This is a genomic window from Shewanella carassii (assembly GCF_002777975.1).
Lineage (GTDB): Bacteria > Pseudomonadota > Gammaproteobacteria > Enterobacterales > Shewanellaceae > Shewanella > Shewanella carassii.
Window position 1 is genome coordinate 1 of sequence record NZ_NGVS01000004.1, and the last position, 115,343, is coordinate 115,343.

109 protein-coding genes, 15 tRNA genes and 2 pseudogenes (1 of these 126 running past the window's edge) are annotated in these 115,343 nt (G+C 52.1%); 63 read left to right on the top strand and 63 right to left on the bottom strand.

From position 1 onward, the window contains the following. Positions 1–97 precede the first annotated feature (97 nt). Both CBE72_RS00795 and CBE72_RS00800 read left to right on the top strand, forming a co-directional pair. On the top strand, positions 98–676 hold the full coding sequence (locus CBE72_RS00795; protein ID WP_100141897.1) for a hypothetical protein: 579 nt from the start codon (positions 98–100) through the stop codon (positions 674–676). A gap of 348 nt (positions 677–1,024) precedes the next feature. Then, positions 1,025–1,198, top strand: a pseudogene (locus CBE72_RS00800) (transposase); the annotation flags it as partial. Between the two features lie 200 nt (positions 1,199–1,398). On the opposite strand, the gene CBE72_RS00805 reads toward CBE72_RS00800, so the two are convergent. Then, a complete protein-coding gene (locus tag CBE72_RS00805; protein WP_100141899.1) occupies positions 1,399–2,373 on the bottom strand; it encodes a transposase in 975 nt (324 codons plus the stop codon). Positions 2,374–2,706: 333 nt separating this feature from the next. On the opposite strand from CBE72_RS00805, the gene CBE72_RS00810 reads away from it, so the two are divergent. Both CBE72_RS00810 and CBE72_RS00815 read left to right on the top strand, forming a co-directional pair. Continuing rightward, on the top strand, positions 2,707–3,141 hold the full coding sequence (locus tag CBE72_RS00810; RefSeq protein WP_062855275.1) for a hypothetical protein: 435 nt from the start codon (positions 2,707–2,709) through the stop codon (positions 3,139–3,141). Beyond that, positions 3,142–3,828, top strand: coding sequence for a hypothetical protein (locus CBE72_RS00815; RefSeq protein ID WP_100141900.1), 687 nt, complete (start codon positions 3,142–3,144; stop codon positions 3,826–3,828). 140 nt (positions 3,829–3,968) lie between these two features. Here CBE72_RS00815 and CBE72_RS00820 read toward each other — a convergent pair. Continuing rightward, positions 3,969–4,358: pseudogene (locus CBE72_RS00820) on the bottom strand (IS4 family transposase); the annotation flags it as partial. A 146-nt stretch (positions 4,359–4,504) separates the two neighbouring features. After that, complete coding sequence (locus CBE72_RS00825) at positions 4,505–5,758, bottom strand: valine--pyruvate transaminase (RefSeq protein WP_044734877.1); 1,254 nt, start codon at positions 5,756–5,758, stop codon at positions 4,505–4,507. 266 nt (positions 5,759–6,024) lie between these two features. Here CBE72_RS00825 and CBE72_RS00830 point away from each other — a divergent pair, with 266 nt between their 5' ends. Beyond that, complete coding sequence (locus tag CBE72_RS00830; RefSeq protein ID WP_044734878.1) at positions 6,025–6,333, top strand: hypothetical protein; 309 nt, start codon at positions 6,025–6,027, stop codon at positions 6,331–6,333. 107 nt (positions 6,334–6,440) lie between these two features. Here CBE72_RS00830 and rlmM read toward each other — a convergent pair whose 3' ends face one another. The 6 genes from rlmM to CBE72_RS00860 form a co-directional block, all read right to left on the bottom strand. After that, positions 6,441–7,523 (bottom strand): 23S rRNA (cytidine(2498)-2'-O)-methyltransferase RlmM, encoded by a 1,083-nt coding sequence (gene rlmM / locus CBE72_RS00835; RefSeq protein ID WP_100141901.1) that lies wholly within the window; start codon positions 7,521–7,523, stop codon positions 6,441–6,443. A 352-nt stretch (positions 7,524–7,875) separates the two neighbouring features. Then, positions 7,876–8,265 (bottom strand): DUF423 domain-containing protein, encoded by a 390-nt coding sequence (locus CBE72_RS00840; protein ID WP_025887273.1) that lies wholly within the window; start codon positions 8,263–8,265, stop codon positions 7,876–7,878. A 2-nt stretch (positions 8,266–8,267) separates the two neighbouring features. Continuing rightward, entirely contained in the window at positions 8,268–8,909 is a 642-nt protein-coding gene (locus CBE72_RS00845) for an alpha/beta fold hydrolase (protein WP_229671897.1), read from the bottom strand. A gap of 127 nt (positions 8,910–9,036) precedes the next feature. Beyond that, positions 9,037–9,528, bottom strand: coding sequence for a hypothetical protein (locus tag CBE72_RS00850; RefSeq protein WP_071476301.1), 492 nt, complete (start codon positions 9,526–9,528; stop codon positions 9,037–9,039). A gap of 6 nt (positions 9,529–9,534) precedes the next feature. Further along, positions 9,535–10,170 (bottom strand): imm11 family protein, encoded by a 636-nt coding sequence (locus tag CBE72_RS00855; RefSeq protein WP_100141903.1) that lies wholly within the window; start codon positions 10,168–10,170, stop codon positions 9,535–9,537. A 76-nt stretch (positions 10,171–10,246) separates the two neighbouring features. Next, entirely contained in the window at positions 10,247–11,158 is a 912-nt protein-coding gene (locus CBE72_RS00860; protein WP_100141904.1) for a transcriptional regulator GcvA, read from the bottom strand. A gap of 184 nt (positions 11,159–11,342) precedes the next feature. On the opposite strand from CBE72_RS00860, the gene CBE72_RS00865 reads away from it, so the two are divergent. After that, positions 11,343–11,621: a hypothetical protein gene (locus tag CBE72_RS00865; RefSeq protein WP_100141905.1), complete on the top strand. Its 279-nt coding sequence runs from the start codon at positions 11,343–11,345 to the stop codon at positions 11,619–11,621. A gap of 66 nt (positions 11,622–11,687) precedes the next feature. On the opposite strand, the gene thiI is transcribed toward CBE72_RS00865, so the two are convergent. From thiI to pomA, 3 genes are all read right to left on the bottom strand, one after another. Further along, entirely contained in the window at positions 11,688–13,142 is a 1,455-nt protein-coding gene (gene thiI, locus CBE72_RS00870; protein WP_100141906.1) for a tRNA uracil 4-sulfurtransferase ThiI, read from the bottom strand. A 156-nt stretch (positions 13,143–13,298) separates the two neighbouring features. Continuing rightward, on the bottom strand, positions 13,299–14,237 hold the full coding sequence (locus CBE72_RS00875) for a flagellar motor protein MotB (protein ID WP_100141907.1): 939 nt from the start codon (positions 14,235–14,237) through the stop codon (positions 13,299–13,301). A gap of 4 nt (positions 14,238–14,241) precedes the next feature. Next, positions 14,242–15,009 (bottom strand): flagellar motor protein PomA, encoded by a 768-nt coding sequence (gene pomA / locus CBE72_RS00880; protein ID WP_100141908.1) that lies wholly within the window; start codon positions 15,007–15,009, stop codon positions 14,242–14,244. Between the two features lie 395 nt (positions 15,010–15,404). Between pomA and xseB the strand changes: the two genes are divergently transcribed. The 4 genes from xseB to CBE72_RS00900 all read left to right on the top strand — a co-directional run bounded on the left by xseB (position 15,405) and on the right by CBE72_RS00900 (position 19,700). Further along, a complete protein-coding gene (gene xseB / locus CBE72_RS00885) occupies positions 15,405–15,644 on the top strand; it encodes an exodeoxyribonuclease VII small subunit (RefSeq protein WP_025012016.1) in 240 nt (79 codons plus the stop codon). Then, a complete protein-coding gene (ispA, locus tag CBE72_RS00890; RefSeq protein WP_100141909.1) occupies positions 15,645–16,526 on the top strand; it encodes a (2E,6E)-farnesyl diphosphate synthase in 882 nt (293 codons plus the stop codon). A gap of 21 nt (positions 16,527–16,547) precedes the next feature. Further along, a complete protein-coding gene (gene dxs / locus CBE72_RS00895; RefSeq protein ID WP_100141910.1) occupies positions 16,548–18,413 on the top strand; it encodes a 1-deoxy-D-xylulose-5-phosphate synthase in 1,866 nt (621 codons plus the stop codon). Positions 18,414–18,575: 162 nt separating this feature from the next. Next, positions 18,576–19,700 (top strand): patatin-like phospholipase family protein, encoded by a 1,125-nt coding sequence (locus CBE72_RS00900; protein WP_100142094.1) that lies wholly within the window; start codon positions 18,576–18,578, stop codon positions 19,698–19,700. A gap of 7 nt (positions 19,701–19,707) precedes the next feature. Here CBE72_RS00900 and CBE72_RS00905 read toward each other — a convergent pair whose 3' ends face one another. Next, positions 19,708–20,634, bottom strand: a complete 927-nt coding sequence (locus tag CBE72_RS00905) for a hypothetical protein (protein ID WP_100141911.1) — start codon at positions 20,632–20,634, stop codon at positions 19,708–19,710. A 156-nt stretch (positions 20,635–20,790) separates the two neighbouring features. Next, positions 20,791–22,737, bottom strand: coding sequence for a monovalent cation:proton antiporter family protein (locus tag CBE72_RS00910; protein ID WP_100141912.1), 1,947 nt, complete (start codon positions 22,735–22,737; stop codon positions 20,791–20,793). A 190-nt stretch (positions 22,738–22,927) separates the two neighbouring features. Here CBE72_RS00910 and dgcS point away from each other — a divergent pair, with 190 nt between their 5' ends. Further along, on the top strand, positions 22,928–23,815 hold the full coding sequence (gene dgcS, locus CBE72_RS00915; protein ID WP_373289251.1) for a diguanylate cyclase DgcS: 888 nt from the start codon (positions 22,928–22,930) through the stop codon (positions 23,813–23,815). A 384-nt stretch (positions 23,816–24,199) separates the two neighbouring features. Here dgcS and CBE72_RS00920 read toward each other — a convergent pair. The 20 genes from CBE72_RS00920 to recA all read right to left on the bottom strand — a co-directional run bounded on the left by CBE72_RS00920 (position 24,200) and on the right by recA (position 32,205). After that, positions 24,200–24,276, bottom strand: a tRNA-Arg gene (locus CBE72_RS00920). 46 nt (positions 24,277–24,322) lie between these two features. Beyond that, positions 24,323–24,414, bottom strand: a tRNA-Ser gene (locus CBE72_RS00925). An 8-nt stretch (positions 24,415–24,422) separates the two neighbouring features. Next, a tRNA-Arg gene (locus tag CBE72_RS00930) sits at positions 24,423–24,499 on the bottom strand. Between the two features lie 46 nt (positions 24,500–24,545). After that, positions 24,546–24,637, bottom strand: a tRNA-Ser gene (locus CBE72_RS00935). Positions 24,638–24,645: 8 nt separating this feature from the next. Then, a tRNA-Arg gene (locus CBE72_RS00940) sits at positions 24,646–24,722 on the bottom strand. A gap of 46 nt (positions 24,723–24,768) precedes the next feature. Continuing rightward, positions 24,769–24,860: transfer RNA gene (locus tag CBE72_RS00945), tRNA-Ser, on the bottom strand. Positions 24,861–24,868: 8 nt separating this feature from the next. Beyond that, a tRNA-Arg gene (locus CBE72_RS00950) sits at positions 24,869–24,945 on the bottom strand. Positions 24,946–24,991: 46 nt separating this feature from the next. Beyond that, positions 24,992–25,083 (bottom strand) — tRNA-Ser (locus CBE72_RS00955). An 8-nt stretch (positions 25,084–25,091) separates the two neighbouring features. Continuing rightward, positions 25,092–25,168: transfer RNA gene (locus tag CBE72_RS00960), tRNA-Arg, on the bottom strand. 30 nt (positions 25,169–25,198) lie between these two features. Further along, positions 25,199–25,275: transfer RNA gene (locus tag CBE72_RS00965), tRNA-Arg, on the bottom strand. A gap of 42 nt (positions 25,276–25,317) precedes the next feature. Continuing rightward, a tRNA-Arg gene (locus tag CBE72_RS00970) sits at positions 25,318–25,394 on the bottom strand. Between the two features lie 29 nt (positions 25,395–25,423). Next, positions 25,424–25,500 (bottom strand) — tRNA-Arg (locus tag CBE72_RS00975). A gap of 31 nt (positions 25,501–25,531) precedes the next feature. Then, positions 25,532–25,608, bottom strand: a tRNA-Arg gene (locus tag CBE72_RS00980). A 31-nt stretch (positions 25,609–25,639) separates the two neighbouring features. Then, a tRNA-Arg gene (locus CBE72_RS00985) sits at positions 25,640–25,716 on the bottom strand. Positions 25,717–25,734: 18 nt separating this feature from the next. Continuing rightward, positions 25,735–25,826 (bottom strand) — tRNA-Ser (locus CBE72_RS00990). 203 nt (positions 25,827–26,029) lie between these two features. Then, positions 26,030–26,227, bottom strand: a complete 198-nt coding sequence (csrA, locus tag CBE72_RS00995; protein ID WP_025011666.1) for a carbon storage regulator CsrA — start codon at positions 26,225–26,227, stop codon at positions 26,030–26,032. Positions 26,228–26,343: 116 nt separating this feature from the next. Continuing rightward, on the bottom strand, positions 26,344–27,582 hold the full coding sequence (locus CBE72_RS01000) for an aspartate kinase (RefSeq protein WP_100141913.1): 1,239 nt from the start codon (positions 27,580–27,582) through the stop codon (positions 26,344–26,346). 22 nt (positions 27,583–27,604) lie between these two features. Continuing rightward, positions 27,605–30,229, bottom strand: coding sequence for an alanine--tRNA ligase (alaS, locus tag CBE72_RS01005; RefSeq protein ID WP_100141914.1), 2,625 nt, complete (start codon positions 30,227–30,229; stop codon positions 27,605–27,607). A gap of 468 nt (positions 30,230–30,697) precedes the next feature. Then, the gene (locus tag CBE72_RS01010; protein WP_371873365.1) at positions 30,698–31,129 is read right to left on the bottom strand and encodes a regulatory protein RecX; all 432 of its coding nucleotides are present in this window, start codon (positions 31,127–31,129) and stop codon (positions 30,698–30,700) included. Positions 31,130–31,140: 11 nt separating this feature from the next. Then, on the bottom strand, positions 31,141–32,205 hold the full coding sequence (recA, locus tag CBE72_RS01015; RefSeq protein WP_025011663.1) for a recombinase RecA: 1,065 nt from the start codon (positions 32,203–32,205) through the stop codon (positions 31,141–31,143). Between the two features lie 316 nt (positions 32,206–32,521). Between recA and mutS the strand changes: the two genes are divergently transcribed. Continuing rightward, on the top strand, positions 32,522–35,080 hold the full coding sequence (gene mutS / locus CBE72_RS01020; RefSeq protein ID WP_373289255.1) for a DNA mismatch repair protein MutS: 2,559 nt from the start codon (positions 32,522–32,524) through the stop codon (positions 35,078–35,080). A gap of 92 nt (positions 35,081–35,172) precedes the next feature. Here the strand turns inward: mutS and rpoS are convergent, their stop codons facing one another. The 10 genes from rpoS to CBE72_RS01070 form a co-directional block, all read right to left on the bottom strand. Beyond that, positions 35,173–36,129 (bottom strand): RNA polymerase sigma factor RpoS, encoded by a 957-nt coding sequence (rpoS, locus tag CBE72_RS01025; protein ID WP_100141915.1) that lies wholly within the window; start codon positions 36,127–36,129, stop codon positions 35,173–35,175. A gap of 78 nt (positions 36,130–36,207) precedes the next feature. Beyond that, entirely contained in the window at positions 36,208–37,080 is an 873-nt protein-coding gene (locus CBE72_RS01030) for a peptidoglycan DD-metalloendopeptidase family protein (RefSeq protein WP_373289254.1), read from the bottom strand. 93 nt (positions 37,081–37,173) lie between these two features. Further along, positions 37,174–37,809 (bottom strand): protein-L-isoaspartate(D-aspartate) O-methyltransferase, encoded by a 636-nt coding sequence (locus CBE72_RS01035; protein ID WP_100141916.1) that lies wholly within the window; start codon positions 37,807–37,809, stop codon positions 37,174–37,176. Continuing rightward, the gene (gene surE, locus CBE72_RS01040) at positions 37,806–38,552 is read right to left on the bottom strand and encodes a 5'/3'-nucleotidase SurE (protein ID WP_039033732.1); all 747 of its coding nucleotides are present in this window, start codon (positions 38,550–38,552) and stop codon (positions 37,806–37,808) included. The genes CBE72_RS01035 and surE overlap by 4 nt, the downstream gene beginning before the upstream one ends. After that, the gene (truD, locus tag CBE72_RS01045; protein ID WP_100141917.1) at positions 38,549–39,613 is read right to left on the bottom strand and encodes a tRNA pseudouridine(13) synthase TruD; all 1,065 of its coding nucleotides are present in this window, start codon (positions 39,611–39,613) and stop codon (positions 38,549–38,551) included. Before truD ends, surE begins: the two co-directional genes overlap by 4 nt. Positions 39,614–39,647: 34 nt before the next feature. Then, positions 39,648–40,127, bottom strand: a complete 480-nt coding sequence (ispF, locus tag CBE72_RS01050) for a 2-C-methyl-D-erythritol 2,4-cyclodiphosphate synthase (RefSeq protein WP_100141918.1) — start codon at positions 40,125–40,127, stop codon at positions 39,648–39,650. Between the two features lie 15 nt (positions 40,128–40,142). Beyond that, positions 40,143–40,895 carry a 2-C-methyl-D-erythritol 4-phosphate cytidylyltransferase gene (gene ispD, locus CBE72_RS01055; protein WP_100141919.1) on the bottom strand — a complete coding sequence of 251 codons (753 nt, stop codon included), beginning with the start codon at positions 40,893–40,895 and terminating at the stop codon, positions 40,143–40,145. A gap of 28 nt (positions 40,896–40,923) precedes the next feature. Further along, the gene (ftsB, locus tag CBE72_RS01060) at positions 40,924–41,226 is read right to left on the bottom strand and encodes a cell division protein FtsB (protein ID WP_100141920.1); all 303 of its coding nucleotides are present in this window, start codon (positions 41,224–41,226) and stop codon (positions 40,924–40,926) included. Between the two features lie 163 nt (positions 41,227–41,389). Then, a complete protein-coding gene (locus tag CBE72_RS01065) occupies positions 41,390–42,367 on the bottom strand; it encodes a phage integrase (RefSeq protein WP_100141921.1) in 978 nt (325 codons plus the stop codon). Positions 42,368–42,473: 106 nt separating this feature from the next. After that, positions 42,474–43,088: a LexA family protein gene (locus CBE72_RS01070; protein ID WP_100141922.1), complete on the bottom strand. Its 615-nt coding sequence runs from the start codon at positions 43,086–43,088 to the stop codon at positions 42,474–42,476. 150 nt (positions 43,089–43,238) lie between these two features. On the opposite strand from CBE72_RS01070, the gene CBE72_RS01075 reads away from it, so the two are divergent. From CBE72_RS01075 to CBE72_RS01140, 15 genes are all read left to right on the top strand, one after another. Next, positions 43,239–43,463, top strand: coding sequence for a YdaS family helix-turn-helix protein (locus CBE72_RS01075; RefSeq protein WP_100141923.1), 225 nt, complete (start codon positions 43,239–43,241; stop codon positions 43,461–43,463). Beyond that, positions 43,460–43,723 carry a hypothetical protein gene (locus CBE72_RS01080; protein WP_100141924.1) on the top strand — a complete coding sequence of 88 codons (264 nt, stop codon included), beginning with the start codon at positions 43,460–43,462 and terminating at the stop codon, positions 43,721–43,723. The genes CBE72_RS01075 and CBE72_RS01080 overlap by 4 nt, the downstream gene beginning before the upstream one ends. Positions 43,724–43,734: 11 nt before the next feature. Next, entirely contained in the window at positions 43,735–43,917 is a 183-nt protein-coding gene (locus CBE72_RS01085; RefSeq protein ID WP_100141925.1) for a hypothetical protein, read from the top strand. Further along, positions 43,914–44,135: a hypothetical protein gene (locus CBE72_RS01090; RefSeq protein WP_100141926.1), complete on the top strand. Its 222-nt coding sequence runs from the start codon at positions 43,914–43,916 to the stop codon at positions 44,133–44,135. The genes CBE72_RS01085 and CBE72_RS01090 overlap by 4 nt, the downstream gene beginning before the upstream one ends. 54 nt (positions 44,136–44,189) lie before the next feature. Beyond that, positions 44,190–44,432 (top strand): hypothetical protein, encoded by a 243-nt coding sequence (locus CBE72_RS01095; RefSeq protein ID WP_100141927.1) that lies wholly within the window; start codon positions 44,190–44,192, stop codon positions 44,430–44,432. An 11-nt stretch (positions 44,433–44,443) separates the two neighbouring features. Then, the gene (locus tag CBE72_RS01100; RefSeq protein WP_100141928.1) at positions 44,444–45,052 is read left to right on the top strand and encodes a 3'-5' exonuclease; all 609 of its coding nucleotides are present in this window, start codon (positions 44,444–44,446) and stop codon (positions 45,050–45,052) included. Further along, entirely contained in the window at positions 45,049–45,225 is a 177-nt protein-coding gene (locus CBE72_RS20040; protein WP_157929013.1) for a hypothetical protein, read from the top strand. The genes CBE72_RS01100 and CBE72_RS20040 overlap by 4 nt, the downstream gene beginning before the upstream one ends. After that, a complete protein-coding gene (locus CBE72_RS01105) occupies positions 45,218–47,578 on the top strand; it encodes a replication endonuclease (protein WP_100141929.1) in 2,361 nt (786 codons plus the stop codon). The genes CBE72_RS20040 and CBE72_RS01105 overlap by 8 nt, the downstream gene beginning before the upstream one ends. Next, positions 47,553–47,813: a hypothetical protein gene (locus CBE72_RS01110; RefSeq protein WP_157929014.1), complete on the top strand. Its 261-nt coding sequence runs from the start codon at positions 47,553–47,555 to the stop codon at positions 47,811–47,813. The genes CBE72_RS01105 and CBE72_RS01110 overlap by 26 nt, the downstream gene beginning before the upstream one ends. Then, the gene (locus CBE72_RS01115; protein WP_100141931.1) at positions 47,804–48,055 is read left to right on the top strand and encodes an ogr/Delta-like zinc finger family protein; all 252 of its coding nucleotides are present in this window, start codon (positions 47,804–47,806) and stop codon (positions 48,053–48,055) included. Before CBE72_RS01110 ends, CBE72_RS01115 begins: the two co-directional genes overlap by 10 nt. A gap of 77 nt (positions 48,056–48,132) precedes the next feature. Then, positions 48,133–48,300, top strand: coding sequence for a Com family DNA-binding transcriptional regulator (locus CBE72_RS20610; RefSeq protein ID WP_100141932.1), 168 nt, complete (start codon positions 48,133–48,135; stop codon positions 48,298–48,300). Further along, complete coding sequence (locus CBE72_RS01125; RefSeq protein WP_229671895.1) at positions 48,269–49,288, top strand: DNA-methyltransferase; 1,020 nt, start codon at positions 48,269–48,271, stop codon at positions 49,286–49,288. The genes CBE72_RS20610 and CBE72_RS01125 overlap by 32 nt, the downstream gene beginning before the upstream one ends. Before the next feature lie 191 nt (positions 49,289–49,479). Further along, positions 49,480–49,764, top strand: coding sequence for a hypothetical protein (locus tag CBE72_RS01130; protein ID WP_206191783.1), 285 nt, complete (start codon positions 49,480–49,482; stop codon positions 49,762–49,764). A gap of 27 nt (positions 49,765–49,791) precedes the next feature. After that, on the top strand, positions 49,792–51,768 hold the full coding sequence (locus CBE72_RS01135; RefSeq protein ID WP_100141934.1) for a site-specific DNA-methyltransferase: 1,977 nt from the start codon (positions 49,792–49,794) through the stop codon (positions 51,766–51,768). After that, complete coding sequence (locus tag CBE72_RS01140) at positions 51,768–54,683, top strand: type III restriction-modification system endonuclease (protein ID WP_100141935.1); 2,916 nt, start codon at positions 51,768–51,770, stop codon at positions 54,681–54,683. The genes CBE72_RS01135 and CBE72_RS01140 overlap by 1 nt, the downstream gene beginning before the upstream one ends. A gap of 230 nt (positions 54,684–54,913) precedes the next feature. On the opposite strand, the gene CBE72_RS01145 is transcribed toward CBE72_RS01140, so the two are convergent. Together CBE72_RS01145 and CBE72_RS01150 are read right to left on the bottom strand one after the other, a co-directional pair. Beyond that, the gene (locus tag CBE72_RS01145; RefSeq protein WP_100141936.1) at positions 54,914–55,933 is read right to left on the bottom strand and encodes a phage portal protein; all 1,020 of its coding nucleotides are present in this window, start codon (positions 55,931–55,933) and stop codon (positions 54,914–54,916) included. Further along, positions 55,918–57,684 (bottom strand): terminase large subunit domain-containing protein, encoded by a 1,767-nt coding sequence (locus tag CBE72_RS01150; RefSeq protein ID WP_100141937.1) that lies wholly within the window; start codon positions 57,682–57,684, stop codon positions 55,918–55,920. Before CBE72_RS01150 ends, CBE72_RS01145 begins: the two co-directional genes overlap by 16 nt. A gap of 175 nt (positions 57,685–57,859) precedes the next feature. Between CBE72_RS01150 and CBE72_RS01155 the strand changes: the two genes are divergently transcribed. The 21 genes from CBE72_RS01155 (at position 57,860) to CBE72_RS01250 (ending at position 75,018) form a co-directional block, all read left to right on the top strand. Then, a complete protein-coding gene (locus CBE72_RS01155; protein WP_157929015.1) occupies positions 57,860–58,777 on the top strand; it encodes a GPO family capsid scaffolding protein in 918 nt (305 codons plus the stop codon). After that, positions 58,777–59,973, top strand: coding sequence for a phage major capsid protein, P2 family (locus tag CBE72_RS01160; RefSeq protein ID WP_100141939.1), 1,197 nt, complete (start codon positions 58,777–58,779; stop codon positions 59,971–59,973). Before CBE72_RS01155 ends, CBE72_RS01160 begins: the two co-directional genes overlap by 1 nt. A 3-nt stretch (positions 59,974–59,976) precedes the next feature. Then, positions 59,977–60,651 (top strand): phage terminase small subunit, encoded by a 675-nt coding sequence (gene gpM / locus CBE72_RS01165; protein WP_052679007.1) that lies wholly within the window; start codon positions 59,977–59,979, stop codon positions 60,649–60,651. A 102-nt stretch (positions 60,652–60,753) separates the two neighbouring features. Beyond that, positions 60,754–61,212: a head completion/stabilization protein gene (locus CBE72_RS01170; RefSeq protein ID WP_100141940.1), complete on the top strand. Its 459-nt coding sequence runs from the start codon at positions 60,754–60,756 to the stop codon at positions 61,210–61,212. Further along, a complete protein-coding gene (locus CBE72_RS01175) occupies positions 61,209–61,700 on the top strand; it encodes a phage tail protein (protein ID WP_100141941.1) in 492 nt (163 codons plus the stop codon). Before CBE72_RS01170 ends, CBE72_RS01175 begins: the two co-directional genes overlap by 4 nt. Beyond that, entirely contained in the window at positions 61,690–62,340 is a 651-nt protein-coding gene (locus tag CBE72_RS01180; protein ID WP_100141942.1) for a hypothetical protein, read from the top strand. The genes CBE72_RS01175 and CBE72_RS01180 overlap by 11 nt, the downstream gene beginning before the upstream one ends. 2 nt (positions 62,341–62,342) lie before the next feature. Beyond that, positions 62,343–63,485: a DUF2586 domain-containing protein gene (locus tag CBE72_RS01185; protein ID WP_100141943.1), complete on the top strand. Its 1,143-nt coding sequence runs from the start codon at positions 62,343–62,345 to the stop codon at positions 63,483–63,485. Between the two features lie 10 nt (positions 63,486–63,495). Continuing rightward, positions 63,496–63,945, top strand: coding sequence for a phage protein (locus CBE72_RS01190; RefSeq protein WP_045284070.1), 450 nt, complete (start codon positions 63,496–63,498; stop codon positions 63,943–63,945). Next, entirely contained in the window at positions 63,945–64,424 is a 480-nt protein-coding gene (locus tag CBE72_RS01195) for a glycoside hydrolase family protein (RefSeq protein WP_100141944.1), read from the top strand. The genes CBE72_RS01190 and CBE72_RS01195 overlap by 1 nt, the downstream gene beginning before the upstream one ends. Further along, positions 64,414–64,923 (top strand): hypothetical protein, encoded by a 510-nt coding sequence (locus CBE72_RS01200; RefSeq protein WP_100141945.1) that lies wholly within the window; start codon positions 64,414–64,416, stop codon positions 64,921–64,923. The genes CBE72_RS01195 and CBE72_RS01200 overlap by 11 nt, the downstream gene beginning before the upstream one ends. Continuing rightward, entirely contained in the window at positions 64,920–65,207 is a 288-nt protein-coding gene (locus tag CBE72_RS01205; protein ID WP_045284073.1) for a hypothetical protein, read from the top strand. The genes CBE72_RS01200 and CBE72_RS01205 overlap by 4 nt, the downstream gene beginning before the upstream one ends. Continuing rightward, complete coding sequence (locus CBE72_RS01210; RefSeq protein WP_100141946.1) at positions 65,204–65,464, top strand: putative phage tail assembly chaperone; 261 nt, start codon at positions 65,204–65,206, stop codon at positions 65,462–65,464. Before CBE72_RS01205 ends, CBE72_RS01210 begins: the two co-directional genes overlap by 4 nt. Positions 65,465–65,496: 32 nt before the next feature. Continuing rightward, positions 65,497–65,652 (top strand): DUF6890 family protein, encoded by a 156-nt coding sequence (locus CBE72_RS20045; protein ID WP_156020546.1) that lies wholly within the window; start codon positions 65,497–65,499, stop codon positions 65,650–65,652. Beyond that, positions 65,653–68,064: a phage tail tape measure protein gene (locus tag CBE72_RS01215; protein ID WP_100141947.1), complete on the top strand. Its 2,412-nt coding sequence runs from the start codon at positions 65,653–65,655 to the stop codon at positions 68,062–68,064. It begins immediately after the preceding gene. Continuing rightward, on the top strand, positions 68,057–68,380 hold the full coding sequence (locus CBE72_RS01220) for a DUF2590 family protein (protein WP_100141948.1): 324 nt from the start codon (positions 68,057–68,059) through the stop codon (positions 68,378–68,380). Before CBE72_RS01215 ends, CBE72_RS01220 begins: the two co-directional genes overlap by 8 nt. Further along, a complete protein-coding gene (locus tag CBE72_RS01225; RefSeq protein WP_100141949.1) occupies positions 68,377–69,564 on the top strand; it encodes a baseplate J/gp47 family protein in 1,188 nt (395 codons plus the stop codon). Before CBE72_RS01220 ends, CBE72_RS01225 begins: the two co-directional genes overlap by 4 nt. Continuing rightward, positions 69,551–70,138: a phage tail protein gene (locus CBE72_RS01230; protein ID WP_229671893.1), complete on the top strand. Its 588-nt coding sequence runs from the start codon at positions 69,551–69,553 to the stop codon at positions 70,136–70,138. Before CBE72_RS01225 ends, CBE72_RS01230 begins: the two co-directional genes overlap by 14 nt. Continuing rightward, positions 70,135–72,348, top strand: a complete 2,214-nt coding sequence (locus CBE72_RS01235) for a phage tail-collar fiber domain-containing protein (RefSeq protein WP_100141950.1) — start codon at positions 70,135–70,137, stop codon at positions 72,346–72,348. The genes CBE72_RS01230 and CBE72_RS01235 overlap by 4 nt, the downstream gene beginning before the upstream one ends. Next, a complete protein-coding gene (locus CBE72_RS01240) occupies positions 72,348–72,968 on the top strand; it encodes a hypothetical protein (RefSeq protein WP_100141951.1) in 621 nt (206 codons plus the stop codon). Before CBE72_RS01235 ends, CBE72_RS01240 begins: the two co-directional genes overlap by 1 nt. Continuing rightward, positions 72,959–73,444, top strand: a complete 486-nt coding sequence (locus CBE72_RS01245) for a baseplate complex protein (RefSeq protein ID WP_052679020.1) — start codon at positions 72,959–72,961, stop codon at positions 73,442–73,444. The genes CBE72_RS01240 and CBE72_RS01245 overlap by 10 nt, the downstream gene beginning before the upstream one ends. Next, positions 73,441–75,018: a hypothetical protein gene (locus CBE72_RS01250; RefSeq protein WP_100141952.1), complete on the top strand. Its 1,578-nt coding sequence runs from the start codon at positions 73,441–73,443 to the stop codon at positions 75,016–75,018. Before CBE72_RS01245 ends, CBE72_RS01250 begins: the two co-directional genes overlap by 4 nt. A gap of 975 nt (positions 75,019–75,993) precedes the next feature. Here CBE72_RS01250 and eno read toward each other — a convergent pair. The 5 genes from eno to rlmD form a co-directional block, all read right to left on the bottom strand. Then, complete coding sequence (gene eno, locus CBE72_RS01255; protein WP_039033728.1) at positions 75,994–77,289, bottom strand: phosphopyruvate hydratase; 1,296 nt, start codon at positions 77,287–77,289, stop codon at positions 75,994–75,996. Positions 77,290–77,440: 151 nt separating this feature from the next. Then, on the bottom strand, positions 77,441–79,078 hold the full coding sequence (locus CBE72_RS01260) for a CTP synthase (RefSeq protein WP_100141953.1): 1,638 nt from the start codon (positions 79,076–79,078) through the stop codon (positions 77,441–77,443). A gap of 160 nt (positions 79,079–79,238) precedes the next feature. Beyond that, positions 79,239–80,045, bottom strand: coding sequence for a nucleoside triphosphate pyrophosphohydrolase (gene mazG / locus CBE72_RS01265; protein ID WP_268239844.1), 807 nt, complete (start codon positions 80,043–80,045; stop codon positions 79,239–79,241). A gap of 122 nt (positions 80,046–80,167) precedes the next feature. Further along, the gene (relA, locus tag CBE72_RS01270; protein WP_100141954.1) at positions 80,168–82,378 is read right to left on the bottom strand and encodes a GTP diphosphokinase; all 2,211 of its coding nucleotides are present in this window, start codon (positions 82,376–82,378) and stop codon (positions 80,168–80,170) included. Between the two features lie 126 nt (positions 82,379–82,504). Further along, the gene (gene rlmD / locus CBE72_RS01275; protein WP_100141955.1) at positions 82,505–83,842 is read right to left on the bottom strand and encodes a 23S rRNA (uracil(1939)-C(5))-methyltransferase RlmD; all 1,338 of its coding nucleotides are present in this window, start codon (positions 83,840–83,842) and stop codon (positions 82,505–82,507) included. Between the two features lie 98 nt (positions 83,843–83,940). Between rlmD and barA the strand changes: the two genes are divergently transcribed. The 3 genes from barA to CBE72_RS20540 are packed head-to-tail and all read left to right on the top strand — an operon-like array spanning position 83,941 to position 87,689. After that, positions 83,941–86,724, top strand: a complete 2,784-nt coding sequence (gene barA / locus CBE72_RS01280) for a two-component sensor histidine kinase BarA (RefSeq protein ID WP_100141956.1) — start codon at positions 83,941–83,943, stop codon at positions 86,722–86,724. Beyond that, complete coding sequence (locus CBE72_RS01285; RefSeq protein ID WP_100141957.1) at positions 86,714–87,313, top strand: YjaG family protein; 600 nt, start codon at positions 86,714–86,716, stop codon at positions 87,311–87,313. Before barA ends, CBE72_RS01285 begins: the two co-directional genes overlap by 11 nt. A 1-nt stretch (position 87,314) precedes the next feature. Next, on the top strand, positions 87,315–87,689 hold the full coding sequence (locus tag CBE72_RS20540) for a DUF3319 domain-containing protein (RefSeq protein ID WP_100141958.1): 375 nt from the start codon (positions 87,315–87,317) through the stop codon (positions 87,687–87,689). Positions 87,690–87,847: 158 nt separating this feature from the next. On the opposite strand, the gene recN is transcribed toward CBE72_RS20540, so the two are convergent. Both recN and CBE72_RS01300 read right to left on the bottom strand, forming a co-directional pair. Then, the gene (gene recN / locus CBE72_RS01295) at positions 87,848–89,509 is read right to left on the bottom strand and encodes a DNA repair protein RecN (RefSeq protein ID WP_100141959.1); all 1,662 of its coding nucleotides are present in this window, start codon (positions 89,507–89,509) and stop codon (positions 87,848–87,850) included. Between the two features lie 92 nt (positions 89,510–89,601). Continuing rightward, the gene (locus CBE72_RS01300; RefSeq protein ID WP_100141960.1) at positions 89,602–90,555 is read right to left on the bottom strand and encodes an AEC family transporter; all 954 of its coding nucleotides are present in this window, start codon (positions 90,553–90,555) and stop codon (positions 89,602–89,604) included. A 222-nt stretch (positions 90,556–90,777) separates the two neighbouring features. Here CBE72_RS01300 and CBE72_RS01305 point away from each other — a divergent pair, with 222 nt between their 5' ends. Beyond that, positions 90,778–91,680 carry a LysR family transcriptional regulator gene (locus CBE72_RS01305; RefSeq protein WP_039033736.1) on the top strand — a complete coding sequence of 301 codons (903 nt, stop codon included), beginning with the start codon at positions 90,778–90,780 and terminating at the stop codon, positions 91,678–91,680. Positions 91,681–91,727: 47 nt separating this feature from the next. On the opposite strand, the gene CBE72_RS01310 is transcribed toward CBE72_RS01305, so the two are convergent. The 4 genes from CBE72_RS01310 to CBE72_RS01325 form a co-directional block, all read right to left on the bottom strand. Continuing rightward, on the bottom strand, positions 91,728–92,699 hold the full coding sequence (locus tag CBE72_RS01310) for a PstS family phosphate ABC transporter substrate-binding protein (protein ID WP_025889126.1): 972 nt from the start codon (positions 92,697–92,699) through the stop codon (positions 91,728–91,730). Positions 92,700–93,056: 357 nt separating this feature from the next. After that, positions 93,057–94,358 carry a phosphate regulon sensor histidine kinase PhoR gene (gene phoR / locus CBE72_RS01315; RefSeq protein ID WP_100141961.1) on the bottom strand — a complete coding sequence of 434 codons (1,302 nt, stop codon included), beginning with the start codon at positions 94,356–94,358 and terminating at the stop codon, positions 93,057–93,059. A gap of 74 nt (positions 94,359–94,432) precedes the next feature. Continuing rightward, a complete protein-coding gene (gene phoB / locus CBE72_RS01320; RefSeq protein ID WP_025011640.1) occupies positions 94,433–95,122 on the bottom strand; it encodes a phosphate regulon transcriptional regulator PhoB in 690 nt (229 codons plus the stop codon). A gap of 505 nt (positions 95,123–95,627) precedes the next feature. After that, positions 95,628–96,560 carry a porin gene (locus CBE72_RS01325; RefSeq protein WP_100141962.1) on the bottom strand — a complete coding sequence of 311 codons (933 nt, stop codon included), beginning with the start codon at positions 96,558–96,560 and terminating at the stop codon, positions 95,628–95,630. A gap of 292 nt (positions 96,561–96,852) precedes the next feature. On the opposite strand from CBE72_RS01325, the gene rdgC reads away from it, so the two are divergent. Then, on the top strand, positions 96,853–97,764 hold the full coding sequence (rdgC, locus tag CBE72_RS01330) for a recombination-associated protein RdgC (RefSeq protein ID WP_025889123.1): 912 nt from the start codon (positions 96,853–96,855) through the stop codon (positions 97,762–97,764). Between the two features lie 119 nt (positions 97,765–97,883). On the opposite strand, the gene CBE72_RS01335 is transcribed toward rdgC, so the two are convergent. Continuing rightward, the gene (locus CBE72_RS01335) at positions 97,884–99,698 is read right to left on the bottom strand and encodes a M61 family metallopeptidase (protein WP_373289249.1); all 1,815 of its coding nucleotides are present in this window, start codon (positions 99,696–99,698) and stop codon (positions 97,884–97,886) included. Positions 99,699–99,827: 129 nt separating this feature from the next. On the opposite strand from CBE72_RS01335, the gene CBE72_RS01340 reads away from it, so the two are divergent. From CBE72_RS01340 to CBE72_RS01370, 7 genes are all read left to right on the top strand, one after another. Then, on the top strand, positions 99,828–101,972 hold the full coding sequence (locus CBE72_RS01340; RefSeq protein WP_100141963.1) for a tetratricopeptide repeat protein: 2,145 nt from the start codon (positions 99,828–99,830) through the stop codon (positions 101,970–101,972). Positions 101,973–102,130: 158 nt separating this feature from the next. Continuing rightward, the gene (locus CBE72_RS01345; RefSeq protein WP_100141964.1) at positions 102,131–103,687 is read left to right on the top strand and encodes a GGDEF domain-containing protein; all 1,557 of its coding nucleotides are present in this window, start codon (positions 102,131–102,133) and stop codon (positions 103,685–103,687) included. A 35-nt stretch (positions 103,688–103,722) separates the two neighbouring features. Continuing rightward, positions 103,723–105,078, top strand: a complete 1,356-nt coding sequence (gene ppnN, locus CBE72_RS01350; protein ID WP_100141965.1) for a nucleotide 5'-monophosphate nucleosidase PpnN — start codon at positions 103,723–103,725, stop codon at positions 105,076–105,078. Continuing rightward, a complete protein-coding gene (gene xni, locus CBE72_RS01355; RefSeq protein WP_100141966.1) occupies positions 105,075–105,857 on the top strand; it encodes a flap endonuclease Xni in 783 nt (260 codons plus the stop codon). Before ppnN ends, xni begins: the two co-directional genes overlap by 4 nt. A gap of 21 nt (positions 105,858–105,878) precedes the next feature. Continuing rightward, a complete protein-coding gene (locus CBE72_RS01360; protein ID WP_100141967.1) occupies positions 105,879–106,286 on the top strand; it encodes a DUF3192 domain-containing protein in 408 nt (135 codons plus the stop codon). Between the two features lie 289 nt (positions 106,287–106,575). Continuing rightward, positions 106,576–106,827, top strand: a complete 252-nt coding sequence (locus CBE72_RS01365; RefSeq protein WP_028779037.1) for a YfhL family 4Fe-4S dicluster ferredoxin — start codon at positions 106,576–106,578, stop codon at positions 106,825–106,827. Between the two features lie 10 nt (positions 106,828–106,837). Then, positions 106,838–107,035 carry a hypothetical protein gene (locus CBE72_RS01370; RefSeq protein WP_100141968.1) on the top strand — a complete coding sequence of 66 codons (198 nt, stop codon included), beginning with the start codon at positions 106,838–106,840 and terminating at the stop codon, positions 107,033–107,035. 37 nt (positions 107,036–107,072) lie between these two features. Here CBE72_RS01370 and CBE72_RS01375 read toward each other — a convergent pair whose 3' ends face one another. Then, positions 107,073–107,441: an acyl-CoA thioesterase gene (locus CBE72_RS01375; RefSeq protein ID WP_071237896.1), complete on the bottom strand. Its 369-nt coding sequence runs from the start codon at positions 107,439–107,441 to the stop codon at positions 107,073–107,075. 165 nt (positions 107,442–107,606) lie between these two features. Further along, positions 107,607–108,623: a low-specificity L-threonine aldolase gene (ltaE, locus tag CBE72_RS01380; RefSeq protein ID WP_100141969.1), complete on the bottom strand. Its 1,017-nt coding sequence runs from the start codon at positions 108,621–108,623 to the stop codon at positions 107,607–107,609. Positions 108,624–108,986: 363 nt separating this feature from the next. On the opposite strand from ltaE, the gene CBE72_RS01385 reads away from it, so the two are divergent. Next, entirely contained in the window at positions 108,987–109,628 is a 642-nt protein-coding gene (locus CBE72_RS01385) for a trimeric intracellular cation channel family protein (RefSeq protein WP_100141970.1), read from the top strand. 65 nt (positions 109,629–109,693) lie between these two features. Here CBE72_RS01385 and tpx read toward each other — a convergent pair whose 3' ends face one another. The 3 genes from tpx to CBE72_RS01400 form a co-directional block, all read right to left on the bottom strand. After that, complete coding sequence (gene tpx / locus CBE72_RS01390) at positions 109,694–110,284, bottom strand: thiol peroxidase (protein ID WP_100141971.1); 591 nt, start codon at positions 110,282–110,284, stop codon at positions 109,694–109,696. Between the two features lie 114 nt (positions 110,285–110,398). Further along, entirely contained in the window at positions 110,399–111,127 is a 729-nt protein-coding gene (locus CBE72_RS01395) for a 4'-phosphopantetheinyl transferase family protein (protein WP_157929016.1), read from the bottom strand. Positions 111,128–111,212: 85 nt separating this feature from the next. Beyond that, positions 111,213–111,497, bottom strand: a complete 285-nt coding sequence (locus tag CBE72_RS01400) for a hypothetical protein (RefSeq protein WP_129978400.1) — start codon at positions 111,495–111,497, stop codon at positions 111,213–111,215. A 400-nt stretch (positions 111,498–111,897) separates the two neighbouring features. On the opposite strand from CBE72_RS01400, the gene CBE72_RS01405 reads away from it, so the two are divergent. Continuing rightward, positions 111,898–112,683 (top strand): helix-turn-helix domain-containing protein, encoded by a 786-nt coding sequence (locus CBE72_RS01405; protein ID WP_039034214.1) that lies wholly within the window; start codon positions 111,898–111,900, stop codon positions 112,681–112,683. Further along, on the top strand, positions 112,680–115,343 hold the beginning of the coding sequence (locus CBE72_RS01410; protein ID WP_100141973.1) for a type I polyketide synthase. It continues 6,357 nt past the right edge of the window; only the first 2,664 of its 9,021 coding nucleotides appear in the window; it begins with the start codon at positions 112,680–112,682; its stop codon lies off the right edge, out of view. The genes CBE72_RS01405 and CBE72_RS01410 overlap by 4 nt, the downstream gene beginning before the upstream one ends.

Genomic DNA, 115,343 nt, shown 5'->3' on the forward strand with positions numbered 1-115,343 from the left:
CCAGCTAATACAAACAGATAGCGATGCGCGTTTACACTCCTCCGAGGACTAAAACGCGCATGCGCACTATACAGCTGTTAGAGTTCAAGGATAGATAATGGATTGGTTGACATTTATATCAAAAATAATTGATTCGCTAGTATGGCCAGCGTCAATTGCATTTCTTTTTTATCTTCTTAGAAATGATTTGCCGACCATTGCAAAATATATAAAGAAACTAAAATACAAAGACCTTGAAATGGAGTTTGGCGAATCTCTCAAGGCTGTTGATAAAGAAACAAAAGAAGCCATCCCGAGAGTTCCAGATACGGTTGCTATTTCTGGGCAACCAGTAGACCAAGTAAAGGATCGCTTGAATTCAATTGCAGAATTAGCACCTAGGTCTGCAATCCTTGAAGCATGGCTGCAAGTTGAGTCGGCAGCAGTTGATGTAGTAAGAAAGAAGGGTATTAGTGATTTTAAATCAATGCCAGGCCCTATGAGGTTGCGAGATTACCTTATCAAAGGTGAGCTACTTAACGAAAGACAAATTGCTATTTTTGAACAGTTAAGGGTGCTGCGTAACGAAGCAGTTCATGTCGCTGATGCGGAATTTACAAATGAAGCTGTTTCTCATTACATTAGCTCTGCTTTAATGATGGCCGCATATTTAGAGGGAAAATCAAATAAACTCTAACAAGCGCGTAAACATGGACGCATTTTTCAGTCGCTCCGCTCCTTGCAAATGCGCCAGTTACGCTAGTCGTTAGGGCAGAGTAAAAATGGACACCCAGCATTAATGGCGCGGTAGTTAGCTTCCGACTATGCTTTGTTTAAGCATTTAACAAGGAGGTTATTATGCCGCGCCCTCGCCGAACTCAAATCAGCCTTGAAGATACGCCTTACTACCATTGTTGCAGCCGCGTGGTGCGGCGTGCCTTCTTGTGGGCGAGAAAATATGGAGAAAATATGGACACCCAACGTTAATGGCGCGGTAGTTAGCCTCTGACTATGCTTTGTTTAAGCATTTAACAAGGAGGTTACAATGCCGCGCCCTCGCCGAACTCAAATTAGCCTTGAAGATACGCCCTACTACCACTGTTGCAGCCGCGTGGTGAGACGTGCCTTTCTATGTGGTGATGATGCCTACTCGGGCAAGAATTATGACCACCGCCGTGGTTGGGTAGAATCGTTACTGTTTGAATTGGAGGCCAAATACCAAAGACACCCATTATTTGCTGAGTGAAGGCTCTAGTTGCCTGGATTACAGAAACACTGATGTTTTCACTGGCAGAAAATCATCTTTCAAACCTTTTGAGGGCCATTCAATTATTGAAATGAGCGAAAAAGTCGAATTTCAGACACGATGGAGGTCGAATAAAGTTCGATTGGAGAGAAATATCTTGGAGCCTCGGGGATTCAGCTAAACAACTTCTGACAATTAGCGGCTCCTTGTCTTCGTCGTCGTTGTAGGTGAATACAGTAGTCGGTAAGTGACTCCAGTGTACCCACTGGCCCTTTGAATAGACGGCTAAAATCAGTCGTTAACTTGAGCCAGTTGTCGATAGGGATGTTTAAACGATTCAAAATGGTTGTTGTGCCGGCAGTAATGTGGCCGCGCTTGTCGTGGCGGATAATGCGTCCGGTATCATCGACCAGTTGCAGATAATCTTTGGCTTCAAAGTGCAATCCTTGTGGCATGTTCAGCCGTTCATTGCCGACAAAGGGTAACAGCTCAGGTGTGTTTTCGCCCTGCATCGCGGCCCGTATCCATCGTTGAATACTGGTATAGTCTGAGTCTTCCGGGGTTTTGGCTATTCCCGCGCGAATAGGGTTCAAGTCAACATAAGCCATGCAGGCCAATATGGCTGCATCATCCAATAGCGCCTGGGATTTGAAGCGGCCTTCCCAGAAGCGACCGCTGCATCCGTCTTCCCGATTGGCCTGTCTGGCAATAGGTTCATTGAGCGCACGCATAAACCAACTGATATCCATCAAACGTTGGCGATAGACTTCAGTGGTTTGTTGCAGGGTGAGATATTCAATATCAGAAAGTGTTTCACCGCGCAGAAAACGCTGGGATAACAGGGTTCCACTGTAAAGCAGATGCCAACGCTGTAAAACCTGCTCCAATGTCCATTCAGTGGCGGTTTTCAAGTCAACTCTGAGCACCAAATGCAGATGATTGGACATGACTGCATAGGCACACAAGTCAATGGAAAAGACTGCCGCCAGTTCCAATAGACGGGATTCAACCCAATCGCGGCGATGTTCATAGCTCTTGCCCGAATAGTCATCAACGCCACATAGAAAGGCGCGACGGACACAGCGGGAGATGCAGTGATAGAAGGGAGTGTCCTCAAGACTGACTTGAGCATATCTTGGCCTCGGCATGGCATCCTTTCCTTTTCAAAGGCTCCATTCAAGCCTAGACAAGGAGCCAACAATCTGCCAAAAATTATGGGTGTCTCCATTTTGACAATAAAAATTATGGGTGTCTCCATTTTGTTTAATAAAAAGTGTGTTAGCTTTAGACATGTCGGCCTCCAGTGATTGTTTGCCTATTGGATCAACAAACAGTGTGGCTCTGGTTTAACTAATCCACGAGAAAACACGGAGGCCGACACCTGCACAGGGAATCATTATGTCTAGTTTTCTTAATCGACACACTTGGCTAACTTGCTGAGCTTCATATAGAATACCGAAAAAATTTTAAGGTAAGCAGTTGTGATAGAAGATGTTCCGTCTTTCCTAGCTGGTATTAGCAGTTGGTTAATTAATGAAGGAGCTTGGTTTTTTCCGTTAGCTCTATTGGTTACGAATTTCACTTTTAAATGTTTTGTGAACAACCGACCTGATAAGATTGACTTTTGTCAGTGTGTTGTGGCTTTGCCTGCAGAGATTAAGGTTATCGCTTGCTCTTTTGTTTTTGCTGCTGCAGTTAGTTCTGCGAGCGAGCCGACTATGGCGTTTGGTTTACAGATTGTTGGACTGGTATTCTTGATTGTCTTGGGAGCTTCAATCGGAGCGTACAACTATTGTGAAGCAAATAAAGCTACAAGCCTTGAGGGGCCTGTGTTCTGGTATGTGTTGCTTTCCCTTGGTGTTGCATACGTGATGCTAGATACTTCAATTGATTTTATGAAACATACGGTGAGCTAAATGGAAATCGTTCAAATATTCTCAGAGTCTTTAATATCTAGCTTTCCGGCATTCCTAATATTGGCTTTTTCAGTTGTATGCGTAAAAGCATTGATGCGTCAATATTTGGAGATGAAAGAAAAATATGAGTATAAGAGTGATAGATATCGTCAAGATATTGAAGTTCGAATTTCTGAATTAACCCAAGAAATACAGTCATCAAAGAAAAGATTCGAGTCAGTCAATCATCTTGTTTTAGACGGTAACACTTCGAAAAATGGTGTCCTTAGTCAACTCGGCATAAATTTATCTGGTGTTGAGACTCGGCCAAATTCAGTATTTGTTTTGACTCCTTTTAACTCTAGGTTTGATGATGACTACCAAACAGTACGTGATTTTTTTGTAGACCATGGGTATCAGTGTAATCGTGGAGATGATGTAAAAGTTACTCATAACGTACTCGGACATATCATTAAAGAAATGGCTAGCGCTGAGCTTGTAGTTGCAAACATATCCGGTCGTAACCCAAATGTTTTTTACGAGCTCGGAATAGCTCATGCTTTAGGTAAAGAAGTAATCATTATTGCGCAAAACTCAAAAGATATAACTTTTGATGTTTCTCAAGGTCAAGTTGTCATATACAAGGACAGCAATCACCTTAGAGAATCTTTGAATAAATGGTTGGTATCAATACTTAAGAATAAGTAACAAAAACTAACAAAGCATTTAAGAGTGATTCCCAACGCTTGGAATTTTTCATTCCATCGTTGGGTTTCGTGTTTAAGGCGCAACGGTTTAGTCTTAGTTGTAGCGTTGCTCACACCTTAATGCGGCGCTGGATGATCCCCTCATAATTCGGGCCTCCCAGAGGTGTTAACCAGTTTAAGAAATTCACCCCAAGCCCAGCGAAAATGCGATTCTTTGATTGAGTATTCCGGACGTCGTCTCACTTCTTTGCCGAGCCTGAGCACAGATAGCACGTTTCTGTCACGTATCGTATTGGCTTGAAACCTCCGCTGCCATCCCAGATGCCTGGCTGCCAGACCGATGCACCAAAGCAGGATTTCTGCCAACAAAGCTATCAGCAACAACACATCATAACGGCGTGGACAACGACTGCGGCTTTGTCTGAGTCCCATGCCGTATTGGGGACTTTTGAGGTCGCGAAAGGTACCTTTCCCCCGAATTTCAGACACGATGGAGGTCGAACAAAGTTCGATTGGAGAGAAATATCTTGGAGCCTCGGGGGTTCAGCTAAACAGCTTCTGACAATTAGCGAGTTTATCTAACTAAAAGGTGTCTGGAAAACTAGTGGCGATTCATAACGCTACAGCAGAGTTGCTTGAAACTCACAGCAAGCAACTCTGCGATAGTAGCCTTGGTTTCAACCAAGCTGCGCCCAAGCCTTATTAACTTCTTCGGCGATGATTTCAATGCCGCGGCGCATCAACTCGGGTTGTTGCACATAATTCATCCGAATACACTCACCGGCGTGTGGCCACTCTTCGGCCAGTCCGAAGAAGAAGTACTCTCCGGGCACCACCAACACGCCCCTGGCTTTCAGGCGTCGATAAAGTTCCATGGCACTGATGGGCAGGCCTTCAAACCAGAGCCAGAGGAAAATCGCGCCCTCGGGTTTATGAATTCTGAACCTGGGGTCCGGCAGAGCCTGTTGCAACATGGCCACGGTTTGCTGCGCCCGCTGCAGATAGAAAGGCCGCACCACTTCATTACCGAGCCGCAGCATATCACCACGGGCTATCATCTCTGTCGCCATCGCCGGGCCCATGCTGCCCGGTGCCAGTGAGATAATACCGTTGATATTGGTCAGCGCCTGGGTGATGGCTTGGTTGGCTATCACTATGCCGCAGCGCAGCCCCGGCAGCCCCAGCTTGGAGAGACTCATGCACAACACTGTGTTGTCGTTCCAGAAAGGAGTCACATCCTCAAACAGAATATTGGGGAAAGGTGAACCATAGGCGCAGTCGAGGATCAGCGGGATCCCATGCGCTCTTGCCAGCTTATCCAGCTTATCAACCTCTTCATCGGTCAGCACATTGCCCGTGGGGTTGGTCGGCCGCGAAACACAAATGGCGCCGATATCGGCATCGACTTTAAGCCTTTCAAAGTCGATGTGATATTTGAACAAGCCGCCATCCAGCTTGGTAATTTCCGGCTTGAAGGTACGAAACAGTTCATCTTCCAGACCGGCATCACTGTAGCCGATATACTCAGGGGCCAGCGGCAGTAAGATCTTGCGTTTTTGCCCCTCGGCAGTGGTACCGGCAAACAGGTTGAACAGCGCGAAAAACGAGCTCTGGCTGCCGTTGGTGAGACTGATATTGTTTTTGGTCAGCGACCAACCGTAGGTATCGTTAAGCAGCTTGGCCAAAGCGCTGAGAAAGGCATCTTTTCCCTGCGGGCCATCATAGTTGGTCATGGCCGCGAGCAACTCGCCCTTGGCCAACATATCGGCACTAAGCTCGGTAAAATAGTCCAGCATGGAGGGAATGGCCGCCGGGTTACCGCCCCCCAGCATAATCGCCCCCGGAGTGCGTAGCCCTTCGTTGAGATCATCCATCAACTGGGTGATACCTGTATAACGGTTAAACTTGTCGCCAAACTTGGAAAACTGCATTACTTCTATCCGCAGACTCATATCAAGAAACAGAACTTATTTAGTAACAGGAACCGCGGCAGATTACACCTTAAAAGTTTTTTAGTTGCGTGATACAACTCAATATTTGCCAAGCTTAAATGGCTGCAAACGCCCCGAATAAGAGTTACATGGTCATTTGAGAGCAGATTTTTGTGCGCCAGCGAACATTTCGCCGACATCGACTTGTTGATCCATTATCCGGGGCACACACTTAAAAACAGGAGAAGCAGCCAGAGGAGCAGCGGGTGTCAGCCTCAAAACTGAGTGAACTAAAGCAGCAACAGCAGAGTCTGTTAGAGCAGGAATTGATGCGGGAGCAAGCCGGTTCCCTGGGCGTTGCCGGCAAGACACTGGAGCAGGCATTGCAGGATTATCAGCGCCACCATCACCTGTCACCGAGAAAGAAAGCCGAATACGTTAGGGTGGTGGCCGATGCCGTCTATAACCTGATGTTGACCCGGGAGCTACTCGGCTTTGTCGACGGCAATCTTGAGTGGGTTTGCGGCCAGTATGACATTCCGGATGCCGTGCTACAGCATATGGCCTTGAGCTGAAAAGCATCAAGGCCAGCTTGGGGCAAGGAAGGTGCGAACCACGCCTTGCATCCAAGCCCATAAGCCGACGCAGAGCACACATGGGACTTGTTCGCACCTTCCCCAACTCACCAGGGAGAGTTGGGTCGCAGCCACAGGTGCACTGTCACTTCATCCCTGTCGTGGTAGAGATGTTTACAAGCCAGCTTAAACTCTGTGATGCCGTTTTCTTTGAGAATGGCCTGCATATTTTCCAATATGGTGCTCACCTCTTTGTAACGGCTCTTCATCGGCAGTTTCAGGTTAAAGATAGCCTCTTTGAACCAGCCATTGATGGCCCAGGCTTCCATCAGCTCGGCCACCCTGGCCGGCTTTTCCACCATGTCACACACCAGCCAATAGATGTTCTTGCGCTTGGGCTCAAAACGGAAACCATCGGCCTGGAAGTGAGCCACCTGGCCGGTTTCCATCAAACCTGCATCCATGGGGCCGTTGTCGACGGCCGATACAAACATGCCGCGACGCACCAACTGATAGGTCCAGCCGCCGGGACAGGCGCCGAGATCTACGGCGTTGAGACCGCTGCGTAAACGTTCCTCCCGCTGCGGCTCGGGAATAAAGTGATTAAAGGCCTCATCCAGTTTCAAAGTCGAGCGGCTGGGCGCATCGGCGGGAAACTTAAGTCTGGGGATCCCCATAAAAAACGGTGACGAGTTATGGCTGTAGGAATAACCGGCAAACGCCTTGCCCGGTGCCACAAAGCACACATGGATTATCGGCCGCTTGGGGTTTTCCTTGGCCAGCAGAGTACCACTCTGTTTCAGCGACTGACGCAGCGGCACGGTAAACTTGCGGCAGAAGGTCAGCAGCTCTTTGGCTTCGTTGGTATCCGGGGTTTCGACCCTGAGTTCACCGCCCTTGCTAACATCTTCAAGCGCGGCGGTAATTGGCCCTACCCTGTCTTCCGGAGGCAGGTCGCTGAGCAGATCGCCGCAGACAAACATCTGCCGGGCAAAGATCAATGAGTCCAGCGCCAGTTCCTGTGCCAGGGTGTCGGCTTCCCCTTCGGCAAAACATTGAAAGATCACATAGGCATCGTTGTTATTGGCCTTGACGAAACCACCGACATTGAGCAGTGCCGCCCGATTTTGGATCTCGGCCGCGCACTCTTTTTCGTAGCCGGCACGACAAAACAGAAACAGGTTGTTCATTGGTATTTCCAAACAGTGAATCTTACCGGAAAGCCTCCGGCAACTGGCGAAGGCGCGAGTATACCATAGCATTGCGCGCAGGAGTTGCCTGACTCGGTGAGAATGAAAGCCGAGCATGCGAGGATTGCAAGAAAGCTCAGACTAAATAGAGCTTGGCCTGCAGCACAGACCGGCCCATTCCCCCTGCCCTTCGGCAATTGGGAATAGAACACCCGCCACTTGGGCGGGTGTTTACCTGAGCATACCTGCGGACTATCTCTTTAAATAGCCATCTCTTTAAATAGCTATCTCTCTAGAGGGCTATCTCTTCAGGTGACAGTTTTAAGCAAACAATGGCTCTATTAAACCAGCCTCAGAGCCCGGTTTCGTCCATGCGGTGGCGCCATACCGCTGCCGCCAATAATAGCCAGCCCACCAGGAAGCAGCTGCCGCCGAGAGGGGTTACCATGCCCAACCACTTGGTGCCTGTCAGAGCATACAGATACAGCGAGCCGGAGAACATAAAGATCCCGGCGATAAACAGCCCCGCCGCCCAGTCAATCAGACGCGACTTGAACCAGTGACCGGCAAAGGCCAGGGTTATCAAACCAAAGGTGTGATAGAACTGATATTCCACCCCCAGGTTGAATATGGCGATCAACTCGGCAGGTGCAATGGTCTTGAGTCCATGGGCGCCAAAAGCTCCCAGAGCAACGGCAAAGAAACCACTGATGGCCGCCAGTAACAATAACCCCTTACGCATAACTAACTCCCGATAAATAAAAGTGATTCTTTCACGGCATCCTGCAGGTTAGCCTTAAGATCCGTTCCGGACGACTTGCGCGGCACAAAACTATGATCTCCGTCGGTAATAAAGCGTACTTTGGCCTGCTCGGGCAGCGCCCAGGAGGCCAACTGCTCGCGCTTGCCGAAGCTGTCGCGCTCGCCCTGCAAAATAAGCAGAGGCGAGGCACACTCCCACAAGGGCTCAAGTCTGGGCTCGGTTTTCTTCGGCGGCAAAAACGGATAACCAAGACAGATAACGCCGCTGGGGGTCATCGCCAGTTTATCATTGGCCGCCAAGATGGCCGCCATCCGCCCGCCCATGGATTTGCCCATCAAAAATAGTCGCTTGGGCGCAAACTCGGCAACCGCTGCTGCCAAGGTCTGCTCGAAGGACTGCAACAACACCGGAGCCCGGTCCGGCGGGCGCCGCTTGCCATCCTCGCCGCGCTTGACCATGTAAGGAAAGTTAAACCTCAGCACGCTCGGGCCGCTGGCGGCCAACAGCGCGGCATAATCCGCCATAAAGTCGCTGTGCATATCGGCACCGGCGCCGTGGGCGAATAACACCAGAGTGTCACTGTCCTTACCTTTATCCAGCAGCCAGTTAGTATTCAAATTCATCATCAGCCCTGTTCGAAGATACAATAATTTTCATGCTTGGATTCGAATAAACCACAATATTAAATACCGTACTTTCCTGACAAATCAATTTATTAAAAAATAGCGTTAAAAAACGACCAAGCGGTAATTATATATCTCTTACCCATACCGTTTTTACATGTTCTTTCAATAAATCAATCACACTTTGATGAATAAACACCAAGCCAAAGTCCTCTTCCAGTTTAAATATTAACCTTTGTTCCACAGGAATATTTTCCAGTTTAGAAAAATCGAACTCTGTCGAATCAGTATCTAACCAATTCAACTTACCAAATTGCTTTTCTTTATCCGTCAATCTGTACGTCTGCTGGATATAAGGCATTCGATAGTTGTCATATACCTCGAGTTGTTCATCCGAAGGTTGACTTGGCGAATTGTCAACACGAGCATCCAGCCATTCAACACCATGCTGCACCAATGGCTCCAGTTTGGATGCTATATCACCAATAATGAACAGCTTTGGAGAAAAGGTCATTTCCAATAACAGATCCGGTGCTGCAGCACCTACTGGTGCAGGTGTTTGTTGGAATGGGAAAGTATCCATATTTTGTTTAGTGAGTATCGAGTATTCATCTTTCACTTACTATTATCTCCTTGGTGCTTCATCATCGACATCAAACTTAAAAGCGGTCAGTCCACAAGCTAACCCCTGTCGAGCGACAATATACAATTCATCATATATTTCTGAAGAAAAGAAAAAGCTGTTGGTGCCTTTAACCCTAAAAATATGCCTGCGGTTCATAGGGTAGGTTTCGAGTTTTTCCCGGTCCAGATATAATTTTTGAACTAGAACGGAATGAAACGACTCTCTCTCTTCAAGAGGCACATCATAACCATGTTCTTTGGGATCGTAATGTTCAACAAAAGATTCAATATTTGACTTTTCTTGATCCAATACATCCAACTCGTTATTTATCGCGATAATATATCGCTGCTGAGTCGACAGACCATCCATGCACTGTAATTTATTGGGTAAAAAAGCGACGCCATATGGGTCAAAGCTCATAAAAACGTCTGCTATAGGTTTGGTAACGCTTAAATCCCCTGAATTTGTGATATCGAAAACAGCTTCTGAATAACTGTCTTCATCCTCCCAAATAACCGCACTCAATGCGCTCACTGGAATGTAGTCCATGTCTTCGTACAGGTGCCCTCTGTTATCAGAGCAACTAAACATGGCATCACTCTCTTCAGTGTTTTCGTTTATATAAGCCAGTTCCATCAAAGTTCCCTATAAACTGCAAGCTTTCACTTCTTTGTAGTGCCTTCCTGTATATGCAGAGAAACGTGTTACCGACTTATCCCGGCAACAATTCACTACGTGACTCCTCGGCAAACATATCCAGCATCCATTCGCGGAACGCGACAATTTTACCTAACTCGGCATGCTTTTGCTGGCACACCAGATAATAGGCATCTTTGCTGACCAGAACCTCCTGGAACGGACAGACCAAACGCCCGGCCTTGATGTCGGGGCGGGCGAGCACGCTGTAGCCCAGAGCTACCCCCTGGCCATGGGCCGCCGCCTGCAGTACCAGAGATGAGTGGCTGAATATCGGCCCCTGGTTCACATTGACATCCGTTACGCCGCATTGGCGGAACCAGGCCTGCCAGTCATGACGGCTCATATCGTGCAGCAGGGTATGATATTTAAGATCGGCGGGCTTTTCCAATGGCTTGGGGCCGTTGAGCAGCATTGGCGAGCAGACGGGGATCAACACTTCGTTGCGCAGTTTGTCGGCCCTGAGCCCGGGCCAGTTACCCTGACCATAGTAAATTGCCACATCCACATCGTCTGACAGGGAACTGAAATCGGCATCCACCGCCTTGATCCGCACATCGATATCGGGATTCTTCTCGCTGAATTTCGCCAGACGCGGCACCAGCCACTGAATGGCAAAGCTGGGCGACATGCTGACAGTCAAGGAACCCACGGCGCTACGGGCCAACAGCCTGTCGGTGGCATCCGACAGTTGAGTAAAAATATCCTTGATATCGAGGAAGTAGCTTTGCCCTTCTTCGGTCAGCAGCAGCGAGCGGTTCTTTCGGCGAAATAATTTTAATCCCAGAAAGTCTTCCAGCGCCTTGATCTGATGACTCACTGCGGCCTGGGTAACGAACAGTTCTTCGGCGGCGCGGGTAAAGCTCAAATGCCTTGCTGCTGCCTCGAACGCCTTAACCGCATTCAGCGGAGGAAGTCGTTTTGACATAGTGATCCACTTCTCATTTTTTAATTAGTTTTTCTAATCCAGATTGTTACATTTTATCGTTTGTTAAAGCCAGCGATTTTGATTAAATTTCACGCCGAAAGTTGAATATTCAGACAATCTCTGAGCAGTCGAAGGGAAGGTCTGACACTGGCACTCAGTGCCCGTTCTCACCCGGAGGCATCCCATGTTGAACTTTAAATCCGCTTTTGTGCTCCTGCTGCTCGGCATGAGTAGCAGCGCAGTAGCCGCGGAGAGCCTTTCTGCGCCAACGCAAGCTCGCCCTCTACCAAGAGTTGCTGTCGAAGCACCAGCTGTGCAGATAGACTTTAAACTGCTTGAGCAAGAGCTGAGCCGTAACATTGCCGCCAACAGCGAAGAGCTCAGAACCCAGGCGTTGGACGAGCCGACACTGCTGTTGGCAGAAGATGCTGCAGCCAGCAAGTTAGAGGCTCAGCTTAACTGAGCCCCAAAGGATTTCGCTGAACGTCAGCAGCAAAAAGCCGCATCGAAAGATGCGGCTTTTTGTTTATCAGGGGCGATAAACCTTGACGTTACCGTGCCCTTGCTCCTGAAGGTAGAGTGCCTGTAGTTTACTCATGACGCCCCGTTCACAGTAGAGCAAATAGGTCTTACTGCTATCAAGCTCTGCAAAGGCACTGGCCAGCTTGAAGAACGGGATATGAACTATCTCGGCGCCCTCAAGTTGCAGCGGCTTGCTCTCTTCCTCTTCCGGCGCCCTGATATCCAGCACCACTTCGCCTTGGCCGACACTGGCGACGGTTTCGGTTTCCGTTACTTTAGTATCCATGTCGGTTGCTATCTCCCGAATATCCATAACCACGGCATCGGCAATAATCCGGTCCAGCAGATCTTCGGAAAACTTGGTTTCCTCGGCCTCAACCTTGGACAACACTGCCTTGACTGTGGGTTTTTGTGAAATCACACCGCAGTATTCAGGCATAGACTTGGCAAAGTCTTCTGTACCTATCTTGCGGCTCTCGTTGATGATGTCCTGCTTGTCCATGGTGATCAAAGGTCTGAGGATCAGGGTATCGACACAACGGTCAATCACATTGAGGTTGGTCAGGGTTTGGCTGGATACTTGCCCCAAGCTCTCGCCTGTGACCAGCGCCTGAATTCCCATACGCTCTGCCACTCTGGCGGCGGCGCGCATCATCATCCGCTTGAGTATGACACCCATCAAGCCGTTGTCTATGCGCTCGAGAATTTCGGCCACTACGGGCTCAAAAGGAACGGTCACAAACTTAACTTTATGCGACTCGCCATAGGTCTTCCACAAATGGTGTGCCACCTGCTTAACCCCGATTTCGTGCTGGGCACCGCCCAGGTTGAAGAAGCAGTAGTGGGTACGGGAACCCTTCTTGATAAATTGGAAACTGGACACCCCGGAGTCAAAACCGCCGGAGATCAGGGACAGCACATCTTCCTGAGTGGCAATCGGGAACCCACCAAGGCCAGGGATCTTTCTCTCTACCAGGTAGAGCTTATCGTTGTTGATCTCCAAATGAATAGTCATATCCGGGTTTTTGAGGCGCACACCTGCCGCTTCGGTAAACTGGTTAAGGCCACCACCTACGTAACGCTCAACATCCTGCGAACTGAAGTCGTGCTTGCCACTGCGCTTGGCGCGGACACAGAAGGTCTTACCCGCCAGTTCATCGGCATACACCTTGAGTGCCTGTTGGTAGATATCATCAACGGTTTCAAAACTGTATTCATTGACCTGACTGATGGTGGATATTCCGGGAATACAGGCCAAACGTTCGGCAAAAACTTGTTTTAGATGGGGTTTGTCTTTGGGAACCTGCACCATAATCCGATCCCACTGGCGGGTAACGGCAGCGTCTTCATCCACTTTCTTGAGCACATTGCGGATATTGGACTCGAGCATCTTGGTAAAACGCATTCTTACCGGTTTGCTCTTCATCATGATTTCTGGATACAGCTTTACGATAAACTTCATGGGGATCCCGAGGAAAAAAATTTCAAACAGCAATCGTGGGATTATAACAAAGACCCGCTAACTGGCACAGAGATTTGCCACTCCAAAGCCGAGTCCAGCTTACAGAAGCATAAAAAAAGCAGCCGTTTTCAGGCTGCTTTTTCTATACCAAAGTCATTAAAGATTGGGATCGACTTCAATCTCGTCAGACTCTTTGGGCTTGCCCTGCTCGATAGCGATCTCCACCCTGCGGTTACGGGCGCGATTCTCAGGCGAATTATTGGGCACCAGAGGCTCAGTCGAGGCCATGCCTACCACTTTCATTCTGCTGGCATCGAAACCGGGCACTTTAATCAATTCATGCGCCACGGCCACCGCTCGCTGGCTGGACAGGTCCCAATTGGAGCTGTAAAGCTCATTACTTATCGTCATATCATCGGTATGTCCGGAGACTGTAATGATCCCGGGCACATCCTTGAGTAGCTCGCCCACCGCCTGCACTACCGGTTTGAATCTGGGCTGCAGGAAACCCGAACCTGAGGCAAAGGCGCCCTTCTCCCGAATACGGATGATAATCTGCTGTCCCAGAGACTCGATTTCAATAGCGCCGTCCACTATCTCTTTATTGAGCGCCTCGGCCATCTTCTTGACCTGCTCGTTAATCTGCTCCTGAGCCGCTTGCTGCGCCTGGGTCTTCTGATCCTCGGCCTGCTCCTGCGCCGTAGCTGAAGCCTCGCCGCCCCGTTGTTCGCCCCTTTGCTGCTGCACGCCGCCGGCGCTATCGTCATCCCCTTCCTGATACTCAAGGATCTGCTGGGTCATCTCATTGGTTTGCTGGTTGATGATCTCAATCGGAGTGGGGTCCGGGCGTCCGGGACGAAACTCCAGTGCAATCACAGAGGTACCTTTGGGAATATCTTTCACTTCGACCTTGTTCTGCACCCCGAAGGCGTATTTCATCGAGCCGGCTATCTGTTTGAACTTCATTACGTCCATTTCAGAAAAAGCCAGCAGCAACACGAAGAAACACATCAACAATGACATCAGATCGGCAAAAGTCGCCAACCACAGTGGTGCGCCGGGTGGCGGACAATCACACTTTGGCTTTTTGGCCATAGTGCTACTCCCCGTCCGTTGTATCTATCTTACGCTGCTTCTCAGACAGGTAATTCTTGAGGAAGCCCTCAATCACTCTAGGATTCTGACCATCCTGAATCGCCAGTACCGCGTCCATTATCAGGTTGCGGTTGAGCATCTCTTCATTCATCCGCAGCGCCAACTTATCAGCAATAGGGATCGCCACCATGTTAGCGAGTATCGCCCCATACAAGGTGGTCAACAAGGCCACCGCCATCGCCGGACCGATAGACTTGGGGTCATCCATGTTGGACAGCATGGCCACCAAACCTATCAGGGTACCTATCATCCCCATGGCCGGCGCCACATCACCAAAAGCCCGGAAAATACTGATCCCCGCCTTATGGCGCTCTTCGGTCAGTTGAATATCTTTCTCCAGCGCCTCACGCACCACATCGCCATCGTGACCGTCCACCAGCATGTCGACCGCTTTTTGCATAAAACTATTGGAAATTTGCGCCTCTTCCAGCGCCAGAAAGCCCCCCTTCCGGGCGGCATCAGCCATGGTGACCGACTGCTCAATCAACTCTTCGGGCTTGTCCAATTTGAACATGAACGCCTTGACAGCAATCTTAACCGCACCCAAAAACTGTTTGAGGTTGAACTTCATCATCACCACAAACAATGAGCCCACGAACACAATAAGTACTGATGGCACGTCAATAAAAATAGCAATGCCGCCACTACTGACCATTGCCATGATAATAAAAGCAAACGCTCCTATCAGTCCTATAAGGGTTGCTAAATCCACAGTGGCTCCTCACCTCTCAAGCAGACCCGACACAGTGTGGCCGGGATCTCTACTCCATACAAGCCGATCCGTCCCAAAGGGTGATATAGGATCTTGGCTATTCGCAGGAGATGAATATGATTATTTTCAACAGTTTCTATTTTGAGTTATCGGACAGGGCTTAGGCAAGTTTAGGAAGATTTTAATTTTTCCCCAAAAAAAGCAGCAACAAAGCGTGCTATTGAGCAAATAACGGGCGCTTCAATTTGACCCTCATCGCGCCCTGATATACCTTGTGTCACGCTGAGTACAATGCCAAGACACCTGCTGCCAAGCGCCTCTTTTTTGAACTCCCGCACCATGAAAATCAGGTCGCAGGAAAGGACCGGCAATCAAGGTGCACCAAGGAAACCAATGTGGCTAAAAAACCCGAAAATCTGAGTTTTGAAGAATCACTCAACGAGCTGGAACGCATAGTTGCCGAGCTGGAACGCGGTGAAGTGTCGCTGGACGATGCACTCAAACAGTTCGAACGCGGTATAGGCCTGGTGCGCAGCAGCCAGGCTAAACTCGAACAAGCGCAACAAAAAGTTGCCATTCTATTGGCCCAAGATCCGCAGGCGCCATTAAGTCCATTTGATGTTGAGGGTGAGTAAGTGTTAACCCAAGCTATCTCTCACTACCAACAAAGAGTCAACCAACATATCAATGCCGTTTTGGATGCCTTGGATGATACAGACACCAGGCTCAAGGCAGCTATGCGACATGGAGCCCTGCTGGGCGGTAAACGTATTCGACCGTTTTTGGTCTACTCCGTAGGTGAAATGCTCGGTGTTCCGCTGAAACGTCTCGACAACTGCGCCGCGGCGATTGAGTGTATCCATGCTTACTCGCTGATCCATGACGATCTGCCAGCCATGGATGACGATGCCCTGCGCCGTGGTCAACCGACTGTACATATCGCCTTTGACGAGGCCACCGCCATTTTGGCCGGTGATGCCTTGCAAACCTTGGCCTTTGAGCTTATCAGCAACGACATTGAAGGTCTCAGTGACCGCCAACACTTGCGCTTGGTACAAGCGCTGGCCAAGGCCTCCGGCTACCAAGGAATGTGCGGTGGTCAGGCGCAAGATCTCAATGCCACAGACAAAGAGATCTCGCTTGAGCAGCTCACCGCCCTGCACAGATTAAAGACGGGAGCCCTGATCCGCTGCGCCGTCGAGTTTGCGGTCATTGCCGCCGATATCGATGATAATGAAAGGTTGGCACTGCTGGAATATGCCGATGCCATAGGTCTGGCATTCCAAGTACAGGATGACATTCTCGATATCATAGGCAGCACGGAAGAGCTGGGTAAGCCCCAGGGGTCGGATCTCGATGCCAATAAGAGTACTTACCCACGATTATTAGGGCTCGATGGCGCTAAGGCCACAGCCCAAAAACTGCTGGAAGATGCACTATCAGCGCTGGCCAAATTGCCATACAATAGCCAGTTAATTGCCGAATTCGCCCGCTATATCGTTGAGCGAAGAGTATAAAAAGAGACAAAGTATCTCGTTATGAGTCTGGATATCACTCAATTTCCTGTGCTGGCACAGGCCAATACCCCGGAAGAGTTGCGTCAACTTCCACAGAGTCTGCTTCCTCAGTTGGCCGACGAACTCAGGGCGTTTTTATTAAAATCTGTGGGCATGTCTAGCGGTCACTTTGCATCCGGCTTAGGCACGGTCGAACTGACCGTGGCGCTACATTATGTCTATAACACCCCGTTTGACCGCCTGGTCTGGGATGTGGGTCATCAAGCCTACCCGCATAAGATCCTAACCGGTCGTCGCGAACGAATGCCTTCCATCCGCCAAAAAGGCGGCCTGCATCCCTTTCCCTGGCGGGAAGAGAGTGAATACGACACCTTCAGTGTCGGCCACTCCGGCACCTCGATTTCCGCCGCACTGGCTATGGCGGTCGCCGCCGATAAAGAACAAGCCGGCCGTAAAGTGGTGGCCGTGATAGGCGATGGCGCCATGACGGGCGGCATGGTGTTTGAAGCCATGAACCACGCTGGCGATCTGCACAAAGACATGCTGATGGTGCTCAACGACAACGAGATGTCCATCTCGGAAAACGTCGGCGCCCTCAACAACCACCTGGCACAACTGATGTCCGGCCGCTTCTACACCACGATACGTGAAGGCGGCAAGAAGGTACTCAAGGGCATGCCCGTCATCAAAGAGATGGCGCGCCGCACCGAGGAACACCTTAAAGGCATGGTGGTGCCGGGAACTCTGTTTGAAGAGCTGGGATTCAACTACATAGGCCCTATCGATGGCCATGATGTGGATGCTCTGGTGGAAACCCTGCGTAACATGCGCAGCCTTAAGGGGCCACAAGTGCTGCATATCATGACCAAGAAAGGCAAAGGTTATGAGCCAGCGGAGAAAGATCCCATCGGCTGGCATGCGGTGCCCAAGTTTGACCCTTCGCAGTTTTGCAAACCGGCCACCAAGCCGGGGAAACCCAGTTTTTCCCAAGTGTTTGGCAAATGGCTGTGCGACATCGCCGCCAAGGATGACAAGGTACTGGGGATCACCCCGGCCATGCGCGAAGGCTCTGGCATGGTGGAGTTCTCCCAAAGATTCCCCGAACAATACTTCGATGCCGCCATCGCCGAGCAACATGCAGTCACCTTAGGCGCTGGCTTTGCCTGTGAAGGCTATAAGCCGGTCGTGGCCATTTACTCCACCTTCCTGCAGCGCGGCTATGATCAGTTGATCCACGATGTGGCATTGCAGCGCCTGCCAGTACTGTTTGCCATTGACCGCGGCGGCATTGTGGGCGCCGATGGCCCTACCCATCAGGGCGCCTTCGATCTCAGCTACCTGCGCTGCGTACCCAACATGGTGATAATGGCGCCATCCGATGAAAACGAGTGTCGGCAGATGCTTTACACCGGCTACTGCTACGATAAGGGCCCAAGCGCAGTGCGCTACCCTCGCGGCAGTGCGACCGGCGCCGAGCAGGTTGAAGAGATGACGGCGATGGCGATAGGTAAAGGCCTTGTCAGACGTCAAGGCAAACAGATAGCCATTCTCAACTTCGGCACTACCCTAGCTGCCAGCCTGGAAGCTGCCGAAAGCCTGGATGCCACAGTTGCCGATATGCGCTTTGTTAAACCCTTGGATGAAGATTTGATCAAGGAACTGGCCGCCAATCATGACTTGCTGGTAACAGTGGAAGAAAACGCCATCATGGGCGGTGCGGGCAGTGGCGTGCTCGAGTATCTGGCCAGCCAGGGGATCTGTAAGCCTGTGCTGCAAATTGGTCTGCCGGATGAATTTATCAAACACGGCTCACCGGAAGAGATACTGACTGAGCTCAAGCTGGATGCCAGTGGTATTCTCGAGCAGATCCAAAACCGTCTCGCATAGGGTAAGCATCCGCTATCATTAAAAAAACCGCCTCAGGGCGGTTTTTTTGCTTCTCCGACCACAGGAAAGCCAGCTAGAGTTAAACTGAAGTAGCCGAGCCGTGTCTGCAAAATGATACCTTGGCATTCTCTTATGATTCTGGACTTTAGCAAAGGAGGCGCCGTGCCGGAAAGTAGGGCTTTGGTGTTGGGGGGCGGTGGTGCTAGGGCGGCCTATCAGGTGGGAGTGCTCAAGGCATTGGTGCAGTTTTATCCCCGCAATCACGCCATTCCATTCAAGATTGTTTGCGGCACTTCGGCCGGAGCCATCAATGGCACCGCCATCGCTACCCACGCCTCCTGCTTTCACCTGGGACTGAGAAAACTGGAATGGATCTGGCGTAATATCCACACAGAGCGAGTCTACCGCGCCTCCAATACCGGCGTGCTGGCACACCTGGCCAAGATGGCCCTTCGTGGCATGCAGGGAGATCTGGTCAATACCGACGCCGGCAGTTTGCTGGATAATGAACCCTTGCGGCAACTGCTCAATGAGCTGATTAACTTCGAGCGAATCGATCGCAACATCCGCGGTGGCTCCCTGATGGCACTGAGCATTGACACCTCCTGCTACAACAGCTCCCGCTCCGTGACCTTCTTCCAGGCGAATAAGGAACTTGAGAACTGGCAAAGAGCCAGACGCAGTGGCGAGCGCACCCGGCTACACACAGAGCACCTGATGGCCAGCTCCGCCATTCCTTTGGTGTTCCCATCGATTAAGCTATCTCAGTCCTACTATGGCGATGGTTCAGTGCATCAACTGGCGCCGCTGTCCAGCCCGATACATCTGGGCGCCAAGCGGATCATGGTGATCAACTTAGACAGCCCGCATAAGAACACCCCCGTTGAGTTGGATTATCATCCCAAGACGGCCACCATTGCCGGTCATCTGCTGGATACCATCTTTTCCGATACCCTGAACTCAGATCTGGAACGACTCAGACGCATCAATAGCACTCTGGCGCTGGTGCCGGAACAGAGCCGCCAACAGTTGGATCTACGGCCGATTGATACCTTGGTGATTAAACCCAGTGAAGATCTCAGCGAGCTGGCCAAGCGTTACTATCAAGAGATGCCCTTCGCCATTCGCCGGCTGCTGGCCTTGATCGGTATAGACAGCCAGTCGGACACCAGTATTGTGTCCTATCTGCTGTTTGAGAACGCCTACACAGGCGCCCTAATAGATTTGGGTTATCAGGACGCCATGTGCCAGATTGATGAATTGAAAGACTTTTTCGATATCAGTTGAGCATGAGTCAGGCGAAAAAGATAAGTAGGGCCAGCACCAGCAACACTGAGACCAGAGTCACGGCAAAGGTTGGTGTGGAGCCTTGCGCCCGTTCATTGGCGGTCACGGCCCCCTGCTGTAAACCATAGGAATCGCTCTCAGAGCTGTCGACTGTGGTTTGCACTATGTGGTGGCGCTGAAACGGAATAAAGGGCTGGTTTGGGTCACCGACATAAAGACGCACTTCCCCCGTTTCACTTCGGCTCACCAGCGGCGGCAGTATGGTCAGCGCATCCAACTGATAATCCAGGGTCAAATCTTTCAGTTGGACAAGCGTGTAGCCCAGCGCCTTGGCTTGTTCCTGCAAGGCGGCCGACATCTCGTAGCTGGCCAGCTCGGCGTCGAGAACTACCAGCTTACCGGGTTTGCCATCGGGCTGTTGCCACAGACAGTCGGCCAGCCAGATCCCCTTGAGTGAGGCGTAACGGGCAAACAGTGCTTCCACCAGCTCCCAGGCATCGGCCTCTCCGGTGAGCCAAGGGCTGATCTCCACATTGTTGACCCGCAGCACGCAGTCTTCACCATTGAAGCGCGCCGCCATATAGCTCAGGTAGGCTTGCTGATCTTCCACCGGCAGCACGAGTTTGCCCGCCAGCTCCAGCAACAGCACCTCATTGACATGAGCGGTCAGAATAAGCCGTTGCCAATGCATGGGTTTGAAATAGTAATCCGCCGGTTGTTTAAGATTCTCTGCAAGCACCCGGCTCGCCTCCTGCTCATCCATCATGGGAAGGTAGGCATAACAATGACTGGCCTGTTCATTGCCATCGATATTCACCGGCAGGATCAGCGGCACATCACCATCACGGCAAAACAGCAGCTGCTGGGTAGAAGTCAAAATCTCAAACAGTTCCTCGAACGAGATATCGAGGCCATCTTTACTGTCATGGGTCACGGTTGCCAACTCCTTGTAGGTCACTCGGGTTTGCGCTTATTCAGGAAAAGTCGCTGCAATATGCAGCCAAGCAGTCCTTCCCGGCATTCAGCTCCACAAAGGTCGCAGAGTACCCCATTTAACGTGCAAATAAAACCAACGCCAGCGGCCGGGCAATCAGCCTTGAAGCAAAATAACTTCGGCTTTCTCCACCCTTCTGGGCTTGCCGCGAATAAGCAAGGTATCACCGGCGCGGAACTGCCAATCTTCATCCGGCGGCTCGTACTCCCTGCCGCCGCGGCGCACAGCTCTCAGTTCCACCCTGAGCTGTTGCCAGGGGATCTCGGCACTGAATTTTCCCACGGCACTGGCGCCTCTTGGCAAAGCCACTGCATGCAGTAATTCGAGGGAGAAGTCGGCTTCCTCACCGGAAAAGAAACCGTGCAGATACTGATAATGATTGCGCCGCTCCGACTCCAGCCGTTTGAGGATCCGCGACAAAGGGACCCCTGACTGATACAACACCTGAGATACCAGCATCAAGCTGCCTTCCAGAGTTTCCGGAATGACCTGACTGGCACCGGCCTGCTCCAATTGTTCAAGCTCGCTGTCATCCCGGGTGCGCACCATGATCCGCGCCTCGGGTGCCAGTTGCCTACACAGCACCAAGGCCTCTTCCAACTGCGGCTGCTCGCAAAAGGTCAGCACTATACTCTTGGCGTGGCGCACATTGGCTTGTTTGAGCAAACTGCGTTTACAAGCATCGCCGAAATACACAGGCTCTCCGGCCCGGCGCGCCTCGGCAACCCGGGAGGGATCCCGATCGAGGGCAATAAAAGGGATAGCTTCGGCCTTGAGAAACCGCCCTATGGTCTGCCCAACCCGGCCATAACCCAACAGCAGAACCAGATCTTGCTGGGGATCCAAAGGCGGCAGGTTTTCCGCCGGTTCCGGCTTGGGTTTAAGGCCCTGCAACAGCCTGGCTATGTCTATGCTATGACGCACCAATGCCGGCGCCAGTGCCATCGACAGTACGGCAACCATCACCAAAGTGTTACTGACGCTGGGGGCCAACAATTGATAACTCACCGCCAGAGCCAGCACCACAAATGAAAACTCCCCCACCTGTGCCAAACTGAGGCCGGTGGACATGGCCACCCGAAACGGCTCTTTAACCAGCCTCAGCAAAGCAAAGACAATAGCCGTCTTACCGACTATCACCGCCAACAGCAACAGTAAAATTTGCCACCAATAGGCCAGCACCAGACTGAAGTCGAGCAACATACCTATGGAGATAAAGAACAGCCCCATCAAGAGATCCCGAAACGGGCGAATATCCGCCTCCAACTGGCGCCGGTACTGGCTCTCCCCCAGAAGCATCCCTGCCATAAAGGCCCCCAATGCCATGGACAATCCCAGCCACTGAGTAAAGGCGCCGGTCAAGAGCGCTACCACTAGAGTCGACAACACAAACAGCTCGTTGGAGCGGGAGCGGGCGACTTCATCAAACAGTTTGGGCAGAGCCCACTTACCAAAAGCCATCAGCACAATAAAGGCCAGGATCCCCTTTCCCAGAGCGGTCCCAAGCTGCAGGACAGTCAAAGGCTCGCTGCCATCGGCAAGCAAAGGCAGCAGAATAAGCAAAGGCACCACCGCCAGGTCCTGGAACAGCAACACACTGACCGACAGTTCGCCATGGCGGCGCTTGAGCCAGCCTTTGTCGTTGAGCAGTTTCAGCACTATGGCGGTGGAAGACAAGGCTGTCACTGAACCTATCACCAGCGCCTGAGTCACGTCGCTGATAAAGAGTAATCCGGCCCCCATGGCCAGCAAGGTGGTCAATACCACCTGAGCACTGCCGAGGCCAAATACAGTGCGGCGCATGGCCCAGAGCCTGGGTACAGAAAACTCCAGTCCCAGGGTAAACATGAGTAGCACCACCCCAAGTTCGGCCACCGACTGCATCTGGTGCTGCGAAAACCAATTGAATCCGGAAGGACCGCTGATAACCCCCGTCAGCAGGTAGGCCAGAATAGCGGGCAAGCCTATACGCCTGAGCAAGGCTATCGCCGCTATGGCAATAACCAGCATCAAAAGGATCTGGATAAAGAATCCATGTTCCATGCGCACTCTCCCCGTTGGCAAATGGTTCAATTGATAATTTTGTCGGCGTCAAATACTTGTCACCCCAATATGCAAGTTGACATCAGCAAGCTTAACTCAATGAGATCTATATACAAATCAGACAAAAGCCTATCAGGCACGCATTTTGCATTGTAACAGTCGTGAAAGGTTTTACCTTATTGGAGTATTTATGATGGACTTCGGTCTGGCAACAGAGTTTTACCCTGAAGACTATCGGTATCTGTCTGATCAACCTCGGACTATCCGCCCAAAAACGGATCTACTGCAGGCGATTCAACGATTACATGCCAGTCTCAACCCTCGGACAGTGTTTGCCTGCTATGGCAAACTGCTGCAACAATATTTGCCGGTGTTGGGAGTGCAGTTGCGCTTGAAAGGGCATCTGTTTTATTGGGGACGTACCTCTCAAAGCATGATCAGCCGAGAGTTCTCCAGTAAGTTGGGAACAGCCAAGTTATGTTATCGTCTGCAAAGGCCTCTAACGCCATTCGAGCAGACTGAGCTTGCACAAATTGAGGCTCTCTTGTCGCAACCTCTGCTTAACGCCATCGCTTATTCAGAGATGTCGGAACAGGCGATGTATGATTCCCTGACAGAGCTTGGCAACCGCCACTATTTTGGTCAGTGTATCCGTACTTCGCTCGCCAGAGCAGGACGAGCTCACAGCCCAATATCTTTGGTAGTGCTTGATCTGGATAATTTCAAGCAGCTCAACGACACCCTTGGCCATAAATTCGGTGACAGAGTACTCAGCAAATTTGGCAAACTACTTAAGAGTGGCATACGTAATGCTGATCAGGCCTTTCGCATCGGTGGCGACGAGTTTGTAGTTTTAGTGGAAGGTAATCTTGAGTCGGCAGTACGTATGAGCGAACGCTTACTCGAGATGCTCGCCAAAGAGTCTTTGTTTATCCGTCACAGTGTCGCTTGCAGCATAGGCATAGCCGTCTGGAGTGCCGGCATGAATCAGGATCAACTGTTCGAACAGGCAGACCGTGCTCTATATCGCGCCAAAGCTGCCGGTCGTAACAGATATTGTATCGCCACACGCGACTGAGAACATCAATAATCAAAAGTCCGGGGCTCTCACTGAGTCAGTGAGATCGCGGCAATAAACTACGACACAGAACTCCAGAGAGCTATTGGTTCTCTGGCAATGGCGACCGCCCCTAACGGGCAGTTCCAAGTTAAAACGCGAGTCCACTTCCAGTATTCCGACCATCAAAGCGACTCTTGTGATAGCGGCAGCTCGACATGACCCAGCCATAAAATAGCAACCAACAATTCCCGATAAGGCCTGTCTACTCTTCCAAGCACTCTAGAGACTCTTACCTATGATTATGTATAGACAAAGATGTTCGCCTGACGCTAGGTTCACCAGAGGGAAAAGACAGATAGCAAAACGCCCTGCGATTGCAGGGCGTCTTACTTCTTTGCTATTTGGTGCGCATGGAAGGAGTCGAACCTCCGACCGCCTGGTTCGTAGCCAGGTACTCTATCCAGCTGAGCTACATGCGCTTAATCCGGAACTCAGAAAGCTTGGCTTTCAAAGTATAGTAAAGAATGGCGGAGAAGGAGGGATTCGAACCCTCGATGGGAGATAAAGCCCATACTCCCTTAGCAGGGGAGCGCCTTCGGCCACTCGGCCACCTCTCCGCGTAAATTGGTGCGCATGGAACGAGTCGAACCTCCGACCGCCTGGTTCGTAGCCAGGTACTCTATCCAGCTGAGCTACATGCGCTTAATCCGGAACTCAGAAAGCTTGGCTTTCAAAGTATAGTAAAGAATGGCGGAGAAGGAGGGATTCGAACCCTCGATGGGAGATAAAGCCCATACTCCCTTAGCAGGGGAGCGCCTTCGGCCACTCGGCCACCTCTCCGCGTAAATTGGTGCGCATGGAAGGAGTCGAACCTCCGACCGCCTGGTTCGTAGCCAGGTACTCTATCCAGCTGAGCTACATGCGCTTAATCCGGAACTCAGAAAGCTTGGCTTTCAAAGTATAGTAAAGAATGGCGGAGAAGGAGGGATTCGAACCCTCGATGGGAGATAAAGCCCATACTCCCTTAGCAGGGGAGCGCCTTCGGCCACTCGGCCACCTCTCCGCGTAAATTGGTGCGCATGGAAGGAGTCGAACCTCCGACCGCCTGGTTCGTAGCCAGGTACTCTATCCAGCTGAGCTACATGCGCTTAAACCGGAACTCAGAAAGCTTGGCTTTCAAAGTATAGTAAAGAATGGCGGAGAAGGAGGGATTCGAACCCTCGATGGGAGATAAAGCCCATACTCCCTTAGCAGGGGAGCGCCTTCGGCCACTCGGCCACCTCTCCGCGTAAATTGGTGCGCATGGAAGGAGTCGAACCTCCGACCGCCTGGTTCGTAGCCAGGTACTCTATCCAGCTGAGCTACATGCGCTTAAATTCATTGCGTATTTTAATTGATATCTGGTGCGCATGGAAGGAGTCGAACCTCCGACCGCCTGGTTCGTAGCCAGGTACTCTATCCAGCTGAGCTACATGCGCTTTCAGATAATCAATTTTCTTAGCAGACTCTAGGGTTTCAGATGGTGCGCATGGAAGGAGTCGAACCTCCGACCGCCTGGTTCGTAGCCAGGTACTCTATCCAGCTGAGCTACATGCGCTTGATCATCTTGAAAAACTAAAGCAGGAATGGTGCGCATGGAAGGAGTCGAACCTCCGACCGCCTGGTTCGTAGCCAGGTACTCTATCCAGCTGAGCTACATGCGCAAATGACATTCTTTACTGCTAAAACGGAAAATGGTGCGCATGGAAGGAGTCGAACCTCCGACCGCCTGGTTCGTAGCCAGGTACTCTATCCAGCTGAGCTACATGCGCATATGACATTCTTTACTGCTAAAACGGAAAATGGTGCGCATGGAAGGAGTCGAACCTCCGACCGCCTGGTTCGTAGCCAGGTACTCTATCCAGCTGAGCTACATGCGCATATTTTACGTTAAGAAATGGCGGAGAAGGAGGGATTCGAACCCTCGATGGGAGATAAAGCCCATACTCCCTTAGCAGGGGAGCGCCTTCGGCCACTCGGCCACCTCTCCGTTTCTTGGCGCACATATTACTGTTTGAAGAAAATAAGTCAAACCCTTTTTCCGAAACCTTTTCCGTTTGTCCTGTTTTTAATCACATCACCTAAATAACGCGCAAATCCTGTGCTATCAAGGGTTTTCAGGCGCCAGAAAATAAAAAAGCCAGTTTAAAAACTGACTCTTCTATTCCTGACGGAGGTTCACTTTGTGTCGCCTCAGAAGTTACCACCTTCAGAAGGGGTTCCGGTTTTCTCAGACTGAATACGCTGATAAATCTCTTCACGGTGCACAGAAACTTCTTTGGGTGCATTCACACCTATACGTACCTGATTCCCCTTCACACCCAGCACTGTCACTGTGACCTCGTCACCAATCATCAGTGTTTCGCCAACACGACGAGTCAAAATCAGCATTCGATTGCTCCTCTAGTTTCCATATCTTCTACACACGGCGCTCATCCGTCGTAACCATTATTATAAGGTGAGCTTAGTACAAATTAATAGTATTCAATACTAAATCCGTTGTTTAATTACACCTTATTTAGTTCAAAAGCGTGATGTAGAACCCGAACTGCCCTGTGTAAATCCGATTCATCTATTACCAAAGACAGCTTTATCTCTGATGTTGCCATCAACTTAACATGAATTCCTTCATTCCCCAAGATATCAAACACCTTGGCGGTTGCCTCTGCTCTTCGATGCACGCCTGCACCTATCACAGAGACCTTTGCCAGGGCTTTTTCAAACACCAATGGCCCGAGCAATGTTCCAAGTTCAGGTGCATCGAGCGCCTTTAACGCCCACGGGAGCCTACTGGAATCCAAAGTAAAGCTGACACTATTTTCGGTACCGGCTTTGGTTACCAGATCCACTTCAATGCCGTTTTCGGCCAACAGTGAAAATACTGCCGCAAAGGGATCAGATGAGTCATCGGTGCGGCTCAAACTCAGCATCGCCTGCCCTTTACTGCAAGCAATACCCGCTACTTGATTACGCTTGTCTTCACAGGCATCGAAACGGATCAGTGTGCCACTACCGGGCTCAAAGCTGGAAAGTACCCGTAATGGAACCCGAAAGCGCTCGGCATAAGACACGGAATCCGGATGTAACACCTTGGCGCCCAACCGAGCCATCTCCAGCATCTCTTCGAAGCTGATGGCATCGAGCTTCTGAGCGCTCGGCTCGATATTGGGATCTGTGGTATAGACACCGGCCACATCGGTAAAAATTTGACATTCCTGCGCCTTAAGCGCCGCAGCCAAAGCCACCGCCGTGGTATCCGAGCCACCACGACCAAGAGTGGTCACTTCCCCGAATTGATCCCGCCCCTGGAAGCCGGCCACTATCGGGATAATTCCCTGCGCCAGCAACTCCTGCAGGTATTGAACATCCACTCGTTCGATACTGGCACGGCCAAACTGACTATTGGTATGGATTTGCACCTGAGCTGCATTGAGCGACTTGGCCTTGACACCACGTTTTGCCAGTGCCATCGCCATCAGCGCAATACTCACCTGTTCGCCAGTGGAGACCAGCATATCCATTTCCCGCGCCGAGGCTTCAGGGTCAATCTGCCCCGCCAGCGCGAACAGGCGGTTGGTTTCACCGGCCATGGCGGAGAGCACCAACACCTGATGCTCGCCGCTCAGTTGCGCCTTGGCAACCTGCTCGGCAATCACCTCGATGCGCTCAATGGAGCCTACCGAGGTGCCGCCGAACTTCTTGACATACAGTCGCTCGTTACTGCCTGAACGTACTTCTTGTGTCACATAGACCTCGTTGGTGGCGAAATTATGCCAGACGTTCAGTCAGCCAGGGCGTTACCGATGCCAATGCCTGAGGCAAGTTGGCAACTTCACTACCACCGGCTTGGGCCATATCGGGACGGCCACCGCCCTTGCCACCAACCTGCGCAGCCACCATGGCCACCAATTCACCGGCCTTCACCTTAGCGGTCAGGTCTTTAGTCACCCCGGCGATAAGATTTACTTTGTCGCCATGGGCCAGCCCCAGCACCACTACGCCAGACTGCAGCTTCTGCTTGAGCTCATCTTGCAGACCACGTAGAGAGCCTGGGTCAATGCCTTCGACCTGTTTCACCAAAACCTTAACTCCGGCAATCTCTTGCGCATCGGCAACCATATCGGCGCTGGCAGCGGCAGCCAGTTTATCTTTAAGCTGAGCAACCTCTTTTTCCAGTTGACGACTACGCTCCAACTGCGCCTTGAGCTTGGCGACCACTGAGTGACTGTCAGCCTTCAATAAGTTAGCGGCATCACTCAACTCTTGCTGTTGCTCGGCCACGAAGGCCATGGCGGCAGCACCGGTTACCGCTTCAATACGGCGAATACCGGCGGCAATACCGCCTTCTGATGTGATCTTGAACAGACCTATGTCACCGGTGCGCCCCACATGGGTACCACCACAAAGCTCGATCGAGAAGTCACCCATGGTCACAACCCGAACCTGAGCATCGTATTTCTCACCAAACAGGGCCATGGCGCCCTTGGCTTTGGCCTGCTCTATGTCCATCTCAGCCGTTTTCAGTTCGTGGTTACGACGGATCTGGGTATTGACCATCTCCTCAACCGCCTTGAGCTCTTCAGGCTTAACCGCTTCAAAGTGAGAGAAGTCGAAACGCAAACGATCAGGCTCCACCAAAGAACCTTTCTGGGTTACATGCTCACCCAATACTTGACGCAGTGCGGCGTGCAGCAGATGAGTCACAGAATGGTTCAGCTGGGTGCGATGGCGCAGTTTCTTATCGACTTGCGCAAGTAACTCCTGACCCAGCGTCAGTTTGCCTTGGCTCAGTTGGCCGATATGACCTGTGGCCTGAGCATACTTTTGGGTGTCACTCACCTCAAACAGCAGACCTTCGGCTGTCAATTGGCCCTTATCACCAACCTGACCACCCGATTCGCCATAGAATGGGGTTTTGTCCAGGACGATAACCGCTTGCTGACCGGCTTCCAGAGTGTCGACCGCCTGACCATCGACATAGATGCCGATAACCTTGCCGTTGCCGCTGAGTTCACTGTAACCGCAGAACTCACTGTCGGCATCAATCTTCAGCCCGGCGTTGTAATCGGCACCAAATTGACCGGCGGCCTGAGCCCGACTACGCTGCTCGGCCATCGCCGCATCAAAACCATCTTCATCGACTTTGATATTACGCTCGCGGCAAACATCGGCGGTCAGATCCATAGGGAACCCATAGGTGTCGTAGAGCTTGAATACGGTTTCACCATCCAGGGTGTCGCCCTTGAGCTCAGACAGAGCCGCATCCAGAATCCCCAGACCACGCTCAAGTGTACGGGCAAACTGTTCTTCTTCGGCTTTCAGCGCCTTTTCTACTATGTTTTGGGTCGCCTTCAGGCCTTTGGCAGCATCACCCATCACATCAATTAAGGCAGGCACCAACTTGTAGAAGAAGGTGTCGGTAGCGCCCAACTTGTTACCATGTCGCACGGCGCGGCGAATGATACGCCGTAGCACATAACCCCGGCCTTCATTGGACGGCATCACGCCATCGGCAACCAAAAAGGCACAAGAACGTATGTGGTCGGCAATAACCCGCAGGGATTTATTTTCCAAATCAGTCACGCCGATGATCTCGGCCGTCTTGGCAATCAGAGTGCGGAATACGTCAATTTCATAGTTGGAATGCACACCTTGCAAAATGGCGGCAATACGTTCGATACCCATCCCCGTATCGACTGATGGCTTGGGCAGAGGCTCCATTACACCATCGGCCTGACGGTTGTACTGCATGAAGACTATGTTCCAGATCTCAATAAATCTGTCACCATCCTCTTCCGGTGTACCTGGGCGGCCGCCAGGGATATGGTCACCGTGATCATAGAAAATTTCAGTACAAGGACCACAAGGGCCTGTATCACCCATCTGCCAGAAGTTGTCTGAAGCATAAGGTGCGCCCTTGTTGTCGCCGATACGGATAATGTCCTCGGCAGGAACCCCTATCTGCTTGTTCCAGATGTCAAAGGCTTCATCGTCAGATTGATAAACGGTAACGCACAGACGTTCCTTGGGCAGCTTGAGCTCTTCAGTCAAGAAGGTCCAGGCGAAGCGAATGGCATCTTCTTTGAAGTAATCACCGAAGCTAAAGTTACCCAGCATCTCAAAGAAGGTGTGATGACGGGCCGTATAACCCACGTTATCCAGGTCGTTATGTTTACCACCGGCGCGAACACAACGCTGCGAGGTAGTGGCGCGGCTGTAACTGCGCTTATCCATTCCGAGGAACACATCTTTAAACTGGTTCATCCCGGCGTTGGTAAATAGCAGAGTGGGGTCATTGCCTGGCACCAGTGAACTACTGTCGACTACCTGATGGCCATTCTTGCGGAAAAACTCCAGGAAAGCACTTCTGAGTGCTGCTGTGGTTTGATACATATATCGTCCTGAGTTGCTTAAGCCTGAATAATGTAGAAAAAGTGGTCTAAAGGCGTAAATCGCCCGGCCACTCAAGCGTTCTTTTGCCAAGCATTATAAGCATGCAGCGCCAGAATACCAATTAGATTGCGCAGGGTATGACGCCTGATACAGCCGGGATACAGAGAGTATTCTCGACATTAACAGAAACTAGATTACCGGAACCTCCAAATACGTTTTCTATAGGCATTGGATAACGCTGCGAGAACAAAAATGTAAAGCGACAAGGAGGATATGAAGCGGGTTAACAGAACCTGTCAATATCTGTGACAAACACTACAACAAGTATTTGAGTTGTGAGCCACTATCGAGTGCAAACACCGGCTTTAAACATAAGAGGAGTGAAGATAGTCTTTAAAACGCCGTCAATTCGGATATTTTATTTACAGACATATAGTTGTGGAAGAGACTGTTGCAGGAGGGGCTAAGTCAGTCGTAAGGGTCATATTCAAGGGCGTATGCCACTTGATCATAACTAAAGCCCTGCCCCATCAAGTGACGAATTCGACGAGCCTTTTCTTTCATATCATCAGCGGGACTATCGCCGAATTTTTTCAGCGCGCGCGTGCGGGCCAAGGCAAACCAGTCACAATCACTGGCATCCAAAACCTGCTCAATACATTGTTTATTTAAGCCCTTTTGCATCAGTGCCTGACGCACTTTTCCCGGGCCGTGGGCCTTGGCAATATGGCTGCGCAGCAAGGCTGCCGCGAAACGCTGATCATCAATAAAACCTTTGGCTTCCAGACCATCCAAAGTCTGTTCAACTTCCGGCAACTCAAAGCCCTTGTCCAGCAAGCGGCTCTTGAGTTGCTCGCGGCCATAGTCGCGGCGCGCCAATAGCGCGACCGCAACATCCATTACCGACTGGCTCAGAAGACTTCTCCGGTTTCCAGATCGACATTGCCTTCACCTGTCTCGGCGCTGGCAGGTGCTGCTTCTGCTTTGCTGAGCAGTTTGGCGCGCAGTGCCGCTTCGATTTCGGCAGCCACTTCAGGATTTTCCTTGAGGAACTTACCGGCATTGGCGCGGCCTTGACCTATCTTGTCACCTTTGTAGCTGTACCAGGCGCCGGATTTTTCCACCAGCTTGTGGGCTACGCCCAGGTCAACCAACTCACCGGTACGGTTGATCCCCTGACCATAGAGAATTTGGAAGTCGGCTTGTTTGAAGGGGGCGGCAATCTTGTTCTTAACCACTTTAACCCGAGTTTCGTTACCAACAACCTCGTCGCCCTCTTTGATAGCGCCAGTACGGCGGATATCGAGACGAACAGAGGCGTAGAACTTAAGGGCGTTACCACCTGTGGTGGTTTCAGGGTTACCAAACATGACCCCTATCTTCATCCGGATCTGGTTGATGAAGATAAGCAGAGTATTGGACTGCTTGAGGTTACCGGCCAGCTTACGCATTGCCTGACTCATCATTCGGGCCGCCAGACCCATGTGAGAATCACCGATTTCACCTTCGATTTCAGCCTTGGGAGTCAGAGCCGCCACTGAGTCAACAATGATGACATCAACGGCGCCACTGCGAGTCAGCGCATCACAGATCTCCAGCGCCTGTTCACCAGTATCAGGTTGAGAACACAGGAGGTTATCGATATCCACGCCCAGCTTCTTGGCGTAGATAGGATCCAGTGCGTGTTCGGCATCGATAAAGGCACACACTTTGCCTTCACGCTGCGCCGCGGCAATCACTTCCAGTGTCAGGGTTGTTTTACCAGAAGATTCAGGACCATAGATCTCAACGATACGGCCCATTGGCAGACCGCCGGCCCCCAGAGCCACGTCCAGAGAAAGCGAACCGGTAGAGATGGTTTCGACATCCATGGTTCTGTCTTCACCCAGCTTCATGATAGAACCTTTACCGAACTGCTTCTCTATCTGTCCCAGAACTGCGTTCAGCGCCTTCTCTTTGTTTGGATCTATTTTCATTCCTGTTCCCTCTTGATTGCGGCGCAATGCGCCGCCTGAAATCTATGTTGCCGCTCCTTTTAAGAGCTTTGGCGTCAATACCAATCTGTCACCTAGTATACTGTACAATCATACAGTATCAAGTGCTGGTGATAATTTATTTAAAGGCCGCTTGCGGATCAATCACTTGTGACCGAAAGCATAAAATTTACCCGCCCACGACTGGTTCAGTGATGAATAACTGATACTATTGGCGCCATTGTCAAAAGGGCAACCGCTCTTGGAAACACAGTCAAGGATACATCTGAAAGCTCCCATGAATGCAGTGATCACGCCTATGGATAACCCGGATTTGGAAAAACACACCCCGATGATGCGCCAGTATCTGTCGATGAAAGCGCAGCATGCCGAAATGCTGCTGTTTTATCGCATGGGGGACTTTTACGAGCTGTTTTATGATGATGCCAAAAAAGCCTCCGAGCTCTTGGGTATCTCACTAACTGCCAGGGGCAAGAGTGGCGGCGATCCTATTCCTATGGCGGGTATTCCCTATCATGCGGTGGAAGGTTATCTCGCCAAGCTGGTGCAGCTCGGTGAGTCGGTTGCCATCTGTGAGCAGATTGGTGACCCGGCCACGTCCAAAGGGCCGGTCGAGCGCAAAGTGGTGCGCATAGTGACTCCCGGAACCCTCACCGATGAAGCGCTGCTGCAAGAACGTCAGGATAACCTACTGGCCGCCGTCTACGAAGGCAAGAACGGTTTTGGCTACGCCACCTTGGATGTGGCCTCCGGCCGTTTTGTGATTGCCGAGCTGGCCACGCTTGAATCATTGGAGGCAGAGCTGCAACGCACCAAACCGGCCGAGCTGCTCTACAGCGAAGACTTTTCCCAACAAAGCCTGATTGCCGGCATCAAGGGCAAACGCCGTCGTCCCGAGTGGGAGTTTGACTTGGATACCAGCATGCGATTGTTGCTGGATCAGTTTGGCACCAAAGATTTGCGTGGTTTTGGCATAACAGACGCCAGGCTGTCACTGCAGGCCGCCGGCTGCCTGATGCAGTATGTCAAAGATACCCAGCGCACCGCTCTGCCCCATATCAATGCCATTACCCGCTTTAACCAGAGCGACAGCATAGTGTTGGATGCCGCCACCCGGCGGAATCTGGAACTGACGGTGAACCTTGCCGGTGGCCGGGACAATACTTTGGCTTCGGTACTGGATGCAACCGCCACCCCCATGGGCAGCAGGATGTTACAGCGCTGGATCCATCAGCCACTCAGAGACCATCAACAGATTGGCCTGCGGCAAACCGCTGTGGCAGAGTTGATTGCCAGCGGCCTGTTCGAGCCGTTGCATGACGACCTAAAGGCGCTCGGTGATGTGGAGCGGATCATGGCGCGCCTGGCCCTGAGAAGCGCCCGCCCGAGAGACTTTGCCCGTCTGCGACAAGCGCTGGCGCTGTTGCCGCAACTGCAGCAACTATTGGCAAACACCCAAAGCCCCGAGCTTGGACGTTTGAAACACCAGCTCAGTGAATTCCCTGAAGAACTCGCTCTGCTGGAGCGGGCCATTGTCGACAACCCACCGGTACTGATTCGTGATGGCGGCGTGATCCGCGATGGTTATCATGCCGAACTGGATGAATGGCGCCGCCTTAGTGAAGGCGCCAGTGACTACCTGCAACAGTTGGAAGTCAGGGAAAAAGAGCAAACGGGAATAGCCACCCTGAAAGTCGGTTTCAACCGGGTACACGGCTACTATATCGAAGTTTCCCGCGGCCAGTCGGCGCTGGTGCCTCTGAGCTACCAAAGACGCCAGACATTGAAAAACACCGAGCGCTATATCATCCCAGAACTGAAAGAGTATGAAGAGAAAGTACTCTCCAGTCAGGGCAAGGCGCTGGCACTGGAAAAGCAGCTTTGGGATGAGCTGTTCGATCTCCTGCTACCCAAGCTCAGCGAGTTGCAGGCCTTTGCCATGGCGGCGGCCGAGTTGGATGTACTGAGCAACTTTGCCGAGCGGGCCGACAGCCTCAACTACCACCAACCGGAGTTGAGCGATAAGCCGGGCATACATATTGAAGCCGGGCGTCACCCAGTAGTTGAACGGGTCAGCCAGGCTCCCTTTATCGCCAACCCGGTAACCCTTAACCCTGAGCGTAAAATGTTGGTGGTCACAGGCCCCAATATGGGGGGGAAGTCCACTTACATGCGTCAGGTGGCGCTGATCACCCTGATGGCGCATATCGGCAGCTTTGTGCCGGCAGATAAGGCAATTCTGGGGCCTGTTGACAGGATCTTCACCCGTATCGGCGCCTCGGACGATCTGGCCTCGGGCCGCTCCACCTTTATGGTGGAAATGACAGAAACGGCCAATATTCTCCACAATGCGACCGCAGAGAGTCTGGTGCTGATGGATGAGATTGGCCGCGGCACCTCCACCTATGACGGCTTGTCACTGGCCTGGTCAGCGGCAGAATATCTGGCCCAGCGACTCGGCGCCATGACACTGTTTGCCACCCATTACTTCGAGCTGACTCAGTTGGCAGAGTTGATGCCCCAGGTTGCCAATGTGCATCTGGATGCCATGGAGCATGGCGACAGCATAGTCTTTATGCACGCAGTGCAGGAAGGAGCCGCCAGCAAGAGCTATGGTTTGCAGGTTGCTTCACTGGCCGGTGTTCCAGCCTCGGTGATCAAGGCCGCCAAATTGAAACTGCAGCAACTTGAAAGTCGCGATCACGGTCAAGAGCCCCATGTTCAGGCACAGGCCACACTGCAACTGGAAACACCGCCATCTGAGCTTGAACTTCTGCTTGGCAGGCTGAACCCGGATGAACTCAGCCCAAGAGAGGCGCTGGACTTAATCTATAAACTCAAGGCGTTGGCAAACTAAGCCCGCTACTCTGGCTATCGCTGTGGCTTGGAAATACACGAAAGAAGGGGCGCAATGCGTCCCTTCTTTTTTACAAAGGATGGTAAGTTGCTTTAGACCTTGAACAGGGCCTCTACTGACAACCCCTGAGAGGAGAGTATGTCGCGCAGGCGTTTCAATGCCTCCACCTGAATTTGCCGCACTCTTTCACGGGTCAGGCCAATTTCCGAGCCCACATCTTCTAGAGTAGAAGGCTCATATCCCAGTAGGCCAAAGCGTCTGGCAAGCACTTCCCTTTGCTTGGTATTGAGCTCATTGAGCCACTTAACCACTGAGTTGGAAATGTCTTCTTCCTGCACTTGGGCATCTGGTGTCATATCATCATCGTCTGCCAACACATCGAGCAGGGCCTTGTCGTTGTCACCGCCTATCGGGGTGTCGACCGAGGTAATCCTCTCATTCAGCTTCAGCATCTTGCTGACATCGCTGCTCGGCAGTTCCAGCTTTTCGGCTATCTCTTCGGCTGTGGGTTCATGATCCAGCTTATGGGCCAACTCCCGGGCAGTACGCAGATACACATTGAGCTCTTTCACCACATGAATAGGCAGACGTATAGTACGGGTCTGATTCATTATGGCTCGCTCAATGGTCTGGCGGATCCACCAAGTGGCGTAAGTGGAGAAACGGAAACCGCGCTCGGGGTCGAACTTCTCTACAGCACGGATCAGACCAAGATTGCCTTCTTCAATCAGATCCAAAAGCGCCAAGCCACGGTTGTTGTAACGACGGGCTATTTTGACCACGAGGCGTAAATTACTTTCGATCATGCGGTTGCGTGATTTTTCACAACCTTTGAGGGCCTTGCGCGAGAAAAAGACCTCTTCTTCCGCACTCAGCAAGGGGGAAAATCCGATTTCACTCAGATAAAGTTGGGTCGCGTCTAAGTTTTTTTGCAGGTCATCCTGAACCATTTCGGCCAGAGCTTCTTCCTTCTTTGACGCCACTTCCGTGTCGTTTACGGATAAATCTACAAGCTCTTCCACGGGTGCGCTAGCATTTTTGCGGCTCATAATATTCTCTCCCAAACCTTAACAAACTAATTTACATCGCTTTTTATCCTCCATATGCCAACTTTGGCTCCCAAACAATCAGCGTTTGGGTAAATAATTAAGTGGATTAACAGACTGACCATGGTAGCGGATCTCAAAGTGCAGCATGACCTGGTTGGTGCCTGTACTTCCCATCTTCGCAACAGTCTGCCCGGCGGACACATGCTGCTTTTCCTTGACCAAGATCTTATCGGCGTGGGCGTAAGCACTGAGATAGTCATCACTATGCTTGATAATGACGAGGTTTCCATAACCCCGCAAAGCATTACCCGCATAGACTACCCGACCATCGGCAGTGGCTTTAATAATATCGCCTCGGTTGCCGGCTATCTTGATTCCTTTATTTCCCTGCTCTTTGGCTGAGAAAGTGCCAATCACCCGGCCATTGACCGGCCATATCCAGCGACTGACTTTGTCCGGCAGCGTCGAACTCGGCTTGTGGACAACATGGTTAACATTCTGTTTACCATTGGATACAGGGTAAGCAGACTTTGGTTTGGGATCAAGTGTTTTTTTCGGCTTATTTTGCTTAGCTTGAGCAACGGCTTTTTTTTGCGTAATAGTCTGTTTCTTATATATTTTATCTTTTGGCTTTTGCGGCTTTGGTTTGGAGTTTTTACTCAAATTCACTTGCGAATTTGACTTAACATTTTTGTGACGTTCAAGAATAAGTACTTGACCCGGGTAGATGGTATAGGTTTTATCAAGCTGATTGAGCTTGGCTATCTGCGCATAGTCTTTGCCTGCTCCCCAAGCGATAGAGTAGAGGGTATCCCCCTTTCTCACCGTATAGGTATTGGAGCGAATCGAACCTCTCTCTATGGCCGGTCTTTGCACGCCATAAACAGACTCAACCGGAGCCGGACGGTGAGCCTGAAAGCTGCATCCAGAAACCAGGGTAACCAATAGCACTGAGCCAAGACGCCCAAAAAAAGACGCCTTTCGTTGTAAAAGCTGGCTGGAATGCAATGGGCTCAAGAAGACTCCTGCATGCTTTAATGGCTATTAGGCCAAACCGCCACTGATCAAGGGAACAAACTTCACCGCTTCGATCACTTGGGAAATAAACTGTCCCCTTTCCCGGCGGATCTTCAGCAGCTGTTGATTTTCATCACCGACGGGGATCATCAATATCCCCCCCTCAGCCAACTGTTCCAGTAAGGCGGTGGGGATGTCAGAGGCTGCCGCTGTCACCATGATGGCATCGAAGGGTGCCCTGTTGGGCCAGCCTTGCCAGCCATCACCGTATTTGAAGTGGACATTATGCAGATCCAGACGCTTGAGGCGTTGCCTAGCCTGGATTTGTAAGCTTTTGATCCTCTCGACGGTAAAAAGTTCAGGTACCAACTGCGCCAGTACCGCCGCCTGATACCCGGAACCGGTACCAATTTCAAGCACCTTGGTAGGATTATGCTCCAGTAGTAACTCGGTCATTCTCGCCACAATATAAGGCTGGGATATAGTCTGGCCCGAACCTATAGGGAGAGCAGTGTTTTCGTAAGCCTTGTGCGCCAAAGCGCCATCAAGAAACAACTCTCTGGGGGTTTGGGCCACCACCTGCAACAGACCCGGGTGACGGATCCCCGCTTCCTGCAGTTTTCTGGTTAAGTTCAGTGCCGATGTGGAGGCTACCCGGGTCATAGTTTTTCTATCCAGTGTTGCAATTGCGAAAGCTGCCGATAGGCGGTTAAATCTACAGTTAATGGGGTGATGGACACATATCCCTGAGACACAGCATAAAAATCTGTGTCTTCACCCACATCCAGTTCAATCCCGGGGGGCCCCAACCAAAATACCTCGCGGCCATGAGGATCTCTGGCTCTGACCATACCCTCAGCCTTATGGCGGGCGCCGAGCCGAGTAACCCGTATCCCCTTGATTTCATCGAGAGGCAGATCCGGCACATTGATATTGAGGATCTGATCCGAGGCAATGGGATGCTTCTTAAGCCCCATAATGATCTTCACCGCATAGGCCGCCGCAGTGTCATAATGCGTAAACTCACGCCCCACCAAAGATACGGCCACCGCCGGTAACCCCAGAAAACGCCCTTCCATCGCCGCCGCCACTGTGCCTGAATAGAGGGTATCGTCTCCCATATTGGCACCGGCATTGATCCCCGAGACTACCATGTCGGGTTCGCCTTCATAGAGCTCACGAATCGCCAGATGAACGCAATCGGTCGGCGTGCCGTTTACCGAGATGTAGCCATTGTCTAACTTATTAATCCTTAAGGGGTTCGTCAAGGTTAAAGAGTTACTGGCACCGGAGCAGTTGCGATCCGGTGCCACAGTGAGCACTTCGGCAACGGCTGACAAGGCTTCCGATAGGGCACGGATCCCAGGTGCCGTTACCCCATCATCGTTACTGACCAAGATTTTCATGCAGGGTTTCCTTCCTGAGCCGCCTGGCGCTCACGCCACAGACGTTCGGTCACATCATCATAGTCGAGCAGTTCCCGCAGCACTGAGGTTGCAAAGCTGCCCGCAGGAAGGCTGAACTCCAGCTCCAAAATGTCCGGCTCGATAAATTGGTACTTCATCCCCTCGGGACGCAGCAACAGTGGTCTCCTTTCCTGCTCGAGCCCGGCTTTTTCTAGGCCTTCACAATCGGCGCTGTATTCGGCCAGCACCTGAGTCTCAAAAGCCAAGGCATCGGCACTGCTGAGTGGCTGCCCCCTACCCCACATGGGCGCCGACAACAAAATATCTTTTTCTGCCAGCCTTTGTTGCAACACCTCATCCCAGCGCTCGGCAACAAAGAAGCTGCGGCTGCCGGCCAGCATGACACAATCACCGTCCAGACACTCAAGCCCATGGTTCGCCAGGCGCTGAGAGACCAGTTGATTGAACAATAATGAGCGCAGCGACGACAGGTAGATAGAGCGCTTGTTTCTATCTTTCACCTTGCGCCCCTGCAGCATCTGCCGCGCCATTTCTATGTTACGGCCGTTGTGACCAAAGCGCTGTTCACCGAAATAGTTGGGTACGCCGCTCTCGGCAATCGACTCCAGCCGCTGCAATACATCTTCCGGCTGGGTTATCTGGCGCAGAACCAGTTTGAAACGGTTACCGGAAAGCGCACCAATACGCAGCTTCTTGTTATGACGCGCCGCACTCAATACCGTGATGGACTCGCTATTGAGGCTCAGCCAATCCGGCATTTCCTTGCCCGGAATTCGTACGCCGAACCACTGCTCTGTGATGGCATTCTTATCCTTCTGACCGGCAAAGGTCACCTCTTTGGGATGCACCTTGGCCAATTTGGCCAGCATCTCGGCCACCTGAACCGTATTCAGGCCATCCTTACGAATATGCAGCAGATGGTGCTCACCCTCGCCCGAGGGCAGAAAAGGCAGTATTTCCTGCACCTGAAAATCGCTGTTGCTGGTGCGCATATCGCCTTTGGAGAGCGGCTTGCCATAGAGAAAGTGTAATGAATTCATCTTATTTGAATCTTTTCCTGTAAATGAGTCGGTATTACATACCGAACATCAGCACCACGGCTTCTACCGCAATGCCTTCACTGCGGCCGGTAAAGCCGAGTTTTTCTGTCGTGGTTGCCTTGACGTTGATGGAGTCAAGATCTGTGTGCAGATCTTCGGCCAACATCTGTCGAATGGCTTCAATATGCGGCGCCATCTTGGGCGCCTGGGCAATAATGGTCACATCCAGGTTGCCGAGACGAAAGCCCTTGTCCAGTGCCAGGCGGTAACAATGACGCAGCAGCACCCGGCTGTCGGCTCCCTTGAATTCGGCATCTGTATCGGGGAAGTGTTTACCTATGTCACCAAGCGCCATGGCGCCGAGTATCGCATCTGAAATCGCGTGCAATACCACATCACCATCCGAGTGCGCCAACAGGCCTGTGTGATACGGTACTTCCACCCCACCAAGGACCAAGGGCGGCTCACCACCGAATTTATGTACATCAAAACCGTGTCCAATACGTATATTCATTGCTTGTTCCTGTATTTAGTTGCCCCGCTGATGCGCCAGATAAAGCGCCGCCAGTGGTAAGTCGTCCGGATGGGTTACCTTGATATTGTCACTGCGGCCGCTGATAAGCGCCGGGTGTACTCCGCGCCACTCCATCGCCGAGGCTTCGTCTGTCACCAGCACACCGGCGGCCAGCGCGGCTTTCAGTGCCTCGGTCAAAGTAAGCAGTGGAAACAGCTGCGGCGTTAGCGCATGCCAGAGTGCTTCTCTGGCAACCGTTTCACTGATGCAGCCATCAATGCCGCTGCGTTTCATGGTATCGCGCACCGGCGCTGCCAGTATCGCCCCTTGTGGATATTGTTTCCGTGAAGCAAGCAGCTTATCAATGTCGCCATGGGTCAAGCAGGGTCTGGCAGCATCATGCACCAAGGCCCAGGTATTGGCAGGCAATGGCTTGTCGGCAACCAGACTCTCAAGCGCCGCCAACACCGAATCGGCGCGCTCTTTACCGCCAGTGACAGTCTCCAACTTGGGATGACTGGCCACAGAGAGTTTGCCAAAGAAGCTATCTTCCGGATTCAGCGCCACTATCACCCTTGAAATACCACTGTGGCTCAGCAAAACCTTGAGGGTTTGCTCCAAAATGCAGGAGCCAGCGAGCGGCAGATACTGCTTGGGACAGTCGGCGCCCATGCGACTGCCTATTCCCGCTGCTGGCACTATGGCAATCACTGGTTCATCACTGGGGAGCCCGGCCGCTATGGCTCGGGAGGAATTAGATTCGCTCATGGATATCCGTTATGTTGAAATTGGGCCGTTACTGATTGGCCAAAGACATAGAACGCTGTTCACCACCAACAACCCGGTAAAAGGTTTCACCCTTCTTGATTAACCCCAATTCATTGCGGGCGCGCTCTTCCAGGGCTTCGGTACCGCTGCGAAGATCGCGGATCTCCTCTTTCAATACCTGGTTACGCTCTTCGAGCTTGGCATTGCTGTCATTTTGAGCCGCTATCTGCTGCTCAAGATGAAAGTACTCCGGCAGACTGTTTTCTCCCAGCCAAAGACGATATTGCAGTAGCCCCAGCAGCAAGACGATGACAAAAAGCAGTCGTTTCATGGTGATAAATTCAGCTCATGCCCTAAAAATACGATTAGTGTTGATAGTACAACAAAAAAGGCCACCAAGTGGTGCTTTTTAATGTTGTTAGAAATCAGCTACTTACTTTTAATATCAATGATTTAGGGAGATTTAATTCCCGAAGAAAACCGCCAAAAACCACCTATTTGGGGCAAATTGTGGACATTGGCCTAAAAGTGATAGCGTCTTGCAAGTGGTCAGGCGCAAGATGCGCATAGGCCATGGTTTGCTCGATTGTGCTATGACCAAGGATTTTTTGTAATGTCAAAATATTCCCCCCGTTCATAACAAAATGGCTGGCATAGGTGTGTCGTAGCACATGCGCAGCCTGCCATTTTGGCAATTCGAAGCCTAAACTCTGAATGACTTGTCGAAACTCAAGATATGACACATCAAACAGTTGACCACTTTTGCCATTATATATTTCTTTAAACAATTCTGCAGTGATAGGGATCGTGCGATTTTTACCGTTCTTGGTGTCCACAAAAGTGACTTTCCCACTGGCGAGCTGACTACCTTTTAAGTTAGCCGCCTCGCTCCATCGTGCTCCAGTTTCGATACAAATCTTGGCGACTTTTAGCGCATCCCCCTGTAAATTGTCTAGCAGCGTTTGGATCTCTTCTACCGATAAAAAACCCATTTCTCTCGCCCTAACCTTCATCTTGGTTAACCCTTTTAGCGGGTTTTCACCATGAAAGTCATCAGCCTTAATCGCTACCGTAAACACACTGCTCAATAACATTTGGTCACGGTTAATGGTGTTGGCACTCGTTCCAGCAGCCGTTAGCAGATGGCGATACTCTAACCACTGCGGTCTGCCGAACTGATAAACCTTCAAGTAGTTGAGCAATCTATCAATACGCTTTAAACGCCTAAAGTCACGATCACCACTTTTTAAGTATTGGCCGTGACGTAAGTACCAGGACTCGATCATCTCCGTGAGCGACCTATTATCACGCGGTTTATCAATCCAGCCGTTACTATTTCGAGTTGAGACAACCCAGCGTTCATATTGCTGCGCTTCCGCTTTTGTCTTAAACACCTTGCGGTAGCGTTTGCCATTTCGTCCTTGGGGACGAACATCGACACGGTAACCACCGTCAATTTTGATAATACTCATAGCAATTAACCCATCAAAGCGCGTCGATTAAAAGAAACTAGCTGATCATCAAGAACTCTGAAGCCACTGAGGTGTCGCTTGATGTCGAGCCTTCTCCACGCATGCTCTATAGCATTTTTCCGGTGAAAACCACTTTGCCAACGATGGTGCAATTACCATTGATTTCGACAAATTTATTTGGCCAGTCGGGGTTGAGTGCTTTGAGGTACTTTTTGCTGCCGTCGAGGATCAATTGCTTAAAAGTGGCTTGGTTGTCGTCATCAAGTCGCGCGACTACATAGCTACCACTATCGGGTTGAATTTCGGGGTCGACATACAGCAAATCACCTGGCTTAAAGTCGGGTAACATGCTTTCGCCTTCCACTTTGACGATAAACGAACGTGCACTGCACTTTATTGGACAGGGGTAAAGCTCCACATCAAAAGGCGACACCTCTTTGATTTCCGTCCATGCTCCCGCCTGCACCATGCTGATCAATGGCAAGTAATTCCCCGCTGCCGCCACCACTGTGGCGTTATCTATTTGTCCAATTCCAAAACGTAAAAACTCGGGCGTAGTCTGTAATGCCTCCGCTAACTGTTCGATATTTCTAGGATTTTTAGTCACGCCTGCTTCAATTTTTTGCAAAGCAGTTTGACTCGTCATTGCCCTTTCAGCGACCTGGACCTGAGTTAAACCAAGTTGAATGCGCCTTTTTTTTATTCTCTCTGAAATATCCATATATCCCCTAAAAGATCAGTTAGTTAAGTAAATCCAAGCTTACTACAAACAACTTTTATTCATTATTAAAACTTTTAAGGATATTTACAAAGGCCTTAAATTCGTATTTAATGCGCCTAAAAGTAATAATTAACCGTTTAAAGGATACCCATGAGTGCTGTAGAGAAGGCCGTAAGAATCATCGGTGGACAAACTGCAACCGCAAAGCAGCTCGGTATTGGTCAAAGCCACGTTTGGAAATGGCTCAATGTTTTTAAGCAAGCGCCAGCCAAGTACGTAAAAAAGCTTTCAGCATTGACCAACAACGAAGTCACGGTAGAGGAGCTACTCGCCGACCACGAAAACAATCTGAAAAACAAGGACGAGCGCGAATGAACGGGAACCAACACAACACAAACAACCGCAGCACGGTGATTTTGCAACCCGATATGTTGCCACTGACATTAAACGCCTATGCCAGCCGGACAGGCCAAACGCTAAAGGCGGTGCAACACCAAGTGGCATCCGGTTTTTTACCAACCATGCGTATTGCGGGCAGCAAGCTGATTTATGTCAATCAGGCGCAGATGGTGATGTCGTCACTAGATGCTGCTGGTTGGAATGTCATTACTCCAAGTAAGAAATACTCCCTCTAAGGAAGCCTCTCATGGAAATCATCGTTCGCCCATTTGGAGCAAAAACAGAGAACTTGGTCAGCCGCAATATCGCGGTACCTAAGTACATGCAAGGACAAATCATTTCCAAGCCTATGACTCCCGAACGTTTCTCCCGCAACCGTTGGATCGTTGGCAAGTTGCGCGAAAAGCACTTTGGCAAGGGGGCTAGATGATCACGGCGCAAACAGTCATCAACATCAACCGCAATGTGCCGGCCACGCCGATTATCCGCTCATTCTGGTTACGCCAACACGAAACCTACAGGGATATAACGACACAGTTGGTTGACCGGGACGAACAAGAAGCCGCGCAGCGGACCAACGAAGTGGCCAAGGCTTACTACGACTTGTGGCTGAATTCAGCACCCGGTCAGCCCTACTCCAAGCGTTGACCCTACCGACTCAGCCTAATTTACCGACACGTTAATTGTTTCTAGGGGTAGAAAATGATTAATCACACAGCACCAAGTTCAGTTTGTATCAGCCTCGGCTCCATTTTCAGAAAGGTTCGCGCCATGCGAGGCATGAGCGCATCACAAGCCGGGCAGTTGGCGCAACTTCCTACTGATGAATGGCTACGTTTTGAGTTGGGGATGCCCACTCGTCAGCCTGTTTCCTATACCGCATTGCTCAATGTAGCCCTGGTGCTGAGATTCCGTATCTCTGCCATTTCCATATTCAACGCATAAACGAGAAGATCATGACCTCACCTTATTTCCAAATTGACCGTCAGCGGGCCTTGTGTGCCGCCCAATACTGGCTGACTCACAATGCCATTGTTCTTGATACCGAAACCACAGGCCTGGAATGGGGCTGTGAAGTCGTTGAAGTGGCCGCGGTAGAAGTCGCGACCGGGAATGTCTTGATGAACACGCTGGTAAAACCCACTCGCCCGATCCCGGCCGAAGCTGAGGCCATTCACCATATCAGCAATGAGATGGTGGCCGACATGCCTGGTATGGATGACGTTATCCGAGACATCAATATGATGTTGGCTGGACGCCATGTGGTGGCTTACAACGCCGCATTTGACCGCAAGATGCTGATGTCATCACTGACCGCCTATCCCGACGATGAACTGCACTTCGGCTTGAGTATCAATAAAGGTCCATTGGCCTGGCATTGCGGCATGTTGACCTATGCGGCATTCAAGGGAGATTGGAATCACAGCCACGGTGATTACCGGTGGCACTCATTGGTGAACGCCGCCAAGCAGCAAGGTATTTCCATTCCTGGTAACCCACACCGGGCTTTATATGACTGCATGCTCACGCGTGAACTCATTCTCAAAATGGCTGAGGCCGCATGATGACTGCTTATGCCAAGGCGTTGGTTCAATACGCTGCACAATTCGGCCGCTTGAGTGAGGAAGAAGCTGAGCAGCGTCTGGACACTTGGTTGGCGCCATCTTGGCGTTACCGTTCAACACCACCTGCAGCAGGAACATGGGTGGTTTCGGAACTGACTGATACCGATGATTAATCCCGTCAGCGTTAAACGCCGTCCCTATTCTTTAGATCAGTTACCTGAGCCTGGTTCAGCCCATTGGTATGCCGAACGCACCGATGTTATGGATGATTGGCAGGTTGACCTCTGGCAACCTTTGGCCGGTAGACGCCGTCACCTAGTCAATACCGAATTACTTTATCGCCCCCTTTTTGAGCGACAAACGCCGCTCGCGGGGCCAGAGTTCATCCGTGAATTACTCGCACCACTGCCACACCGCATTCGCAACAAGCTACAGCAGGATTACCACCGCGCCGGGGCAAATGCCAATGCTCTGGAGCAGTTGCAACAAAGCGTTAAGCAATTGCTGGCGGTATGGAAAAGCTATCCGTTTCACCATTTACCCTACCTGCAAGCCGTTCGCGGCAGTGAACACGATGATGAACCATTGCTCCCAAGGCGCAATAACTCGGCACCCCGTCAAAAGTCGCCAGTGAGTGATATCACCTACTTCGATGTCCTCGCGGGTAAAGCGCCCGCGGAAGTAGACAATAGCGAGCCACAGGAAACGACATCGCATCACTCCCCGTTTCGGGGTTATGAGTGTTTACGCCAGCGCAAGTCCAAGCGGCTGCAGACTCTGGCCAACAACATTACCAATAACATCATGCAAGCCGTTAAAGCCGCTGCCGACAGTCAGGCAGAGAATGCTTTCGAGGCGGCCTATGATGCTGCGGCGGCTATGTGCCAACAATGGGGTGTCATTCCACCCTATTGGGGCGCAGTAAAACGCGACCATATTGAAACAGCAGCTGAGTGCGGCATTTTGCGGATGACTTGTCCCAAATGGTGGGGGCGTCAATTAGCCAGGCTGCGGGATATGTGCTGCGAGCACATGAACATCACCGCAGGGTTGGTCAACCCTGACCGCCCTTATGTAAGTGAAGAAGCGTTTCAAGAATGGACTGTGCAACAACGCACGGCCATGAACTGGCTTGAAAACACTATGATCGAAAATGACGAAGGCGTCATTTTGCCATTGATAGAAGCCGCAATGGCCGGCAATGCCAACCCATCTAATCGACTGGTAGAGCTAATCGTGCGGGCCAAGGGACTGGAAGAAATGGCTGATGAAGCGGGCATGAAGGGGTTTATGGTGACGCTGACCTGCCCAAGCCGCTTTCACCGGGTATCAACCAAATGGCACTTAGGCAGCCCACGTGAAGCACAGCAATACCTGGTGGGCCAGTTTGCCAAAATTCGCTCTGCGCTCAAGTACCGTGATATCGCAATGACCGGCCTACGCGTTGCCGAGCCACACAAAGACGGTACCCCACACTGGCACCTGGTGTGCTTTATTCACCCACAGCATGAAGCCGATTTCAAAGCCATATTTCATAAGTATGCCTTTCAAATCGACGGCAACGAGCCAGGGGCCGAGGCCCACCGACTGATTATTGATCCAATAGACAAGACCCGCGGCAGCGCCGTTGGCTATGTCATCAAGTACCTGTCCAAAAACATCGCAGGCGAGCACATGCAGGGCGAACTGGACTTTGAAACCGGCGCCCAAGTCGCCGACAGCGCACAGTGGGCTACCGCCTGGGCCAGCCGGCACCGCCTGCGCCAGTTTCAATTTTACGGCACTCAATCCGTACAGATATGGCGGGAGCTGCGCCGCCTTAAAAGTGGGCCACAGTCACCGGAAATTGAAGCCGCCCGCGCCGCGGCTTGCAGCTCAGACTGGAAAACCTTTGAAGAAGCGATGACCCAGGCCCAACTGAGACTCAGCTACGACATCACCGAATGCGGCAATGAGTATGGCGAAGCCGTCAAGCGCATTCAGGGACTTGAGGGCATCGCTTTTGGTCGTGCTCGGATGTTGGTTACACGAGGTGAGCGCTGGAAGCTGCGCAGTGCCACCGATGCAGAAAAAGACGCAGTCAACACCTTGAAGCGCCAACGCGCTGCCCTTTTTGACAGCGAAAAGGCCAAACCCAAAGAAGAACGGCTATCCCGTAAAGCCTTGAAAGAGATCATGCCCAAGTGGCGCCAGCCTCAAAACAGTGAACTTTCGCTGTTGTCTGGTGCTTTTGCTCTTCCTTGGACTTGTAGGAATAAGTGTACAGACCCCGCTGCAGCTGAGTTGCCACCGCGTCTGAAAACCGCATTACGCCACATAGGGATCACCCATCCGGAAGATATTGACCGGCTATTACATAAGGGGCAAACCCTGGTGAACGATGAAGGGGAACAATGGTGGGTCGATGATGGGCAATTGCGTTACTCACCACCACGATATCGTGCCATTCAAGGCATCCCCCTGGCCGATTTGGTACAAACCATGGAGGAACAACACAAGCATGAACATGCTCATCCAGGGCAATGAGTCGCCGGCCAGAATAGCGATCCTGCTGGCCCTGACCAATATCCGCTCTGACGCCATAAGAGGTGGGTTAACTGACTACTTTTGCAAAGGCTTCAGCATCAATAATGCTGCAGCCTTTAACCGTCTCGACAGCGCCAACTTACGCCGAGCCATCGCCAGGCTTAACCAAGTGGCCGGCTTAATCGAACAATTGAACGGCTTAGCACTACCCAATCAGGAGAACCCATGCGCATAACTTGCCGAACCTGCGGACAAAAAGCCATTATCCAAAGCACCAAGGATGCAATCCCCGGTTATGCCAAGATGTACTGCACCTGCACAAATCCCCACTGTGGTCATACGTTCGTGGCGACCTGGTCACATCAACACACGCTCAACCCCGGGCTGCAATCAACATCCGAGGCGATGGTCAACCTGGTGCGTTCATTGGAGCCTCAACAACGGGCCAAAATTATCAAGCAATTGCAGCTGATTTAACCTTTTCAGTCGGTCAAGAGGTAGTGCCCAAAAGGGCTAACGGGTATACTGTACATAAAAACAGTATCCATCTTTTAATGACCGAATTTCGTTGTATCCGTTGTACCAAATTGCTGGCCCGTATCCAGGGCCAACTCGCGGACATAGAAATCAAATGTCCTCGATGTAAACACCTTAACCAGAGCGCCAAGAGCACCCAGCCTGGTAATGTTAATGACTTCCAACCTAACACTGCTTCACGGTGATTGCCTCACCGAACTGACTAAACTGCCCGACAATAGCGTTGACCTGATTGTGACCGACCCGCCTTACTTTCAAGTCAAGCCGGATGCCTGGGATAATCAATGGCCTGATGTAGAAAGCTTTCTGGCCTGGCTTGATAGCGTCAGCGCCGAGTTGTGGCGTGTCCTGAAACCAGCCGGCACCCTCTACCTATTTTGCGGCCCCAAGTTGGCAGCCGACACCGAGTTACTACTCAGAAGCCGTTTCAATATCCTGAACCACATAGTGTGGGCCAAGCCTTCCGGCCCCTGGAACCGCACCCGTAAAAGTGAGCTGCGCTCCTACTTCCGAGCAACTGAGCGCATTATTATGTGCGAGCACTACGGCGCGGAAGGCTTCGCCAAGGGCCGCAGTGGCTACTATGAAAAGTGCAAAGCGCTGCGCCAGCATGTCTTTGCTCCCTTGATTAACTACTTCCAGGAAGAAAGGGCCCGCGCCGGCGTCAGCAACAAGGAGATCAATCAAGCCACCGGAACCCAGATGGCCAGCCATTGGTTTACCGCTTCACAATGGCAATTACCCAATGCTGAGCAGTATCAAAAGCTGCAGGCCTTGTTTACTAAAAAGGCGCTGGAGCGGGACTATGACACGCTGGAAACTGAGTTTGTGGCGCTGCAGCGACAATACCAAGGTTTGGCACAAGAGTTTGATGACTTGAAAGCACAGTACCAGCACTTACGCCGGCCATTCAGGGTATCCAAGGATGTACCGTTTACCGATGTTTGGCACTACCCCGCTGTGCCCTACTACCCAGGCAAACATCCCTGTGAAAAACCCGCAGCCATGCTCGAGCACATCATTAATGCCAGCAGTCGCCCCGGAGACGTTGTCTTGGATTGCTTTATGGGTTCAGGCTCTACCGGAAAAGCCTGCAAGGCACTGGGTCGGCACTTCATCGGGGTAGAGTTGAATGAAGATTTACTCAACCGTATTAGAACCACACTGACGTAAGTATCGATGGTGATAAGACTGTCGATCCTTCTAGCTTATGCTCCGGCATCGTTTTTTGCTTTAAATTTATTCATACAGTATCGACTTCTCAAATACTGCATAAATAACTGCCTATTAAAAACCCAATCAATACTGTAGTTTTGCTACGATATTTGATATCGTAGCAAAAAACAACTATTGAGGGAGTCAGGATGATTTCAGGGTTAAAAGGTGGAAATTGTATTCTTAGCTCTATGGCAAAAGAGAGAGTTAAGAGTGGCATTTTAGATCAAGCGCAAATAGTGGGCTTTAAGAGTGAGTATACAGTAGTTTTTAACGGTGAGGAGTGGAATGGTGAACCACTTGTATTGAGTAGTTCTAGGCAACCTTATGAAGCTCGTATATTTAAGAGTTTAGACGGTGCTATCGCTGAGTTAATTAGGATTGGCCTTACCGAAGCATCTATTAAAATCATACTAAAATCAGATAACGATTAATAGTAATTCATTTATTTTGGAATGAAAATGAACATAAAAAAAGAGACCGTATATTCAAATATAGAAACTGCAAACAGTAAGCAGCTAACAATTCTCAAGAAGTACTTCCCCAATTGCTTTGATCGTGATGGTAACTTCATTCAAGAACGAATGCTTGAGGTTGTAAATAAAAGTGAAATTGAATTATCGAAAGAAAGTTACTCACTAAACTGGCTGGGTAAGTCATACTCACGCCTGTTAGCGAACCTGCCACCTAAAACTCTAATTCATGCAGATGCTAAGCACAACTCTCTAGAAAAAAATAAAGATAGTAAAAACTTGCTTATCAAAGGGGACAATCTTGAGATTTTAAAACATCTAGTTAATGCCTATAGTGAGAAGGTTAAGATGATATATATCGATCCTCCTTACAATACTGGAAAAGACGGCTTTACATACCAAGATAATCGTAACTTTACCAAAGAACAGTTGTCTGAGCTGGCAGGAATCAGCCTTGATGAAGCATCAAGAATATTAGAATTTACTGACAAAAACTCTAGTAGTCATAGTGCTTGGCTAACTTTTATGTATCCTCGACTGTATGTTGCGAGAGAATTTTTGACTGACGATGGAGTAGTGTTCATTTCTATCGATGATAATGAACAATCACAGTTGAAACTCCTATGCGATGAAGTTTTTGGTGAAGCAAACTATGTCGGAACAATTATTTGGAAAAATGTCACTGACAATAACCCTTCTAACATAGCAATTGAACATGAATATATAATTGTATACTCAAAACAGAAGTCCCTACTTGCTAACGAATGGAAATCAAATTTATCTGATGTTAAGGATCTGCTTATACGCGTGGGTGAAGAGTTCAATTCAAAATATCAAAACCCTGAAGAACTTCAATCAGCATACACTACTTGGTATCGAGAAAATAAAAGCGAGCTATGGCCATTAGAAAACTATAAGTTTATTGATAAACATGGAGTTTACTCTGGCGAAAGAGGTGTACATAACCCTGGTAAAGAAGGATACAGGTATGACATCATTCACCCTACGACTAGAAAACCTTGTAAACAACCATTGATGGGATACAGGTTTCCAGAAGAATCCATGAATAGAATGATTTCTGAAGGCCGTATTATTTTTGGTGAAACGGAAGATAAACTTGTAGAGATCAAAGTTTACGCAAAAGACTATAAACAAAAATTGAGCTCAGTTTTTCATTTGGATGGTCGAGCGGGTGCAAATGAGCTTAAATCTCTATTCCCAGATGTGGTCAAAGCATTTACTAACCCAAAAACAACAAAACTAATTGAAGAGTTGATTTCATTTTCTTGTAAAGACGATGGCATTGTTATGGACTTTTTCTCTGGTTCAGGAACAACAGCAAATGCTGTTTTAAACTTAAACAGTCGTATTAATAGTAGATTTCAATTTATTAGCGTTCAGCTTGACGAAGAAATTGGGCATGATACTGAGTTATATAAAAAAGGATATAGAACGGTTTTTGATGTTACAAAAACTCGCATAATTAGAGCTTCTGAAGTTATTAATAGAAATTGTAAAAACAATAATCTAGACCTTGGTTTCAAGATCTTTGAAACAGTTGATGACTTCCGAGTAGAAGACGATGAAAAAGAACTATCACTAGTCAACTTCACAATGTTTGACGATGTCCTTCTTACTGATGAACAATACTATACCTTACTTACTACGTGGGCTCTCTATGATGGTTGCGAATTAACAACCCCAATCTACGATATAGATTTGGATGGATATATCGCACATCTCTGCGATAGACGTTTATATATGATTGCTCCAGAGTTTAGTAGCAATGCACTTAGAGCTTTACTTCATAGACTAGATGACACTGAAGATAAAGATTTTTATCCAAACAAGATCGTTTACTATTCAAATAATTTCGATAGTGTTAAACAAATGGAATTGAACGAAGCACTGAAGAACTACGCAAATAAAAAATCTATCGAAATTGACGTGGTGGTACGTAACTAATGAGCAAAGGATTTACTTTTGAAAAGAACCTACCACACCAAAAAGCAGGTGTCGATGCAGTTCTTAATATGTTTATTGGTGCAGAGCCTCAACAAGCTGATGATCATAGCATCAGAATGTTAGCAAACGCTAAACTTTCAATAACCAAGCAACAGCTTCGCTCAAACATCAAAGCAATTCACGAGTTTAACGGAATCGAGCACAGCAAAGAGTATTACAATGAAAACAGTAATGTTATTGACGTATCAATGGAAACGGGAACAGGTAAAACTTACACCTATACCAAAACAATGTTTGAGTTAAACAAAACCTTTGGTATCAATAAGTTTATTGTCATTGTACCTACTCTTTCTATCAAAGCCGGCACTGTAAACTTTCTTAAAAGTGATGCACTCAAAGACCACTTTCGAGAAACAGAGCGGGAACTTAAAACGTATGTGGTAGAGAGCAAAAAGTCCTCTAATAAAAATACAAAATCTTATATGCCTCAGGCCATTCACGATTTTGTTGAAGCAAACAATTACAATAAGAAATACATCCACGTAATGGTGATTAACTCAGGAATGGTGAATTCACCATCTTTGACTGAAGTGTATGACCGTGGTTTGTTAGATAATAGATATAACACGCCAATTCAGGCTATAAGTGCGGTAAACCCATTTGTTATTATTGATGAGCCTCATAAGTTTCCGAAAGCTAAGACCACGTGGAAAAATATTGAGAAGTTTAATGCGCAATACATCATTCGTTATGGTGCAACATTCAATGAAGAGTATGAAAACCTTGTCTATCGATTGACCGCCGTTGATGCATTCAATGATGACCTCGTTAAAGGTGTCAATGCGTTCATTGAAGAAATGGTGGGAGATGATACTGCCAGTTTAACACTTAAAAAGTCTACAACTATTGAAGCATCCTTTGAGTTGAATGAAAATGGTTCAAAAACTATTGTCAAAGTTGGAAAAGGTGAATCTTTAGCAAAAACTCACCCTGAAATTCATGACTTATACATTGAGTCGATGAATACAAAGATGGTTGTACTCAGCAATGGTATTGAGTTGAAAGTTAATGAATCAATTAACCCTTACTCATACTCTGATACACTTGAAGACAATATGATGCGTAGAGCGATTAAAGAGCATTTCAAGGTCGAAAGAGAAATGCTAACACAACGCCCTCGAATTAAGCCATTAACCTTGTTTTTTATTGACGACATTGAGGGATACCGTGATGGAAATAATATCTCTGGCAGCTTGAAAACCAAGTTCGAGGAGTGGACGTTAGCTGAAGCAAAGGCACTACTAAAAACAGAAACAGATAAGTTCTATAAACGATATTTAGAGAAAACTATCGCTGATATAAGCAGTGTTCACGGTGGTTACTTCTCAAAGGATAATAGTGATAAAGATGAAAAAATAGAGCAAGAGATTAATGAAATTCTGCACGATAAAGAGCTACTTCTATCGCTAGATAATCCTAGACGTTTTATTTTCTCTAAGTGGACCCTTCGAGAAGGGTGGGATAATCCAAATATCTTTACGCTTTGTAAATTACGCTCAAGTGGTAGTACAACATCGAAGCTTCAAGAAGTCGGACGTGGTCTACGTTTGCCAGTCAATGAGTATATGGCTCGTGTGAATGGTGAGTTTAGACTGAATTACTTTGTTGATTTTACAGAAAAAGATTTTGTCGAGTCCTTAGTGCAAGAAGTGAATCAAACGTCTTTCAAAGAAACAGTTCCATCTAAATTGACTCAAGAACTAGAAGATAAAATATTATCGAAATACCCTAACCTTGAAGCGCTCGACTTGATGATAGTTCTGCTTGAGAAAGGGATTATAGACAAAAGTAAAAACTTACTTGGAGCGACTGCTTATACGCAATTAAAAGAGTCTTATCCTGAAGCTTTCCCAAGTGGCATTAAAAAAGGCAAAATCAAAGTAGCAACAGAAGGCAAGAGTCGTTCAAAAATGCGTATTGGTAAGTTTGATGAACTTAAAAAACTATGGGAAGTCATCAATCAGAAAGCCATTCTAGAATACAAAATAGCTAGTGAGAAAGATTTTCTAAACCTTTTTACCAAATACTTACTTGAACAGTCAGATAAGTTTAAAAAAACAGGTGTACAAACACGTATTGAAAAAATTTACATGAGTAACAATACTGCCATGTCAAAAACGATTTTTGGTGATGATGATGACTTCACTAAGTTCTGTACTATGACATACAAAGAGTTTATTAATACCTTATCAAAAACGGCTCTAATCAAGCCATCTACACTGCACAGAGCTTTTGTGTCAGTACAAGATATAATTAACATTACCGATTACTTGAACATTCAGACAATCAGAAAAATTAAATCTGGCTTTAGTAAATTCTTGTTACATAACTCATTTAACAAGTTTGGCCTTGGCTATAACATCATATCTAACAGTCTGCACCCAACTAAATTTACTGATGAAAATGGTCAACCTCGAGAAAATGTTGCAGCAAGCGATCTCGGTATCCATTCAGATTACTCTTTGACGCCTTTAGACACTTATCTCTTTGAAGATGTTTTTTACGATTCTGAACTTGAGAAACGTAATATCACCGATGGTGAAATTGAATCTGTATCGGTCTTTACTAAGCTTCCTAAAAATTCAATAAAGATCCCTGTATCTGGTGGTTACACTTACTCACCTGATTTTGCTTACGTGGTAAAAACTAGCAAGGGTGAATACTTGAACTTTATTATAGAAACAAAGAATATTGAAGGGAAAGAGAACCTTAGAAAAGAAGAAGAGCGTAAGATTGAGCACGCTAAGGAACTTTTCAACCAGATCAGTAAAGAAGTGAAAGTAGAATTTAAAACTCAGTTTGCAGGTGATGTGATTTATGAATTAATCAAGCAAGCGACCACAACAAGAGTTTAACTATCCGAAGGGAGGCTCAAGGCCTCCCTATTCAATACTTGACATCAAGCATACCTTTTGATGATATCAAGCGTCAGTTGGTAATCTATTCATCAGGCCCTTCATTAGAGAAAAGAGTGGTATTATGCCGAGTTTGCTGTGGCGCTGACCAACTTGGGGATCCATGCTGGAATGGAGCTGCCAGTTGTTGACCCATTCATCCCCCAGGGGTTGGTGTGGGTGAAACCCAATTAAGGTTCACGCACACTCAGTGATCCCAGCTTAGCCAAGTCGGGGTCACTGTTGATAAACTCCACAATATCACGCGCCAGTGGCAGCACTTCATTGCTCTGATAGACATCATTGGTTTTGAGGGGATCCCCAAGCCCTGCCGCGCCCTGGGGAATAATCCCCGCCATCCCGGCCGGAAAGCGGTTGGCCGTCAACACATCCTGGGCGCTGATATTCTTGGCGCTGGCAAACTGATCTTTGGAAGAAAAGTCACCAATGGGGATCACCTGGATCCCCTTCTCTTTGCCATCCGGGATATTGATAAACATATTGCGAAAGTTACCCGCCCCCTTACTGCGAGCCAGGGCGCTTTCTATCGCCTTCTTGTCCGGATCACTGAGTTTCGGATCTGACGCGTACAGCAAGTAACCCATGTGGGCGCCGTTCTTGTAGTAGCGCCGCTTGAACAGCGTGGCATCGGTATTGAGCATGGCGGATTGCAGACCACCGATATAATCCGGCATGCCATACACTTGCTGCATCGGATCATACTGCGGCAAAAAGGCCACATTCTCGGCCCGATATGGCCGGGCGGTAACATGCCCGTACACATCCTCTTCCAGGTACTTGAAGTGCCCATCCGGGCAGCGGCGTAAATAGTGGGTCGACAGCGGATAGGCCTCCACGACACCGCTGGCTCGATTGCGGATTTTCAATAAGGCCATATCGCCAAACAGCAGGTAGTTGTGAATAGCCGGCCCCAGGACATTGCGGGTCAGTTTTCCCTTGGTCTGAATGGCGTTCAAAATCATATTGCGCCGCGCCAGCAGTACCGGCCCTTGGTAGGCATTGCCATTGGCAACCTGATACAGCAGTTTGCGGTCAAGCGGCGGCTCATAGTATCCAAACTCTTCATTGAGGCGAACGCCGGCCATGTCGGTCAGCCAGGTATCCTTGAGCAGCCTCTCGGCACTGCCAAATGAAAACGCCATCACACTGTCTTGCTGCTCGGCGCCGGCGTCACTCAGTAAATTTTCCATTCACTCTTTCTCTCTATTTCGTTGTTCAAAGGCTCTTTACTACAGGCATGAGCCAGCGCAAAAAAGTCATCTGCATGCCCGGTTTCCTGGGTGCGGTTGGCGGCAAAGGTCACGCTGTTACCGCTGCGGGTCACCACCCGGCGTATCGCCAAAAACGACAGCGCAATGTCTTTGTAATCGGCATCCCACAGCAGCCGTTTTTCATCCACCAAATCCACCATCTTGAACACCAGGGAGTTTTTCGACTCGATGGAGTAGTGAAACCCCATGGTGATCCCCGGATATTTCTCATAAACCAAGTCGTAGACATCCCGGCCAATGCCGGTCATGTCGATACCAATGTGGGTAACTCGGTACTTGCCGCACATCTTGAAGATTTGCTGCGCCTGGTACTTGGCGGACATCCCCTTAAGGCGTACCCGCTCCAGTAAGCGATGCGGGGACTTGGGCGTTTCAGGCGGCGCAATCGCCACCAATGAGGCCGGATCCGTGGTGCGGCTCGGGTCATAACCAATCCACACCGCCTTTTCCCCGAACGGCCGCGGCGTATGCCAGGCAACATCCCGCCAAAGAGCCGAATCTGTCATGCAGTGCATGATTTTGTTGAGGGTAAAAATGGCGTTGGCGCTGCTGACAAACACGCACATGAACAGGTTTTGAAATTCCAGCTCAGAGCGCTCGTTACGCAGCTGCTCAAGGTCAACCAGGTCAAAGCCCTGGGCGACCGCATCTTCCATGGTGATGACATAGCGCCACTGCCCATCGGGGCATAAACGACCGCCATCGCGGTATTCATCAAAGGTGGGAAAGGGGACGGTTTTACGCTTAGGGTCATTGCCCTTCCATTCATCCCCGGTCCAGAACGGATAAGCCGGATGCTCTTCACTGGAAGGCGTGGAGAAGTAGGTCAGGCGCCAGTGCTTATGGGTCGCAATCGCACTGGATACCTTCTTCACCTTGGCAAAGTCGCGGATCCAAAAATACTCATCGGTGTAGAGGTGGCCGGAGTAGCTCTGCGCGGTATTGGAGTTGGTGCCCAGGAAACGCAGCGTGGCTTTTCCTTTGGCGGTATGCAGCACAATCGGATTGCCCGACAGCTCGATATTGAACAGCTCATGGGCAATTTTGATGATGTAAGTACGAAAGACCTCAGCCTGTGCCCGGCTGGCTGACAGGAAGATTTGGTCATCACCGGTCAACACAGCCTGCATAAAGGCTTCGCCGGCGCAGTAGTATGTCCAGCCCACCTGCCGTGATTTCAGAATATTGCGGATCCGCTGGTGCAGGTTGTCGTGCATCCGTCTTTGGAACGGGTACAGGCACGCCAGCCACTTCTCCAGATCTGCTTCACTCAGCGAGGTGACATCATTCTTTATCGGACGGCCGCGGCGTTTACTTTTCGGTTTGTCATCACTGCTACCCGGCCCCGGGCTGATAGCCTGCTGACTCGCCTCGCTCTGGGCGGTGCTTTTTAACTTGGCGGCGACCAGCTTCAAGTGCCGGTCAATCAGCAGCTCCAGCTCTTTCACCTGCAGGCTGTTCTTGACCGGTATATCCAGCAGCGACTGCACCCGGCGCTCGATACTCTCCAGCAAGCCGAACTCATGCAGTTGCTCTGCCCAGGCATATTTGGAGATCCAGGCGTAAACCGTACTGCGCGGCAAGTTCAGCTCCCGGGCGATTTCATCCGGGGTGCGGTGCATCAGAAAAAGGCGGCGGGCGGCGTGACGGATTTCTTCGTTGTAGGCCATGACTGCATTAGTGGGGAACAGATGCGGCCATCATAGGGGGCCAAACTCCCGGTCCAATGCGCTTTTATTCCGGGCTATTCCGCGATGGTCAATATCGGAATAAGCCGGGATTGACGCGCATGCGTCGCCTGCTGACTGCGCCTATCCTGAGCCAAATTTCAGGATGAGCACCACCATGCCGCAATCAACTCTCAGCACAGATTGGATCCGGGTATGCACCTCCGGCACCACCGCCGATAAACGTCCGCTGGACGCGCAGGTGCTGCTGGATATTGCCGCCAACTATGATCCCGCTTTGTATGAAGCCCGTATTTATCCGGTGCATCTATACGAGTGGAGCTATGACCGCTCCCCGGTAGGTGATGTGCTGGCCATTAAGGCTGAGCCATTCGGTGACAAGACCGCGATTTACGCCAAGCTGCGCCCTTCCAGTGACATGCTGCGTCTCAATGAGCGCCAGCAGCTTTGCTATATGTCGCTGGAGATTGACCCCGATTTCTCTGATACCGGCAAGCCTTACCTGGTCGGTGCCGCCCTTACCGATCAGCCGGCTTGCCTTGGTCTTGAACGCATCCAATTAAGCAGCCAGCAGCAACGCCTGGCGGTCACTGAGCAGTTGCCTATTGAGCTGGCCACGCTAGCTCCCAAACCCGAGCCGGGCGTATTTGCCCGCCTGGCGCAATCCCTGAGCCAATTCCGGCACCACCCGGAAACACCCAAACCCTCTCAAACGGAAGTCACTATGCCTGATCCCGATAACAATGCCCTGACTCAGCTCTCCGAGCAGATGAACCAGGCATTGACCCTGTTAAGTAAACTCGCCGCCGCGCCATCACAGCCGGCACCGAAAGCCGAAGATGACACCCAAGACACCGACACGCACGGCGATGAACTCACCCAGCTCAAAGCGCGTCTGGCCGAGCTGGAAAGTGAAAACCAGGCGCTGAAAAGCACCGGTGAGCAAGTCACCCAACTGGCTGGACAGCTGGCGCAAATGCAACAGCAGATAGTACAGCTGGGCGCCATTCCCGGCGGCCAAAAGCCCAACCCTGCCGGCATCACCGGCGCTGATGACTATGAGGATGTGGTGTAATGAGTAAGACCACGCGCACTGAGCATTGCCTCAATCAGTACACCCTGGCCATTCAAAAGGCCTATGGGATCAATGACGCCACCAAGCAGTTCAGTCTATCGGAGCCGATGGAGATCAAGCTGCGGCAGAAGATCCTCGAATCCGATGCATTCCTCAAAGAGCTGTCTCTGCTGGATGTAGACCAAATCCAGGGCCAGGTTATTGATGTCGGTACCGGCACCTTGATGACCGGCCGCGGTGACAATGCCCGTTTCCGTGCCTACCCGGGTAAAGACGGGATCAAGTATGAGCTGGTCGAAACCGACTCCTGCTGGGCCGTCACCTGGGCCGAGTTGGCGGTATGGGGCAACAGCGGTACTGAAGGCCAGTTCATCAAGTTGATGACCAACAACGCCAACAAGAACTTTGCCCTGGACATGCTGAAAATCGGTTTCAACGGCATCAAGGTCGCCCGCCCTACCGCACCGAGCACTTATCCGCTGGGCCAGGACGTTAACAAAGGCTGGCAGCAGTTCGTGAAAGAACGCGCCCCGGAGCAGATTGTCACCACCCCGGTTTATCTGGATGCCGGCGGCAAAGGGACATACAAGAACCTCGATTCCATGGTGCAGGACCTTATCAATAGCCAAATCGATCCTGTCTACCAGAACGACCCGAATCTGGTGGTTTTGGTGGGGCGTGATCTGGTCAGCGCCGAGCAACACCGTCTGCTGGAAGCGGCTGATACCCCCACAGAGCACAAGGCCGCCCAGAGCCTGGCCAAGACCATTGCCGGTCGCAAAGCCTACGTGCCGCCGTTTTTCCCTGGGAAACGGGTGGTGGTGACCTTCCTGAAGAACTTGCAGATCCTGACTCAGAAAGGCTCTCGCCGCCGCAAGGCCGCTGACAATGAAGATCGGATGCAGTTCGAGTCCAGCTACTGGCGTATGGAAGGTTATGCCGTTGGTCGCCTGGAAGCCTACGCCTCCTTTGACGAGTCGGCAGTGACCATTGGCCCCAATCCGGACGCCCCGCAAGCCGCCCCGGCCTCGCTGACGCTGGATGCCAAGGAGCCCAAGGAACCCAAGGAACCCAAGGAACAAGAGTCCGGCGCCGATGCGCAAGCCAATACTAAAGCCGGCAGCAAAGATAAAGAGGCAACCGGCAATGGCCCGGCCTCAACCGCCGATGTCGCGGCCTCGCTGGTGTCGGAGTAAAACATGATTTCCCCTGCCGCCGATTGGCGAGAACAGCAAACCTTTGTGTCGGCGCCGAGCCTCGGTACCGACAACGGCACTCTGCACCGGCAGTTTGATGAAGATATCCGCTTCATCAAACAACTCAGTCGCCAGGAAGACCGTCAGGCATATAAACGGGACACGCTGCTGCCCCGCTATCTGCCGGAAGTGGAGCGCTATTTGGCGGCGGGGAAAGTCTATGTCCACACCATCTTTGTGCAATGCATCATCTGGCTGTTTGACACTGAGCAGTTTGATCTGGCCCTGGCCTATGCCGGCACCGCCATCAAACAGGGGCAACCCAGCCCGTTCAGGCGGCCACTGTGCGTATTTGCCGCCGACACCATCTATCAATGGGCCGAGCGTCAATTCGAGGCCCGGCAACCGATAGATCCCTATTTTGCGATAGTCCTGAGCCACATGCGCAGTGACTGGCGATTACCCGAGGCGCTGTGTGCCCGCTACTGCAAACTGGCCGGCCAATATGTGCTGAGCCAAGCGGCAGACAACGGTTTACCAAGCCATATCCATGACCGCCAAACACTGGAAACCGCCCTCAAGCTGTTTGAAATGGCCCATCAGGAGTATCCCAAAATCGGGGTCAAAACCCTGATAACCCGTATTCAGATGCGTCTTAACGCCCTGAATAACCAATGACTACCCCACGCGGGGCGGTCGGGGACAATCCATTGCCATTGAGTTCACTCAATCACCCAATGTGTTTATCCCGGCTGCACCGCACCCATTAAAGGCGCTGATATGTTCAACGGTAATCCCACCACCCAAGTGGAACAAACCATCACCAATAACGGCTTTTGGCCGGACTTGTCGGTGAGCGAGTTTCAGCGCCTTCGAAAACTGCCGGCAGAGCTGGCCGGCGAAGTGATGGCGGCCGCGCTGCTGAATGCGGCAACGCACACCAACAGCCTGCTCGCACATAAGACGGTGCATTGGCAGCACCTTGGGATCACATCGGCCAATGATATTCCCGGCTTGCAACTCAGTGGCAGCAGTTGGGCTGCCGAGTGTTACCGGCACGCGGTTCATGCCCGCGCCAAGGCGCTGTTACTGCCCGAGTTTGCCTCCGTTGTTCAACGCAGCGAAGCCAACAACGCCTATGAGCAAGAGCGGGAACCCAGGGCCACGCTAATGACAGAGGCGGATTCCCACATTAACCGCCTGCTTGATTGCAGCGATGTCAGGGTGACGCTGATATGAGTACCGGCTATTTGCACCGCGCCCTGACGCAGTCGTTATTGGCGCACCTTCCGGCCACCTTGCATCACCAGGTTGAAAGCTGGATGGAGCCGGCCGCGCTGGTACTCGCTCCCAAAGATGAAGGCAACGGCCTACGCCTGGCGCACTTTATCTATACCAGCGCCATTCACATGGAAGATGTGCCCTTTGCCTTGGTTGATACCGCCAGTTTGTTTGCCCAGGTAGGCGCCTGGGTGATGGAGCACGACAGTGACCGCGACATGCTCAGCCCTGAAGAGCAGCAAATTCGCATTGATACCAACAAGGTCGATGACAACAAAATCGACATTGATATCGATGTGATGCTGTGTGAAGCCATGCATCTGATCCCGGACACCCAAGGCCCGGTGCTATTGGATAACCGCCGCTGGCGCCTGGACGTGCCGCCACTGTATGTGGCTGAAAGTATCCAGGTGGTGACTGAGCTGGAGACCAGCGATGGCAAGTGATGCACCTATCCTCAACCTGGATAAATTGCTGATGCAACTCCAAGCCATGCAATTGACCAAAGGGCAACGCACCAAGCTGACTCAACGGCTCGGGCGAGCAGCCCTGCGAGCCAACGCCGCCCATATTCGCCGAGGCCAAACGCCACAGGGGCGATCTTGGCAACCTATCAAGCGCCATAAACCCAAAAAGCGCCAGTTGGTGGGTATGGGGCGTTATCTCAGTTACCGGGTGCAAGGGGATGAAGTGGAGATCAGCTTCAAACACCGCATCCGGCGAATGATTGCCCATCAGCACCACCACGGGATGATCCAGCAACGCACCGCCAAACAAGCCGCTCGCATGTATCGACGCCGCAATGACGGCCCGCCAAGCCCCAAACTGGCAAAGGCCCTCAAGCACGCCGGCTACACCATCCGTCATAAAAATGGCCGGGGGATAGCGCAAGACAAAGCGCCATCCATTAAATGGATCCGCACCCATCTATCCGAGCGCCAGGCCGTCACCATCTTGAAACGCCTGACCGGCCGCCGCGCCAAATTGCGCTGGACGATAAAGGTTCCCGCCAGGCAGCTGCTGTCCACTCATGACGATGTCGTCATGGCTGAGCTGCAGCGCTTCTTACTCAATCCACAGGACTGACTATGTATCCAACTATTAACGTGAGTTTACTCAATCAGGCCCAAGGGCCGGCCACCGAGATTGAACGGCATTTGCTGTTCATCGGCAGCTGTCCGGCGGCGTCTGAAAAAAACGTACTGCTCAATGCCAATACCCAGACTGATTTTGATCAACTGCTTGGCGCCGCAGACAGTGCGTTGAAAACCCAGCTGCAGGCCGCCATGCTCAACGGCGGCCAGAACTGGACCGCCGGTGTCTGGGCACTCGATGCCGACACCACCTGGGAGCAAGCCGCCAGGCTGGCGCAGAAAACCGGCTCTTTTGAAGGGATTGTCTATTGCGATCCGGTCAGTGACAAAGCCGTACTGACCCAAGCACAGAGCTTGCACAGCGAACTGGTAGCCAAGTGGGCGCGCTGGTCATTTGTGATGCTCAATCTTCGCGGCCTACTCACCGAAGAAGTCAGCAGCAAAAGCAGCAAAGCCGCCCCGGTAACAGAAACCTGGGCCCAGTACCTCGCTGCCATGACGGCGCTGCAAGATGGCGTTAAAGCCGAGGCGGTGATGCTGGTTCCCCCCACCCATGGTAACAACCTGGGCTGTCTGGCCGGGCGCCTGTGCAATCGCAGTGTCACCGTTGCCGATAGTCCGATGCGTGTCAAAACCGGCGCCTTGGTTGGCCTCGGTGCCCCAGTCAAGGACAGTGAAGGGCAAGAAGTTGACAGCGCCACCCTGCAGGCCATGGAAAAGAGCCGCCTCAATGTGATCGCCACATTCCCGGATTATGACGGAGTGTATTGGGCCGATGGCCGCACCCTGGATGCAGAAGGCGGTGACTTTCAGGTCATTGAACATCTGCGGGTCTTGATGAAAGCCGCTCGCCGGGTTCGACTTCTGGCCATTCCCAGTATTGCCGACCGCAGCGTCAACTCTTCGCCCAGCTCAATGGCTGCCGCTAAAAGCCAGTTCGCCGCCCCCCTGCGGGAAATGGCGAAAAGCACCACCATTGCCGGCACCCCTTTCCCGGGTGAAATCCAGCCTCCCGGTGATGACGCTATCACCCTCAACTGGCTATCACACGAGCACTTGCAACTGTTCGTCAAAGCCACGCCCTGGAACAGCCCCAAAGCTATCAGCATCGGCGTCATGCTGTACTTGAGTCATTAAGGAGCAACCGATGAGCATGAAACTCTCTGCAATGGCCTTCGATATTCGCGTAGGCAGTCACTTGGTGATGGTAGACAACATGAGTGTCAGCATCACCGACAACACACAAGTCGCCATGACTCGCGGAGTCACCGATGGCTTTACCCTCGGCACCTCGGAAGCCGCGGTCACCCTGGAGCTGGATTCGGTGCAGTTTGCCATTCTGACCGAAGCCGCCAAGGCGGCCGGCAGTTGGCAAGATCTGGAGCCCTTTGACATCGACTGCTTCGGCAAAGCGTTCAAGCAAGAGCAACACCTGGAGCTGTTCGGCGTCAAGCTCAAACTCACCGACTTGCTCAACATTGATACCAGCAACGCCGACAAGAACAAACACAGTCTGGAAGGCTTTGTCTCCTCGCCGGACTTCATCAAGATTGATGGCGTCCCCTACCTCAGCCAATTCACGACGAGGGACTTTTAATGGCAGCGAATGTCATCACCCTGCTCAATCTGGAAGAAGGCCGCAAGCTCAAACCCTACTACTGCAAAGAGGGGTTCCCGACCATCGGCATCGGTTTTCGGATTGGCCCGAAAGGCGCGCCGCTTGAACACTACACCTTTGAGCTAAATGACCGCACCTGCAACGCCTGGCTGGCCTCTTTGGTGGATGAACTCACCGAGAAGACCTATCGCCACCCGTTGATCAACGCCGCCATGTGCAACTGCAACCATGCCCGCCAAGCCGTGTTGCTGTCGATGGCTTATCAAATGGGCCTCACCGGCCTTGGTCATTTCAAACAGATGCTGACAGCCATCGCGGACAACCGCTGGACCGATGCAGGCCACGCCATGCTGGACAGTCTCTGGGCATTGCAAACCCCTGAACGGGCCGAGCGTCACCGCCAGCAAATGGTCAGTGGTCAGTGGCTGAAGGAATACGGAGGTGATTATGTGGGATAAGGTCAAAAGCCTGATTGGTAATGCCGCGCCGCTGATTGGCAGCTTGCTCGGCGGCCGTTACGGCGAAAAGGTCGGCAGTCTGATTGCCGGCGCCCTGGGCGTCGAAGATAAACCCGAGGCCATCGAGTCCGCACTCAGGGCGCACCCCGAACTGCTGCTGGAGCTGCAAAAGCTGGAGCATGAGCACCGCTCTCAGTTGACCCAATTGCAGATGGCCGAACTGACCGAAGCGGCCAACAGCGAAGCCAGGCGCATTGCCGACATTCAGCACGCCCGGGAAGAGCACAAAGATCACCCCATGGTGTCCGTGGTCACCTTGGTGTTTCTGGCCATCACCTCTTATCTGGTCTGGGTCGTGGTTGGCACTGTCATTCCCCCGGAAAACCGGGATCTGGCGGTGTTTATTTTCGGGCAGATCATCGGTTTCACCGGCGCCGCCGTTAATTTCTGGCTCGGCGCCAACCCCAAAAACAGCATCTTTAGAAAAGGAAAACCATGAGCATTGGCCTGCTTGATTTTGTCAGCGTGTTGCTGGCAGTCCTGAGCATCATCGTCGCCATCGTGGTGCCTGTCGCCCGGCATCACACCAAGCAGATGGAGCTTATTCGCGAAGCCATAGAGCAAAACCGTCAGCAAATGCACGAATTTAAAGCCCTGGTGCATGAGCACTACAGCAAAAAACAAGATCTGGAGCTGTGGGCGCAGCGCATTGATGAACGCATCGATCAAGGCTTCGCCCACATCAAAGAAATTCTCGAACTGAAAACCCGGAGACACCCATGAAAAAGCAACTCACACTCACAGTCCAAGACACTGACTACACCTTCTTGGTGACCACTGCGGCCTATAACCGCCTGGTGAACGCCAGCCCCAACAACCCATCCGGCGCGGTGATCCAGTTTCTGGAATCCACCGTGATAGCGGATCACAAGGCGACGCTGCAAACCTTGATGGATGAACAACCCGCCGCACCACAGAGCATGGGTGAGGTCTTGGTCAAGCACTTTGCGCCCCGTGTCGAGGTGACACTAAAAAAATAACCGCTGCCGCTGAGCAGCTGGAACGTAACCCCTTGGGGCAGTTGTTGGCGCTCAGGCGCCACTATCTGCCCGGCGAGGATGACAGCGACGACAACCTGGCCATGGCCATGTGGTTGGACAAACGTCACTGGCAACTGAGCAGCACCAGTACCGCCGCCGGCATTGGCAAGGCATTTACCGGGAAATAAATGAGCACCCGCAACGAAGAACTCAAAGTCAACATCAGCCTCAGTGATCGCCTCAGTGCCGGCCTCGGCAAAGTCGGTGGTCACCTGGAGCAGTTGAACCAAAAGGCCACTGAGTTTCAGACTCAGCTGCGGGGCAACTTTGATGACTTGATGGCCGGTGCCGGCGCCGCGATTGCCGCAGGCGCCGGTGTTTATGCTGCCGTGGCGCCCGGCGTGGAGCTGGAGCGGCAACTCAAAACCCTGCAAGGGCTTGGCCTGGACGGTGAGTTGGATACACTGCGGCAAAGCGCCCAGGCATTTAACCGCGAGTTTGGCCTGGCCAGCAGCGAGTTTGTCGGTCATGCCCGCACCGTCAAACGGGCGATAGGCGAAGTCAATGAGTCCGAGTTGGCGGGAATAACCGCCGCCACAGCCAAACTCAGCATGTCGACCGAGTCCGATGTGCAAGCGGTCAGCAAGTATTTAGGCCGGCTGTATCATACCTACCAGGACGAAGCCGAGCGCATCGGCAAAGTCGACTTTGTCTCCAACCTGGCAAACATGAATGCCGTGGCCGCCCGCACGTTTGGGGTGACAGCAGATGAAATGGCCGGCGCCATGGAATCCATCTCGTCACTGGCCAAGAACTACCGCATCAGCTTGCCCGAGCAAATTGCGGTTGTCGGGGCGCTGCAGGCCGAGTTTACCGAGTCGGATGCCGCCTCTTTCTATGAAGCCTTTATCCGTGAAGGCAGCAAACTCAGCGAGCTGGGGATCAACACCCTCGATGCCAAAGGGCAAATGCGCCCCATCCTGGATATTTTGGATCAGGTCAAAGCCCGCTTTGGTGAGTTGGACGCCACCGAGTTTGAACTGCTGGATGAGAAAGCCGGCGATGCGGCGATGGTCATTCAGACCCTGCTGCGCCAGGGGAATACCTTTCGCAAAGCGCTTGGCGAAATGCAAGCGCCCGGTACCCAGGCGCTTGATGCGCTGGCCGCGTCCCACACCGACACCTTAAAGCAACTGAGCGGCAGTTGGCGTTCACTGCAAGAATCCTTGAGCCAGGCGGTGTTGCCCACCGTCAACCGAGTCGCCAGTGGTTTTATCTGGCTGCTTGATGGCATCAGTAACCTTGCCGAGCAATACCCTACCCTGACCACAGTGGTATTGGTTGGCGTGACAGGGTTTACCGCACTGACCGCCACCATCAGTGCCGGCAGTGCGGCTCTGGCGATGATGCGCACCGGCGCGGCGGCCCTATCCCCAGTGCTGGCCTTGCTCAATGGTACGCTTGGCAAACTCACGCTCTCCACGCAGGCGTTTAGCCTCAGCACCCTGATAAGTACCACCCGCACCAAGGCGCTGGCTGCTGCGCAGTGGGCGCTGAACCTGCCATTCAAGGCGATGCTGTTTACCTTCGGTAATCTGGCCGGCGCGCAGCTGTGGCTTACCAGTACTTACACGGCGCTGACAACGGCCATTCAAGGCATGACAGTGGCCAGTTTGCGCCAGGCCGCAGCCACCAAGATTGTGGCGGCCGGCCAAGCCATGCTGAACCTGCTGATGGCAGTCAACCCGGTTGGCCTGCTGATAGCGGCCCTGGCAATTGGGGCCATCATGGTGATCCGCTACTGGGAGCCGATAAAGTCTTTCTTTACCGGCTTTGTTGAAGGGCTGCGCTCAAGCGGGGTATTCGAGGCATTCGAGCCGATGGCCCAGCTCTTTGGCTGGATGTGGGATAAGGTCAAAGCCATTGGCAGTGTTATCTATGACTGGGTCAAACCCATTCAATACGCCAATGACGAGTTGCAGGGATTTGCCGGTACCGGCAAAGAAGTCGGCGCCATGGTGGGCAATTTCCTGGCGGCCATCGGCCGCACCCTAAGCTCGCTGTTTACCTCTGTGATTGAGCTGCTCAATCATATCCCTGGTATCGATATTGAGTTGCCAAAGCCTGAGCTGCCGGAGGCACCACCCCTGGTATCCACTGCGGTGACCGAACTCACCCAGCGCACCGAGGGCGAGAACAACCCGGTGCCATGGTCAGGGCTTTTAGCCAAGAGCATGCCCCAGCCTGTGACGCCAACCGTCACGCCGTTGCTGGCACCTCCTGTTGATGCGCCGCTCTCCCAAGCCAAGCCGATTGTCAGCGCCCCAATGCCGCCGTTGTTGCAGCACACTGCGCCCAGCAAAGCGGCCGCACCGACTCAGGTCGCCATTGAGGCATCGCTGTCAACCATGCAACCCATTAACCAAATCATCACGCCGCCACAGCCGAGCAGCCCACCACTGGCCACCCTGTATCCCTCACCTGCCCAAGGGCCGCAGACCAGCCACAGCGTGCAGACCGGGGATATTCATATTCACCGGCCATTGCCTGAGTTCAGTCTGCTGGGCCTGGATGAAGAGAGGATTTTGACCATTGGATAAATACCTTGATCTGAAAATTGATGATGGCGGCCTGGTGATGGATGACGGTCAACAGCCGCAGCATATTGCCAACGTGCCATCCATCGCCCAGGACATTAAGCACACCATCATGGAATCGGGCCTTGCTCGCAAGCTGCTGGGGAACCGCAGCCGCGCAGAACGCGCCGATGTCCTGACCGAAATCGAACTCCTGGTGGAGGAAGATTTGCGCTTGCAAGCCGGCAGCATCTGGATAACCGAGCACAGCCCGGAGCGCTACGTGCTGGAAGCCGTCACCTTGGAACAAGCACGCATTACCCTGGAGCTGACACCATGACACCCCAAATAGACTTTAAACAGGCTTTGGCCGATTCCGGTATTCCCACCACCGAGGAAGCGGTCACCTCGGCGCTGGAGCACACCGTCAAAGAGGCCGGCAGCCAAATCGCCAACGACCGCACTATGTCGCCATTCTGGCGCCTTATCAAAGCGGTGGTGGTCACCCCGACCCTGTGGCTGATAAACACCTTGGTCGCCGGGCACGTTTTGCCGGCCATGTTTGTATCAACGGCCAAAGGGTTTTATCTGGAGCTCAAGGGCCGGGACGTTGATGTGAGTCGATTGCCGGCAACCACGCTGAAGGGCTACCTGACCTTTGTCAAAAGCGCCCCGCAGCAGGCGGTGACGGTTGCCGCCGGCACTATTGTGGAAACCCTGCCGATTGACGGCAAAATATTGGCCGTCAAAACCAGCCAGACTGCCACTTTGGCCGCGGGCGTGGCCTCTGGCTTAATCGAATGCGAAGCCACAGAGCCAGGACAGGGACACAATCTGCCTTCAGGGTACTTCAACCGCTTGATCACCCCGATTGAGGGCATTGCCCAAGTCAGCAACGCCCCGGATTGGATAGTTCGCCCCGGGCAAGCCGAAGAAACCGATGAAGCGCTGGCACTGCGGATCCGTAATCGCTACGGCGCTGCCGGTCACTATCATATTGATGCTGTCTATCGGGATGTGGTTGCGCAAGCGGCGGGGATCCGCGTGGACTACATGGTATTTGAGCACGATGCGCCGCGTGGCCCGGGCACAGCCAACTGTTACATTTTCATGCCGGTCGGCGAAGTCCCGAGCGCCGTGCTTGATAAGGTCAATCAGCATATTGCCGCCGGCTTTCACGGCCATGGTGATGACTTGCAGGTGTTTGCCATGCCGACCGTCCCTCATACCCTGAGCGGTCACTTTTGGCCGTCCCCGCATGCCGCCGAGCAAGACAAAGCGCGCCTGGGCCAGGAACTGGAGCAACGTATTCAAGCCGCCTTTCGTCAACATGACGGCTTTGGGTCTATCACCCGGGTCTGGCCGATGAGCACCTTCAGCATGTCACAGCTGATCACCGAGCTGCACCAATCACTGCCGGCCCTGGGCGGGATCCATTTTGACCAAGGGGACATCACCAGCGCCCGCACCCTGCCCATCCTTGACAGCCTCACCCTGGAGAAACGCGACAGTGGAACACGATAAACATGCCCCTAAACTCCCGGCCACCTGCGCCCCTTGGTGGATGGACGGTAAAACCTTGCCACACGAGCCGAAAGAGCCGGCCTTTTTGGTCAAAGGTCTGCATCAGTTTTGGCAACGCCTTAAGCATTGGCTGCTATGGCCGCTGTCACAGCAAGATCCCCAAACCTGCCATGAGCGATTACTCAGGCTGTTGGCTTGGGAGCGCAGCGTCAGCCGCCTGGAGGGTGAGCCTTTAGCGCTTTATCGCCTGCGGGTGAAATACGCCTGGGAAAACTATCAGGATGCCGGCAGCGCCGCGGGCTTTAAACGTATCTTTGAGCGCTTGGGATTGGGTCAGGTCAAGGTCAAAGAGCGCCTGCCAGACACGGATTGGGATGTCATTCACATTGAGCTGACCGACAACGCCATCAGTGAAAACCAGGCGCTGGTCGCCGCCGTAATCCGCCTCTATGGCCGCACTTGCCGCCGCTACCGTTATGAAGTGACGTATCCGGTCAGCATGATCATTCGTGCGGACGCCATGCACCTTGAGCACCAGGTGTATATCGCCAGCTATTCAGTGAGAAATCCATGAGCCAAAACATTATCCCCAGCGTCTTTGAGGCGTACCGAACTCAGTGTGAATTGTCCGGCCAAAGCGTGGTCCTGGATGAGATCCTGCTGGCCAATATTCCGGGCTTGGATCCCAACGCCCCCGTCGACCGAAACCAGGTGGAATGCCAGCCGCAATGGATTGTGCATCGCCAGGCCCCGACTCAAGTCGGCGCCCTCAACCACAACGCTATCGCCTATGCACTGGTACTCGATACCCGCGTGGGCGACTTTGCCTTTAACGCGATATTTCTGACTAACAAAGCCAGTGGCACCATCGGAATGGCGATTTACAAGGGAATGGAGCACAAGTTTGCTTCTACCGAAAGCCAAACCGGCAACAGTTTGGTCAAGACCTTGGTCATGGCCTATGACGGCGCGGCACAAGCCACCCATTTGCAGGTAGACGCCAGCACCTGGATGGTGGATTACCAGCAACGCTTTGCCGGGTTAATGCAGGATGATGCCAAAGCCAATCAGGATATTTACGGCCCTGCGGCCTTTCTCGGCCAAGGCTTTGCCCCTATTCATCAGGACGGGCAATGGTATTGCGAAGCCGGCGCAGGTTATGTCGATGGCCTGCGAGTCCACACGCCGGACAGAATAGCCATCGGCGGCAGCGGGCCAATGTTGGTGCTTGATCTCTGGCAAGCCGGCACCGCCACCGGCGCCTGGGAAACCCGCTTTACGCTGCAACACCTCACCAGCGTGCCGGCGCCCTACACCGATGAACAAGGCTTCAAACATCATTTCGCGCTACTGGCACGATGGGAAGGTGAACAATGGCGGGATGCCCGTCTTAAAGGCGGATTGGAGCAGCATCTGCTGGATGCCGATCCCCACAGCCAGTACCTGCAGAAAAGCCAGATCAGTCAGGCGACCGATTTGGACAGCGCCGTCCATGTTCCCAGCTCGGCCGCACTGGCGATGTTGAAAAAGCGGCTCGACTATTCGGTGGCCCTGGGACAAGGGGCGGTCACAGACATGGGGCCGTGGAGCGCCGCCAGTGGCAAGTACCCTGCCAAGCCCTACATTACCGATGATCAAGGCCAGGGCCGTCTGGTATCGGCTTTTTGGTTTGTGACCGCCGGCGGCACTGTCAATGGAGTGCAATACAGCGCCGGCGACAAGCTCAACTACAGCCCGCGTGAAGATGCGTTTTTCAAAACCGATAACACAGAGTCCGTCACCTCAGTAAATGGCCGCATGGGCGCGGTGACCTTCACCCTCAATGACTTAACCGGCATTGCCGGCAACAGCGCCAAACTGGAAGGCAAGAGCAAAGCCCAAGTTATCGCAGAAGCCCGCAGCGGCCTGGCATCCAGCAGTCACACCCATGATGACCGTTATTTGGGGCTGGCGGCCAAAGCGGCAGACAGCGCCAAACTGGAAGGCAAAACCAAGGCCCAAGTGGTGAGCGAGGCTCGCAGTGGTCTGTCAGTCAACGGCCACACCCACGATGACCGCTACTTTACCGAAGCCGAGGCCAATAGCCGTTTTTTGGGGAAAACCGCCAGGGCTGCCGATAGCACATTGCTGGAAGGTCGAACCAAAGCCCAAGTGGTAAGCGAGGCCCGCAGTGGCCTATCTGCCAACGGTCACACCCACGATGACCGCTACTATACCGAAGCCGAGGCCAATAGCCGTTTTCAACCCAAAGGCAGCTATCTGCCAACCACAGGCAAGGCAGTAGACAGTGCCAAACTGGAAGGCCGCACCAAAGCCCAGGTTATCGCAGAAGCCCGCAGCGGCTTAGCCACTGGCTCACATACTCACCCATGGTCACAAATATCTTCCCGGCCCATCTTCAGTGCCGGCAATGTTCGCGCTCAAGGCTTGTCATCACCGCTGGTGATTAGTCATACATCAGGCCCCATCCTCACCGTTGCCAGCCATACCCAAACGCTGGAGTTAAGCGTCAACGTTGTTGGCCAGGTGGATAACACATGGAACGAGGTTCGCCCGGTACACTTTGAACTGGATATTTTGGCCGGCAATACCAAAATCGGTACCGCCTACGCTTACCAAACCCTGACCTGGGTAGAAAAAAAGTTTGCCCTCAATTTCCATTGGGCAGGCCTGGTCGGCAACTACCGCGGCAAAGCGATAACCCTATCAATGCGTTGCATGAAAGGCTACAAGATGTCGAGTCAAGGCGGGACACTCTGCATGAAACAATACCCGGCGAACTGATGGCCGCTAACCTTCAAGAGGAACCGCACCCCATGTACCTGCTGACGCTCCCTCAAGGGGATACGCCGCCCAACATTCAAGCCGGAGCCAGCCTGGCACTGCTGCCGCCCGGTGAGTACCGGCTGTATTTCATGGCCCTGTTTGCTCACAGCCTGGCAACGCTCCAGCAAAAAGCGCACGCCTTTCAGCAACTGCGGGGATTTGCCTGGTGGCAGACCGATACCTTGCGCCTGCTGGATGCGGTCAGTCAGGACAAGTTTCATCTGCCGGTGCGCCCTCCTAACGGATACTGGCGGCAAACACCGCTTCCAGCCAGCCAATGGCAACGTAAGCAGCTTTTCAGCACTAATGCACTCAATGCCATGACGGCAACACCTGAGCCGCTTAAAAACGCGCTGGTGAGTTTTCGCCGCAGTTGGGACAGTGCCAGGCAAACCCATGAGCGCATTCTCAAGCAGCCGCCTCAGCAAGGAGAGCTATGGGGGCGTAAAGCAAGCGGTTCGCCGGCCATGCTGCAGCAAACTATCACCCAATGGGTTTTGCCCCCTTACCGCCATGTCATCGCCTGCTGCCTGGTCAGCCCCGAGCCTTTGGAAGAGTACGAGCAACTATGTCAGTGATGTTAACCCTCGATGGTGAAGCCATCAGCCTGGACAACATGAAGGTCGCCGTGAGCGCCAATCTGGCTGACACCGATGTGTCCGGCCGCAGTGCGCAAACGGTTACCGCCGAACAAGGCAACAAGGCGATAGAACTGAAGATCACCGGCACGTTGAAATTCACCGCCGAGTCAGTGGCCACCCGATTGTTTGAATTGTCGCGCATGACGGAAAAAGACGGCAGTCGCAAAGTCTTTCGCATCGGTAACGGCACCGCCCGCGTCGTCAAATGCCGCTTGGTGAAGTTTGCCGGCCAATTGAGCCTGACGGAGCAAAGCAACCTGCTGGCCTGGCAAGTGGCATTCTCACTGAAAGAAGTGCGCAGCGTTGCCGAACAGCAAGAGCTGCGCACCATGCAGCAGCCCCAAGCCTCGCAACAACTCAACCAGGCACAGTTCAGCCAGGCATTGGCGGCATCCAATAAGGTCGCGCTATGAAGTTAGAGCAGCAGTTGATCATCAAAGGTGAGAGCAAGCCGTTAACCTCAATCAAAGCGGTGCTCAGTCAAGGCACCGCGGGACGGGCCATTATCACCCTGGCCTCACCGGTACCCATCGGCACCTTGGTATCCATCGCCCTGGGATACGACAAGCCGCGAACCTGGTTTACCGGCTATGTGGATGCCGTGGAAACACTCACCGCGCAACATCACCGGATCATATTGCGAGAGCCGGCCGCCATCCTCGCCGGCGCCCTGCCGCTGTCACTGACCCATCCCACGCTTAAACAGGTGCTGGACAATATCGCCGCCCAAACAGGCCTGGTGCTGTATTGCACTGAGCAGGCGGCGGTTACGCAAATCGCCAACCTGACTCACCAAGGCACAGGCTACAGTCTATTGGCGCAGCTGGGGGTGATGTTCGGGCTTGAGGATTACACCTGGTACAGCCAACCCGATGGCAGCATCTGGCTTGGCAGTTGGCCGGATTGTCACTGGGCCAGCCGCCCTATCTCAGTAACACCCAAACTGTACTGCGGTGAGAAGGCCGCCACCGGCGTGCAAATTCCGATGTTGCCCGCCATTCGGCCGGAAAGTCAGGTCAATGGAAAACGTATCTCGCAACTGATGTTTGATGGCGAGCAACTGACGCTGCAATGGAAGCATCCCGAAAGCCAAACCCAGCGGGAAATGAAACAGCAGTTTCCCGAACTCGGGACACAGACCCACCTGGCACAACTCGGGCGCGTGGTGGCTATCTGTGAACCCGTCAAAGCCGGCCATCAGCAAACCCCATATCGGCCAGCGCTTGGGGTCGATGTGCAATTGCTCAACCCGGACGGCAGTGATAACAAGCGGGTACCGGTATTTCAGAACGTGCCCCTGCCCGGCTCACTCCACCATGGCCAAGGGCAGTTTGCCTTTGCCCAGCCCGGGAGCATTGTGGAACTCGGGTTTGCGTTTGGGCATAGCCACCGCCCGTTTGTGCGCACCATTCTTGGGCTGGATTGGTCTATGCCTGGGGTGAGCAATGGCGACTATCTGTGCCAATTCAACGAAGGGCTGCACCGTATCGACAGTGGCGGCAGCCAGCAGCTGCACACAGAGCAGCAAATGACACTGTCCAGCCAAGCGATGACCATCAGCAGCGATAACCAATCACAGCGCCTTGGTGCCCATCAAAGACTGACGGAAGGAGATGATATTGAGCAAGCACTGGGTCAGCGCCATATCGCCGCGAACTGGCTCACGCTGCTGGGCCTAACCGGTACCGGGATTGCAACAGAGCAAAACCATGAAGTCATCGCCGGCGAAAACCTGCTGGAAACCATTGGTAAACTGCGAAAGTCGATTGCCGCCAAGCATTGGGCAGGGAGTGAGGAAACCAACATCTACCAGCTACTGCTGCAACTCATGAACGTGGTGGAAGCGATTGCCAAAACCGCCGCGGCTCATACCCACCCAACCGGAAAGGAAGGCACCCCAACGGGCAAACCGCAACAAGCCGGCGACTTCAGTGGCCAAAGCGGTCAAGCCAAAACCCTGCAAGACACACTAACCCCTCTGATTTAGCGCAAACATCCAAAACAACGTCTACACTCTTCGTTGTGCCCAGGTAGGCGACTCCTGTCATCATCCTTTCGAAAGAAGGGATGCCTAATCCGCTCTGCCTGAGCACGACTGTACCCAAGCCTTGGCCCTACTCTGGGCCTTTTTTGTGCGTATACAGCCCTGCATCGCCTCTTGTGTCCACGGTAGTATTTTGTCGTGTGTATTCGCACGCCACGTCATCGCCGGAATTTTTCACGAAATCCGCACAACTCCCCCCACCACCGCGGGTTTTGCGATAGAAAAATTTTACAGAAAAAATTTGTCCAGTTTTTGGGAAGAAAAACAGCGCACAAGCGGCCGCTGGCGGAGCAAAGGGATTGTATAAAACTGGATTTTTGTCTTGGTTTTTACCGTTTTGTCCAACAATTAATGATCGCAACGATCTGAGGGCGAAACGCCAACTCATTGAATAGTAATGGGGAAACACCAATTTACACGGCAAGATAGCAAAATAAAGAGAAGATCAAAGATCGAAGTGCTCGAGCATAAACCAAGGGGCTACAGGGCTTAGCAAGCTAATTAACAAAAACTAATTTAATAAATTACTGTGCTTTGAGGAAGCCATTTTCAGTGTGGTCATTTAGAGCAGTGTCATGCGACAAAGGTAAACGGCTTTGCTAGCACCGAGTAGTCGCTAAAGTGACACAGTATTCGATTGCTGTGGGGGATTGGTTCGACAGGCATTAGCGCACTAAATTTGAAGCAAAACTTTACCCGGTATAGAGAGATACGTGACGCCATATTTTCGCAAACAGAAATCAGGTTAAAGCAGTCTCATGGGCACCACCAAAAAAAGACTATCCACTTAGGGACAGTCTTTTTGCCTAAAGGTGTGGTCAAGAGGTGGTCAACACAAAAACAAAAACCAATAAAATCAATACATTATACAACAAAAAAGGCCACCAAGTGGCGGCCTTTTGAAACTGGAGGCGAAAATTACGCCTGACCTTTGATCTCACTCAGGCCGCGGTAGGCTGCCTTGGCGCCCAGTTGCTCTTCAATACGCAGCAACTGGTTGTACTTGGCAACACGGTCAGAGCGGCACAGAGAACCTGTCTTGATCTGGCCGGCTGCGGTACCTACTGCCAAGTCGGCAATGGTCGCATCTTCAGTTTCACCTGAGCGGTGAGAGATAACGGCAGTGTAACCGGCTTCTTTGGCCATACGGATAGCGGCCAGAGTCTCTGTCAGAGAACCTATCTGGTTGAACTTGATCAGAATCGAGTTGGCAACACCCTGCTCGATACCACGAGACAGGATCTTGGTGTTGGTCACGAACAGGTCATCACCCACTAGTTGGATCTTGTCGCCGAGGATCTTGGTCTGGTAAGCCCAGCCGTCCCAGTCAGACTCATCCAAGCCATCTTCGATAGAAACGATAGGATACTGCTCGGTCAATGACTTGAGGAAGTCAGAGAAACCGTTGGAATCGAATACCTTGCCTTCACCGGCCAGGTCATACTTACCATCTTTGTAGAACTCGGAAGCGGCACAGTCCAGCGCCAGAGTCACATCAGTACCCAGTTTGTAGCCAGCAGCTTCAACGGCTTCTTTGATAACCGCCAGGGCATCGGCATTGGATGACAAGTTAGGCGCAAAACCACCTTCGTCGCCCACGGCAGTGTTCAGGCCCTTGGACTGGAGCACCTTCTTCAGGTTGTGGAAGATTTCAGCGCCCATACGCAGGGCTTCGCGGAAGCTCTTGGCACCGACTGGCTGTACCATGAATTCTTGAATATCGACGTTGTTGTCGGCATGCTCGCCACCGTTCAAGATGTTCATCATAGGAACCGGCATGCTGTACTGGCCAGGAGTCCCGTTCAGTTCAGCGATGTGAGCGTAAAGTGGCATACCCTTGAAGGCAGCAGCGGCCTTGGCGGCAGCCAAAGACACTGCCAGAATGGCGTTGGCGCCCAGCTTGTCTTTGTTTTCGGTGCCGTCCAGCGCGATCATAATGCCATCCAGCTCGGCTTGAGCCGTGGCATCTTTACCCAGCAGAGCTTCACGGATAGGACCGTTCACGTTGTCAACAGCCTTGAGCACACCTTTACCCAGATAGCGGGCCTTGTCACCATCACGCAATTCCAGCGCTTCACGGCTACCGGTAGAAGCGCCTGATGGAGCGGCTGCCATACCGATGAAACCACCTTCCAGATGCACTTCAGCTTCTACAGTGGGGTTACCGCGAGAATCCATGATTTCGCGTCCAATGACGTTAATGATCTTAGCCATAATGTCCTCGATTAAAGTTAAAGAAAAAACCCATACCCATCTGAGCGTTCAGCGTCTCTCATATGGGTATTGAACTCTCACTCTTTATCTCTGTTTAACGCCTGCAGAGATAAAAAAGCCGGAGCTGCCTAAACAGTCCGGCTCTTCTAGTTTAACCCAGATTACGCTTTTGGTAAGTACTGGCGGCGGCGACAAAACCTTCAAACAGAGGGTGACCGTCGCGAGGTGTTGAGGTAAATTCCGGATGGAACTGACCGGCAACAAACCAAGGATGCGCCGGGATCTCGATCATCTCGACCAGTTTACGATCGGAAGATAAGCCACTGAACACCAGGCCAGCTTTTTCCAGACGCTCGCGGAAGGCGTTGTTCACTTCGTAACGATGACGGTGACGCTCGATACAGGTGTTGCTCTTGTATGCGGCAGCGGCTTTAGTGCCTTCAATCAGATGACACAACTGAGCGCCAAGACGCATAGTACCACCCAGATCTGAGGCCTCGTCACGCTGCTCCAGATTGCCTTCTTCATCAACCCATTCGGTGATCAGACCCACAACAGGGAAAGGTGTTTCCTTGTTGAACTCGGTAGAATGCGCACCTTCCATGCCGGCGACATGACGGGCGAATTCAATCAGGGCAACCTGCATACCCAGACAGATACCGAAGTAAGGCAGTTCGTTTTCGCGGGCATACTGAGCGGCAAGGATCTTACCTTCAACACCACGCTCACCAAAGCCGCCAGGAACCAGAATGCCGTCCAGGCCTTCCAGTACTTCAACGCCTTTGACTTCAACAGTCTGGGAGTCGATATACTTGATGTTCACTGAAACCCGGTTTTTAAGGCCAGCATGCTTCAGCGCTTCGTTGACAGACTTATAGGCATCCGGCAGTTCGATGTACTTGCCGACCATACCTATGGTCACTTCATTGTTTGGATTGGCTTCCTGATAAACCACGTTTTCCCATTCGGACAGGTCGGCTTCAGGGCAGCTCAGGCCAAAACGCTTGACGACCAGCTCATCCAGCCCTTGTGAGCGCAGCAACGCCGGGATCTTGTAGATGGAATCCACGTCTTTAAGGGAGATAACCGCCCGCTCTTCAACGTTACAGAACAGGGAGATCTTAGCTCGCTCTGTGGCTGGAATGGCGCGGTCGCCACGGCAAACCAGAATATCCGGCGCAATACCGATAGAACGCAGCTCTTTAACTGAATGCTGAGTCGGCTTGGTTTTCACTTCCTGAGCAGGACCGATAAAAGGCACCAGAGTCAGGTGCATAAACAAACTGCGCTCACGGCCCAGTTCAACACCCAGCTGACGGATAGACTCGAGGAAAGGCAGAGATTCGATATCACCCACAGTACCACCGATTTCAACGATGGCAACATCATGGCCTTCACCGCCTTCGAGGACTTTTTCCTTGATGGCGTTGGTGATGTGTGGGATCACCTGAATAGTGGCACCCAGGTAGTCACCACGACGCTCCTTGCGCAGCACTTCCTCGTAGATACGACCTGTAGTGAAGTTGTTGCGACGGTTCATCTTGGTACGGATGAAACGCTCGTAGTGGCCCAAGTCCAGATCTGTCTCTGCGCCGTCCTCAGTGACAAACACTTCCCCGTGTTGGGTTGGGCTCATGGTTCCCGGATCAACGTTGATGTAAGGATCCAGCTTCATGATGGTTACATTCAGGCCTCTGGCCTCTAAAATTGCTGCGAGCGATGCCGCTGCAATGCCTTTACCTAGTGATGAAACAACGCCACCAGTAACGAAGATATACCTTGTAGTCATGCTGAACCTGAGAAAAAAGAATGATAAATAGGTGCTCGAATGAAAGCACCAGGACGGGGCGACAGTATATCAAAGCCACCGCCATTTACCAAACAGGAATAACGATAATTTTTACAATGGCGCCCCATTCGGGCAATTTTAATCCAGGTGCCGCCTTTGCTCAATTTTCACCGCGCTCTTCACGCTTCACCTGATCCCAATAAGCGTCCAGTGCCTGCAGATCATGTTCTGCAAACGGCTTGCCGCTGGCATTGGCTTTTTGCTCGACGGCGCGAAAACGCCGTTCAAACTTGTTATTGGCCCCTCTGAGGGCCTGCTCGGGGTCCACCCCCAAGTGGCGCGCCAGATTCACCGCAGCAAACAGCAAATCGCCCACCTCATCCTCAACCCTGGCCTTATCCGGCGTGGCTTGACGCGCTTCGTGCAACACTTCTTCAATCTCTTCCTGTACCTTATCGACCACAGGCTCAAGCTCGGGCCAATCAAAGCCTACCCGGGCGACCCGCTTTTGGATCTTACCCGCCCGCGTTAACGCCGGCAGCGCCTTGGGAATATCATCCAGCACTGAGTGCAGCTCGCGCCCGGCGCGCTCTGCCGCCTTGATACGCTCCCAGTTGTTCTTGGCATCCGGCGCCGAGTCAAAACTCAAGTCGGTATCGGCGGCAAACACATGGGGATGACGACTGGTAAGCTTGTTACATATCCGCTCAAGCACAGTGGCGAAATCAAACCAGCCCTTTTCCTTACCAAGCTGACAATAGAACACCACCTGAAACAGCAGATCGCCAAGCTCAGAAGGTAACTCTTGCCAGTCGCGGCTTTCTATGGCGTCGGCCACTTCATAGGCTTCTTCCAGGGTGTAGGGCACTATGGAGTCAAAATCCTGCGCCCTGTCCCAGGGACAACCCAGCTCAGGATCCCTGAGCTTTGCCATAATCTCAAGCAATGCATTGATATCTGCCGCCACTGCCGCTACTCCTTTGTTGCTAATACGCTTACCAATCCAACGACTCTTTGATAAGTCTTAAAAAACAGCAGGACGCAACCTATGCGTCCTGTTTTTCGTGTCACTCGAATACCAGTCAGGCCTCAGAGCCTGCGGGCTTCTATCACTCCGTCTACCTGGGTCAACTTGGAGATAACCCTAGATAAACCGTCTAGGTTATAAAGCTCCATCTCAAGTTCAATGGCCGCAGTCTGGTTCTTGAGATCCGATGAGGAACTCATCGCCAGCACATTGGACTTTTCCGCCGCCAGCACAGAGGTGAGATCCCGCAGCAAACCGGTTCTGTCGTTGGCGACCACTCGAATACGGATTTTGTAGCCGCCGGAGTAGTTTTCGCCCCAGACCACATCCACTACCCGTTCGGGATGGGCACGCATCAGTTCCTTGACCTGCTCACAATCGGCTCTGTGCACCGAAATACCGCGTCCCTTGGTAATAAAACCGAAAATCTCATCACCGGGCACCGGCTGACAGCAGCGCGCCAGATGGCTCATCAGATTACCGACACCATTGACCTCTATCTGGCCGCGATTGGCGCCTATGGGTTTCTGCTGACCTTTCTTGACCAGCTCTTCCACCGCTTCTTCGTCAGAAGGCTCCTGGGTCCTGAGTCGGCTCTGTACATGATTGACCACTTGGTTGAGACGCACATCGCCGCCACCTATGGCCGCCAACAGGTCATCCATGTTGGTCATGTTGAAGCGCTCAATGGCGCTGCCGACATCCTTGAGTGTTAGCCCCACCCGCGCCAGTTCGGCTTCCAGCATCTCGCGTCCGGCCACCAGGTTCTTGTCTCTGTCCTGCTGCTTAAACCAGTGTTGGATCTTGCTGCGGGCTCTGGAGGTCTTGATATAACCCAGGTTGGGGTTAAGCCAATCCCGCTTCGGATTGGGATGCTTGGAGGTGATAATTTCGATGCGCTCACCGGTTTCCACCTGGTAGGTGAACGGCACTATGCGGCCATCGACCTTGGCGCCAATACACTTGTGGCCCACCTGGGAGTGGATATAGTAGGCAAAGTCCAGCACGGTTGAGCCAGCTGGCAAGTCCACCACTTCGCCGGACGGGGTAAACACATAGACCCTGTCTTCGAAGACCTGAGCCCGGATCTCCTCCACCAGGTTGCCGCTCTCGACCACATCTTCCTGCCATTGCAAAATCTTGCGCAGCCAGTTGATCTTCTCTTCGTAGCCACTCTGTTTGCCGGAGTGATTGCCCTCTTTATATTTCCAGTGAGCCGCCACCCCGAGCTCGGCATCTTCATGCATCTGCTGGGTGCGAATTTGGATTTCGACTGTTTTGCCCTCCGGCCCCACCACCACAGTGTGAATCGACTGATAGCCGTTGGGTTTGGGGTTGGCAATATAGTCGTCAAACTCTCTGGGAATATGGTGCCAAAGGGTATGCACTACACCGAGCGCACCGTAGCAGTCCTGCAGCCGGTCGGTGACGATTCGCACCGCACGCACGTCAAACAGCTCGTCAAATTTAAGCTGCTTACCACGCATCTTGCGCCAGATGGAGTAGATATGTTTGGGGCGGCCATAGACCTTGGCACGAATGTCTTCTTCATCCAGCCGCGTTTGCAACTGATTGACAAAGTTGTCGATAAAGACTTCACGGTCCAGGCGCTTGCCATCCAGCTGCTTGGCAATCTCTTTATAGGTCTCGGGATGCAGATAACGAAACGAGATATCCTCCAGCTCCCACTTGAGCTGACCTATGCCCAAACGGTTGGCCAGTGGCGCGTAGATGTCGGCAATTTCCCGGGCCAGCAATACCCGGGTTTCTTCATCGTCGTTTTTCACGGCCCGCAGCAGACATACCCGCTCGGCCAGTTTAATCACCACGGCGCGAACATCTTCCACCATGGCCAGCAACATCTTGCGGATATTGTCGATTTGCGGTTCGCTGCTGCGGCTGTCATTGCCCACCTTGAGTGCGCCTATGGCATCCATGGTCTTGACGCTGTTGACCAAGGTAGCCAACTCGGGGCCAAAGTCTTCGGTGAGCTTAGCTTCATCGACTATGCCCACCTCGAAAAACACAAATAAGATGGCCGCCTGCAGGGTTTCGATATCCATGTTGAGCGGCGCGAGGATCTCTATCATCTCCCGCGCCTTAGCCTGCAGCTCGGCTTTGGGACGCTTGCACTTACCCATAGGCAGTGCTTCCACCTTGGCTATCAGCGCCAACAAACGCCCGGCATCGGCGGAGTCGGCCACATAACGATTAACCCACTCATCCAGATTAAAATCAGGATCCTTAAAGTGTGCTTCGCGAACAGATACCATCTCACCTTCCTTTAGTGTCCGATTAACAGACTCAACAAGACTCCCTATCTTGAGCATACCCGATGGGATGTCAAACCCCCGTGAGTACCTTTATTGATAAAATTGACTCGATAGACAATAAAAGCATCAATTCCGCACAAACAAGGCCATGGCTTCGGTGTGATGGGTCTGGGGGAACATGTCCAACACAGTGAGGCGCTCTAGGCGATAACCTTGCTCGAGCAGCAACACGCTGTCCCGCGCCAGGCTCGCCGGATTGCAAGAGACATACACTACTCGCTCTGGCGCGATGTTTTTCAGATAAGAAAGCGTCTCATAGGCACCGGCCCGGGCGGGATCCAGCAACAGTTTATCCACCTTGCCAAGCCAGGGCTCGGCCGAGAGGTCGGCGCTGAGATCGGCGCAAAAGAACTTCACACCTTCAAGCCCTGCCTGTTTGGCATTTTGTCTGGCCTGCTCAACCATGGCGGGCACGCCCTCGACACCTGTGACCCTGGCGCCGCTGGCCGCCAGCGGTAGGCTGAAGTTACCCATGCCGCAGAAGAGATCCAATATGTGCTCGCCGTCCTTGGGTTGCAGCCAATCTATGGCCTTGGCCACCATGGCGCGGTTTACTTCACCGTTGACCTGAATAAAATTCCCCGGATTAAACTTAAGCGTCAGCTCTTTGCCATCAACGCCAGGCAAGCGGTAGCTTGGCTGATTGCCCGTAAGGTACTCACACTCGCCCTGATTGTCCTGCAGCACCAACTGCAATCCTTGCTGCTCGGCAAAGGCCTTGAGCTTTTCCTTGTCTTTATTCACCAGTGACCGAGTGATACGCAGCACAGCATAACGACCGGCTTCGGTTTCAATCAGCTCCACATGACCAAGCTGAGCCACGCCCTGCAGGTGAGCTAGTTGCGCCGCCAACGGCTTTATCAGTTCCGACAACGAAGCCGCCAATACAGGACACTCGCCAATGGCCACCACCTTGCTGCTGGACTTGGCCCTGAACCCCAGGGTGAATTCGCGACTTTGTTTGTCATACCAGGTCGCCAGTCTGGCCTTGCGTCTATAATGCCAAGGGGCAGATACCAGTTCATCAATAGCGGGTAATTCGGATAGACCCGAGAGTTTAGCAAACAGCTCGGCTAATGCTCGCTGCTTATGCTGCCGCTGGCTCAAATCTGACAGATGTTGCAGATCGCAACCACCGCAAAGCGCATAATGGGGGCATTGGGGCTCGACTCGTTCAGGAGAGGTCTGGCTGATACGGATGAGTTTACCCCTGGCGTAATTCTTTTTTTGTTCGGTGAGCTGCACCTCGGCGCTCTCACCAGGCAACAAGCCGGGAATAAACACTACCTTGCCCTGATATTGACCGATCCCGGCACCCTGATGATCCAGTCCGGAAGCCGTGAGAGACAGTTTTACGGAGACTTTTTTGGATCTGTTTGGTTTTTCTCTAAAAAATTGTGCCATCTAGGCCCCTGAAACAATAAAAAACTGGCAAAGACGCCGGAATATCTGGCAGTCTATCTATAGCCGTAAACAAACTAGCTGGAATACCTATACCGCCCATGAACAGTGCGAATAACATGACCAAGTACAGCCTCAGATCCTGGGTGCTGGTATTGGCCCTGGCCCCTACCATTTTGGTCGGTATTCTTCTGGGCAGTTACTTTACCATAAATCGTTTTTATGAGCTTGAAGATACGCTCATAGAACAGGGCAGCAATATCATAGAGCCACTGGCCATCGCCAGTGAGGTAGGCCTAGCGGCCAATAACCGCGAGGCCACTAAACGCCTGCTCGCCGCGGCTCAGCTCAACAAGTCGACCCTGGTGAAATCCATCGCCATCTTTGATGCCGACAACCAGCTGTTTGTCACCTCCCACTATCACAAAGACTTTGAGATCATGCGCTACAAGGGCGCCATCTCGGATCTGGCCCGCACCGAATACGATCAAGTAGGTGACAGTCTGGTATTGAGAGCGCCGATTTTCGCCGCTGGCAGCCTGCTGGCGGTAGACGATGCTCCCGGCGCCAATGAGAAACCTCTGGGTTATATCTCTTTGCTGCTCAACAAGGAAAAGGCGCTGCTAGAACAGCACAGAGCCGCGGTGGCGGCTTTTATCATAGTGCTGATTGGGGTACAGCTGAATCTGCTGTTTACCTTCCGTCTGGTTAAGAATGTGACTCAGCCAATCACAGACATGGTGCGGGTGGTGGCCAAAATCCGCGAGGGTAAGCTGGATACCCGATTAAAGGGTAACCTTATCGGTGAGCTGGATCTGCTCAAACGGGGGATCAACGCCATGGCGGGTTCCCTATCTGAATATCATGAGGAAATGCAGCAGAATATCGATCAGGCGACCTCAGACCTCAGAGAAACCCTGGAGCAGATTGAGATCCAAAACGTCGAACTGGACTTGGCCAAGAAACGAGCATTGGAAGCCAGTCGGATAAAATCCGAGTTTTTGGCCAACATGTCCCACGAACTGAGAACGCCGCTCAATGGCGTGATAGGTTTTGCCCGTCAGCTACTGAAAACGCCGCTACATGCCAGTCAGATGGAATATATCCGCACCATTGAACGCAGCGCCAACAACCTGCTCAGCATCATCAACGATATTCTCGACTTCTCCAAGTTGGAAGCCGGGAAGATGGTGCTGGAAACTATGCCGTTCGCCCTCAGGGAAACCCTGGATGACACCCTAATGCTGCTCGCCGGCTCCGCCCATGAAAAAGGGCTGGAACTTGTGGTGGATGTGGCCCCTCAAGTGCCGGATGCCGTCAGCGGCGACGCCATGCGGGTCAGTCAGATCATCACCAATCTGGTGGGCAATGCCATCAAGTTTACCGATCAGGGTAGCGTGCTGCTAAAAGTGGATATCAGCGATCTTAAAGAGGACAAACTGCTATTACACTGTGAGGTGTCAGATACGGGTATCGGCATTGAGGAGAGTCAGCAGGAACTGCTATTCCAGGCGTTCGGCCAGGCCGATTCATCTATCTCCCGCCGCTTCGGCGGTACCGGCCTTGGGCTGGTGATCACCAAGCGTCTCATTAACCAGATGGGAGGTAAGATAGGCTTCAGTTCCCGAGTGGGCAAAGGCTCCACCTTCTGGTTTACCCTGCCGCTGATGACCAGCCAGTTCCCGATAGGTGAGCCGCTGCCACTGGAGCAGCTCAGAGGCAAGACGGTATTACTTTTTGAACCCAGACCCTTGACCCGCTCTGTGCTCAACCGCCGCTTGTTACATTGGCAGATGCAGGTCAACAGTGTTCACACTGTGCCGCAATTGGAAGCCGAACTTGCTCAAGACAAGGCGCATTTCGACTATGTGCTGCTCGGCTGTCACGGCTTCGATGGCCCGACTCAGTTGCAGGCAGTGCTCAAGAGTGCCAGACAAGTGACCGAGGCCCTTATTGCGCTGTTCGACTGTCATGATCAAGAGGCACTGGAGCGCTATATTCGCCCTGTTGTAGACCTTGTTCTGAGCATTCCTGCCAGCGAATACCTGATGGCACGCAACATGATTTATCTGCCACAGGAATCTGAACTCAAGCCCGCCCTGCCTAAACTGGTCGAGCCGCAGCAGCGCCACAAGCTCAATGTGCTGGCAGTGGATGATAACCCGGCCAACCTCAAGCTGATTGACACCCTGCTCGATGAACTGGTCACTGGGGTGACCACAGCCAGTAATGGCGAGCAGGCAGTGAATCTGGCCAAACAGCGCAGCTTTGATTTGATCTTTATGGATATCCAGATGCCGGGAACCGATGGCATTACCGCCACCCGGCTCATTCGTCAGGACTCGTTGAACCGCAATACCCCTATCATTGCGGTAACCGCCCACGCCATCAATGAGGAGCGCGAGCGGATCCTCAATAGCGGCATGGATGGCTACCTGCCTAAGCCTATCGATGAAGCCGCACTGAAAGGAGTGATCAGTCGCTGGCTCACCCGGCCCAAGTTTACCCATTTTGACCAGCACACCCTCAACTGGGAGCTGTGTCTGACCCAGGCCAATCAGAAACAGGATCTGGCGCTGGATATGCTCAGAATGCTAATTGACTCCATGCCGGACACCACCAGCGACATCCAGGAATCGCTGGAGCAGGATGACGCCGCAAAAATGCAGTCCTGTGTCCACAAACTGCACGGTGCCTGTTGCTACTGCGGCGTACCGACATTGCAAAAACTCTGTCAAACCGTGGAAGGCGGTCTCAAACAAGGCAGCAGCATTGCCGAGCTGGAGCCAGAAATACTGGAGTTACTTGATGAGTTAACTAAGGTAGAATCTGCGGCGAAACAAGTGATATCCCAACTTTCGATGGATTTAACCGATGACAACTAAACCGGGCTTCTTTAAACGCCTAAAGGCGCTGGAACTGCCACAAAAGAAACTCTTTGCCGTGGCGCTGTGCCAGCGTATGTACCCCAACTACCAACTGTTTTCCGAGGTGTGTGAATTCGGCGATCCTCAGGTATTGGATACAGTGCTCAACCTGCTGTGGCAGTCTTTATATGACCGCAAACTCAAGCTGAACCTTGAGCTGCAGATGGCAAAACTGGAAGAAAACACCCCGGAGCCGACCCAATTCGATGCCTATGGAGTCTACCCGGCGATGGATGCCGTCGTGGCACTCAGCTCCCTGCTGAGCGCACTGGAAAGCAAGGTGGAAGACGACATCACCAATATCTCCAAGCTATCATCCGGTACCGTGGCCCACTATATTGAAGCCATAGCCGATCCCGAATTGGACGGTGAAGCATTGGACGATTTTGTCTTCAGCCATGAAGTGATGCAGGAAGAGCGCGAGTTGCAGGCATCCTTGCTGGAAATAATCGAAGAAAACCCGCAGATAACCGCGGAGTTTGTCAAAGCACTGCGCAAAGAAATCGTCATGAGCGGCGTATCCAACATAGGGATCAGCGCTCAATAAGATGCGTAAGCTGGTTTATCGTGGCTATATCCTTAGCAATACCGACGGCCTCACCGACAGCTGGACCCTGACCATAGGCCAGACCAGCCGTACCGGCTCTTTGTTTGAGTTAAGAAGGCAGATCAATTTCTTTGAAGAGTTGGGGATATTGCCACAGCCGAAAATTGCTGCCGCAACAGACACCGAAACAGCCGCCAATAAACCACTGCAGACCGGTAGCCAAAAGGCTCCAGCGGCTTCCCGCAAAGCTACAGATGGAAAAGCCACTGAAGGAAAAACCAAAGAGAGAAAAGCGGGAAAAGGCGGCGCAGGGGGAAAAAGCGCCAGTAAAGGCTCACAGCGAAAAAACACTTCCCCCAAAGGCCGTAAGTCATAGCAAGGACTGGGAAATCGTCCGTCACGCTATTATCCTACCCAAGCGACTCCCAAGAGACACAGCCGCACTACTTCTTTCTGCATAAAGGTCAGCCAAAAGGCCACACAGATGTGGCCTTTTGATTTATCAAATCCAGGTTTAACAGCCCAGTCCTAGACTTAACTACTCAGCAGCTCACGGGCATTGGCCAGAGTATTGCTGGTGATGGTATCGCCACCAAGCAGCCGAGCCAGCTCCTGTACCCGCTGCTCTTTATCCAGTGCCACCATAGAGGTTTCAGTACCACTGCCCTTGGCATGTTTGGCAACAAACATATGCTGATGGCCGTTACCTGCCACCTGCGGCAGATGAGTCACACACAACACCTGGGTCGATTCTCCTAGGGTGCGCAACATGCGGCCCACCACGGCAGCCGTTGGTCCGGAAATCCCCACGTCCACCTCGTCAAAAATCAGTGTCGGGGTGGCCACCTTACGGGCGGTTATCACCTGAATACCCAGGCCGATCCGGGAAAGCTCGCCCCCCGAGGCCACCTTGGCCAGACTCTGCAGTGGCTGCCCCGGGTTGGTGGTCACCAGAAACTCTACCCTGTCACTGCCGTTGACCGACATCTGCTCAGGGCTGAACTCCACCGCTATGCTGAACTTGCCCTTGGGCATATTGAGTTCATGGATGGAAGCCGTGACCAACTTGTCCAACTCTTTGGCGTAGCGGCTGCGACTCTGACTGAGTTTTTGCGCCTGGGTCAGATAATTCTGTTTGCTAGCTTCCAATTGCTGCTCTATCTCTTCGAGCTTCTGCTCATCTGAGTCGAGGCTCCCCAGTTCGGCCAGCAACTGCTGATGGTGTTGATACAACTCTGAGGGCATCACCTGATGCTTGCGCGCCAGTTGCATCGCCTTGGAAAGTCGCGCCTCCAGCATGGCAAAGTGTTCAGGGTCCAACTCGAGCTTGTCCAGATAGCGCTGCAGCTCGCTGCTGCTTTCCTGCACCTGGATCAGGGCATCGTTGAGCATGCCGCCGACATTGGCCAGCTCAGAGTCGACACTCTCCAGCTCGGCACTGATATGCACTGCCCGGTTCAGCAATGACTCTATGTTGGCCTCTTCGCCCTCACTGAGCAGCATCAAGGCCAACTGACAGGACTCGATCAGCGCCGTACTGTTAGCCAGACGCTTGTGCTCCTGCTCTATTTCGGCAAATTCATGCTCCCCGAGGGCAAAGTCGTTGAGTTCTTCCACCTGATAACTGAGTAACTGCTTGCGGGCAATTCTCTCCTGCTGCGACAGCACCAATTGCCGCAGTTCCTGCTCGATTTGGCGATAACGCTGATAGGCACTGCTGACACTATCGAGCAACAGCTTATGATTGGCATAGCTGTCCAGCAGGTAAAGTTGCTGCTCTGTCTTGAGCATGGCGTGATGAGCATGCTGGCCGTGGATCCCCACCAGCAAGGGCCCCAAAGCCTTGAGCTGAGTCAGCGGCACAGGGTTACCATTGATATAGGCGCGGGAACGGCCATCGCTGCCTATAGTGCGCCTGAGAATACATTCATCTTCGAGTTCGAGATCATTATCTTCCAGCCAACGCTTGGCCAGAGGGACATCCGCCAGGGAGAAACGGGCACTAACTTCTGTCTTGCTGGCACCGGGGCGTACACTGGCGGCATCGGCCCGGTTGCCGAGACAAAGCCCCAGGGCATCGATGGCAATGGATTTACCCGCCCCGGTCTCGCCGGTAATACTGGTCATTCCCGGACGGAAGTCCAGCTCCAGAAAACGCACTATGGCAAAGTTATTGATGCTGAGTTGGCAAAGCATAATGAATTCCCAAAACACTGTATTGATAAACAGTATATACTGATTTTTTATACAGTAAATATCTGTCGATTAATTATTCCCTGTGTTGTTCCCTAGACAGCCCATGCCGCTATCAAAGGCAAACTGATAAAGGTGATCAGCGTCCCCACTAATATCCCCTGGGCACTGACCCCGGCCTTGGTGTCATAACGCTGCGCCAGTAAGTATACACTCGCTGCCGTAGGCAAGGCCGCAAGGATAACGCCCATCTGCAGATTGGTGCCGCTGATCCCCATGGCTTTCAATAATAGATAAGCCAGCAGAGGTTGCAGTAGTAGCTTGCAGGCGTTGATACCAAAGAGCTCGGCCAACTGCCAAGGCCCAGGTAAGCGAGTAGCGCCGCGAACCCGGGTCGCCTTGGCCAACACCATACCTATGGCAAACAGGGCACAGGGGCTGGAGGTGGCGCCTATCTGACTTATCATCATCGCTATCCCATCCGGCAGAGCCATACCGGAAGCCGAGACAGCAACGCCCAGGGCGCTGCCGATAACAATCGGGTTTTTCGCCAGCGCTTCAACAATAATCAACAAGGGATGCGCCTTATTTTCTGTATCTCTGGCGAGCTCCAACGACACCAGGGCGATGGCAAACATCACCACAGACAACAGGCTGGCAATGGCCGCCGCAGCCAGCGCCAACTGGTTTCCCGGGTAGACTATCATCATCATAGGGATGCCGATAAAGGCGGTATTGCCGAAGGTGGCATTCAAGGCGCGAATCGCCCCTACCCCCTGACCGGCCCTGAAACAACCGGAAATCAGCAGCACCAGCAGATAGGTCAGCATCATTGCCACACTGAAACCGATGATGAAATGCCACTGGAAGATCTCCTCGAAAGAAGTTCTTGCCAGCACTATCATCATAATGGCCGGAAAAGCTATGTAATAAACATATTGGTTGAGAGCGGCGTCCGTACCATCCGGCAGGATTTTGCTTTTCTGTACCAGTGAACCTGCGAGCATAATGCCAAACACAGAGATCAGCGGAGTAATGATTCCAGTCATACTTCTTCCATTTTGCTGACTTTGGCTGTCGTACTCCCGCCGGGGATCTGCGAAAATGGCGGGGAATTCTGTATCTTGCCTGCCCTTATCAGTACAGCTAAGTAAGTTCGGCAGAGACGCCGACAAGTTACCACAGCCGTTTTCTGCCAGCCATTGCGCTATGGTCGTAGACATCGGCAGACAAGCGTTTTAAACATATCCTTGGCACATTGAGGAACAGCAATGAGTGACAATCAGGCTCCCGAACTGCAACTGCTCTACTTGTTTGTACATCTGGTCAATGCTGGCAGTTTCTCCCAGGCCGCCAAAGTACTGAATATGCCGGTGGCCACCGTCAGCCGCAAACTAGCCAAGCTGGAATCTGTGCTGGATAAACAACTGCTGATGCGCACCACCCGCAAACTGCGGTTGACCGAAGAGGGACTGGAGTTGTTCCAACGCTATCAGCAACTGATAGCCCAGTTTGATGCCCTGGCCAGCGGCACCTGCGCCGACAAGCCCGAAGGCACCCTGAGAATTGCCGCTCCCATCTCGATTATCTCTATGATATTCATCGAGACACTGAACGAATTTTGCGAGTGCTACCCGGATATCAAGCTGCATATCGCCCAAAGTAACGAGGTGGTGGATCTCATCGATAAAGGCATAGATGTTGCCATAGTCGGCGGCACCCAGCCGGACTCCTCCTGGGTTTCCTGCTCTCTTGGAGTATTGGATTATCGCCTGGTGGCTTCCCCCGGGTATCTTCGAAAGGCGCCGGTATTCAATCATCCGCAGCAGCTTAGTCAACATAAGGTGATCAAGGTCTGGCCTCTGTTCAACTGGTCGCTGCGCCATCCCGATGGCGATGCCTTCTATTATGACGGCCCGGCCAACCTGACCCTGACGGATCTCCACGGTGCCATCCGCGCAACCTTGAATGACGGCGGCATTCTTTACGGCCCAGAGCTCTTTTGCAAACAGGAGTTGAAAGATGGTCGGCTACAGGTATTGCTGCCGGAGTGGAAAGGAGAAAAACGGCGTATTTCCCTGCTCTATCATCAACGCAGCCAGCAACCACTCAAGGTAAAACTCTTTATCGAGTTCATGCAGCAGCGCGCCCCTGCGCTATTTTCCATGGACTGAAACGCAAAAAAGCCCGCGATGCGGGCTTTTCTTCGAAGGGGTATGTCTTACAGACGGATACCAGCCTTCTCCAGGTCTTTGGCAATCACACTTCTTGGCAGTGCAACATAACCGTCTTTCTCAACAACCTGCTGACCCTGCTTGGACAGAACATAGCGGACAAACTCGCGCTGCATGGGTGACAGCTCTTTGTTTGGATGCTTGTTGATGTAAACGTAGAGGTAGCGTGACAGTGGGTAAGTACCGCTGGCCGCGTTCTCTGGCGTTGCAGCGATATAGTCGTCACCCTTCTTCGACAGAGCCACGGCTTTCACACCGGCAGTCTTGTAACCTATACCTGAGTAACCGATAGCGTTCAGCGACTGAGATACAGACTGCACCACTGAGGCGCTGCCTGGCTGCTCGTTCACGTTGGCTTTGAAGTCACCCTTACACAGGGCTTTCTTCTTGAAGTAACCGTAAGTACCGGATACTGAGTTACGGCCGTACAGCTGAATGTCTTTGGCAGACCAGCTTCCGTCCAGACCGGCATCACCCCAGCGAGTGATATCGCTGCCACCACACTTGTGGGTAGAGGAGAAGATAGCATCAACTTGCTCTATGCTCAGACCCTTGATTGGGTTGTCCTTGTGCACAAAGACCGCCAGGGCATCGATGGCTACACGAATCGCAGTAGGCTTGTAACCATAGTGCTTTTCAAACGCTTCTTCTTCGTTTGGCTTCATCTTGCGGCTCATTGGGCCGAACTGAGAAGTCCCTTCGGTCAGGGCTGGAGGCGCAGTTGAAGAACCGGCAGCCTGGATCTGGATGTTGACGTTAGGGTACATCTGTTTGAATTCTTCCGCCCACAGAGTCATCATGTTGGCCAGAGTGTCAGAGCCGACGGAAGACAAGTTACCGGAAACACCACTTGTTTTCTCGTAGGTTGGCAGTGACTGATCGATAGCAGCCATTGATGCTGCAGAGAATACACCAGCGGCCGTAAGGGTTACTGCGCCGACAAGCTGTTTCAATTTCATTATTTGCTCCAGTTTTTACCGAACTTGGTTTCTAAAACGCAGCCAGTATCAATTGCCACAATGACAAGTCTATGACTTAAAAATGACAGTTGCATGACAAGCCAAAATAAATACGTTGTAACTGGGTATCGAAAATAACGGCCTGAAAATAACGGCCAGCCAGGTCTTGAAGCCATTTCGGCATAAAGGATCCTCGATTGACCATGTTGCACCGGCAGTTTCCTAAAGCCTTTGCTTAATCATGACCGTGAGATTGCCATTTGCCACAGGCTTGAAAAAGAGTGCACAAAGCCTTTTCCCGATAGACAGCAAAAAGGAGCCAAAGGCTCCTTAATAGGGTTAATGCAGTCAAACGCGTCAGGAAGCTTGCTGCTCCAGTAGATGCTGCGGGATCACAAAGCTGAAGGTACTGCCCTTGCCAAGCTCACTGGCCACCTTGAGTTCGCTGTGGTGATGACTGAGGGCGTGTTTCACTATCGCCAGCCCCAGACCACTGCCACCGGTTTGCCGCGAGCGGGCACTGTCGACCCGATAGAAGCGTTCTGTCAGGCGACTGATATGCTGCGGTGCAATCCCTTCACCACTGTCTTTAACACTGAACATGGCGCCGGTTGCCACCCGTTGCCAGCGCACCTCAATACTGCCGCCCGGCTCTGTGTAGCGTATGGCGTTGGACAACAGATTGGAGCAGGCACTGCGCAGCTGCAACTCATTGCCATGGGTATTGAGTCCTGGTTCGGCATAGAAGCTCAGTTGGTAGCGACCACGGGAGAGCGCTTCGCCCTCCTCTTTTAAGGTGGTCATCAACTGCTGCATATCCACAGTGTGTTCCAGGTTAATATCGGCGGCATCTTCAATCCGCGACAACGCCAACAACTGCTCCACCATGGATTGCATCCTGCCGGTCTGCTGTTGCATCAACTCCAGCGCCTTGACATTGGGGGAGTCGGGTTCGGCCATGCTCTGCATCATCTCAAGATACCCCTGCAGCACAGTGAGCGGTGTTTTCAGCTCATGGGAGACGTTGGCAACAAACTCCTTGCGCATTCCCTCGAGTTGCCTAACCCGGGTGATATCCCGGGCAATCAGCAACAGCTGCCTGTCGCCATAGGCCATCAAGCGCACTTCCAGCAGACGCTTATCCGAAACCGGGGACGGCAGCTCCAGCGGCTCCTTGTAATGGCCCTTTTTCAAATAGGCCGAAAAGTCGGGATGCCGGATAAGGTTATCTATTCGCTGACCATTATCCTGCGGCCAGACAAAGCCGAGCAGCAGCTGCGCCAACTTGTTACACCAGAGGATATTATGATCTGAATCGAGCACCACGGCCGCATCGGGAAGCGCTTCGGCCCCCTGGCGAAACCTTCCTAACAGCCCGGCCAACTGACTCACCCGCTTGCGGTTTTTGCCCTGCAGGCGATAGATGCCGTTGAATACCCCTTCCCAACTGCCACTGCCCTGTGGCGGCGTTAAGCGGCGATCGCGCCACAACCAGTAATTGAGCCGAATAAGCTGGCGATAGTGCCAACCCAATAATAGAAAAGCGCCCAGACACAGTACCAAGAGCAACTGACCAAGCAGCAACCCAAGCAGCAGACAAGCCGCCAGGTACAGCATCAGACGGGAAAACAGCCGATAACCCGAATAGGAATCAAACATAGAAAATGCCCAGGCAAAAGGCCGATGGTTGCACAAGATAACGCAAAACCCGGCCCATGCCCATTGTTACCCCGCTAGATACGGGTAGAGAAGCGGTAACCTGCGCCGCGAACCGTTTGGATCAGTTTATCGTGCCCGGACAGCTCCACGGCTTTCCTTAAGCGACGAATATGCACATCCACAGTTCTATCTTCGACATAGACATTGGTGCCCCAGACATTGTCCAGCAACTGCTCACGGCTGTAGACCCGTTCCGGGTGAGTCATAAAGAAGTGCAGCAAACGAAACTCGGTCGGCCCCATCTCCAGCACAGAATCCCCCACTGTGACCCTATGGCTGACAGGATCCAGGGTCAGGCCCTGTACATCTATGGTTTCTTCCAGGCGGGTTGGCGCGGCGCGTCTGAGAACCGCCTTGATGCGGGCCACCAACTCCTTGGGGGAAAACGGTTTGGTAATATAGTCATCGGCGCCCACTTCCAGGCCTTTGACCTTGTCCTCTTCCTCACCGCGGGCAGTGAGCATGATAATAGGGATCTGACGGGTAAACTCATCTTGCTTCAATCGCTTGGCAAACTGAATACCGCTGCCGCCGGGAAACATCCAGTCCAGCAGAATAAGATCCGGATAAGGTTCCTTGAGCAGTGCCAACGCAGAATCAAAGTCCTCGGCGGCACTGGTGGTGTACCCGTGTTGTTCCATAACAAAAGTCAGCATCTCACGGATAGCCAACTCATCTTCTACTATTAAAATCCTTGCAGTCATAACGGTTTCTGTCAGTGAATTTCCACGTGGCCATTATTGGACAGTTTTATTACAAAATGATGAAAAGAGTCGACCATTACGTCTTTAACGGCGCTATTTTGTCACAATTATCCCGATTAAACACTTGAAACTGGAATGAAAAGCTTACCCAATAGCCGTTATTGACCGCCACGAGCAACAATCTCACCGCAGCTGAATTTAGATTACAAGTCTACAACAAACAATAAGTTAGCCTTAACTTAACCAAGTACTGCCGCGGCTCCCTGTTAGGCCGGGCGCGAATTATCTTTCAGGTACACGGCACTGACACAATTTCCAGACGACTGTTTTCACACTGCAGGAACACGCCCTAGAGCCGTTCGACTAAGTTGGCTGGATTCATCCGCAAAAGGCAAAGGCAAAATCCAACAGCAGCGCGACAAAAGCGACCTCCATACGCCTCCTGACTACAAACAGTGCAAACAAAAAGGAGGCCCAAGGCCTCCTTCGCTGCAGCTGTGGTCGTTTAGAACTTGTGTTCCAGACCAACACCTATGTACTTGTCATCATCGCCCATATCTTCCATGGAGCGATTGGTGTAGAAGGCAAACAGCTTGGTCGGCTTACCCAGCTTGTAGTCGGCACCGATAGACCAGGAATCACCCTTGTCTTCCATGTCCTGCCACTGACCTTTGAGGGTCACTGCGTCAATCTTGTAAGCCGCGCTCAGCAGGTAACCATTCTTGCTGTCACCGTCCACTGACTTTTCTTCCTGCTGGTACATACCGCCCAGGATGAAGTTGGCCAGTTTGGCCTGTACTGTGGCGCGCAGAACATCGTAGCCCTTAACTTCTGAGTCGTAGGCGACAGAGGCGAATACTGCGCTCTTTTTCAGATCCTTGTCACCGTACATGGCAGCGACAGAGAAACCATCTTCACCGCCTTGTGACTTGGCGGCTTCTGCTGCGTAAGTGGCACCGACTTTAAAACCACCGAATGAAGGCGACAGGTAAGTCACAGTTTGCTCGATACGGTTTTCACCCTTGAACAGGCTCTTGAGGTCGCCTGACAGGTCGTTGAACTGGTCTACTTTACCTTGAGACACTTTCAGCATGGTGTCGTTACGACCCACAGAAATGGCACCGAAGTTACCCTTCAAACCAACAAACTGGTTACGGGCCAGGAAGTTGTCTTTGGCATCATCGCCTGTGTCTACTTCGTATTCCACTGTGTAGAATGCTGCTAGGTCGTTACCCAGATCGAATTCGCCCTTCACGCCAAAACGAGAGGCATTGCTCTGAACCGTAGTTTCAGAATCATCAGCACCGGCCTCGTCGTTGGACTGAACAGTAACATTCAGCTTGCCGTAAACGGTCAGCGGCTCGGCTGCATGGGCAGAGGCCAGAGAGACTGAAGCGATAGCTGAAGCGAGTAGTGTTTTGCAAAATGCGTTCATCATTAATTCCTTTCGACGTTCTCTTCGTCTTGGTTATTGGTTTGGAACGAGCGAAAGTGTGCAACGAGTCTGTTGCAGTTTTATTTCATCTTTTAACTTGCTGGCTTCATTGGCATCAAAGACCTGCCCAGCCACCGGTAAAAGCCCGTCACTACAGGGCCTCGCGGCAAGCAAAGGGCTATATGACATTTTGATTAAATCTGCCCAGAGCGAAAAAATCTGTGCTAGCAGGGCGGGTTTACCTAGAGGAATTCATGCCTTACACTGCGGCTTTATTTTTCAAAGAGCGCCTGTCATGTGGTTTAAAAATCTCACCGTATATCGTTTCAACAAACCATTTTCCACCGATATAGAGGCACTGGAGACGGCCCTTGAGGGCTTCACCTTTTCTCCCTGCTCCAGTCAGGACATCAGCAAGTTCGGTTTTTCCAAGGCTTTGGGCAAACTGGGGCACACCCTGGTTCACAGCGCCAACAACCGCCACCTTATCTGCGCCACCAAAGAGGAGAAGCTGCTGCCTTCTCAGGTCATCAAGGAAGCGCTGGAAGAAAAGGTGTCGCTGCTGGAAGAGGAAGAAAACCGCAAGCTGACCAAGAAAGAGAAAGATGCGCTCAAGGATGAAATCACCACCACTCTGTTGCCAAGAGCCTTCTCCCGTCGCAGCCAAATCAAGGCACTGTTGCTGCTGGATGAGCAACTGATCCTGGTAGACAGCTCCAGCGCCGCCAAGGCCGAAGAACTGCTGGCCTTGCTGCGTAAAGCGCTCGGCAGCCTGCCTGTGGTGCCAATGAGCACCAAGACACCGATTGAAGTGCAAATGACCGAATGGCTCAAGCAAGGCAATGCCCCAGCCCCCTTCACCATTCAGGATGAAGCCGAGCTCAAGTCTGCCGCCGATGATGGTGCAACCGTGCGCTTCAAGCAGCAGGATCTGGGCGAAGAGGAAGTACTGGCTCACCTAGAAACCGGCAAGCAGGTGCATAAACTGGCACTGCACTTCGGTCAGTCCATCGCCTTTGTGCTGCAATCCGATGCCGGACTGCGTCGCCTCAAGTTCTCGGAAGAGTTCCGCGCCGCCACCGATGATGTTGCCGGTGAGGATCCACTGGCCAAACTGGACGCCGACTTTGAGCTGATGAGCAGCGAACTGGTCGCGCTGATGCTAGCTCTGGTCGATGCCTTGGGCGGCGTTGAAGACAGCCTGTAACCCCTATCTCCGAGTAACAAGGCCCCTGCGCTGAGATAAAATAAGCGCCATAAAAAACGCCGGCACACCTGAAGATGCGCCGGCGTTTTCTGGACAATCAGATTCAGGAGTTATCAGACTCAGGACTTATAGTTACCCTGAGCGTCAAACGGCCAGTCTATGCCGAGCCAGGCCTTGAAGAAGGCTTTCTGGGCGCGGCTGACGCTTTCCTTAGGCTTAATTTGCAGCTTGCCGGATTGCTCTGAGGCCAGAGTCACACGCCGCTCTATGAGCTTATCGTCGTGGAACAGGGTCACAGTCCACTCATCACCTGCGTCAAAGTCGGCCAAACGTTTGGCGTAACCTTCGGCGCTGACTTTCAAGCCATTGATAGCCAGCAGCTGATCGCCGGCGACTATGCCCGCCTGCCAAGCCGGACCACCGCGCTCAACACTTTGCAACACCAAAGAGCCGGAAGTGAGTGTCATACCGGCAAAGGCCTGCTCCTTACTGTCTTTGCCGTAGGCGGTCTTAAGCCCTGCCTGACTCAGCAGTTTGTCAAAGTCCAGCACCAAGGGGGCATTGACATGGCTCTGCCACCAAGACTCATAGTCCTTGCCGGATAGGTTTTTCAAAATACGTTTCACATCCGTGACATTGTATCCCTTGGGGACCTTATGCTCACGATAGAGACTCCGGTGCACATCCCGGTAGGACACCTCTTTGTCTGTGTCCTGCAGCAGTGAGAAGTCCAGTGCCAGCGAAGTCAAATAACCTTCGGAGTAGATGTTCACACTGTGGTTGATGGCGTAATCGCCGCCTGTGCTGACCCACTGACCGGCACTGGCCTCGGCCACCGACTGAATTTCCCGCCCCGGTTTATGCTGATTGGCATTGACTCGCTTGGCCAGGTCCTCCATAAACTCTTTCGGCGTCATGATCCCGGCACGCAACAACAACTGGTTTTGAAAATAGCTGGTAGAGCCTTCCGCCATCCATAACAGCTCAGTCATATTCTCCTGCTGATAGTCGTAGGGCACCAGTCCCTCCGGGCGGTAGGCCTTGACGTTCCAGGTATGAATAAACTCATGGGAAGCCGTGCTGATAAAACGCAGGTAATCTTGGCGCTCACGGAAGTTGAATCTGGGCAGCTGGATAATGGTTGAGTTCAAATGTTCGGTGGCGCCGCGGGCCCCCGAGGTGGCGTGCACCATATAAACATAACGCTCAAAGGGATAGTCATCCCAAATGGCCGCAGCCGTAGCGGACAACTTACCCAGATCGGCCTCTATCTGCTCCAGGTCATAGTTGCCCTCGCCCCAAACCACCAGTTCATATTGTTTGCCGTCGGCCTTGAAGGCGCGATGCTGACTGAGCCCGGTTTCAATCGGCGAGTCGACCAATACATCATAGTTGGCGGCCACAAACGAATGGGGCTTATCAGCCGCTGCCATTCCTGAGTAACTGCGCCAGTCGGCAGGTACATCCAGTGTTACCTTAAGCGGCTCTTGGCGAAACTCGGGGCTGTAGATGAATACGCCGCTGGCATCCAGAAACGCATGGCTGGCATCAATATGCCTGACTCTTTGCCCCAACTCGTTGGCATAGAGTTGATAGCTGACGGTGACCGCTGTTGGCTTGGACAAAACCACAGTCCATTCACCGCTGGCACTGCGCTTCCAAGGCAGGCTGTTGCCCTGCTCGTCCGTGGCATGAAAACGGCGAACCCCGTCCGCCAGCGGCAATACCTGATACTTGCCGGTACGCCAAACCGGCAGATTGACCTTGAGCTGTTGCCCTGAATGTTGCGGGAAAGTGACCTTGACCTGAGCCAGGTGATGCTCCGGGCTTTTAAGATCTATCTGATAATCGACGTCAGCCCAGGCTGAAGATGCCATGCCCAGAGTTGTCAGTAGGGAGGAGTAAGATATGATTGACAAAACAGCGGATTTCACTCGTAATTCCTTCTTATGTCATTGTTGTTATAAAATCGGTCGAGTATAACAATATCGGGATAGTCACCTCACCCTTTGCTAATAAAAGCTAACAATTAAGTCCCCGCAGAATGGGACAGAGGCAAATTTATGTATTTTTTCAGGGTTATCTTCATCGCATCCATGCTGCTTTTAGGCATGGCACATGCCGATGAGCTGGAAGAGATAGAGATAACATTCAGAGAGCATCCAACCAAACTGTACCTCTCAGTGACTGACGATTTACCCCAGTCATTGATTTTTTCCTCTGTCGAGCAGTTTACATCCCGAGCACTGGAGCTGGGTTACTCCCCGGAACAACTGATGAGCAAACTCATCTTATTGACCCGGTTAAATATGGATATTCAAATTCGCGCACCAGGCAAACTTGAACAAGCGCAGCAGTTGATCGAACAACTGAAAACCGTGGCCCGCAGCGATTATGAAAAAGCGGCGCTCAATAACCTCGAAGCCCGATATATCGGTCGAGTTCAACAAGCGTACCAACAAACAGTAACCCTTAATAACCAAGCGCTTGAGCTCTTGAGTGAAGCCCAGGACAAACGCAGCCAACTGCTCAAATATGTCATTTATGAAGACCTTGGCATAGTCAACTTGATCATCAAGCAAGAACAGTTGGCTCTGAATGCATTCAATCAACTCAGGGAAACGGCCTATCAATTACGCAATGACTATCTGATAGCCGAGGCAGAATCGGCCTTGGGTAAGTACTACAACCGCAAGGGTGAACAAACCAAGTCATTGCAGCATTACACCGAGGCTTTTCGGCTCGCCAGCCGCTTCAACCAGCCTAATCAAAAAGCGATGTTGCAGCTAAATCTGGCCAAGTTGTACCGCGATCTGCAACAGAAAGATGAGGCTCTCGAATTTGCCCACGGCGCCGCCGATGCCTTTAAGGCTTTGGGCTCAGGCTCTTATCTATCGAGCGCCATGACAGTTATCGCCATGGTGTATGCCAACAACGGCGAATGGAACAAGGCGATAGACTATTACCTTAATGCCCAGCAAATAGATGCCGAGCTGAAAAACTTTACCGCCCAGGGACTGAATTTTCACAATTTGGGAGAGGCCTACTTCCATTTGAACGACCATCGAGTCGCCCTCGACTACCTGTTTCAAGCCAACGAGATATTCAAAGAGCGGAAGAGTAATCATTATCTGATTTACAACGAAATGCTCATAGCGCAAGTTGCCCATGCCATAAAGGATTGGCCCTTGACGATGCAACATGCCCAAGAAGCACTGCGTTTAGCCAAACAGTTGGAATTACAGCAAGAGCAGATAGAAGCCCTCGGCTACCAGACCGATGCCTACCAGGCCCAAGGCCGCTTTCAGCAAGCGCTTGCGACTCAGACAGAAAGCATTAAAATACATAACGCTTTGTTAGAGAAAGATAAAAATACAGGTTCGGACATCAAATCCTCAGCGCTTACCGAGCAAAGATTAAAACTTGCATTGGGACAGTTGCGGCAAGAGCAACAGCAACAATTGGCAACCCTGCATACCCGCAACGCTTTGTTGGCCGGAGGGACAATACTCTGTCTGGTATTGCTGGGCTTATTGCTGCAGCAATCCAAACTACGCAGACAGATGCTTAGAAACAACAATGTTCAACAATCGACAATGTTGTTGGACCCGATGACGGGTTTACCTGGTTATCGGTCACTACTGAAGAAAATAGCAACAAAACCCAAAGGCTTGGCTCTGCTGGCACTAGAGCAAGATTTCGATAGTGACATAAGGCTTGGAAACAGCTTGGCTGCCCCTAGGCTAGAGCGGTTGGCAAATGACATTACCGAGCTGACTCATGCCGATGTATTTCTGCTCAGGCCGGGACTTTTTGCCTTGGTTTTGGACTATGAAACCAGTGCAAGGCAAATTCACCAGCAACTTGCGGCAGCGTTTCAGAAAGAAAACGTCAAATGGGCTCTCGGATTCATCCCATTACCGCTGCTGGCTAACCCCGATGTCCGTCTGTCTGCCGAAACCTTGTTTGAAACAACACAATTGGCGTTAGCCGGAGCCATGAGCCTTAAAGATAATCAAGGCCACTACGTTGGTTTCAGTACCCTGGATTTTACTCCGGCGGCCATATTTTCTGCCCCACTCTATCTGCAACTGCAAAAGAGTATAATCCGCGGCTTAATCCGAATAGAAACCAACGGAGAAAAAGATAAAATTGATTGGCCGGAGTCGCAATTACAATCAAAAATCGACCCAATGCCAATTATTTGATCTGAACGACAAAACTTTGTCGCAACAACGAGATGGCGAATTTGCACTCCTGACAGATTGCTATACCATTTAATAGTGTCTGAAACGGTTGTCACGAAATTTCAGTCATTTATACCCCTACAATGGATTCGATCCCGCATCGAAGGAAAGTTACAGGAATGAAGGACTCAAACGCAACGGTGTCGCAACTAGGTGTTCTCAAGCAGAAACTGAATTCCACCAAAGCCGCGTTAGATGAAATGAATGAAGACAGGAACGCCAAACTGCAGGCGTTACTGCAATTTATTGGCCATCTCAGCCTGGCCTGCAAAGGGCAAAACCTAGAGCTAGACAACAAACTGGCCAAACTCAGGCATAACCTGGGCACCTATGAACGCATAGATGAAGTGTTACCGGATCTGGTCGAAGTCGAACGATTGCTCAAGAAGCAATACCACCATGTAATGGGCCAGCTCGAAGAGGGCCGCTCTAGTCTGAGCAAGTTCAGTCGCCAACTGCAACGAGTCGATTCCATGCCAGAGCGCCTCAAGAAAGAGGTCAGCTATTTCAAACAGGAGCTGGGCAAACCTTTCCATACCGTCTGGGACTATATTCCCAAGGTCGAACAGTTGGTGGGCTTCTACGAGCAACTGCTTTGCAGTCAATTCGAAGCCGAATCCCCCATTGCGGTAATGCCCAAACACAGGCAACTGGGCCACGAGCTGGCGCAGATGATCTCCAACATAGAGTTTCGCAAAGATCAACGCGATCAGGTATTGGTGATCAAAGAGCAGCTGGCATCACCCGACATTGATATCGATACCCTGCTGGAAGCCTATCAAACAATACTCTCGCTGCTTTTAGACAACATCGCCCGCGAAAAAACCGCTTCGCAGGAGTTTCTGTTTGCCCTCAACGACGCCTTGAGCGCCGTGCGCGAAGTGGTCAGCGACTCCTACAACCAATCCCAGCGCAGCCATCAGCTTAAGAGTCAACTGAATCGAGAGATCAACACCCAAGTCGACAGCGTGGGGGAGTCGCTGGTGGATATCGAAGATATTACCGAACTCAAACAGCAGATCAGCGAGCAACTGGCCGCCATTCGCGCCAGCCTGGCCCGCAAAGAAGCGCTGGAGCAAAGAGAACAGGCACTGCTGCGTAAGTCGATGGAAACCATGCGCAAAGAGCTCAATGACCTCACAAGTGAAGCCTCCACTTACAAGGAAAGATTATTCGAGCAGCAAAAGCTCAACATGCTCGATACCCTCACCCAGCTGCCCAACCGTGCGGCCATGGAGGAGCGGATGGAGCAGGAATACCGTCACTTCCAGCGCAACAAACAACCCTTATGGCTGGCAGTCGCCGACATAGATCACTTCAAATCCATCAACGACAGCTTTGGCCATACCACAGGAGATAAGACACTGCAGGTCATCGCCATGGCGTTGAAAAACTCTTTGCGTGATACTGAATTTGTTGCCCGCTATGGCGGTGAAGAATTTGTACTCATTATCCCCGATGTCTCACCCAAGGACATAGAACAGCTATTGAACAGAGTGCGCGAAAAAATTAAAAATATTCCGTTTAAATTTAAAAATCAGCGTATTACAGTTACAGTATCCATAGGGGCCGCACAAATCATTGATGGCGAACACATTCAGGAAACCTTCGAACGCGCCGATGCCGCCCTCTATAAGGCCAAACATGAAAGCCGTGACAGAGTCATTATAGATTGACAACAATGACTCCTGTTTACGCTCAAGGAGTCATCATGATAGTCAGGATCAGTCCCCGCGGCAGTATGGATCAACTGTCGCAACTGGAGGCGGATCGCCTCAAACAAAGTGCCAAGAGTGATCTTTACCAACTCTACCGTAACTGCTCTTTAGCCGTATTGGCCTCTGGGCAACAGACTGACAATGCCAAGGAGCTGTTTGAACAATTTCAGGACTTTGAAATCAATGTATTGCGCCGGGAGCGAGGCATCAAGCTGGAACTTATCAATCCTCCAGCATGTGCCTTTGTCGATGAGCAGATCATAGTCGGCATTCAGGAGCATCTGTTTGCCGTACTCAGGGACATCATCTACGTCAGCAACAAGTACGATGGCCTGAAACACATCAACCTCACCAACGCCAGCCATATCACCAATGTGGTGTTCGATATTCTGAGAAACGCCAGAGCCATTCCACCGATGCAGGATCCCAATGTGGTGGTTTGTTGGGGCGGCCACTCGATAAACGATACCGAATACAGATACACCAAAGAGGTGGGCTACCAGTTGGGGCTAAGAATGCTGGATATCTGTACCGGTTGCGGGCCGGGAGCCATGAAGGGGCCAATGAAAGGCGCCGCTATCGGTCATGCCAAGCAGCGTATTCATAACGCCCGTTACATAGGCCTGACCGAGCCGAGCATTATCGCCGCCGAACCGCCCAACCAAATCGTCAATGAACTGGTGATTCTGCCGGATATTGAAAAACGCCTGGAGGCCTTTGTGCGTCTGGGGCACGGTATCGTCATTTTCCCCGGCGGTGCCGGCACCGCAGAAGAACTACTGTATCTTCTGGGTATCTTGCTCAATCGTGAAAATGCCGATATTCCCTTCCCGCTGGTGCTCTCAGGCCCCAAAGAAAGCGAAGCCTATTTCCGCGAAATCGATGCCTTTATCGGCGCCACCCTTGGCGAGCAGGCGCAGCAGAAATACCAAATCATCATAGATGATGCGCCTCAGGTCGCACGCGTCATGCGAGCGGGTATGGAAGAGGTAAAATGTCATCGCAAAAAAACCGGCGATGCCTACCAATACCAGTGGAGTCTCAAGATAGAACCTGAATTCCAACTGCCCTTTGTGCCCACTCATGAAGTGATGGAAAACCTCAACCTGCACTTCCAGAGCAATAAAGCTGAACTGGCAGCCAACCTGCGCAAGGCATTTTCAGGTATAGTGGCCGGTAATGTTAAGGCTAACACCATGAAAAACATCGAACGCTTGGGCCCCTTCAAGTTAAAAGGAGACCCTGAGTTGATGGCTTTGATGGATAAATTACTGGGCGCCTTTGTCAGCCAACAAAGAATGAAGTTGCCGGGCTCTGCTTATGTGCCCTGTTATCAAATAATGAAATGAACCGATTACTGATTATCGATGGCATGAATCTGGTGCGCCGCCTACATGCGGCGCAGCCGGATGATGCCGACATGCAAGGGCTGACCGAACGCAGCCGCAATGCTTGCCAGAAGCTTATTCGCCAGCACAGTCCTACCCATGTGGCCATTGTCTGGGACGGCGATGAAGAATCCTGGCGCAAACGCCTGTATCCGGATTACAAGAAAGGCCGCAAGCCTATGCCCCAAGCCTTGGCCGATGGCCTGCCGGCACTGAAACAGGCATTGGCCGAAGCGGGAATAGGCTCCATCAATGCGCTATCGGAAGCCGATGATGTTATCGCCACCTTGGCCAGCAAGTTGTGCCTGCACGGTGGTGAGGCGATTATCGTCTCTACCGACAAGGGCTTTTGCCAGCTGAGGTTACCGCGTTTACTGCTGTGGGATCATTTCAATGGCGCCGCCATGGATATTGCCGCACTGGAGCAAAAACTCGGCATAGAGCAGAGCCAGCTGCTGGACTTTATGGCCCTCAGCGGCGACAGTGGCAATAAGATCCCCGGCATCCAGGGAATAGGTCCCAAGACGGCCGGCGAATTGCTCAGAAGCTTTCGCACCCTGGCCAATGTCTACAATGCGCTCGATACTTTGGGCGCCAAGCAAGCCAAAAAGCTAACCGAAGGCAAGGAGATGGCGCGCCTCAGCTATCGGTTGGCAAAACTGCGCACGGATCTCGAACTTAATATTCGCTTGAACCAGTATAGAGTCAAAGAAAGCGAAGACTCTCAGCGCTCAACTTAAACAATAAAATGGAAAAAACGTATGAAAGGTAAGGCCCCTGTGATTATCGGCAGCATCTTTATCGCCTATCTGCTCTTCGTTGCCGTGGTTATTCTCTTCTATGAGCCCAAGCCGGAAGAGATGAGCTGGGAAGACAGGCAAGCCTATAACCAGTCTATGGTTTCCGAGCTGCAACTGGGGCAAACACTGGAACAAACCATGGAAACCCTGGGTAGAGCCGATTTCAGCGAAGCCATGCAAACCCATGGTCAGTCGCTGCAAGTGCTCTTCTACCGCACCCAGCATGTCAAATCAGACGGCAAGACCACCAAAGATGAGTGCACCCCACTGTTATTCAAAGATGGTCGACTCCAGGCCTGGGGCGAGGATACTTACCAGCAATATCTGCAGCACCCCCTGCAGGAGCAATCTCCCCCCAATAGCAACTAGCCAAGCGAAGCAAAAGGCCAAATATCGAGACTGAGACGAGTTGCGGCGCCACCACCAAAGCCAAAGTCCTTTATAGCCTCCGCTGTTGAAGCACAACCGCCCGACAACATGCTTCTCTCTCCAAGCCCACTCCAGCTGCATCAAGCGGCGCTGCGCAATAGTCTTGCCGACAGCCCCCGGCCCTGTGATAAAATCACCGCTATGAATTACGCAGGGCACCTTAGGTTGTATGTCATGCGTTGACTAAAGCCTGCATAGCAGGATAACAATTCCGAGGTAATACAAGGCAATGGCCTTAATCATTGATGACAGCTGCATTAACTGCGACATGTGTGAGCCAGAGTGCCCCAATCAAGCCATCACTATGGGTGAAGAGATCTACGAGATAGATCCTGCGCGCTGCACCGAATGTGTTGGCCACTATGACAATCCCACCTGTGTTTCTGTCTGCCCTATCGACTGTATCGACAAGGATCCCGAACATCAGGAAACCCAAGATGAACTGCTGGTAAAATACGCCCAACTGACCGGTAAGCTATAAGGATAAAATGATGAAAACAATACTGCTTATTGCTGCATTACTCAGCCTTGGCGCCTGTGCCGAACTCAAGGAAACCGGCCGCTCTATAGGTCATACAACTAAAGAAGTCACCAAAGAGATAGGCCACACCACTCGGGATGTGACCCGAGAAATCGGCCACGCTTCCCGTGATGCCGCCAAGTCAGTCAAGGAAGAACTGCAAGATTGACTGTACTGGCGCGGCTCAGCCTCCTGCCAGCCAATTATCAAGCTGCGTTCGCTCGCATGCCGTGAGGCACGGGCAAACCGGCTTGATTGACATTGACGAAGACCATCTTATCTATGCTGACTATCGGTGCCAGATTCAATTTATTACGCACTTCGCAGCGAATGGTGATCGAGGTATGACCCAGACTGATAAGCTCGAGGCCGAACTCAATCACATCACCAAGCTTGGCCGGGGTCATAAAGTTAATTTCCGAGATAAGTTTGGTCACATGGCTGACACTCTTCATCTGACAAGCGGCGAAGATGGCCGCCTCCTCATCAATCCAGCTCATTAGCTGGCCGCCGAACAGGGCTCCCGCCGGGTTGAGATGCTCGTGTTTAACCAAACGCCGACTGTAGTATTTCATGTTTATGTCCTCGTGTTCGCCTGTGATTGGAATTCTCACTTGAACTAAAGCAAATTGGACACCAAACTTTCAATCATTACAATTCAATAAGTTACATAACACTTTGCGAGTAAATGCCATTACGATGCACCAGAAACACGCCTGCTGCACCGCAATGGTTCGAGCTCAAACCTGGCTGAGCACCCGCTTGAAGGCCAGCAAAGTCTTGTCGATATCGGCGGCGCTAATATCTTTGTGGGTCACCAAGCGTAGCTGTCGGGCACCGCTGATGCGCACTCCCTCTTGTAGCAAGCCTTTGACCAACGCCTGGATATCCACCTCTTCGGCCAGAGTGGCAAACACCATATTGGTTTGTACCTGGCTCATATCCAAGGTTAACTCTTGCAACTGACTCAAACCTTCAGCCAAAGCCCTGGCATTGGCATGATCTTCTGCCAGACGTGCCACCTGCTCGGTTAATGCCAGCTCGGCTGCCGCGGCCAAAATACCGGCCTGGCGCATCCCACCACCCAGCATCTTCCGCCAGCGACGCGCCTTATGAATAAGCCTCTCATCCCCCAGTAATAAAGAGCCAACCGGCGCAGCCAACCCCTTGGAGAGACAGAGGGATACCGAGTCGAAATATTGAGTTATATCGGCTATCTCCAGCCCCTGCGCCACAGCGGCATTGGCCACCCGAGCGCCATCGAGATGGATTTTCAAACCGTGATTGAACGCCAGTTGCTGCGCCTTGGCCAGATATTCCTGCGGCAATACCTTGCCGCCTATGGTGTTTTCCAGGCTCAAGAGGCGAGTGCGGGCAAAGTGAAAATCATCGGGTTTAATGGCGGCGCGAATATCTTCAAGCGCTATGCTGCCATCGGCCTGATTATTCAGTGGTTGAGGCTGAATACTGCCAAGCACGGCCGCACCACCGCCTTCAAACTTATAGTTATGAGCTTGTTGGCCACACAGATATTCATCACCCCGCTCACAGTGGGACATGAGCGCCAGCAGGTTGGCTTGAGTGCCAGAGCTGGTAAACAAGGCAGAGTCAAAACCGAACATCTCGGCGGCCATGGCTTCGAGGCGGTTAACCGTAGGGTCATCGCCATAAACATCATCCCCTACCTGCGCGGTCGCCATGGCTTGGCGCATCGCGGCAGTAGGTTGGGTCACAGTATCACTTCTGAAATCTATCATCTCTCCCCCAATTCACTTTCCTTGCCCGTTAACTGACACCATTTGGGCCAGAGCACTCTAGCGCTCTCCAACCCAGCTGTACAGCACCCACGAAACCGCCCCTCAGTTAACTTAGATTTTTATCAAGTTCAACGGCTAAACAAATCCAAACAAATTGAGAACAAGCAAAACCCAAAATGACACAGTAATATTCATGAACTTTTGTTTAAAAATTCCATTTGAATCATAAAAATATAGAATCTTTATTATTTAGATGAAATTTTGAGATAAATAAAACTAATCCAAATTTTTAATTAAAATCGCTGTTAAAGCGGTTTTCTTTACGGCAAAATTCAGATCCTTTGTGATTTTGATACGAATACTATGCAAGAAGCTCAGTTTATCGCCATACTCTGGCTGATTGGTGTACTGGCCGAAGCAATGACCGGCGCATTGGCGGCGGGAAGAAAACAGATGGATCTCTTTGGCGTAGTCATAGTGGGCTGTGCCACCGCCATAGGGGGCGGCACGCTCAGAGATATGTTGCTGGGTAACTATCCGCTGATCTGGGTAGAAAACTGGCATTATCTGCTGGCCATTGGCTTTGCTTCGCTGCTGACAGTGATTATCGCACCCGTAATGCGCTATTTGTCGAAACTGTTTCTGGCAATCGATGCGCTTGGCCTGGCGGTATTTTCGATTGTCGGAGCCCAAAAGACACTGCTGCTGGGCTTCAGCCCTGTGGTCGCCGTAGTGATGGGAGTGATTACCGGAGCATTTGGCGGTATTATTCGCGACATTCTCTGTAATCAAATGCCGCTCATCTTCCGCAAAGAGTTATATGCAGTGATCTCTATCATCACCGCGGGACTCTACGTGGTTCTATCGCAATGGCAATTGCCGGAATGGATCAATCTCAGTCTGTGTCTCACTCTGGGATTCAGTTTGCGGATGCTGGCTATCAAGTACCACTGGGCCATGCCAACCTTCGACTATCAAACCGGATCAGATCCACATCCGGACTGACCGAACCGCATCACCAGGGTTATTCAACATAGCAAACGCCGGCTCATAAGCCGGCGTTTTGACATTCAGCCCTGATTGATTGCCTTCAGGGCTTTGAGCGCTGCATCGTAATCAGGGTGGTGAGACACATCTGCCACCAGCTCACGATACTTAAGCTTACCACTGGCATCTATGATAAATATCGCTCTGGCCAATAAACCACGATTAGGGATCAGCAAACCATATTTATTGCCAAAGTCACGCCAAACCGAATCAGACAGCACTTTGATTTTATGGACATCCTCCACTTTGCAGAAACGCTTCTGAGCAAAGGGTAAATCCTCACTGATTGTCAACATGACGACAGAGTCATCAAACTTGCCAAACTCTTTATTGAATCTCTTGGTCTGCAAGGCACAAACGCCGGTATCCAAACTGGGAACCGCGCTGATAAGCACTGTCTTGCCCTTGAAGTCACTTAAGGTCACTGGGGCAAACTGGTCATCCACGACCTTAAAACCGGGGGCCGCCTGGTTGAGTTCAGGCAACTTCCCCATCAGGGTGACACGTTCGCCCCCCATTTTGACCTCGGCCGCCACGTTTCCTTCTGCCGCGTTAGCCGTGGCACTTGCCAGAGCCAATACCCACACAGCACTCCACTTTGTCAATTTCAGCATAGTTTTGTTTCCTTGAGGTAAATTCACCACTACGAATATACCATCGCAGGTAAAAAAGTGAGCCTCGGAGCGGTAATAATGACCATCATTGCCAACGCCGCGACGCGTGCAGACTCAGCCGCTAAGGTGCCATTGCAGTTTCCAGTTGATGGCTGCAGGCGCCCCAAGGGTCAGGGCCAATCGATAACCCGGCTCCATATGGCCAAGCCAACTCTGCCATCGGGTGTTTTCCTTAGGCTTTAACAAAAGCCCACGGCGCATCGAAGCAATCTCGGCAGGCCGCTCGGCCGAGCATGCTTCCCCGGAACTCAAGTCGAACGCAAACCCATCAAGCGGCTGCGCCAACCCCTTGCCGGTCGCCTTGATATAAGACTCTTTCAAGGCCCAGAGGTCGAAAAACGCCTCTCGCCGCGCGGCATCATCCAGATTTCGTAACTGCTGCAGCTCAAAAGGCGCAAAATAGTGGCGCATCACAGTATCGATAGCCGTGCGCATCCGTAAACGCTCTATATCGACGCCAAGCTGCAACTCAGGGGAAGGATGTTTCAGCAATGCCAACAGCAGCCAATCACCGCTGTGACTGAGGTTAAAATGCAGCTGAGTCTGTTGAAACTGCTCATCACAAAGGCGCGGCTTACCCTGGGGACCATAATCGAAACACCACTCCCGGGCTGCAAGCGGCGCTTGAGTACTCAGGGTCTTTCTCAGCAAGGCGCGACTTGTTATTGCCCGTTGCTTTACCTCTTTATGGCTTATTCGGGCAAACTTTTCCCGCTCGGCCGGCGTCAGGCACAGCGCCAGATCTTTGAGTTTTAAAGGCTCACTCGGGCGTAAGGGATACAAAAAGAGCTGCACGGCGTTGATGGGAGGCTCCAAAACCAAGGGGGAGTAGGCTATTTTGCCCTGGCCTCCCCCTCGGTCTCAAGTGCTAATCATTCATGTTTTGCTGATTCATTTTATCGACATAGGCTCTCGCCTCTTCCCGCTCTCTTTCCCGCTGCTGGGCGGTTGTACAGCGGCGGTTGGGAATATTGCTGCCGGTGACCCTAACCCGATCGCAGCGGTATCCCTGTTCATCGAGTCTTTGTTGACGGGCCGCGTCCTCTGGCGACAACTCGGCGGTCGTGGCACTGGTACCACTGCAACCGGCGCCAAGTACTGTAAACAAGGCCGCACTCGCCATTCCCAATAGATTATTTTTTGTTAAATACACCTGACACTCTCCATTTCTGTTGCTGATGCCAGTTCATCCAGCTGCCCTAAAGGCAGATACCCAGGTTGTAACATAAGCTGCAATATAAGCGGCAACAGATCACAGGGGATTAGGGATAAATAGGTATCAGATATCCATTTTTACAGCACAAAAAACCAAAACAACCAAGTTATATCAATTTAAAAACAAATCAACAACAAGTCATTCCGGACTCATTTGCGAGTAAGAGCCTTAAAACAAAAGCAGGATTTTCAGTCCCAGATGATTGTATCGAGTGGCAGGCACTGGTAATCTGCTTCACCTGTTACTGAAATAACAGCCTGACGCTCAGTATTGTGGAAGTTTGCAACCATAGCAGACAGGCGAGAAAGGAAGCCCAAGGGCCCAGTCCCAGCTGATTATGAAGCAAACTCAAACCGGAAAACGGCGCCATCGCAATGCCACCACCACCCCGGAAATGCGCCGCTTTATCCAGGAGTCGGAGCTCAATGTCAGCCAACTGGCACGGTTACTGAATATCAGTGAAGCAACCGTTCGCAAGTGGCGTAAACGCGAGTCGACCCAGGATCAATCCCATACCCCGCATCATCTGAATACTACCCTGAGCGATATTCAGGAATATGTGGTTGTCGGACTGCGTTGGCAGCTCAAGCTGCCATTGGACAGGCTGTTGCAAGTCACCCAAGAGTTTATCAATCCCCATGTTTCGCGCTCCGGGCTGGCCCGCTGTCTGAAACGCCACGGCGCGTCCCGGCTCGACAATATTGATGCTGCGCACTCGCTGCCGCCGAAACACTTCAATAAGCTGCCGGTCTACAGCGGCAGCAAGATGCAAACCTACACCCTCAACAGCCAAACGCTCGCCGATGCGTTGATGCTGCCCAGTACCGATGAACACACTGTGGTTCAGGTCGAAGCCATGAGTATTCCCATTGGCCAACAGACCCATTCGGTACTCATAGGGATGGATCCCGTCAGCGGCTGGGTCTATGTCGACATCTATCAGGATGACGACACCCACGCCGCCGACCGCTACATAGCCTACGTCCTCAAGCGTGCCCCGTTTGCACTGCGCCGCTTGCTGGTACGCAACTATCATATTTTCCAATCCAGGTTTCCCGCTGCCGCCAAGGCAGGGCGCAAACCCAGGCCGCAACTTGCAGCCACCAATGGAGATGCTCAATGAGCCAAGCACAAGCCTCTCAGATAGACAAACGCCTCAACAAAAGGCTGAAAGACACGCCGATTGCCATAGTCGGCATGGCGAGCCTGTTTGCCGGCAGCCGTTATCTGAACCAGTTTTGGGATCTGATCTGCGACAAGATAGATGCCATCACCCAAGTGCCCGCCGACCGCTGGCAAGTGGCCGACTATTTTGACCCCGACAAGAAAGCCGCCGACAAGAGTTACTGCAAGCGCGGCGGCTTTATCCCGGAAGTGGATTTCAACCCCATGGAGTTTGGTCTGCCGCCTAATATCCTCGAACTGACCGACACCTCGCAGCTGCTGTCGCTGGTGGTAGCCAAAGAGGTGTTGGAGGATGCAGGTATCCATGAAGGCTCGGACTATGACCGCGACCGCATCGGTATCACCTTGGGGATTGGCGGTGGCCAGAAGATCAGCCAAAGCCTCAATGCCAGGCTGCAATACCCTGTGCTGAAAAAGGTGTTTCGCGAGAGTGGCGTCAGTGAGCAGGACAGCGAAATGCTGATCCGCAAATTCCAGGACCAATATATACACTGGGAGGAAAACTCCTTCCCGGGGTCACTCGGCAATGTTATCGCCGGTCGGATTGCCAACCGTTTCGATCTCGGCGGCATGAACTGTGTGGTCGACGCCGCCTGTGCCGGCTCTCTGGCGGCAATGCGAATGGCGCTCACCGAGCTGACCGAAGGCCGCAGCGATATGATGCTCACCGGAGGCGTCTGCACCGACAACTCCGCCTATATGTACATGAGCTTCTCCAAGACCCCGGCCTTTACCAGCGACGAGCAGATAAAGCCGTTCGACGCCGACTCCCGCGGCATGATGATAGGCGAAGGCATAGGCATGGTGGCGCTGAAACGCCTGGATGATGCCGAACGCGACGGTGACCGCATCTATGCGGTGATCAAAGGGGTTGGCGCCTCCAGCGATGGCAAGTTCAAGAGCATTTACGCGCCGCGCCCCGAAGGCCAGGCCAAGGCGCTGCGGCGGGCCTACGATGATGCCGGGTTCCCGCCCCATACTCTGGGCCTGATGGAAGCCCACGGCACAGGTACGGCCGCCGGTGATGTGGCCGAATTCAGCGGCCTCAACGCCGTAATGAGTCAGGATAATCCTGAGCTGCAGCACATTGCGCTGGGTTCAATCAAGTCCCAGGTGGGCCATACCAAGTCGACCGCCGGCACCGCCGGGGTGATCAAGGCGGCATTGGCACTGCATCACAAGGTGTTGCCGCCCACCATCAATGTAAAGCAGCCCAATCCCAAGATGGCAGTGGAGCAATCGCCCTTCTATCTCAACACTCAAACCCGCCCCTGGATGCCAAGAACCGACGGTACACCGAGGCGCGCCGCCGTCAGCTCCTTTGGCTTTGGTGGCACCAACTTCCACCTGGTATTGGAAGAGCACAGCCCCGAATTACCCAAGCAACCCGCTCGCCTGAGACGCACGCCTTTGCCGCTGCTGTTTTGCGCTCCGGACAAACCGGCGCTAGTTCAAGAGATAACCGCTCTGCTCAAGACGCTGGAGTCAGATGCCCATGACGACCTTGAAACCCTGTGCGCGCCCTATCGCCTCGGCAGCCAGACACAGGTACAAGGCCCCAGGCTGGGACTCCTTGCCTGCGACACCATAGAGCTGCAGCAAAAGCTGCTACAGGCCTTGAACAAGCTGCAAAGCACGGCTGAAGAACAGCCGCAAACCCGTTGGCAACATCAGGGAGTCGAGTACCGCAGTGGGCCTTTGACTGAGGCCAAGACCGCCGCCCTGTTTGCCGGTCAAGGCAGTCAGTATCTCCAGATGGGCTCTGGGCTAACCCAGCTCTATCCCGAGCTTCGCGCCGAATTTGCCGCCGCCGACCGTGAGTTTTCCCGCCAGGGCATAGCCGACAAGTACGGCATGGGCCCCTTGTCGGCGCGGGTGTTCCCGATAGCCAAATTCTCGCCCCAGGCCAACAAAGAGGATGAACTGGCACTGGCCAATACCCGCTTTGCCCAAAGCGCCATTGGCGCCCTCGGCATGGGGCAGTTTACTCTGTTTTGCCAGGCCGGATTCCAGGCGGATATGCTGGCCGGTCACAGCTTTGGTGAGCTGTCGGCGCTACGCGCCGCTGGTGCCTTGAGCCGTGAGAGCTATTACGCGCTGGCCTTCGCCCGAGGCGATGCCATGGCCAGTGTCCCCGAAGATAAAGATCCGGGCGCCATGAGCGCCGTTATCCTGCCTTCAGCCGCTGAGCGCAATACGCTCGAGCAACTGTTGCAGACTGAACCCGAGGTGCAGATAGCCAATATCAACAGCCCGGTTCAGCTTGTGATTGCCGGCGCGAGTGAAGCGGTGGCCCGGCTCAACCTCAAGCTGAACGAGGCAGGTTTGCGCGCCATAGCGCTGCCGGTATCCGGTGCCTTCCACACTCCGCTGGTGGCCCATGCGCAGCAACCCTTTGCCGAGGCGATTGCCCACCAGGGCTTGAGCGATGCGAAAACGCCTCTGTATGTCAATGCCACAGGTGACAAGCTGGCACAGGATGCCGAAAGCCTCAGAGCCAACCTGGAGCAGCATATGCTCAAGCAGGTGCGCTTCAGTGAGCAGATAGAGAGCATGTACCGGGACGGCGCCAGAATATTTGTCGAGTTTGGCCCGAAA

What these genes read in the sequence shown, in the direction of transcription:
- CBE72_RS01325 (WP_100141962.1), bottom strand. Translation starts at nt 96,560, where the DNA reads ATGATGAACGCATTTTGCAAAACACTACTCGCTTCAGCTATCGCTTCA.
- CBE72_RS01110 (WP_157929014.1), top strand. Translation starts at nt 47,553, where the DNA reads ATGAACATGCTCATCCAGGGCAATGAGTCGCCGGCCAGAATAGCGATC.
- surE (WP_039033732.1), bottom strand. Translation starts at nt 38,552, where the DNA reads ATGAAAATCTTGGTCAGTAACGATGATGGGGTAACGGCACCTGGGATC.
- CBE72_RS01135 (WP_100141934.1), top strand. Translation starts at nt 49,792, where the DNA reads ATGAACATAAAAAAAGAGACCGTATATTCAAATATAGAAACTGCAAAC.
- CBE72_RS01260 (WP_100141953.1), bottom strand. Translation starts at nt 79,078, where the DNA reads ATGACTACAAGGTATATCTTCGTTACTGGTGGCGTTGTTTCATCACTA.
- CBE72_RS01115 (WP_100141931.1), top strand. Translation starts at nt 47,804, where the DNA reads ATGCGCATAACTTGCCGAACCTGCGGACAAAAAGCCATTATCCAAAGC.
- rpoS (WP_100141915.1), bottom strand. Translation starts at nt 36,129, where the DNA reads ATGAGCCGCAAAAATGCTAGCGCACCCGTGGAAGAGCTTGTAGATTTA.
- CBE72_RS00840 (WP_025887273.1), bottom strand. Translation starts at nt 8,265, where the DNA reads ATGCGTAAGGGGTTATTGTTACTGGCGGCCATCAGTGGTTTCTTTGCC.
- CBE72_RS01205 (WP_045284073.1), top strand. Translation starts at nt 64,920, where the DNA reads ATGAGCATTGGCCTGCTTGATTTTGTCAGCGTGTTGCTGGCAGTCCTG.
- CBE72_RS01075 (WP_100141923.1), top strand. Translation starts at nt 43,239, where the DNA reads ATGAGTGCTGTAGAGAAGGCCGTAAGAATCATCGGTGGACAAACTGCA.
- CBE72_RS00910 (WP_100141912.1), bottom strand. Translation starts at nt 22,737, where the DNA reads ATGGAACATGGATTCTTTATCCAGATCCTTTTGATGCTGGTTATTGCC.
- CBE72_RS01185 (WP_100141943.1), top strand. Translation starts at nt 62,343, where the DNA reads ATGTATCCAACTATTAACGTGAGTTTACTCAATCAGGCCCAAGGGCCG.
- CBE72_RS01365 (WP_028779037.1), top strand. Translation starts at nt 106,576, where the DNA reads ATGGCCTTAATCATTGATGACAGCTGCATTAACTGCGACATGTGTGAG.
- CBE72_RS01090 (WP_100141926.1), top strand. Translation starts at nt 43,914, where the DNA reads ATGATCACGGCGCAAACAGTCATCAACATCAACCGCAATGTGCCGGCC.
- mutS (WP_373289255.1), top strand. Translation starts at nt 32,522, where the DNA reads ATGGATAACCCGGATTTGGAAAAACACACCCCGATGATGCGCCAGTAT.
- CBE72_RS00825 (WP_044734877.1), bottom strand. Translation starts at nt 5,758, where the DNA reads ATGCAGTTTTCCAAGTTTGGCGACAAGTTTAACCGTTATACAGGTATC.
- CBE72_RS01385 (WP_100141970.1), top strand. Translation starts at nt 108,987, where the DNA reads ATGCAAGAAGCTCAGTTTATCGCCATACTCTGGCTGATTGGTGTACTG.
- CBE72_RS01305 (WP_039033736.1), top strand. Translation starts at nt 90,778, where the DNA reads ATGAGTGACAATCAGGCTCCCGAACTGCAACTGCTCTACTTGTTTGTA.
- CBE72_RS01080 (WP_100141924.1), top strand. Translation starts at nt 43,460, where the DNA reads ATGAACGGGAACCAACACAACACAAACAACCGCAGCACGGTGATTTTG.
- CBE72_RS01150 (WP_100141937.1), bottom strand. Translation starts at nt 57,684, where the DNA reads ATGGCCTACAACGAAGAAATCCGTCACGCCGCCCGCCGCCTTTTTCTG.
- phoR (WP_100141961.1), bottom strand. Translation starts at nt 94,358, where the DNA reads ATGTTTGATTCCTATTCGGGTTATCGGCTGTTTTCCCGTCTGATGCTG.
- CBE72_RS01105 (WP_100141929.1), top strand. Translation starts at nt 45,218, where the DNA reads ATGATTAATCCCGTCAGCGTTAAACGCCGTCCCTATTCTTTAGATCAG.
- CBE72_RS01065 (WP_100141921.1), bottom strand. Translation starts at nt 42,367, where the DNA reads ATGAGTATTATCAAAATTGACGGTGGTTACCGTGTCGATGTTCGTCCC.
- CBE72_RS00795 (WP_100141897.1), top strand. Translation starts at nt 98, where the DNA reads ATGGATTGGTTGACATTTATATCAAAAATAATTGATTCGCTAGTATGG.
- CBE72_RS00865 (WP_100141905.1), top strand. Translation starts at nt 11,343, where the DNA reads ATGTTGAACTTTAAATCCGCTTTTGTGCTCCTGCTGCTCGGCATGAGT.
- CBE72_RS00845 (WP_229671897.1), bottom strand. Translation starts at nt 8,909, where the DNA reads ATGAATTTGAATACTAACTGGCTGCTGGATAAAGGTAAGGACAGTGAC.
- rlmM (WP_100141901.1), bottom strand. Translation starts at nt 7,523, where the DNA reads ATGAACAACCTGTTTCTGTTTTGTCGTGCCGGCTACGAAAAAGAGTGC.
- CBE72_RS01235 (WP_100141950.1), top strand. Translation starts at nt 70,135, where the DNA reads ATGAGCCAAAACATTATCCCCAGCGTCTTTGAGGCGTACCGAACTCAG.
- alaS (WP_100141914.1), bottom strand. Translation starts at nt 30,229, where the DNA reads ATGTATCAAACCACAGCAGCACTCAGAAGTGCTTTCCTGGAGTTTTTC.
- CBE72_RS01370 (WP_100141968.1), top strand. Translation starts at nt 106,838, where the DNA reads ATGAAAACAATACTGCTTATTGCTGCATTACTCAGCCTTGGCGCCTGT.
- CBE72_RS01190 (WP_045284070.1), top strand. Translation starts at nt 63,496, where the DNA reads ATGAGCATGAAACTCTCTGCAATGGCCTTCGATATTCGCGTAGGCAGT.
- CBE72_RS01340 (WP_100141963.1), top strand. Translation starts at nt 99,828, where the DNA reads ATGTATTTTTTCAGGGTTATCTTCATCGCATCCATGCTGCTTTTAGGC.
- CBE72_RS20040 (WP_157929013.1), top strand. Translation starts at nt 45,049, where the DNA reads ATGATGACTGCTTATGCCAAGGCGTTGGTTCAATACGCTGCACAATTC.
- rdgC (WP_025889123.1), top strand. Translation starts at nt 96,853, where the DNA reads ATGTGGTTTAAAAATCTCACCGTATATCGTTTCAACAAACCATTTTCC.
- CBE72_RS01130 (WP_206191783.1), top strand. Translation starts at nt 49,480, where the DNA reads ATGATTTCAGGGTTAAAAGGTGGAAATTGTATTCTTAGCTCTATGGCA.
- CBE72_RS01175 (WP_100141941.1), top strand. Translation starts at nt 61,209, where the DNA reads ATGAGTACCGGCTATTTGCACCGCGCCCTGACGCAGTCGTTATTGGCG.
- CBE72_RS01200 (WP_100141945.1), top strand. Translation starts at nt 64,414, where the DNA reads ATGTGGGATAAGGTCAAAAGCCTGATTGGTAATGCCGCGCCGCTGATT.
- CBE72_RS01155 (WP_157929015.1), top strand. Translation starts at nt 57,860, where the DNA reads ATGCCGCAATCAACTCTCAGCACAGATTGGATCCGGGTATGCACCTCC.
- CBE72_RS00875 (WP_100141907.1), bottom strand. Translation starts at nt 14,237, where the DNA reads ATGGCCAAAAAGCCAAAGTGTGATTGTCCGCCACCCGGCGCACCACTG.
- CBE72_RS01125 (WP_229671895.1), top strand. Translation starts at nt 48,269, where the DNA reads ATGACTTCCAACCTAACACTGCTTCACGGTGATTGCCTCACCGAACTG.
- rlmD (WP_100141955.1), bottom strand. Translation starts at nt 83,842, where the DNA reads ATGGCACAATTTTTTAGAGAAAAACCAAACAGATCCAAAAAAGTCTCC.
- dxs (WP_100141910.1), top strand. Translation starts at nt 16,548, where the DNA reads ATGAGTCTGGATATCACTCAATTTCCTGTGCTGGCACAGGCCAATACC.
- csrA (WP_025011666.1), bottom strand. Translation starts at nt 26,227, where the DNA reads ATGCTGATTTTGACTCGTCGTGTTGGCGAAACACTGATGATTGGTGAC.
- CBE72_RS00860 (WP_100141904.1), bottom strand. Translation starts at nt 11,158, where the DNA reads ATGTCAAAACGACTTCCTCCGCTGAATGCGGTTAAGGCGTTCGAGGCA.
- CBE72_RS01225 (WP_100141949.1), top strand. Translation starts at nt 68,377, where the DNA reads ATGACACCCCAAATAGACTTTAAACAGGCTTTGGCCGATTCCGGTATT.
- thiI (WP_100141906.1), bottom strand. Translation starts at nt 13,142, where the DNA reads ATGAAGTTTATCGTAAAGCTGTATCCAGAAATCATGATGAAGAGCAAA.
- CBE72_RS01345 (WP_100141964.1), top strand. Translation starts at nt 102,131, where the DNA reads ATGAAGGACTCAAACGCAACGGTGTCGCAACTAGGTGTTCTCAAGCAG.
- CBE72_RS01145 (WP_100141936.1), bottom strand. Translation starts at nt 55,933, where the DNA reads ATGGAAAATTTACTGAGTGACGCCGGCGCCGAGCAGCAAGACAGTGTG.
- recN (WP_100141959.1), bottom strand. Translation starts at nt 89,509, where the DNA reads ATGCTTTGCCAACTCAGCATCAATAACTTTGCCATAGTGCGTTTTCTG.
- eno (WP_039033728.1), bottom strand. Translation starts at nt 77,289, where the DNA reads ATGGCTAAGATCATTAACGTCATTGGACGCGAAATCATGGATTCTCGC.
- CBE72_RS01170 (WP_100141940.1), top strand. Translation starts at nt 60,754, where the DNA reads ATGTTCAACGGTAATCCCACCACCCAAGTGGAACAAACCATCACCAAT.
- CBE72_RS01245 (WP_052679020.1), top strand. Translation starts at nt 72,959, where the DNA reads ATGTCAGTGATGTTAACCCTCGATGGTGAAGCCATCAGCCTGGACAAC.
- CBE72_RS01195 (WP_100141944.1), top strand. Translation starts at nt 63,945, where the DNA reads ATGGCAGCGAATGTCATCACCCTGCTCAATCTGGAAGAAGGCCGCAAG.
- CBE72_RS01250 (WP_100141952.1), top strand. Translation starts at nt 73,441, where the DNA reads ATGAAGTTAGAGCAGCAGTTGATCATCAAAGGTGAGAGCAAGCCGTTA.
- CBE72_RS01240 (WP_100141951.1), top strand. Translation starts at nt 72,348, where the DNA reads ATGGCCGCTAACCTTCAAGAGGAACCGCACCCCATGTACCTGCTGACG.
- CBE72_RS01215 (WP_100141947.1), top strand. Translation starts at nt 65,653, where the DNA reads ATGAGCACCCGCAACGAAGAACTCAAAGTCAACATCAGCCTCAGTGAT.
- CBE72_RS00805 (WP_100141899.1), bottom strand. Translation starts at nt 2,373, where the DNA reads ATGCCGAGGCCAAGATATGCTCAAGTCAGTCTTGAGGACACTCCCTTC.
- CBE72_RS01360 (WP_100141967.1), top strand. Translation starts at nt 105,879, where the DNA reads ATGAAAGGTAAGGCCCCTGTGATTATCGGCAGCATCTTTATCGCCTAT.
- ispF (WP_100141918.1), bottom strand. Translation starts at nt 40,127, where the DNA reads ATGAATATACGTATTGGACACGGTTTTGATGTACATAAATTCGGTGGT.
- CBE72_RS01300 (WP_100141960.1), bottom strand. Translation starts at nt 90,555, where the DNA reads ATGACTGGAATCATTACTCCGCTGATCTCTGTGTTTGGCATTATGCTC.
- CBE72_RS00815 (WP_100141900.1), top strand. Translation starts at nt 3,142, where the DNA reads ATGGAAATCGTTCAAATATTCTCAGAGTCTTTAATATCTAGCTTTCCG.
- phoB (WP_025011640.1), bottom strand. Translation starts at nt 95,122, where the DNA reads ATGACTGCAAGGATTTTAATAGTAGAAGATGAGTTGGCTATCCGTGAG.
- CBE72_RS01160 (WP_100141939.1), top strand. Translation starts at nt 58,777, where the DNA reads ATGAGTAAGACCACGCGCACTGAGCATTGCCTCAATCAGTACACCCTG.
- CBE72_RS01310 (WP_025889126.1), bottom strand. Translation starts at nt 92,699, where the DNA reads ATGAAATTGAAACAGCTTGTCGGCGCAGTAACCCTTACGGCCGCTGGT.
- CBE72_RS01180 (WP_100141942.1), top strand. Translation starts at nt 61,690, where the DNA reads ATGGCAAGTGATGCACCTATCCTCAACCTGGATAAATTGCTGATGCAA.
- recA (WP_025011663.1), bottom strand. Translation starts at nt 32,205, where the DNA reads ATGAAAATAGATCCAAACAAAGAGAAGGCGCTGAACGCAGTTCTGGGA.
- CBE72_RS20540 (WP_100141958.1), top strand. Translation starts at nt 87,315, where the DNA reads ATGCGTAAGCTGGTTTATCGTGGCTATATCCTTAGCAATACCGACGGC.
- CBE72_RS01035 (WP_100141916.1), bottom strand. Translation starts at nt 37,809, where the DNA reads ATGACCCGGGTAGCCTCCACATCGGCACTGAACTTAACCAGAAAACTG.
- gpM (WP_052679007.1), top strand. Translation starts at nt 59,977, where the DNA reads ATGATTTCCCCTGCCGCCGATTGGCGAGAACAGCAAACCTTTGTGTCG.
- CBE72_RS01375 (WP_071237896.1), bottom strand. Translation starts at nt 107,441, where the DNA reads ATGAAATACTACAGTCGGCGTTTGGTTAAACACGAGCATCTCAACCCG.
- CBE72_RS01140 (WP_100141935.1), top strand. Translation starts at nt 51,768, where the DNA reads ATGAGCAAAGGATTTACTTTTGAAAAGAACCTACCACACCAAAAAGCA.
- CBE72_RS01100 (WP_100141928.1), top strand. Translation starts at nt 44,444, where the DNA reads ATGACCTCACCTTATTTCCAAATTGACCGTCAGCGGGCCTTGTGTGCC.
- ppnN (WP_100141965.1), top strand. Translation starts at nt 103,723, where the DNA reads ATGATAGTCAGGATCAGTCCCCGCGGCAGTATGGATCAACTGTCGCAA.
- ltaE (WP_100141969.1), bottom strand. Translation starts at nt 108,623, where the DNA reads ATGATAGATTTCAGAAGTGATACTGTGACCCAACCTACTGCCGCGATG.
- xni (WP_100141966.1), top strand. Translation starts at nt 105,075, where the DNA reads ATGAACCGATTACTGATTATCGATGGCATGAATCTGGTGCGCCGCCTA.
- CBE72_RS00855 (WP_100141903.1), bottom strand. Translation starts at nt 10,170, where the DNA reads ATGGAACTGGCTTATATAAACGAAAACACTGAAGAGAGTGATGCCATG.
- ftsB (WP_100141920.1), bottom strand. Translation starts at nt 41,226, where the DNA reads ATGAAACGACTGCTTTTTGTCATCGTCTTGCTGCTGGGGCTACTGCAA.
- dgcS (WP_373289251.1), top strand. Translation starts at nt 22,928, where the DNA reads ATGATGGACTTCGGTCTGGCAACAGAGTTTTACCCTGAAGACTATCGG.
- relA (WP_100141954.1), bottom strand. Translation starts at nt 82,378, where the DNA reads ATGGTATCTGTTCGCGAAGCACACTTTAAGGATCCTGATTTTAATCTG.
- CBE72_RS01095 (WP_100141927.1), top strand. Translation starts at nt 44,190, where the DNA reads ATGATTAATCACACAGCACCAAGTTCAGTTTGTATCAGCCTCGGCTCC.
- CBE72_RS01285 (WP_100141957.1), top strand. Translation starts at nt 86,714, where the DNA reads ATGACAACTAAACCGGGCTTCTTTAAACGCCTAAAGGCGCTGGAACTG.
- CBE72_RS01010 (WP_371873365.1), bottom strand. Translation starts at nt 31,129, where the DNA reads ATGGATGTTGCGGTCGCGCTATTGGCGCGCCGCGACTATGGCCGCGAG.
- CBE72_RS01405 (WP_039034214.1), top strand. Translation starts at nt 111,898, where the DNA reads ATGAAGCAAACTCAAACCGGAAAACGGCGCCATCGCAATGCCACCACC.
- truD (WP_100141917.1), bottom strand. Translation starts at nt 39,613, where the DNA reads ATGAATTCATTACACTTTCTCTATGGCAAGCCGCTCTCCAAAGGCGAT.
- tpx (WP_100141971.1), bottom strand. Translation starts at nt 110,284, where the DNA reads ATGCTGAAATTGACAAAGTGGAGTGCTGTGTGGGTATTGGCTCTGGCA.
- CBE72_RS01085 (WP_100141925.1), top strand. Translation starts at nt 43,735, where the DNA reads ATGGAAATCATCGTTCGCCCATTTGGAGCAAAAACAGAGAACTTGGTC.
- CBE72_RS01070 (WP_100141922.1), bottom strand. Translation starts at nt 43,088, where the DNA reads ATGGATATTTCAGAGAGAATAAAAAAAAGGCGCATTCAACTTGGTTTA.
- CBE72_RS01210 (WP_100141946.1), top strand. Translation starts at nt 65,204, where the DNA reads ATGAAAAAGCAACTCACACTCACAGTCCAAGACACTGACTACACCTTC.
- barA (WP_100141956.1), top strand. Translation starts at nt 83,941, where the DNA reads ATGAACAGTGCGAATAACATGACCAAGTACAGCCTCAGATCCTGGGTG.
- CBE72_RS20610 (WP_100141932.1), top strand. Translation starts at nt 48,133, where the DNA reads ATGACCGAATTTCGTTGTATCCGTTGTACCAAATTGCTGGCCCGTATC.
- ispD (WP_100141919.1), bottom strand. Translation starts at nt 40,895, where the DNA reads ATGAGCGAATCTAATTCCTCCCGAGCCATAGCGGCCGGGCTCCCCAGT.